The following is a 112,991-nucleotide window of genomic DNA, read 5'->3' as shown; positions in this document are numbered from 1 at the left end:
GGCCACCTGCCCTTTCGCCATCGAACCAAGCGTTTTCATACTGTCCGCCATCGCCGTCATCCCGTTCATACGGGCCAAGACGGCGGGGTTCTTCACCCCCCGATGGGCCAGCGCCGCCGTGGCACACAAGGCAAGCGTCAGGGCAATCACGGGGGCGGTTTTCATGGCGGTCATCCTTTGCCCGCAGGGGCGTTGATCAGGTCAAAGACGGCATGCGGGCCGACAGGCGCAGCGCGTGCGACGGATCATCCGCCGCGACAGGCATGATAGGATCATAGGCTGCACGGATCAGCGCGGCAATGTCGGGGCGCAGCACGGTGGTGTCCTTGGCCACCGCCAGTGGCGACTGGTCGCGGAACGCCACATCCGACCACAGCAACATCGACTGCACCGCCTGACTGAGTGCGAGGGTCTCGGCGGGGACATCGCTCAGGTTTTCGTCCATGCGCAGGAACACGAAACAGGCCTTGATCGCGCCCGCTTCGTCAAAGCGGAAAATCCGGTACTGGTTGGCATCCGCCTCTTTCAGACGTGCCACCAACGGGGCGAGGTCCGGCACCAGACGGTCCATACCGGTGACCTCCGTTAACTCGTCCCATTCCTTGAAGAAGAACCAGATGAAGTTCGACCCAAGTTCGGTGTCGGTTTCGACCACTTCGGTGCCTGCCAACTGGCACATCGCCTCAATCGCGCCCTTCACGATGCCAAGGGTTGCGTCCTCAACCCCGAAAACGACGGGGGCGAGCGGCCTCCCCCAGCGGGCAAAGGCATAGTCGCCGCTGGCGCGGGTGAACAAAGCTTCGATCTGGTCGGGCGTGATCATATGCGTCCCTCAAGTACTGCGGAAAGAACCGCGCGCTGGATACGGGGCAAAGGCGACAAAGGTCAACGGGGAAGGACGCGAGGCGCGTCAGCTGAACAGATCGCCCGCCTGTTTCGGCGCATCCAGCCCCAGATGCCGCCAAGCGCGCTGCGCCAGCATCCGACCGCGTGGCGTGCGCTGGATCAGGCCCTGTTGCAGCAGATAGGGTTCGATCACCTCTTCCAGCGCATCGCGGCTTTCCGACAGGGCGGCGCTGAGCGTTTCGATGCCCACAGGGCCGCCGCCATAATGTTCGGCCATCAACCGAAGATAGCGCCGGTCGGCACCGTCCAGCCCCAGATGGTCGACGCCGAGGCGGGTCAGCGCCGAATCCGCCAATTCCTGTGTCACGCGGCCATCGCCATCGACCACGGCAAAGTCCACGACACGGCGGAGCAGACGGCCCGCGATACGCGGGGTGCCACGGGCGCGGCGGGCAATCTCGCGTGCGCCCCCCTCGTCCGCAGGAGCGCCCAGCTTGCGGGCGTTGCGCTCGACGATGGTGAACAATTCATCCTCGGTATAAAATTGCAGGCGGGTCGGGATGCCGAACCGGTCGCGCAGCGGCGTGGTTAGCAGCCCCATACGTGTTGTCGCGCCGACCAACGTAAAGGGCTGCAATTCGATGCGCACAGTGCGCGCCGCAGGGCCTTCCCCGATCACAAGGTCCAGTTCGAAATCCTCAAGCGCGGGGTAAAGCACCTCTTCGACCGCCGGATTCAGGCGGTGGATTTCGTCGATGAACAGCACATCCCGCGCCTCAAGATTGGTGAGGATCGCGGCCAGATCACCGGCACGGGCCAGCACAGGCCCCGAAGTCATGCGGAAATTCACCCCAAGCTCGCGCGCCATGATCTGCGCCAGCGTGGTCTTGCCCAATCCGGGCGGGCCGTGAAACAACGTGTGATCCATCGCCTCGCCACGCTGGCGCGCCGACTGGATAAAGACCCGCAAGTTCGCGCGCGCCTCGGCCTGCCCGACAAAATCGTCCAGCATTTGCGGACGCAGGGCACGGTCAAAGGCGCTTGCGTCATCTTCGGGCAACGGTGCCGCGCGCAATGTCGGGTCAGAGGGGTGCGTCATCTGTCATCCTTGTCCAAGGGGCGTGCGCCCCCATCGCTATCCTTTGGGGGCCAGCAGCTTGAGCGCGGCGCGGATCAGCGTGGGCGTATCCGCCTCGGGTGCCTCGCCCGCCGCTTGCGCCACAGCCGCCGCCGCGTCGGACGGACCATAGCCCAGATTGCCAAGGGCCGACAGCGCGTCCGCCTGCGCCGAGGCTGGCGGGGCCGCCATCACCACGGGTTCGATCACCGCATCTTCCATGTCAGCCGGTTGCGCCACAGCATCACCCGTGGCCTGCGCCACAGTGCCGCCCATGGCCATCACCGACGGAGCCTTGTCCTTGAGGTCAAGCACGATGCGTTGCGCGATCTTGGGGCCGATGCCCTTGGCCGCCTTCACCGCGTTCCAGTCGCCAAGCGCAATCGCCCGCCCGACCCCGTCCGGCCCCAAAGTGCCAAGAATGGCCAGCGACGCCTTGGCACCGACGCCCTGCACCGACATCAACAGGCGATGCCATTCCTTTTCGGCCAAGGTTGGAAAGCCGAACAGTTGCATCAAATCCTCGCGCACCACCAGATCGGTGAACAGCGCGCAAATCTGCCCCGCCGCAGGCAAGGTCGCCATCGTGCGGTCCGAGCAATAAACAAGGTATCCGACGCCCTGCACATCCAGCAGCACGTGATCGCTGGCGCGGTAGTCGATGCGGCCTGTCAGCTTGCCGATCATGCCTGCGCCCGCGCCACAGCGCCCGCCAGACCACCGGACGCCCCGTGCAACCCGTGATGGGCGTGACAAATCGCAATCGCCAGTGCGTCTGCCGCGTCGGGGCCTGCAATCTCGACTCCTGGCAACTGTACGCGTACCATATGGGCGACTTGCCGCTTGTCCGCATGGCCCACACCGACAACCGTCTTTTTCACCGAGTTCGGGGCATATTCACCGATCCGCAGTCCGGCCCGCGCAGGAGCGAGCATCGCGATCCCGCGCGCCTGACCCAGTTTCAACGTGCCAACCCCGTCCTTGTTCACAAAGGTCTGTTCGACAGCTGCAGCCTCGGGGGCATGGGCGGCGATCACCTCGGTCAACTGTTCGAACAGCGACAACAGGCGCAGCGATAGATCTTCACCCCTGGAATGGCAGATTCCATTCGCCACATGGCGCAGGCGCGGGCCGTCGGCGTCGATCACGCCCCAGCCCATATGCCGCAATCCCGGGTCGATTCCTAAAATTCGCATGGTTTTTTGCCCTCGCCTGCCCGCCTTATGGCTTTTCCAACGCACTAGCACGAAAGGCGAACATCCGCCAAGCGTTAACAGCCGGCGACAGTTTGCGACACTGGATTGCCCGATTGCGACACCCAGACTTACGCCATAGGCGGAAAACGACCGGTACTGGCGACGCATCGCCCTGCGGCCTGCCTTATTTTCGCCATATATTACCGCGCGTTAACCCCGATCCGCGGCCATGCAAATTCTGCATGGCACCTATGAGGCTTCGGTGCCTTGTCGCATGTTCGCACACTGCCTAAATGCTCAGCACACCGCCGAACGGTTCGGCTTTGACCAGAAGAAATGAGGATAGCTGCAATGGCTGCTTTCGACACAACCCGCCCCGCCCACGTCTCTGCACCTTTCGCAGGGCACATCAAAGTCTTCACATCTAACCTGATCGCTTCCGTGATTTCTTGGAACGACGCACGCGTTACACGCAAAGCATTGAATTCGCTTACAGACCGCGAACTTGATGACATCGGCCTCGCACGTGGTGACATTGATAACGTAGCGAAAATCTACTGATATACGTCTCCACTTCGGGTCACCCCGAAACGGGCAAAAAGCCGCGCAACCCCTTTGTGGGTTCGCGGCTTTTCTATGTCTGGCACCCGCGAACGGGTACTAGAATTCACTTGACAAGCGGGTCCAGAAATCCGGCGAAAAACACGGTCAGCGGATCCAGTTGCATGACCCAAGCGCCGCCCTGTTCCAGCATCGTACCGTTGGAAAGTTTCGCGACGCGTTCGTTATAGGTGATGTCCCCCAACGCGGCGAGCATCACGGCCTTGAAGATAAAGAACCCCAACAAAAGACCCAGCAGTCCCGACAAGGGAAAGCCGTGTCCGATCCGTCGGCGCGGGCGCACGACGATCAACCCGTCGCGGCGAATGTCGGCGGTATAGCCGCGCGCCATGGAATGGTGTTTGCGCGACACTTTTTTTATCCGTCTTTGAAATTCGTTTTGTGACTTATGCATGGCAGCCTCAGTTCCTACCAAGAATTGGCCCCCACCAAATACGCAACACAAACTGATCCTGAATTGTGGCAAAATCTGGGCAAACAGGCCCAAATCCTTTCAATTTCGTTAAAAATCAGCCATTTCTTTGCAGGGTCAATGTCGTCCAGTCACCAATCATTTCGCGGTGCACAACACTGTTTCCGTTCTGTGTATAAACCTCGGCCACACCATCGGCCTGTTCGTTCAAAATCCCCGAGAGAATCGCATAGCCACCCGTTTCGAGTCGCGCGCTCAGGTCCGGTGCCAGCGCGATCAGCGGCCCCTTGAGGATGTTGGCAAAGATCAGATCATAAGGGCCGGACAGGTCGGGGTGATCGAAACCCGCCGCCTCGACCACCTTGACGCGGTCGAACATGCCATTCGCCGCCAGGTTCGCCTCTGCGACCTCGACTGCTTGGGCGTCGATGTCGCTGGCCATCATGGTCGCGGGCCAGATTGCCGCCGCGCCCATGGCCAGCACGGCGGTGCCACAACCGATATCGACCACACGTTCACCGGTGAAACCTGTATCGGCCAGACGGTCCAGCGCGCGCAGGCAGCCAAGGGTGGTGCCGTGGTGGCCAGTGCCAAAGGCCATTGCCGCCTCGATTAGCAGGGCGTGTTTTCCCTCGGGCACCTTGTCGGCGTCGTGGCTGCCGTAAACAAAGAAACGGCCCGCCTCGACAGGGGCAAGTTCGCGGCGCACATGGGCGACCCAATCAGTTTCGGGCAGTTCGGACACCTGAAACGGTTTCGCCCCCATCGCCGTCGCCAGCAGCAGCAGCGCAGTTTCGTCCGGTTTGTCGGTGAAATAGGCCCCGACCTCCCACAGGCCCGAACCGTCCTCGACCTCGAACACGCCGACGCCTGTGGGGGCGTCTTCCAGATCTTCCAGTGCTGCGCCAAGTTTCTCGGCGGGCAGTTTGCCCTTCAAAGTGGTCAGTGCGGTCCAAGTCGGCATCAGCGTCTCCTGTATCTGTCGGCGTTTGGCCATGGTCGGGCCGGTGGGGGTGTCACATCTGTCGCAGGCCCAAGGCGCGCCACATACCGCCAGCCCCACGCGGCGGCAAGGGTGCCGATGACCGCGCCCGCAAGCGCTTGGCCATAGATCACCCCCGTCGCGCCAAACCCTGCGGCCAGTAGTGCGGCGGCGGGCCAGCTCAGCACGCCGTCCTTGATCCACCCCAATAGGGTGGATCGCGCCGGTTTGCCAAGGGTGTTGAAGGCGGCGTTCGATACGAACAGCCCGCCTAGAAAGATGAACGCCCCCGCGCCAACGCTGGTAAAGGCGACCAGAACCTCGGCGCCCTGCCCCGTCAGGCCAAAGGCGCGCAGCACCAGCGGCGTCACCGACCACAACACCGCCCATGTGGCCAGCGTGTAAGCGCCGCAAAAGACCAGCGCGTCGCGATAGGTGCTGCGCAGCCTGTCAAACTGCCCCGCGCCAAGGTTCTGGCCAAAAATGCCGCCGATGGCCCCGCTCAGCGCAAAGATGCCGCCAAAGGCCAGCACCGTCAGACGCCCCACCACGGCCCATGCGGCAACCGCGTCATCCCCGAACGGGGCCATGACCATGGTCAGGAAATAGTTGCCCGCAGGCGTCGCCATCTGCGTCGCAATGATCGGCACCGCCACCGCCACAAAGGGCCGCCAAGTATCGCGAAGCCCCGACAGGTCGGGCGCGGCGATCAGATCGTGCTGATAGGCGGCAAAGAACAGCGCAAGGCCCATCAGGCAGAACCGAAACAACACAAGGCCAAGGGCAGCGCCGTCCAGTCCCAAACCCCAATAGAGGATAAAGATCGGGTCCAGCACCATCAGCACTGCCCCCGATACCAGCGTGACATACATCGCCTTCGCGCCCAGCCCCTCGGCCCGCAAACAGCCCGAGGCCGACAGCGCAATCGCCATCGGCAGCAGCGATGGCACGGTCATCAGCAGATAGCGCGCCGACAGTGCTGCGGTTTCCCCCGTGGCCCCTGCCAGCGCCACAAGATCATGGCGCAGCGCCACCACCGCGATCACAATACCCCCTTGGAACAGACAGGACATAGCCATCGCCGCCCCTGCCTGCGACCGCGCGCGGGGGCGGTCGCCTTCGCCAATCCGGCGCGACACAAGGGCCGTCGCCGCGATCATCAGGCCCACGCCGGAGGATACCGAGAAGAACTGGATCGCATAGGCAAAGCCAAGCGCGGCCACCAGCTGCGGCTGGCCCAGTTGCGAAATCCACAGCAGGTTGGCCGCATCCACCAGAAACACGAACGTAATACCAAAGGCCCCTGTCGCCGTCATGCGCACCACATGGCCCATGGTCGATCCGCTTAGAAACCGCCCCTGTGCCATGATGCGCGCCCTCCCGCCCCTATTCGGCGGCAGTGGGCAGGGGCGCGCTCAGCCGTGTCTCGTACCCCGGTTGCGGATGGCGCGGGATCAGCAGCGCCAAGGCCAGCGAGGTCGCCGCCATACCAGCGGCAAGGAAGAACACCGCCCCCGGAGACACCAGCCACAACAGCCCCAAGGGCAAGGGCAGGCCCACAGCCGCGATATGGTTGATGGTAAAGGCAACAGCCGCCGTGGGCGCAATATCCTGCGGGTCCGCGATCTTCTGGAAATAGGTCTTCAGCGCCAGCGCGAGGCCGAAAAAGATGTGATCGACCACGTACAACGCCGCCGCCACCATCAGCCCCCAGCCAAGGAAATAAACCCCGCCATAGGACAGGAACACGATCACCAGCCCGACATATTCGAACACCAGCGCCTTGCGCTCTCCGTAGCGCGCGACGATGCGGCCCAGAACGGGGGCCACAAGGATGTTGACCAGCAGGTTGATCAGATACAGCGCGGTCAGTTCGTGCACGTCAAAGCCGAACTTCTCGACCATCATAAAGCCGGCAAAGACCATGAAGATCTGCCGCCGCGCACCAGACATGAACTGCAATGCGTAATAAAGCCAATAGCGACGGCGCAGCACAAATGTCTTGAGTTGGGCGTGCGGGGCCTCGAACTGCGGATAAGCGAACATCGCGATCAGGGCGATCACCGCCGTGATCCCGCCCCCGACCATATAGACGATGTTGTAGTTGAGGTTCAGCGGCTCCCACAGGATCATGATGACGAAATAGACCGCGAAGGTGGCCGACGACCCCGCCGCCAGCAGCCAGCCGAGCATCTGGGGCGCTTCGGCGCGGGTCAGCCATTGCAGTTGCAGCGACTGATTGACCGTTTCGTAATAGTGAAAGCCGACCGAACTGATAAAGGTCAGGATCAGAATGCCGGTCAGTTCGGGGAACTGCGCGGTCACAGCTGTGGCTAGCCCCAGCATGATCAGCGACAGCAGGCCCAACACCTGTTCGCGCACGAACATGATCACCACGATCACGCCAACGGCAAGAAACCCCGGAATTTCCCGGATCGCATGCAGCAACCCGATGTCGCGCCCGTCAAAGGCGGCGACCTCGACTACAAAGTTGTTCAACAGCGCCAGCCAGACCGAAAACCCGATGGGCATCGCAAAGGCCATCAGGAACAACATCGCCTTGGGACGGCGCCACTTTGGCAGGTTTTCCGCCTCGGCAAGGGTCACGAATTTGGTCATGGCGCATGCTTTACGCTCTTTCCGCGTCGCTGGCGAGGCACCTTGATGCACAGTCATGAGGGCAATTTTGCACGCAGCCATTGCGCATCATTCGGGTTGCGCGAAACCTGCTGACTGCGGCATCACGGGTCTATGGCGCAACGCGATATCTCCAGCCGCTTCGGCCCCCTGACCCTGACCGAGGAAGACGGCGCATTGGTGCGCCTTGATTGGGGCGTATCAGGGCGCATGGACAGCAGCGAAGTTCTCGATGCCGCCGCCGAACAGCTTGCCGCCTATGAGGCCGGTACCAGAGAGAACTTTGACCTGCCCCTGCGGGTGCACGGCAGTCAGGTACAACAGGATGTTTGCGCAGCCATGTCCGAAATTCCGTTCGGGGATACGGTGACCTATGGCGATATCGCCAAACGCTTGGGCGTTCCGGCGCAGGTGGTCGGGCAGGCCTGCGGCGGCAATCCGATCCCGATCATCATTCCGTGCCACAGGGTCATGGGTGCCAAAGGGCTGACCGGTTTTTCAGGTGCGGGCGGGGTCGAAACCAAGGTCGCCCTGCTGCGCCATGAAAAGGCGGGCGGCTTCCTGATTTAAGGGGCGGAGGTGCCGTCGCGCACCGGCACGACCTGCTGCGCGATGCCAGCAAAGACCAGATAGATCGACGTAACCACCAGCCCCCAATGCGCCCAGCTTTGCGGGTGGAAATCGACCCACGCCGCCCAACCGGCGAAAAAGGTCCACGCCAGCGCCATGGGCAATGTCACGGTGCGCCACCGCTCGGTCCGGACCGGATGAACGAACTTCAGCGGCAGGAACATCGCCACGGCCAGCGTCGTGACCAGTGCCAGCGATACCCAGAAATTCGGCTCAAGCGCGAAGATGACCAACACCAGCATGTTCCAGCACCCCGGAAAGCCGGAAAAGGAGTTGTCCTTGGTCTTCATCCGCGTATCCGCGAAATACAGCGCCGAGGCAAAGGTGATCAGGATGATCGCCACCCAACCGGTCCAGCCGTCCATCAGCCCCGATTTGAATAGGGCGAAGGCAGGAATAAACACATAGGTCAGATAGTCGATGATAAGGTCCAGCAACACGCCGTCGAATTCCGGCGCGTTGGCTTTGACATCGTATTTGCGCGCCAGCGGCCCGTCGATCCCGTCCACAAAGAACGCGACCACCAGCCACAGGAACATCAGATCCCATTCGGCCTCGACAGCTGCGAGCATGGCAAGCATCGCAAACACGGCACCGGTTGCGGTCAGAAGATGGACGCACAGCGCGCGGAATTGATCGGTCATGGGTCAGTCATGGTCCATTGCGGGGATGGTTGCAAACCGAAATTGCCCCGTCTTTTGCGCTAGCCCGCCGCTTTGGGATGGGCGCGCGCATAGACGTCCATCAATCGGGCAGTATCCACAGCCGTATAGGCCTGCGTGGTCGACAGGGACGCGTGGCCCAGCAATTCCTGAATGGCGCGCAAGTCCCCGCCCGCGTTCAGCAGATGGGTGGCAAAGCTGTGGCGCATGGCGTGCGGCGTAGCCGAGGCGGGCAAACCCAGTTGCATCCGGCCCTGCGCCATTACCTTCTGAATCGCACGCGGGGCCAGCGCCCCGCCCCGTATCGCCCTGAACAGCGGTCCGTTCTGGTCCAGATCATAAGGACAGGCCGCCACATAGGCCGCCACCGCTGCACGGGCTGCGTCAATCACCGGCACGATGCGTTCCTTGCCGCCCTTGCCCGTGATCCGCATCACTTGCGGCAAAGGTGCGTCGCGACCCGTGAGGCTGAGTGCTTCGGAAATCCGTAAACCGCAGCCCCACAGCAAGGTCAGCACCGCGGTATCGCGCAGGCCCACCCATGGCAGTTCGGATTGCAACGGCGCGATGTCGAGCAGATCGCGCGCGGCATCCTCGGACAGCGGGCGCGGCAGTTTCTTGGTGAACTTGGGCGCACGGGTGGACAGAACGGCCGTGGGTTCGAACCCCTCGCGCTGTGCCAGCCATTTATAGAACGCCTTGACCGCCGACAGCTTGCGCGCCAGCGACCGTGCACCGACACCGCCCGAACGCGTGCGCGCCATCCATGCGCGCATGTCCTGCGTGCTGATACGCGCCAGCGCGCCAAGGCCCTGCGCCTGCCCGCTGTGGTCGGTCATAAAGGCCAGAAATTCGGTGATGTCGCGGCCATAGGCCAGCACGGTGTTCTCGGCGGCCCCCTTGACGCCGCGCTGATGGGCCAGAAAATCTTCCAGCGCGTCGCGGGCGGCAGGAGAGATCAGGCTCATCCCAGCCAGCGCCGCATCGCCCGTTCGAACACACCAGTAAAGAAGGCAAGCAGATCGGTGCCCTGCTGTGGTCCGAACATATGCGGGTCTTCGGCCCCCATCACCAGCAGGCCCGGCAAACGGCCATTGCCGAAATCCAGCTTGAGGCACGCTTCGGAGCGGACCCAGTCGCCGTGATCGCCATAGATCGCCGGATCGCAATCCTGCACCTGTCGCAGCGTGACCTGCCGCACAGGGCCACCGCGTCCTTGGGTGAGGTAACTGTCGATGAAACCGGGTTCTGCGACGCTCAGGACATCGCCCAACCGTTTCACCGCCGGATCGTTGTCGTTCTGCACGGATTCAAGCACCAGCTTCACCGCGTCCACGCGCAGGATTTCGGCCACTTCGCCGCCCAGATCGCGCAGGAAAGGTTCAAATTCCAGTGGGTCCAGCATGCGCAGGATGGCGCGGTGGACCTGATTGGTGCCAGCAAGGTTTTCATAGGCCGCCGCAATGACCGACCGGTGGGTGTCCTCAAGCCGGTCAAGGCGCGCCTCAAGACGCTCCATCGCGAGACCGCGTAAGTCTACAATATTTCCGCCCATGGCCCGTTCGTTGGCCGCAATCAGGGCATGCATCAAATCTTTGTCGTCAAGAATTACATCAGGTCGGGAAATAATCGCCTCTCTCAAGGCGTCTTCAATCTTGGGTTGGCTGCTCATACCGTACTCTTATAAATTTTCTGAGTGTCTAACACAGAGCGGCACAGAAATCTGCCCCCGATCTAGAAAAAATGACCCGCCGCACGCCCCGTGCCGCACGGCCTGTTCCGTAACGGGGAACGGGCGCGTGCTTCTCCCCATGAAAAGGCCACGTCGTTGGGGCACATGGAGAGCATGGAACAAACAGCGCCAACCACCACTCACGGGAACGGGTCCCAAATTTTCCCTCTGGGCCCCGAAGAGTTGCGCGCGTTGTTGAGGCGGATCAGAAACGCCTGAGTTTACAGGATTTTCTGGCCCGTCTTGGCCCAATCTTTCATGAACTGATCCAGACCGGCATCGGTCAGCGGGTGGCCTGCCAGCTTTTTGATGACTTCTGGTGGCGCGGTGATGACATCGGCACCGATCAGGGCGCACTGTGTAATGTGACCGACCGACCGGATCGACGCGGCCAGAATCTCTGTTTCAAAGCCGTAGTTGTCATAGATGGTGCGGATATCTTCGATCAGTTCCATGCCATCAAGGTGGATATCGTCCAGGCGACCGATGAAGGGCGAGATGAATGTCGCGCCCGCTTTGGCCGCCAGCAGCGCCTGATTGGCCGAGAAGCACAGCGTGACGTTGACCATGTGACCGTCGTTCGACAGCACTTTACAGGCTTTCAGCCCGTCCCATGTCAGCGGCAGCTTGACGGTGATGTTTTCAGCGATTTCGGCCAGTTTGCGGCCCTCGGCGATCATCGCGTCGGCCTCCAGCGCGACAACTTCGGCGCTGACGGGACCGTCGACCAGATCACAAATCTCTTTAGTCACTTCCAGAATGTCGCGGCCCGACTTCAGGATCAGCGAAGGGTTGGTTGTGACACCGTCCACCATTCCCAGATCGTTCAGTTCTGCGATGGCGTCGATCTCGGCTGTGTCTACAAAGAATTTCATGTGCGACCTCTCTTGATGGCTTGGCGTTTGGTTGATCAGCGTTTACCTCATGCGGAGTGAAGCCGAAACCCCACATAAACCCATGTCCACGGTAGGCCCGTCCTTTTTCGACGAGGGTGCGCTGGTCGCTGTTCTGACGGCGCAGCCGCTGGATCGTGCGCTGGATTACAAAGCACCCGAAGGCGGCTGCCTTCTGGGGGCTTTTGTCGAGGTGCCATTAGGGCCGCGCAAGGTGCTGGGCGTGGTCTGGGGCGCGGGCAAGGGCGATTACGACTATGCCAAGGTGCGCAGCGTGATGCGCGTTCTAGATGCCGCCCCGATGCGCGACGAGATGCGCGCCTTTCTGACCCGCGCGGCGGCCTATACGCTGACCCCGCTGTCGGCGATGTTGCGCCTTGCCACGCGCGCGCCCGGGCTGGGGGATCCACCGTCGATGCGCAAAATCTACCGGCGCGGCGCCGGAGAGCCGGACCGCATGACCGATGCGCGTAGGCGCGTGCTCGAATTTTTGGGCGAATATGGCGATCTGTCTTTTACCCTCAAGGAACTGGCCGAACTGTCCGGCGTCACATCTTCGGTCATCAAGGGGTTGGTGAAACAGGGCGTCGTCGCCGAAGAGGACAGCCCCCGCGACCTGCCCTTTCCGCGCCTTGATCCCGAATTGCCCAGCAAGGCGCTGACCGAAGACCAGCAAGCGGCGGCAACCCATGTGGCCGAGGCCGTGCGCGCCGGCACCTATGGCACCACCTTGCTGCGCGGCGTCACCGGATCGGGTAAGACCGAAGTTTATCTTGAGGCTGTCGCCGCCTGCCTGCGCGCCGGTCGGCAGGCGCTGGTGCTACTGCCCGAAATCGCGCTGACCGCCGAATTCCTGCAACGGGTCGAGGTCCGCTTTGGCGCGCGCCCTGCCGAATGGCATTCCGGTGCCACCATGACCGAACGCCGCCGCATCTGGCGCATGGTCGGTCAGGGACAGGCGCAGCTTGTCATCGGGGCGCGATCCGCCCTGTTCCTGCCCTATCAGAACCTCGGCCTGATCGTGGTGGATGAGGAACACGACACCTCCTACAAACAGGAAGAGGGGGTTCTGTATAACGCACGCGACATGGCCGTCTTGCGCGCTTCACTGCTGGGCGCGCAGGTAGTGCTGTCCTCGGCCACGCCCAGTCTGGAAACATGGGCCAATGCCCAAAGCGGCAAGTACACCCGCCTTGATCTCACCTCGCGTTTCGGCCCTGCGGTCATGCCGGTGATGAAGGCGCTTGATATGCGGTCCGAAAAACTGCCCAGCGACCGTTGGGTGTCGGACGCGCTAAAGCGCGAGGTTGATGCCCGTCTGGAGAAGGGCGAGCAGGCGATGCTGTTCCTAAACCGGCGCGGCTATGCGCCGATCACTTTGTGTCGTGCCTGCGGCCATCAGGTCGGCTGTGACCAGTGCGACGCGCGCATGGTCGAACACCGGTTCCTCAAGCGGCTGATGTGCCACCAATGCGGCGAGACAAAGCCCATGCCCACCACCTGCCCGTCCTGCGAGGCCGAAGACCGGATGGCCCCCGTCGGTCCGGGGGTCGAGCGGTTGGGCGAAGAGGCGGTCAAGCTGTTCCCCGACGCGCGCGTTGCAGTGCTGAGTTCGGACATGTACGGATCGGCCCGCGCCCTAAAGGCCGAGATCGAAAGTATCGCCCAAGGCGCTGCCGATGTGGTGATCGGCACACAACTTGTGGCGAAAGGGCACAACTTTCCCAACCTGACGCTGGTTGGGGTGATTGATGCGGATCTGGGGCTTCAGGGATCGGACCTGCGCGCCGCCGAGCGGACGTTCCAGTTGATGCGGCAGGTGGCGGGCCGCGCGGGGCGATCCGACAAACCCGGCACCGCCCTTTTGCAGACGTTTCAGCCCGACCACCCCGTGATCCGCGCCATTCTGGCAGGTGACGAAGAAGGGTTCTGGCGCGCCGAAGCCGCCGAGCGCGAAGCCGCAGGCGTGCCACCCTATGGCCGCATGGCGGGCATCATCCTGAGCGGACCGGACGTGGCACAGGTGTTTGACGCCGCCAACACGCTGGCACGCAACACCGCACCGCTGACCCAAGTGGGCGCACAGGTTTTTGGCCCCGCCCCCGCCCCGATTGCCCGCGTGCGCGGTCGTCATCGCGTGCGCTTGCTGGTCAAGGCAGGCAAAGGCGTGGCCCTCCAAGGGGCGATTTCGAAATGGATTGCGCCCCTACGTCTGAAAGGCGATCTGCGGCTGGCGGTGGATATCGACCCGCAGAGTTTTTACTGACCCTGCCGTTTTACTGACATTGGCAGCGGCGGTCAGTGTGGGCTGCGTCGGACACTGGGGGCTCTGCCCCCGGCTGCGCCTCCCCCGGGATTTTTTGGAACAGAGAAGGCATGGCGGAGAGGGTACCGCCATGCCCGTTTGTTGTCAGGAAAGGGCTTCTTCGCAACGGGCGCAGACTGCCGGATGTGCGTGCGTGCCCACATCGGGCAACACTTTCCAGCAGCGCCCGCACTTGTCGCCGTCGGCCTTTTCGAACACCACCGCAATGCCGGCCACGTCCGGCAGGCGGAACGCCTCGGCCGGGGCGGGATCCGCACTGACGCGGATGTCGGACGTGATACACACATCGTCAAATGGCACCGAGCCGAGCGCGGCGGCCAGATCGGCATCCTCCACATGCACCACCGGCGCAGCCTCGAGCGAGGCGCCGATGACCTTTTCGGTGCGTTGCACTTCGAGGGCGGCGGTGACCACGCGGCGGGCGCTGCGGATACCGGCCCATTTGGCGGCCAGCGCGTCATTGCGCCATTCCGCTGGGGTGTCCGGCATGTCCGTCAGGTGGACCGAGCTGTCCTCGCCCGCGTTCCGTTCCAGCCACACTTCTTCCATCGTGAATACCAGCACAGGGGCCAGCCACGTTGTGAGGCGGTGGAACAGGATGTCGAGCACAGTGCGTGCGCTGCGCCGTTGCAACGTATCACCATCGCAATAGAGCGCGTCTTTACGGATATCGAAGTAGAACGCCGACAGATCCACCGTGGCGAAGTTGAACACTGCCGAGACAACGCGCTGGAAGTCGAAGGCCGCGTATCCTTCGCGCACTACCTTATCCAGTTCCGCCAGACGGTGCAGGATCAGCCGTTCAAGCTCGGGCATATCGCTGGGATCAACGCGGTCGCTTTCAGTGAAGTCGGACAGCGAACCCAGCATATAGCGCATCGTGTTGCGCAAACGGCGATAGCTGTCTGCAACCCCTTTCAGGATTTCAGGCCCGATCCGCTGGTCTGCGGTATAATCGGCCTGCGCCACCCAAAGCCGCAGGATGTCAGCCCCGTACTGGTCCACGACCTGTTGCGGCACGATAGTGTTGCCGATGGATTTGGACATCTTCATGCCCTTGGCATCCAGCGTAAACCCGTGCGTCACAACGTTGCGATAGGGCGCGCGCCCCGTGGTGCCCACCGATTGCAACAGCGACGAATGGAACCAGCCGCGGTGCTGGTCGGTACCTTCCATATAGACATCGGCGATGCCATCTTCGGACCCGTCTTCGCGGTCGCGCAGGGTAAAGGCGTGGGTCGATCCGGAATCGAACCACACATCCAGAATATCCATGACCTGATCGTAATCGTCAGGGTTCACGATCCCTTCGAGGAAGCGCTGCTTGGCCCCCTCGTCATACCATGCATCCGCGCCCTCGGCCTCGAAGGTCGAGGTGATACGGCGGTTCACCTGCGGATTGCGCAGCAGGAAATCCTCGTCCGTGGGCAGCGCACCCTTCTTGGTGAAACAGGTCAGCGGCACACCCCATGCGCGTTGGCGCGACAGCACCCAGTCAGGGCGCGCTTCCATCATGGAATGCAGACGGTTACGGCCCGATTTCGGCGTCCAGTTGACATTGTCGATCTCGGTCAGAGCGCGTTCGCGGATGGTGTTGCCGTGCATGTCCAGACCGTCACCCACAGGCTTGTCGATGGCGGCGAACCATTGCGGCGTGTTGCGATAGATCACCGGCGCTTTGGAGCGCCAAGAATGCGGATAGCTGTGCTTGATCTTGCCACGCGCCAGCAAACCGCCAACCTCGACCAGCTTGTTGATCACGGCGCTGTTGGCGTTGCCTTCTTTGCCATTGGGCTTGAGGATCGCCTTGCCACCAAAGAACGGCAGATCGTCGCGATAGCGCCCGTCAGGGTTCACGTTATAGGTAATGACCTGCTCAAGCATGCCAAGATCGCGGTACAGCTCGTATTCCTCAAGGCCGTGGCTGGGCGCGCAATGCACAAATCCCGTGCCTTCGGTGTCGGTCACAAAATCCGCCGCACGGAAATCGCGCACATCATCCCATTCGCCCTCGGCCCCTTCGGCACCATGCAACGGATGGGTCAGCGTCATCCCGTCAAGCTGCGCAGGCGTCACATCGCGCACACGGCGATACATCGTGTCATCAAGGCGCGCGGCCCCGAACACATCTGCCACCAACGCATCCGCAAGGATATAGCGCTCGCCAACCTCGGCCCAGCACTCCTCGGGGCGACCGGTGACTTCGTAGAGGCCATAGGAAATGTCCGACCCGTAAACCACCGCCTTGTTCGACGGCATGGTCCACGGCGTGGTGGTCCAGATCACCACGTAGGCGCCGGTGAAATCACGGGTCGCATCCGCCTCGGCTGCAATCTCGGCCTCGCGGTGCGATGCGGCCTCTTCCTCGCCACCCGCGACCAGATCGTGCAGGGCAAATTCGGCAACCTTGAACTTGACCCAGATCGTAAAGCTTTCCTTGTCGTGATACTCGACTTCGGCCTCGGCCAGAGCGGTCTGCTCCACCGGCGACCACATTACAGGCTTTGAGCCCTGATACAGTGTGCCGTTCATGAGGAACTTCATGAACTCTTCGGCGATGACACGCTCGGCATGGAAATCCATGGTCAGATAGGGCTGGTCCCAATTGCCCGTGATGCCCAGACGCTTAAATTCCTCGCGCTGGATGTCGACCCAACCGGCGGCAAAGTCGCGGCACTCGGCGCGGAACTCGTTGATCGGGACGTCGTCCTTGTTGCGGCCCTTCTTGCGGTACTGCTCTTCGATCTTCCACTCGATGGGCAAACCGTGACAGTCCCATCCGGGGATATAGCGCGCATCAAACCCCATCATCTGGTGGCTGCGCACGATCATATCCTTGATCGTTTTGTTTAGCGCGTGACCGATATGCAAATGCCCGTTCGCATAGGGCGGACCGTCATGCAGCGTGAAGGGCGTGCGTCCGCCGCCTTCCGCTTTCTGGCGCAAACGGTCGTACACACCGATGCGCGCCCACCGCTCCAGCCACTCTGGCTCGCGTTTGGGCAGGCCCGCACGCATCGGAAAATCGGTACGGGGCAGGTTCAGGGTCTGTTTGTATTCGGGCGTATCGGCGCACATGGGTGGCGTCCTTTATCGATCAGTCTGGGCAGGGAATGGCATGGGCGGCGCGATAAGCTCAAGCACCTTTGTCCGGCGGGTTCAGATCGCCGGCACGATAATTCGAATGATAATCATCATCTGTCCCATGATCGCGCTTATAGGACCGCCATGCGGCGCTCACAAGACCTGCCTGTCTTTGGGGTCAAAATACCTCGGGGGCAGGCCGCAAGGCCGACGGGGGCAGCGCCCCCGCATCGCCGCTGCCGAAGGCGGCGGCCAGCATCACGTGCGCCAGCACGGGCGCTCACTCTGATGACGGCGGATCGGGGGGCGCGGGGTTTTCCTGTGTCGGGCCGGAGTCTGTGCGCGTCTGCGCCCAGCGGTTCAGCCACGCAAGTGCCGCCAGCGACAGGCCCAGCACAACCAATGACAGAACGCGGGTCAATCCTTCCAGCCCCGAAATGTCGATCAGGAACACTTTAGCCACGGCAAGGCCGATCACCACCAGTCCGGCGCGGCGCAGCACAGGCGCGTTGCGCGCCAGCGATTGGTAGAACAGCAGCGCCCCCACAACCAGCAGCGCGACCGTGTAGCTGTAAAGCTCGCCCTGCAAAAATCCGTGGCGCAACTCCATCCCGTCCGCGCCCTGCCACTGATGGCGCAAGGCGGCAAAGGCCCAGAAAGTCGCCAGCGCCACCGCAATCCCCGCCAGTCCAAGGCGCAGCCATACAAGGCGCAGCTGCCACGCGCCTAGCCCCAGAACCAGCGCGGGCAGCAGATAGGCCACCAGCAGCGTGTTCAGCAGCGGCGGACCAGCCACATCCGTGCCCCAACTGCTCAGCAAGGGCGACAACAGCGTCAGCCCAAGCGTCAGCGCGCCCAGCCCGATCAGGCCGAACACCGCCGCAAGGCCCGCCCGCACAAGGCTCAGCCACCCGCCCAGCTTCTCAAGCCGGATCAATTGCGCCACCATCAACCCGAACCAGATGGTCGCAAACAGCCCCATCGCCCAATGCGACCCCGTGTGATCCGCGCCCGTCAATCCCTGCAAGAACCGGAACAACAGCAAAGAGGCCAGCGTGCCACCTGTGGACCACGCCGCCGTGTCCAGCATCACCTGCGCCGACAGACGGGTGCGACCGCGCAAGCCCCAAAGGGACGCGACAAACGCCGCCAACGCCCCGCCATAGGCCAGCAGTATCTCCCACACCGGCGCATCCACTGCCCAGCCCAGCCCCGGATCGGCGATCAAACGGGTACCCACGGCGGCAACGCCTACGACGACAACAACCTGCATCAGCGGAAGGTCGAACCGCCGGTCAAGCAACGCCGCCACCAGCACCGTCACAGCCAGCGCCACAGTCAGCGCGGCCGAGGACAGGATCAGCACCATCGCGAAGCTTATCGCCGCCAGCGCCGATACCACGAACAGGGACGCGCGCATGCGGTCCTTATGATCAACACGCGCAAAACGCAGCGCATAAGCCACCATCAACGCGGCCAGCGCGATCCCGTGCAGCGCCCAAGGATAGGCCCCGATGGCTCGCGCCGGTGCCCATGTGACCTCAAGCACGATCGCCATGAGCGGTGCCGTCACCGCCGCACCCAAGGCCCATGGCACCCCGTATCCACGCCGCAACCCGCGCTCGGCGGCGGCAATGCTCAGCGCGATGCCAACGGCCCACAACAAGGTCACGGCCAGTGGAAAATCCGCCTCGGGCGTTTGGGCATAGGCGTCAGCAAAACCGCGCCAGACGCTGCCGCGCCCCTCGCCCTCAAGCGCGACGGCCACCAGCAATCCGACCACGGGCACCGCTGCCAGATCCTGCAAGGCTGGCCCCGATACGGACCAAACGATCAGCGCCAGCGCCATCACCGCGCAGGAAACCACCGCGACCCAGAACGTGTCGCCCCCCAATTCCGTCGCCCAGACCAGCGCGACGACCGCCGCTGCGACCGCCCCCGCCGCCAGCATGGTCGGGAAGGCAGGGCGCGGCCCGCGCGGGAAGATGGCCCAGCGGGTCGTCACCACACCGTCATGATCCGGCCAGATCGACCGCGCGGGCACCAGCACTGCCAGAACCGCCAGCACCACCACATAGGCTTGGAACCCGACATGCAGGTCGGACCCGCCCCCAAACAGGGTCAGCGCGCCCATGACAAACCCTGCCCCGACGCTCAGCGCGGACACCCATGCCCAGCGGCGCATCGTATCCACCCCAAGGCCCACCGCTGTCACCACGGCAAAATACACAAACAGCCAGTTGGTCGCAGGCACGTTTGAGCCGACAAACATCGGCGCGACAAAGGCACCCAGCACACCCACAGTGGTCAGCAACGGCCCGTGCATCCAGCCGAGCACCACGCCCAGCAAGCCCACAGCGGCCATGCCCGCAAAGGCGACCTCGACCCCGATTAACCCATACAGCAACCGCGCCGCTGCGATCCCGCCGAACAGAGTCACAAGCCCTGCCCCCGAGAAAACGGATGGCAGATAGGCGGTCGCGCTGTCCGGCCCGTCGCCATAACGGCGGCGGATCACTTCGCCCGCCCCGATCAACGCCGCGCCAAAGGCCAGCGCGGCCAGCACCCGTGCGGATGGCGGAAACAGCCCGTTTTCGACCCCGTATTGCACAAGAAACAGCCCCGCCAAGGCAAGCGACAGGGCCGAGACGACATAAAACCAGTTGGTGGCCACCCATGTGATGCCTCGGTCAAACAGGGTCGGGCCGGTTGGTTCCGCGGCTGCGACAGCCGCCGCAGCCTTGCGCCGCGCCTCGGCACGGGCGGCAGCGGATTGTGCGGGGGGTGCCGAATGCGTTTCCGGTGTCTCGGTGACCTCTGGCACAGGGCGCGCAGCCGCTTGCGCCGGTTCTGGCGATGACGCGGGTTTTGCCGGTACAACGCCACGCTTCGCATCGCGCTGTTCAACCATCAGCCGCGCCACATCCGCCTCAAGGCTTGCGACGCGACTGCGCAATCCGGCGACACCCACAAGCAGCAGGATCACAACGACCGGAATGGCCAGAACAACAAGGCCAAGCAGCAGCAGAAGCGGTTCTATCATAACGATCCCTTACCTGTTTCGCCCGACACTACGGCAGGCACACGCGCGGCGAAAGGTAGGGTTTTCCTGCGGCAACGGCGCGCCGATAAGCGCGCGGTGCCCTAGCCGTTGATGTGGTTCCACACGGCAGAGATCACAACCGATCCCTCGCCCACCGCGCTTGCCACACGTTTCACAGAATCGGCGCGCACATCGCCCACCGCAAACACCCCGTGGCGCGAGGTTTCATAGCTGCTGCGCCCGCCCACATCCGCCCCCGTGAGGACAAAGCCGCGTTCGTCGAGATCAACCAGACCGGAAAGCCAACCGGTATTGGGCGCGGCCCCGACCATGACGAAAAGGGCCTTGGTCTTGATCTGCCAATCGGCCCCTTCGGCGCGATTGTGGACTGTCACCGCCTCAAGACTGTCGTTGCCGTGCAGCGTGGTCACGCGGGTGCACAGGTGGATGGTGATGCGCGGATGGCTTTCCAGCCGTTGCAGCAGATAGTCCGACATCGACGAGGACAGGCTGTCGCCGCGCACCAGCAGGTGCACATGCGCACTGGCGCGGGCAAGGAACATGGCCGCCTGCCCCGCCGAATTGCCCCCGCCGATGATCGCAACCTCGGTGTCCTTGCAATAGCGCGCCTCGATATCCGTGGCGGCGTAATAGACGCCCGCGCCTTCCAGTTCTTCGAGCTTGTCCAGCTCAAGTCGGCGGTACTGCACGCCTGCCGCCACGATCAGGGCGCGCGCGGACACCCATTCGTGACTGTCCAGACGAATGTGGAACAGGCGCTTTTCACATTGCTCAAGATACTCGGCCCGCACCGGCATGGCGAAACGGGTGCCGAACTTCATCGCCTGAATTTCACCGCGCCCGACCAGATCACCGCCCGAGATGCCAGTGGGAAACCCCATGTAATTCTCGATCCGGCTGGAGGTGCCCGCCTGCCCGCCAATGGCCAGATCCTCTAGCACGACCGAGGTCAGTCCCTCGGCCCCTGCATAGACGCCCGCGGCCACCCCCGCAGGTCCGCCTCCAACAATCGCCACGTCAAAGATTTTTTCCTCGTGCAGCGATATATCAAGGCCAAGCGCCACCGCGACGCCGCGTGGCGTGGGCGGGTCGATCACTTGTTCCTTGCCAAAGACAACGGCGGGGCGGGTGCGGTCGATTTTGCAGGATGCGGCGAGTTGATTGCCCGCCTCGCTGTCAATCTCGACCTCGGTGAAGGGGATACGGTTGCGCGCGGCAAAGCTGGCGATGCGGCGGATATCGCGATCCACCTCGCCACCGATCAGGGTCAGCCCGCCCACCGAATGGGTCAGCATCCGGCGACGGCGCGCGGCAAAAACGGTGATGACGATGTCCGACAGTTCGGGAATATCCGCCATCAGCTTGAGCATCGCAGGGCGCGGCACACACAGCAGTTCGGCATCCTGCACTGCCCGTGCCCCCATCAGGCTGCGCCCGCCACTGAGAAAGGCAAGTTCGCCAAAGAACTGCCCCGCCCCCATGGTCGCCCCGCCATAGCGTTCGCCGGTGCTGGCGTTCACGGCCTCGATCTCGCCGGACAGGACATAGTGGAACCGGTCGATCCGGTCGCCCGCATCCTGAAACCACGCGCCCGCCTTGACCTGCACCACTTCGCCAATGCGGCGCATGGCTGCGACGTGATCGTCGCCCAAGGGACGTCGCGCCATTGAATCCAGATCTGCCGCAAATGTTTCCATCGCCCTACCCCTTGTCGCCCGAACGACCCGTTGGGAACAGCCCGCCAAGCGCCTGTTTCACCAAGGTGCGCGCCTTGGGGCGCTTGCCACTTTGGAATGCAAGCGGGCGGCACACCTCGATCGCGGCGACACCGACCCGCGCGGTTAGCGCGCCATTCACCAACCCCTCACCAAAGCGACGCGAGAGTTTGCCAAGGATCGACCCGCCCAAAAGCGGTTCCAGCATGTCATCGCCCACAGCTACAGCGCCCGTGGCCACCAGATGGGTCATCACCGCACGGGTCAGCCGCCAACTGCCCAACAACCCGCCGCGCCCGCCGTACACCTCGGCGATGCGGCGGATCATGCGCAGGTTTGCCGTAAGGGCCGCGACCACGTCCGCCAGCGCCAGCGGCACAAGGGCCGTGACCGTGGCCACCTGCCGTGCGGCGGCGGCAACTTCGCGTTCGGCGGCGCGGTCAAGCGGGGACAGCAGCGTGTCTTCGGCCAGCGCCAGAAGGCCTGCGGCATCCATCTGGTCGCCGCGCAATTCGGCCAGACGCGCACGGCCCCAATCGGTGTCGGCACGCGCACGGTACAGCGTATCAAGCCGGTCCACGACTTTGCGCGCCGCGCCCAGATCCTGCGCCTCGCAGGCGCGGGCGGCGTCATGGCGCAGCCCGTCGATACGCGCCAGACGGCTGAGTGCTGCAAGCTCGCGCAGGGCCATGACCAGCAGGACCAGCACAAAGATCGCCAGCAGCGCAGCAAAGCCCCACCCGACGATGGGCTGGCGTTCGATCCAGCCGTTCACAAAATCCCACGCCGTGGCGCTGATCACTGCCGTCAGCAGCGCGCCGGTAACCGCCCAGAACAGGCGCGACAGCCGCGAGGGTTTGCGCGCCATGCTGCGCGCCGCCATCTGCATCGCGGCTCCGGTCGGCGCGGGCAGATCGGTGTCCGGCACCGGCGGCGCATCGGCCACCGCAGGGGATGGCGCATCGTCAAGCTCGATCAATACGGGGCCTTTGCGTGCCATCACTGACGCTCCTTTACCCATTCGAAGTGGATGTCGGGCAAACCTTCGTCATTGTCCGCCCCATCGGTGCATTTGATCGCGGCAAAGCCGTGGGCGGCATAAAACGCCTGCGCGCCTGCATTGGCCTGGAAGGTCCACAGCATAATGCGGTCGCGGCTGCGCTTGAGGTGGTTCAGCAAGTTCGTGCCGATGCCGCTGCGCCGCGCGCGGGCCGCCACATAAAGCGCGTGCAGGTCCGGCCCCGCGCATGCGGAAAAGCCGAGGACGCGACCATCCTGTTCGGCCACCTGTACCCAGTCACGGTCGATCATATCACCGGCAAACCCGACCTCTTGGGCGCGGCTGTGCACGCGGGGCAACCACGGGTTCGCGTCGACAAATTGCGACAGGATATCACCCATAGCACCCGCATCGGTGCTGCGTGCGGGACGGACCAGCGGCACGCTCACAAGCGGTCCCCGATCAGAAACTCGGCGGCGCGGTCCATGCGCATATGTGGTGGCCCGTCTCCAGGCCGCAGGGTCAGCGGCGCGGGGGCAAAGCGCATGATCTGATAGTCCTCGTCCAGCCACTTTTCCGCGCCCGCCTTGGCAGGAGACAGGATATGCGCGGGGTCTTCGGGCAGGGCACCGGGATAGAACGCGGCCTGTTTGCCCGTATCGAGCAGCGTGCCGCGCACCACGTCCAGCGGGGCGCCGTCATGGGTCATCGTTTCCTCGGTCGTGGCCCGCAGGGAGGCCAGCGCGAGGGCTTGGGTCTTGGCACCGGCAAAGCGCGCGCGGTCGCGGGCATCGCGGGTCAGCGCCTCCATGATCGCAGTCAGGCGGGCGTGCTGAGAATGGTGCAGGTGATCGGCCTTGGTCGCGGCAAACAGGATTTTCTCGACCCGCTTGCCACGGAACAGCTGGGTCAGGAACGCATTGCGACCGGGTTTGAAGGCAGCAAGGATGTCGGTCATCGCCACGCGCATATCCTCGACCGCGGCGGGGCCGGAATGGATCGCACCCAAAGCATCGACCAGCACCACCTGACGGTCGATGCGGGCAAAGTGGTCGCGGAAAAACGGGCGCACGACCTGTGCCTTATAGGCCTCGTAGCGCCGTTCCATCTCGCGGCGCAGCGACTTGCGCGGCGCCTCGCCCGCAGGCAGCGGCGCGAAGGTCAGGACCGGAGAGCCCGCCAGATCACCGGGCAACAGGAACCGCCCCGGTGTGCAGTCATAAAAGCCCGCATTGCGCGCGGCATGGAGATAGGCGGTGAAGCTGGCCGCGAGTGTTTTGGCCTGCACCTCGTCAAGGCGCGCCGTGCCATCGGTGCCGTTGGCCGCCGTCAGATAGTCCTGCCCCGCATCGCGGTCCGCCAGCCGTGCCAGCGTGGCGGACGACCAGTCGTCATAGCTTTGATCCAGCAGGGCAAGGTCCAGCAGCCATTCGCCGGGGTAGTCGATGATATCGATGTGGATGGTGCGCGGCCCCTGCAAACCCGCCAGCAGCCCGTTCGGCTTGACCCGCAAAGAGACGCGCAATTCGCTGACCGCCCGCGTGCTGTCGGGCCAGCGGGGCGGCTGCCCTGTCAGCGCGCCCATATGCGCCTCAAAATCAAAGCGCGGCACGGTGTCATCGGGTTGGGGTTGCAGATAGGCCGCCGCGATGCGCCCCTCGCTTGCCGCGAGCAGGTGCGGCATGCGGCCACGATCCAGCAGGTTGGCGACCAGCGAGGTGATGAACACCGTCTTGCCCGACCGCGCCAGCCCCGTCACGCCGATGCGCAAGGTGGGTTCACTGACGAGGTCCGCGCCTGTGTCGTATATGCCCTGCGCCACATCCAGCACGCGGTCGGCGAGTGTCGTCAAAATCACGCGGCGATCTCCTTTTGTGCCCCCTACATAGGGCGCGGGGGCGCGCATCGCCAGAGCCGGTGGCGCTGTTGGCGGGGGCGGGAGCCTCCGGCGGGGATTTTTTGGAACAGAGAAGGGACGGACCGTGCGCAAAGGTGACAGGTGCGCCATGTTGATCGCGCGCGCGATTGGCGCTAGGGGACGGCCATGCCTCGCTATGCTCTTAAAATAGAATATCACGGTGGCCCGTTTGTGGGCTGGCAGCGCCAGACCGACCAGACCTCGGTTCAGGGCGAGATTGAAGCTGCGTTGGCGCGGCTTGAACCCCGCACCCACAAGATTGCGGCGGCGGGGCGGACCGATGCGGGGGTGCACGGTCTTGGGCAGGTGGCCCATTGCGATCTTGAGCGCGACTGGTCGCCGTTCCGCCTGTCGGAGGCGTTGAACTATCATCTGCGCCGTGTGCCGGTTGCGATTGTCGATTGCGCCGAGGTTGCGCCGGATTGGCACGCACGGTTTTCAGCCCTTGCGCGGCATTACAGCTTTCGCATCCTGAACCGCCGCGCCCCTGCGACGCATCTGCGCGGGCTGGTGTGGCATGTGAAGCAACCGCTGGACGTAGCCGCGATGCAGGCTGGTGCCGCGCATCTGCTGGGCAAGCATGATTTCACCACGTTCCGTTCCACCATTTGTCAGGCGGAAAGCCCTGTGAAGACGCTGGACCGGCTGGATGTGCAGGCGGTGGACGGCGACCACGGCCCCGAGATCCGGTTTGATGTGCGCGCGCGGTCGTTCCTGCATAATCAGGTGCGCAGTTTTGTCGGCACGTTGGAGCGGGTTGGCGCGGGATCGTGGCACCCCGATCAGGTGCGCGATGCGCTTGAGGCGCGGGCGCGGCCCGCTTGCGGCCCTGTCTGTCCGCCGCATGGTCTGTATCTGGCGCATGTGGTCTATCCCGACGACCCGTTTGCGCAAAAGGCCTAGGCCCTTAGTCCAGTTCCATCGCGCCCGCCCCTGCCCCCATGGCGCGGGATGCGGCACTGTCGGGGACATAGGTGCGCGCCGCGAGTGACTTCATATCGTCCAGCAGCGCCTTTGAGATCGTGATGCGCACGGGGCGGCGGCGGGTACTGGGCGCGGTCAGGGACAGGCGTGCGGTCAGGGTCTGGCCGCGCACCTCGACCTCGGACTGGCACGGCAGGCTGGCCAGCCAACTGATCATCAGGGCGCGCTGTGCCGCATCGGGTTCTTCGGCCTCGACCACGCGGGGCGAGAGGGACGCGGTTTCAACCAGCGCCTCGACCCGATGGGCGATGTCGAGGATGAGCGAAGGGGTTTCGAGTGCGTCGCGCAGTGCCCCTTGCGCGCCGCCATCGGCCAGATGCCGCGCCAGCATCGCGCCAAAGGCCAGTGCCTGCGCCGCAGGGACGCCCGCCCCTGTCGCCGCGCGCACCGCAAGCGCCTGAATCTCTGTCCACGAGTGTTCCGTCATGCAAGCACCGGCAGCCACCAATCATCCTCTTCCAGCGTGAGCGCATCCCCGAGCGGCGCGCCTTGCGCCAAGGTGATCCGCGTCCACAGGTCGGATTTCGGATCAAACTTGGTCGCCCCGAAGAAACTGAGCTTGCAGCGTAACATATCAATGGGGCGGCAGGTCTGCGCGATCAGGTTGTCGCGGATTTCCGCGTATGGATAGCGCGCAAGCGTGGCCACCCGCGTGGCCGCGTGGGCGTGTTCTGGATGGGTTTTGAGGAAGGCCGACACCGGCTGGTCCTGCGCCGGCAGGTCCATCTGCATCGCCTTGATCCGGCGGGCAATATCCAGCGGGGTTTCAAGGTCCGCACCCCCTTCGGCAAAACGGTCACCAAGGCGGGGCTCAAGCTTGGCCGCGCTGACATACCAGAAGCGGCGGCAGGCATCGGGCGCGTCATAATCTTGCGCCAGCGCCCAGCCCCAATCGGCCTGCACTGCCGCGCCCAATGCATCCGTGCCGCAGAACGGGGTGATCAGTGCACCAACGGGATCGCCCATGCCGGTGCTCAGGTCGTCGATATGATCGGGAAACCCCTCAAGCAGCAGGGCCAGCAGCAATTCCTGTAGCGGGATGCTGGCGGATTGGGCGGCTTGCCACAGCGCCTCGACCGGCGCGGGGCCGGTTAGGTCGTCAAAGCGGGGGCGGAACGCGGCCCATTCCAGTTCCAGATCACGCAAGGCCGCGTCATGCGCGGCGGCGGGTACGTGCCATTGCGACAGATGCGCCGCGGCGCGATCCGCAAGCGTGGCAAGGCGGGCGCGCTCGTCGCCGTCCAGTCCCGCGATGCTGCGCACCCGCGCGAGTGCCGTTTCCCGCGCCACCATCCAGTTGTTGAGCAGCACGGGATGGGTGACGAGGAACGGTGCCATGCCCAACCCCGTTGCATTGCCGATCCCGAGGTGGCGGGCCAAGCGGAGCTCCAACCTGCCCCCGCCCACGTGTTGCACAAGATCCAGCGTGAAATGCCGGATCAGGTAGACGCACAGCATCTCGGCGGCGAACGGCCCTTCGAGGCCTGCGCGATCCGCAATCAGGTGTCGGTCCGCGATGCCGAACTTGCCGTTGCCATAGACCGCCGTGGTGCGCATCAGATAGCCGATATCGCGGATCAGCGCCGCATCGGGCTGCGCCCCTGCGCGCAGCGCTGCGACGGTTGCGTCCCACATGCGCACGGATTTGTTGGCGCGGCTCAGGACGAGATCGCGGGGCGTAAACCGCCCCTCTTCCTGCAAGGGCGCGTTGGCGGCGATGCGATCCACCTCGGACCTGTCCGGCACCCCGTCATAGAGAACAAAGGCCGCGTCCCATGCAGTGGCGATCACGCGGTCGCTGCGCTGGTCATCAGACAAAGGGTTCGCGATGGCCACAAGGGAATAGGTATGCCCGCCCAGTTCGACGCTGTAGACAGCACGCCCGTATCCGTCGACTGACATTTCCCAAAGGGGGCGGGTGATCTGTGCGCGCTCGGCGCACAGGCGGCGCACCAGAACCCGCAGAAAGCTGAGCCGCGTCGGCATCATCGCCCCCATACGCGCCAGACGCATCACCGTATCAGGCGCGCGCAGAGGCAGCGTATCGGGGGCTGCATCCTTCATCCGGAACACACAGGCAGCATCATGCCCATGATTTGAGGGGGCAACAGGCGCGGATGCAAGTATTTTCACCCGCGCATGTCATAACCTGCGCCCGAAGGCGCGGTGCACCTAGACCGGCTGCTGGGTGTATTTGCGCAACTCGGCCCGCGCCACCTGCCTGCGGTGGACAGCGTCCGGCCCGTCGGCAAGGCGCAAGGTGCGCTGGTGCGTCCACGCGTGGGCCAACGGCGTATCTTGTGAAATCCCCTGCCCGCCATGCATCTGCACCGCCTCGTCAATCACCTTGAGCGATACACGCGGGGCGACGACCTTGATCTGGCTGATCCACGGGGCAGCGGCGCGTGCGTCGCCCTGATCCATCATCCAAGCAGCCTTGAGGCACAGCAGGCGGGCCATTTCGATCTCCATCCGCGATTCCGCGATGATGTCGTAGTTCGCGCCCAGTTGCGCCAGCGGCTTGCCGAACGCCTCTTTCGACAGCGACCGTTTGCACATCAGTTCAAGCGCGGCTTCGGCCTGACCGATGGCGCGCATGCAGTGGTGGATACGGCCCGGCCCAAGACGGCCTTGGGAAATCTCGAACCCGCGCCCTTCGCCCAGCAGCAGGTTTTCGGCAGGCACGCGCACATCGGTGAACCGGATGTGCATGTGGCCGTGCGGCGCGTCGTCATGACCATAGACCAGCATGGGGCGCAGTACCTCGATACCCGCGCTGTCGGCGGGCACGACGATCATCGAATGGCGCTTGTGCTTAGGCGCGTCGTCGCCGCCTGTGCGCACCATCACGATATAGACCTTGCAGCGCGGATCGCCTGCGCCGCTGGCCCAGTATTTCTCGCCATTCAGGACATAGTCATCACCGTCGCGCACGCAGGACATGGAGATATTCGTGGCATCCGAACTTGCCACATCCGGTTCCGTCATCAGATAGGCCGAGCGGATTTCCCCTTCAAGCAGCGGCGCGAGCCAGTCGCGTTTCATCGCCTCGGTACCGTAGCGTTCGAACACTTCCATATTGCCCGTATCAGGTGCAGAGCAGTTGAACACCTCGGCCCCCAGCGGGGTCTTTCCCATCTCTTCTGCAAAGTGGGCGTATTCAACGGTGCTCAGGCCAAAGCCCTTGTCGCTGTCGGTCAGCCAGAAGTTCCACAAGCCCGCTGCCTTAGCCTTGGCTTTCAATCCTTCGAGGATTTCGGTCTGCCGTTCGGTATATTGCCAGCGGTCGCCCTTGCCGACTTCGGCGGCATATTCCTCCTCCATCGGCATGATTTCGTCGCGGATCATCGCAGCGACGCGGTTGAGCAGTGCGCGGTTCTCTGGGCGCAAGGTAAATGACATGTCCATGATGGTGATCCTCCCTGTTGGCGCCACCGTGGCCGATTGGCGCGGACGTGTCCACCACGCAGCAAAGTGCCGCTAGGGCACTTTGTAAAACACTGCCATCAGCCCGCGCCGAACGGAGCGCATCCGCGCGCGATTAGGCCGCGCGCAGGCCCAGAATCGCGCGCGCCTGTGCCGGTGTGGCGACGGGGCGGTCATGTTTGGCACAGATCTCGGCAAGACGGGAAACAAGGGCCGCGTTAGACGGGGCGAGCGTTTCCTTGTCCCACCGCACATTGTCCTCAAGCCCCGTGCGGGCATGGCCCCCTGCGGCCACGGCCCATTCGTTCAACACGATCTGGTTGGCCCCGACCCCTGCCGCGCACCACGACGCATCCGGAAACAGGCGATTGACCGTCTCGATGTAGAAATCAAACACGGCACGGTCCACCGGCATCGCGTTCTTCACCCCCATCACGAACTGCACGTAAGGCGTATCCACGATCTTGCCCTGCGCGTGCATCTGCGCGGCCATAAAGATGTGGCTCAGGTCAAAGGCCTCGATCTCGGGCTTCACCTCGTATTTCACCATTTCAGCGGCCAGCCAGTCCACTAGCTCCGGCGGGTTCTCGTAGACCCGCGTGGGAAAGTTGTTCGACCCCACAGACAGCGACGCCATGTCGGGGCGCAGCGGCAGCATCCCGCCCCGCGTCTGACCCGCGCCGGAGCGTCCGCCGGTCGAAAGCTGCACAATCATGCCCGGGCAATGTTTCTCGACCCCTTCCTTGAGCAGCGCGAACTTTTCAGGGTCCGAACTGGGGCTTTCATCATCGTTTCGCACGTGGGCATGACAGATCGCGGCACCCGCCTCGAACGCGGCATGGGTGCTTTCGATCTGCTCGGACACGGTGACGGGCACCGCCGGATTGTCGGCCTTGCGCGGCACAGAGCCGGTGATGGCAACGCAGATGATACAGGGATTGGACATGGGGGCCTCTTTGCATGCGGTCTGGGCGCAAGCATCCCGCATCGACGGCGATAGGTCCAGCGGTCACCGCCACACCACAGGGCCTATTCGAGCGCACGAGCCCGCCCGCATTTACCGCCCCGTGGCGTGCGCGGGCCTGTCACGCGCCGGCTAATTGTGCGCGTAAGTGTGGGGTAATATGCGCAAACGCGCCATCGGTTCCCTTGTTATTACCGCCCTTCCCCCGTTAAAGACCGACGATGATTCCGTTGACCCGTCAACGGCATTCAGTATTAGAGTTGAAAATTAGTTATGAATACCGAACCCGCCCCGCTGAGACTGCGATCTTTTCTTACATACCGGCTGACCCGTTTGCAGGCGCAGATCAATGCGCAGGCCCAGCACATCCTGCGGGTGCACAGCGATATCGGCCAGACCGAATGGCGGGTTCTGATTCTGGTTGAGGACCACAACGAAAGCACCATGGCCGAGATCGTCCGCGACGGACAGATCGACAAGGCGCAGGTCAGCCGCGCGGTCAAAAGCCTGATCGCCAAAGACTACCTTGAGGCGCGCGCCGATCCCGATGACCAGCGGCAAAGCATCCTGCGCGCCACCGAAAAAGGCGCGGCCCTTTATCAGGTGATCCTGCCGCTGATGCAGGCCCGCCAGCGCAACCTGATGGCGGAACTGGATGAGACCGAGATCGAGGTCATGTACAAGGTGCTGGACAAGCTGGAACGCGCCGCCGCCCGCCGCGATTTCTGATCCTGCTTGCGCGCTGCGAGGGGCGGCTTGTGCCCCGCAACCCGCGCCAAACACGACAGTTTTTCCTGCCCCTTCCCCGCCCCGCATCACGCCCGCGATCCGCGCCAAAACAACTGCCTTATTTTTAATCGCGGCTGTGCACCAAAATGATCCAGAAGTGGGATCAGGTTGCAGGACGCAAGTTAATGTGCACGGTTAGGTGTATGCCAAAGAGTCCAAAATACTTCGACGAGATGACAGGCCACGGCAGCACGCCCCGTGCGCCCTACCAAGAATATTGCAAATGGTTCGAGGGCGAAAACAACGCCCGCCTGTTGCAAAAATCCGAAGAGGCCGAAGCGCTGTTTCGCCTGATCGGTGTGACATTCAACGTCTACGGCGACCCAGACGCGACCGAACGGTTGATCCCCTTCGATCTTGTGCCGCGCATCATTGCCGCGCGCGAATGGGCGCTGGTGTCGCGTGGTATCGAACAGCGGGTGCGCGCGCTGAACGCCTTTTTGCACGACATCTACCACCGTCAGGAAATCGTGCGCGCCGGTCGCATCCCTGCCGAGATGATTGCGCGCAACGACGCCTTTCTGCCCCAGATGATCGGCGTCACGCCGCCCGGTGATATTTACACCCATATTGTCGGCACCGATCTGGTGCGCACGGGGGATGACGAATTCTTTGTGCTTGAGGACAACGCCCGCACGCCGTCGGGGGTGAGCTATATGCTCGAAAACCGCGAGACGATGCTGCACATGTTCCCCGAGCTGTTCTCGAAGGTCAAAGTCCGCTCGGTCAGCCAGTACCCCCGTTCGTTGCGCCGGTCCCTGTCGGGCTGTGCGCCTTCGGCCTGCGACGGGCGGCCGACGCTGGCGGTGCTGACACCTGGCATTCACAACTCGGCCTATTACGAACACGCCTTTCTAGCCGACCAGATGAGCGCCGAACTGGTCGAGGGTCATGACCTTCGGGTGGTGGACGGGCGCGTCGCGATGCGCACCACCGAAGGCTATAAGCCCATCGATGTGCTCTATCGTCGTGTCGATGACGATTATCTGGATCCGCTGAACTTCAACCCCGACTCGATGCTGGGCGTGCCGGGCATCATGGATGTGTATCGCGCGGGCGGGATCACCATTGCCAACGCCCCCGGAACGGGGATTGCCGATGACAAGGCGATCTACAGCTACATGCCGGACATCGTCGAATTCTACACGGGCGAAAAGGCGATCCTGAAAAACGTGCCGACGCACCGCTGTTCGGACCCGCAAACCCTGAAATACGTCTTGGCCAACCTGTCCGAACTGGTGGTCAAAGAGGTCCATGGTTCAGGCGGGTACGGGATGCTCGTGGGGCCTGCGGCGTCGAAAAAGGAAATCGCGGAATTCAGCGCCAAACTGACCGCGCATCCCGAAAACTACATCGCACAACCGACGCTGGCGCTGTCTACGGTGCCGATCCTAACCGAAGCGGGCCTTGCGCCGCGCCATGTGGACCTGCGGCCCTTCGTGCTGATGTCGCCCGACAAGATCGAGATTATGCCCGGCGGTCTGACCCGCGTCGCGCTCACCGAAGGGTCGTTGATCGTCAACTCGTCACAAGGTGGAGGCACCAAGGACACTTGGGTGCTGGAGGACTAGAACATGCTTGGCAAAACAGCAGGCGGATTGTTCTGGATGTTCCGCTATCTCGAACGGGCCGAAAATACAGCGCGGATGATCGACGCGGGGCTGCGCATCTCGCTCACCCGATCAAGCGCCGCCGAAAGCGAATGGACCGCGATCCTGTCCTCGACCGGCTTGAACGATCTTTACACCTCGCTGCATGGCGCGCCCAACGGGCAGCGGATCATCGACTTTCTGCTGCGCGATCCGGGCAATCCGGGCAGCATTCTGGCCGGTGTCGAAGCGGCCCGCGTCAACGCGCGCGTGGTGCGCACCGCCCTCACCCGCGAGGTTTGGGAGGCGGTCAACGAATGCTACATGGTCCTCAAGGAACTGCTGAAAAATCCGGTCGATGACCGCGACCTGCCCCGAGTGCTGCAAATCATCCGCCAGCGCACTGCCTTTGTGCGCGGCGCCTCGCACGGGTCGATGGTGCGCAACGACATCTACAATTTCGGGCGCATCGGCACCTTCTTTGAACGGGCCGACAACACGGCGCGCATTCTGGACCAGAAATACTATATCCTGCTGCCTTCCGTGCGGCTGGTCGGCAGTGCGTCGGACAATGTGCAGTGGGACACAATCCTGCGCGCCACCTCGACCACCCGCGCCTATCAGACCCTGCACGAGGGCGAGACCGATCCGATGGCGATTGCGCGTTTTCTGGTGCTGGATGGCCGCCTGCCCCGCAGCCTTGCGTTCTGCTATGGCAAGATCGGGGAAAACCTTGGCTTTCTGGCGCAGGAATATAACGCGCGCCACCCCTGCCATGCCCTGTCGGATGCGCTGTGCGCGCGGTTCAAGACCCACGACATGAGCGCCATCTTCGAATACGGCCTGCACGAATTCATCGGGGACTTCCTGCGCGACAGCGCGGAACTGGGTCGCCAGATCGAAATCGATTACAGATTCAGCGAGTGACCAAAACATGCGACTGAGGGTCGAGCACAAAACCCACTACACCTACAACGCGCCGGTGCCCTATGCGCTGCAACAGGTGCGCCTGCGGCCCAAATCCCGCCCCGGACAGGTGATCGTGGATTGGGACATCGAAGTGCGCGGCGGCCATGTCGAGGTGTCCTTTGAGGACGAACATGCCAACGCCGTGGATCTTGTCAGCTTTACCCCCGGCGAGACCGAGATCGAGATCATCTGCCGTGGCACGGTCGAGGTCGAGGATCAGGCAGGCGTCGTGGGACCGCAGGGCGGTTATGTGCCGCTGTGGCTGTTTGAGCGTAGCACCGACCTGACCACACGCGGACCCGCCATCGACGCCCTGATCGCGTCGGCCCCCACAGAAGGCACGCCGCTGGAAATCCTGCACGCGCTCAGCGCGCATGTGCTTGAAATGGTGCCCTATTCGACGGATCAGGTCGCCTCTGACCTGACGGCAGAACAGGTGATGGAAGTCGGGCACGGCGTCTGTCAGGACCACGCCCATGTGTTCATTACCGCCGCCCGCGCCCTCGGCTTTCCGGCGCGCTATGTGTCGGGCTATCTGATGATGGACGACCGGATCGAACAGGACGCCACCCATGCATGGGCCGAGGCACATGTGGCGGGCTTGGGCTGGGTCGGCTTTGATGTCTCGAACAGCATTTGCCCCGATGCGCGCTATGTGCGGGTTGCCACGGGGCTGGACTATCGCGGCGCGGCCCCGATCCTTGGATTGCGGATGGGGGATGCGGGCGAAACCATGTCTGTCGCCCTTCAGGTCCAGCAACAGTAACTGCCGCCGTCCCTATCGGGCACAGGCCAGCAGTGCATTCAGGTCCACATGGGCCTCGATATGGTCGGCCAGCGCATCAAGCGTTGCCTCGACCTGCCCGCGATAGGACGCGTCGTCGCCAGCCACGCCAAAGCCCGACAGCCACGCGCGCCGGAACCCGTCATCGGCAAACATGCCGTGCAAATAGCTGCCCGCCACGCGCCCGTCCGCGCTGATCGCGCCTTCGGCCTGCCCGTCTACATGGGCAAAGGGGCGCGCGCGGTCGGGGCCGTCACTGCGCCCGATATGGATTTCGTACCCGTCAAACGCCTGCCCCGTGGGCGCGTGCACCGCCGCCACATCGGTCAGGCGCTTGTCCCCCGTCATCACCGTCTCGATATCCAGCAGGCCAAGGCCTTGGGTCTGCCCCGCCGGTCCTTCGATACCGTCAGGGTCCGCAACCACATGCCCAAGCATCTGGAAACCACCACAAATACCCAGCACATGACCGCCACGGCGCACATGGGCGCGCACGTCTTCGTCCCAGCCCTGCGCGCGCAAAAAGGCAAGATCGCCACGGGTCGATTTACTGCCGGGCAAGATCACCACATCCGCATCCGCAGGCAACGGCTGGCCCGCTTGCAACATCGTGAGGCGCACGCCGCTTTCCTGTGCCAGCGGGTCAAGATCGTCGAAATTGGCGATGCGTGACAGTTTCAGGCAGACGATGTGCAGCCCCTGATCGCGCACTGGCGTCGCAATATCCAGCGCATCCTCGGCAGGCAGTTTCCACGCTTGATCGAACCACGGCACCACGCCGAAACCGCGCCAGCCGGTATGCTGTTCGATCAAGCGATAGCCGTCGTCGAACAGCGTCGGATCGCCGCGAAAGCGGTTGATCATAAAGCCCGCGATCATCGCCGCGTCGTCGGGGTCAATCACCGCCTGCGTGCCGACGACCTGCGCGATCACCCCGCCCCTGTCGATGTCGCCGGTCAGGATCACGGGGCATCCGGCGGCACGGGCAAATCCCATATTGGCGATATCACCGGCGCGCAGGTTGACCTCGGCAGGGCTGCCCGCGCCCTCGACCATCACCAGATCATATTGCGATTTCAGACGGTTGAAGCTTTCGAGAACGGGCGCCATCAATTGCGGCTTGAGGGCGGCATAGTCCCGCGCCTTGACCGTGGCGAGCCGCTTGCCCTGCACCACCACCTGACTGCCCACGTCCGTTTCGGGTTTGAGCAGGACGGGGTTCATATCCGTATGCGGCGCCAACCCGCAGGCAATGGCCTGCAACGCCTGTGCGCGCCCGATCTCGCCCCCATCGGCCGTGACAGCGGCATTGTTCGACATGTTCTGCGGCTTGAACGGCGCCACAGACAGGCCACGGCGCAGCGCCGCCCGACATATGCCCGCCACCAACATGGACTTGCCCACATTCGACCCGGTGCCTTGGATCATCAGGGCGGTCATGCGTCGTCATCATCCCCGGGCAAGGGCAAGCGCGCGATATGGAATTCGCGGGCAAAGCGGGACAGCGGGCGCGCCACAAACAGGACCGATCCGAGCACGAAAAGCCATGTGGCCGCGTAGGTTGTCGATTCCTTGAAAAACAGAATGGACCCGATCAGGAACAGAATGCCCGCGCTAAGGTCGATGACCGTATAAAGCCGTTCGTAAAAGCCGTAGACCTCGGCGTGACGCTTGGTTGGGTGGCTGCGATCAACGAAAGACGCGGCTTCCAGATTCATCTCAGAACTCCACGCCTTTTTGCGCTTTCACACCGTCACGGAACGGGTGCTTCACCAGCGTCATCTCGGTCACCAGATCCGCCGCCTCGATCAACTCGGGCTTGGCGTTGCGCCCTGTCAGAACCACATGGGTCATCTGCGGTTTCTGGTGCAGCAGGAAATCGACCACCTCGTCGATGTCCAGGTAGTCATAGCGCAGGGCGATGTTGATTTCGTCCAGCAGCACAAATTCCACTTCGGGGTCGAGGATCTGTTCCTTGGCGATTTCCCAGCCCTTCTTGGCGGCCATGATATCGCGGTCACGGTCCTGCGTTTCCCATGTGAACCCTTCTCCCGAAACGAAAAAGCGGCACTCATCCTCAAAACGGGTGCGCAGGAACGTCTTTTCTCCCGTGTCCCAGTTGCCCTTGATGAACTGCACCACGGCGCAGTGCATGCCGTGGCTGATGCAGCGCATGATCATGCCGAACCCTGACGACGACTTGCCCTTGCCCGCGCCGGTATGGACCATGATCAGACCTTTTTCCTCGGTCTTGGTTTCCATCATCTTGTCGCGGGCGGCCTTGATCTTTTTCATCTTGGCGTTGTGGCGTTCGGTGACGTCGTCCATGGGCTTCTCCTTTTGTCGGGGCTGTTGGTGCCACGGAATTGCCGCGCGCACCAGTGTTCTTAGCGCCCAGCTATTGCCGCGCTGACGCTGCGCAAGGCCGGCGTTTGCGCCCTGCACAGGCAGCGATCACGCTTGACTCGGTCCTTTGCGACGCGCACTAGGGATGCGCTGGTGCCTGCATCCGTGATGTAGGTGAAAAGGGAATGCAACGGGCCAATCGCCCTAAACGCAGCCGCCCCCGCGACCGTGACCGGAGAGGTCGCCCATAGCCACTGGCCCTTCAGGTCGGGAAGGCAGGGCACCGACAGGGAAACCTGATATCCGCAAGCCGGGAGACCTGCCAGCGCGAGAGAATGACGAAACCGGACGGGGTGTTTCTGGGTGTCGGGTCGTTATGGCTTTTGCCGCCCGCCATCCTGCCCCTGCCCACCTGTCGAAGGAACCATGGGATGAGCCAGTTGGCCCCTGTCGAATTGCTGGTCTGCACCAAGTGCCGCCGCGAGACCGAAGTGCCCGAAGGCGGCACCCGCCCGGGCGAGGTGCTGCATGCCGCATTGGCCAGCCGCGAGCTGCCCGACCATGTGACACTGAAGGCTGTCGAATGCCTGTCGAACTGTTCCTCGGGCTGTTCCGTCGCCATTCGCGGCGGCGCGGCGCGCTGGACATACGTTTATGGCAACCTTCTGGAATCCGAACATGTGGACACCGTCGTTGAAGGTGTCACCGCCTATGCCGACACGCCTGACGGGCTGGTCCCGTGGCGCGCCCGCCCCGAACATTTCCGCAAGAATTGCATCGCCCGCATCCCCCCGCAGGAGTCCTGAACCATGGCAAATCTGAACAAAATCCCCGTCACCGTCATCACCGGCTTTCTCGGCTCGGGCAAGACGACGCTGGTGCGTCACCTGATGCAGAACCCCCAAGGCAAGCGTCTGGCGGTAATCGTGAACGAATTCGGCGATGTCGGCGTCGATGGCGAGATCCTGAAATCCTGTGCCATCCCCGACTGCCCTGCGGAAAACATCATGGAACTGGCAAACGGCTGTATCTGCTGCACCGTGGCCGATGATTTCATCCCGACGATCGAGGCGCTGATGGCGCTGGACCCGCAGCCCGAACATATCCTGATCGAAACCTCCGGTCTGGCCCTGCCCAAGCCGCTGCTGAAGGCGTTCGACTGGCCCGATATCCGCAGCCGCATCACCGTCGACGGTGTCATCGCGCTGGCTGATGCCGAGGCCGTTGCCGCAGGCCGGTTCGCGCCCGATGTGGCGCGTGTGGATGCGCAGCGTCTGGCCGATGACAGTCTGGATCACGAAACGCCCCTGTCCGAGGTGTTCGAGGACCAGATCAGCTGCGCCGACATCATCCTGCTGACAAAACCCGACCTTGCAGGCCCCGAAGGCATCGCCAAAGCCAAGGCGATCATCGCTGCCGAAACGCCCCGCCCCCTGCCGGTGGTCGAAGTGGCCGAAGGCGCGGTCGACCCGCGCGTGATCCTTGGCCTTAACGCTGCTGCCGAGGATGACATGGACGCCCGCCCCAGCCATCACGACGGCCATGACGACCACGAACATGACGACTTTGAATCCGTCATTATCGACATCCCCGAGGTCGGCGACCCCGCCGATCTGGTGGCCCGCATCGAAGCGATGGCCAAGACGCAGAACATCCTGCGCATCAAAGGCTATGCCGCCGTCACGGGCAAACCGATGCGTCTGCTGGTGCAGGCCGTGGGTGCGCGCGTGCGTCACCAATACGACCGCCCGTGGGGGCCGGACGAGGCGCGTCAGGGCCGTTTGGTCGTGATTGCCGAACATGACGACGTAAACACGGACGCGATCCGCGCCGCGCTGGTCCAGACTGCGGCAGCTGCCGAGTAAACCCCAAGGGTCACCCCATGCACGTCGTCTTTCGCGAAAGTCATGGTCTGGAAGAGACCGAGACACCGACCGATCTGGGCCAGACGCCCGCCGATCTGGTGGTCCTGTCCTTTTCGGACAGTGATCTGGGCGCGTTTGGCGCGGGCTGGCACCGTGGGGGTGGGCCCGAAGGAAAGATGCCGACGCTGCGACTGGCCAATCTGGTGGGGCTGAAACACCCGCTGTCCGTCGACACCTATGTCGAACAGACGCTGGCGGGGGCGCGGGGCATTCTGGTCCGGCTGATCGGCGGCGTGCCCTATTGGTCCTACGGCTTGCAGCAGGTGCGCGCCTTGGCGCAGGAAAAGGGCATCGCACTCGCGGTGCTGCCTGCGGACGGGCGCGTTGACACGCGGCTGGACGAGATGTCGACCCTGCCCGTGTCCACCCTGCGCCGTCTGGCCCATCTGTGCGACACCGGCGGCGCGGTCGCAGCCCAAGCGGCACTGGCACAACTGGCGCTTGCCTCAGGCCTTTATGCGGGGCCGGTGCAAGGGGCCAAAGCGCTGCCGATGGTCGGCGCGTGGATGCCCGAACACGGGGTCAGCTGCCCTGTCATCATGGCAGACGACCCCAAACCGCTGGTGATCGTCACCTTCTACCGCGCCTATCTGGCGGCGGCGGACCTGTCCCCAATCACCGCCCTGTTCGAAGCCTTGCGCGCGCGCGGCTTTGCGGTGCTGGGCCTGTTTGCGCCGTCCCTGAAAGCCCCCGATGCCGCCGCGTGGATGGCACGGCAGATCGCGCACCTGTCCCCTGTCGCCATCGTGAACGCCACCGCCTTTTCCGGCAAAGGCAAGAACGGCACCTCGCCGCTGGACGCGGGCAATGTGCCTGTATTTCAGGTGGCACTGGCCACATCCACCCGCGACATGTGGGCCGAGGCGGATCGCGGCCTGTCCCCTGCCGATCTGGCAATGCACGTGGTCCTGCCCGAGGTCGATGGCCGTTTGTTCGCGGGCGTCACCTCGTTCAAGGAACCTCAGCCACGGGACGATCATCTGCAATTCGCCCGCTATGCGCACAAGGCCGATACCGAGCGTTCGGAGGCCGTGGCCGACCGCGTCAAGGCGTGGTGTGATCTGGCCGCGACCCCTGCGGCGGCGCGCACACTGGCCTTGGTGCTGTCGACCTATCCGGGCAAGGACTGGAACATGGCCCATGCGGTGGGCCTTGATGCGCTTGCCTCGGCCGAGGCGATTTTGGGCGATCTGGAACAGGCAGGCTATTCGGTTGCACCAGCGCAGGGCGCACTGGACGCGGCCCTTGCCGCCGACACCATCACGTGGCCGCTTGAGGCCTACCGCGCCGCGCTGGCAACCCTGCCCGCCGCGTTGCAGGACGAATTGGCGGCAGAATGGGGCGACCCGAGCGATGCCGCCCCTGACGGTCAATTCCATTTCCGCGCCTTACAGCGCGGCAACGTCACCATCGCGCTGCAACCCGAACGCGGTTTCTCCGAGGCACGCGATGACGACTATCACGACCTGTCGCGCACGCCGCGCCATGAATACGTCGCCTTTTACCTATGGATGCGCAGCCAAACGCAGGCGCTGATCCATATCGGCGCGCATGGCACGCTGGAATGGCTTCCGGGCAAGTCGGTGGCCCTGTCGGATTCGTGCTGGCCCGAGGCACTGATCGGCGCGACGCCTGTCATCTACCCCTTTATCGTCAACGACCCGGGCGAAGCGGCACAGGCCAAACGGCGCATCGGCGCGATGACCCTTGGCCATCTGCCCCCGCCAATGAAGGTCAGCGATACCCCTGATCGCCTTGTGCGGCTTGAGACATTGCTCGACGAATTTTCCAATGCCGACGGGCTGGACCCGAAACGCCGCGACCGCCTGCAGGACGATATCCGTGCCGAGGCGCAGGCTTTGGGCGTCGAGGACGATCTGGGCCTTGACCGCGCCACTTCGACGGCCGAGGCGATCACCCGCATCGACCGCTTTGTCTGTGACATCAAGGAAAGCCAGTTCGGCGACGGTCTGCACATCTGGGGGCGCGGTGGACCTGTGGATATGGGTGCCGATATGGCCCCGTCGATCAAGGCCGAACGTGACGCCCTTCTGGACGCGCTTAACGGCAAACGGATTGCGGGCGGGCCGTCGGGATCACCCTATCGCGGGCGGCGCGATGTGCTGCCCACAGGGCGCAACCTGTTCACCACCGACCCGCGTTCTGTGCCGACCCGCGCCGCCTATGCCCAAGGGGTCAAGCTGGCCGAGGAACTGGTGCGCCGCCACTTGCAAGACGAGGGCGACTGGCCCCGTGGACTGATCGTCGATTTGTGGGGATCGGCCACCATGCGCACCGCGGGCGAAGAATTCGCCATGGCCCTGCACCTGCTGGGCGTGCGCCCTGTGTGGGACAAAGGGTCAGAACGTGTGTCGGGGATCGAGGTACTGCCCATCACCGACCTAGACCGCCCGCGCCTTGATGTGACCTTGCGCGTGTCCGGCCTGTTCCGCGATGTGTTCCCCACTCTGTCGGCGCTGTTTTCACAAGCGGTGCGCGCGCTGAGTGCGCGGGACGAGGCATCGGACTGGAACCCCTATGCGGGCCGCGCCGCGACGCCACGCGTTTACGGCCCGAAACCGGGCAGTTTCGGCCTTGGCATGGGCGCGGATCTTGAAACCTTTACCGACGAAAGCCGCGCCGCCGCAGGGCGCGCATGGCTGGCCGCCAGCGCCTATGCGCTGGACGGGGTCGACGCGACCCGAGACGCTGAAGGGATCGCCGCCCGCGTGGCGCAAGCCGACAGCTTTGTGCACCTGCAAGACCTGCCCGAAACCGACGTATTACTTGCCTCGGACTACGCCGCGCACGAGGCCGGATTTGCCGCCGCCCAAGCGATCACAGGCGGGTCTGCCGCGCTCTATCATCTGGACAGCACCGACCCGACCCGCCCCCGCGCACGGTCCCTGCCCGAAGAGATAGCCCGCGTCGTGCAGGCCCGCGCCATCCAGCCTGACTGGCTAGCAGGCATGATGCGCCACGGGTTCCGTGGCGGGGCCGAGATTGCGGCAACGCTGGACCATATGGCCGCGTTCGCGCATCTGGCGGGCGTGGTACAGCCACATCTTTTTGACGCCTATCACGAGGCAACTTTGGGCGACCCGCAAGTCTCGGCCTTTCTGGAAGACGCCAATCCCGCCGCCTATGCCGCAATGGTGGACCAGTTCGCCGCATTGGCCGCCGCGGGGCTGTGGCAAACGCGGCGCAACTCGATCCGTGCCGCGCTGGAGGCCGCGCAGTGACCGCCTACAACAGCAACCAAAGTCCCAGCGTGAAAGGTTGGTGCCCCGGCGCCCATACGCCGATGATGTCGGGCGACGGGCTGATTGTGCGCGTGCGCCCGCCCATGGCGCAGCTAAGCGCGGCACAACTGCTTGGGCTGTGCGACACGGCACTGCGCTTTGGCAACGGGATCATCGACCTGACCAGCCGCGCCAACCTGCAACTGCGCGGCATTGAAGAGGCGGCGCATCAGGACGTGCTGGACGCCCTATTGGCGCTGGACCTGCTGGATGCCACGCCCGCACTGGAACGCCGCCGCAATATCCTGATGACCCCGTTGTGGCGTGCGGGCGATGTGAACACGCAACTGCATGCGTCGATCTGTGCACGACTGGCCGAGTTGCCCGACCTTCCGGCCAAGATGGGCATCGCACTGGATGCAAGTGACCAACCCGTACTGACCGAAAACTCCGCCGATTTCCGATTCGAGACTGGCACCGATGGCACACTGATCTTGCGCCTTGATGGCATGGCACAGGGGCGGCGCGTAACACCTGACACAGCGGTCGATGCGCTGGTCGAAATGGCGCGGTGGTTCTGCGAGACCGGCGGCGTGCAGGCCAAGCGGATGAAGGCCCACGTGGCCAACACCCCCCCGCCGCCAGCGTGGGCCACAGACGCGCCCTGTGCCACGGGCCAGCCCCTTGGCGTCAGCAAATCGGCACTAGGCCGCGCTTTTGGCGCCCCGTTCGGCAGCCTTGATGCCCGCACCCTGTCGGCACTGGTCACGGACAGCAAAGCCACAGCCATGCGCGTCACCCCTTGGCGCATCTTTGTGCTCGAAGGGGCGCAAGACTGCGCGCCCCACGGCTATGTCACCGACTCGAGCGATCCGGTTCTGGCCGCACACGCGTGCCCCGGCGCGCCCGCCTGCCCGCAGGCAAGCGTTGAAACGCGCGCCCTCGCGCGCGAACTCGCCCCCCTTTATCACCGCGGCCTGCATGTGTCGGGCTGCGCCAAGGGCTGTGCCCACCCGCGCCCCTGCGACACCACGCTTGTGGGGTCAAACGGCGCGTATGACCTTGTGAAACAGGGCCATCCGTGGGATCAGCCAAAGCTGCGCGGCTTGTCCGCGACCGACCTCTTGACGCGCAAGGCCTGACAGAATGCCCTATGAATACCAAACCGATGGCGCGGCCATTTACCTGCAAAGTTTCGCCACCATCCGTGCCGAAGCGAACCTGTCGCGGTTCGCACCGGACGAGGAACAGGTGGCCGTGCGCATGATCCACGCCGCAGGCATGGTCGGGCTGGAAGAGTACTGCCATTTCTCGGACGGGTTTGTCGCCACGGCCCGTGCAGCACTGGAAAACGGCGCGCCCATCCTGTGCGATGCGCGCATGGTGTCCGAAGGGATCACGCGCGCCCGCATGCCTGCCGACAACGCGGTGATCTGCACGTTGCATGACGACGCGGTGCGCCCGCTGGCCGCCAAGATGGGCAATACCCGTTCGGCTGCTGCACTGGAACTGTGGCGTCCGCATCTGGACGGGGCCGTGGTCGCCATCGGCAACGCGCCCACCGCCCTGTTCCACCTTCTCAACATGCTCGAAGACCCCGCATGCCCGCGCCCTGCCGCGATCATCGGCTGCCCCGTCGGCTTTGTCGGCGCGGTGGAATCCAAAGACGCGCTGTGGGCCGACCAGCCTGTGCCATGCTGCATCGTCAAGGGCCGCTTGGGCGGCAGCGCCATCACCGTTGCCGCCGTGAATGCGATTGCGAGCCGTAAGGAATGAGCGGCACATACGGAACCGTGTATGGCGTTGGCCTTGGACCGGGTGATCCGGACCTACTGAGCGTGCGGGCCGACCGATTGGTGCGCAATGCCCGCCACGTCGCCTTCTTCCGCAAGGCGGGGCGCGCGGGTCAGGCGCGCACCTTGGCGGACGGGCTGCTAGATCCGCAAGCCGTTGAGATCGCGATGGAATACCCCGTCACCACGGAAATCCCGCTCAGCGATCCGGCCTACAACTCTGCGCTCAGCGGGTTCTATACAGACTGCACCAAACGGTTGCGTATGCTCACCGACGCAGGCGAGGATGTCGTGGTGCTGTGCGAGGGCGATCCGTTTTTCTACGGCTCTTTCATGCACCTTTATACCCGCCTCAAGGACGACATTACGGTCGAGGTCGTGCCAGCCATCACCGGCATGTCCGGCGCATGGACCGCGACGGGCGCGCCGATCACGTGGGGCGACGACATCCTGTCGGTTCTCATGGGCACGTTGGACGAGGACACGCTGACGCGCAATATGGCCAACGCCGACGCGCTCGTCATCATGAAGATCGGGCGCAATATCGACAAGGTCTGCCGCGCCTTGCGCGCTGCGGGAAAATACGACGCCGCGTGGCTGGTCGAATATGCCACCATGCCAAACCAGACCGTGCAGAAACTCTCGGACGCGGAGGGCAAGGTAACGCCCTATTTCTCGATCATCGTGGTGCATGGACAGGGGCGCAGACCATGAGCGGTGCCTTGGTGATTGCAGGGCTTGGCCCCGGATCGGACGCACTGGTCACGCCAGAGGTGACGGCGGCACTGGCGCAGGCCACCGATGTGGTCGGCTATATCCCGTATGTGGCACGCGTCGCGCCGCGCGACGGCCTGACCCTGCATGCCAGCGACAACCGCGTGGAAATCGACCGCTCGCGCCATGCGCTGGAAATGGCGGCGGCGGGACGGCATGTGGTGGTGGTGTCTTCGGGCGATCCGGGCGTGTTTGCCATGGCCGCCGCCGTGTTCGAAGCTCTGGAGGACGGCCCCGATGACTGGCGCGGCCTCGACATCCGCGTCCTGCCCGGCATCACGGCGATGCTGGCGGCGGCGGCGCGGGCGGGGGCGCCCTTGGGCCATGATTTCTGCACCATCAACCTCAGCGACAACCTCAAGCCGTGGGACGTGATCGAACAGCGCCTGCGCCTTGCGGTGCAGGCCGATTTTGCCATGGCGTTTTACAATCCACGCTCGAAATCGCGCCCCGAAGGGTTTGAGCGTACGCTGGAAATCCTGAAAGCGGCCTGCGCCGACAACCGGCCCGTGATCTTTGCCCGCGCCGTGTCGACGCCCGACGAAACGATCAACGTCGTCCCGTTGCAGGACACCACAGCCGACATGGCCGACATGCGCACCATGGTCATCGTCGGATCGTCCCGCACCCGCATCATCGACACGGGCGCTGCCCCGATCGTCTATACGCCGAGGTCCGTGTCGTGACCCAGCCACGCCATAACCTGTGCAACGCTGTCGGCTTCGGTGCGCGGCGGGATCATCGGGCGGTCGATCATGACCACGGGCAGGCCCAAGGCGCGCGCGGCCGAAATCTTGGCGTAAGCCCCCGTGCCACCGGCGTTTTTCGACACGACAAGGTCGATGCCATGCGCCTCCATCAGGGCGCGGTCATCATCATGGGTGAACGGCCCGCGCGACACCACGACATGATGGTCGGGAAATGGCGGCGGGCTGGCTGGCGGGTCGACCAGCCGCAGCAGATAGAAATGCTGCGGGTTGGGCGCGAATTCCTGCAAATGCATGCGCCCGACGGCCAGCATCACGCGGGCGGGTGCAGAATCAAGCGCGGCAACCGCCCCTGCTATGTCAGGCACGCGGATCCAGTCATCACCGGTCTGTGGCGACCACGATGCTCGGGTCAGCGCGATAAGCGGCACTTGCGCTTGTGCGCAAGCCTCGACCGCATTGCGGCTCATCTGTGCGGCGAAGGGGTGCGTGGCATCAACCACATGGGAAATCTGGTGCGCCTCAAGATAGGTGCGCAGTCCCTCAACCCCGCCAAAACCGCCAATGCGCTGCGGCAACGGCTGGCGCTTGGGCCGCTCGACCCGACCGGCAAAGCTGACCGTGCCGTGCAGCCCCGCAGCGGCCACCGCTTGGCCCAATGCTGTGGCCTCGGTCGTGCCTGCGAGGATCAGAAGGTTGGGCGCGATGGCTGACATGGCGTGGCTTACCCTGATTGGAATTGGCGAGGACGGGCGTGCAGGGCTATCCGCGCGAAGTCAAGACGCGCTGGCCCGTGCCGAGGTGATCATGGCCCCGCCGCGCCATCTGGACCTGTTGGGCGACGCCATCGCCCCCCAAGCGCGTCGCATCCCGTGGCCGGTACCCTTTGCCGACGGGTTGGACATTCTGGACAGTTTGCGCGGCCAGCGGGTTGTTGTTCTTGCCTCCGGCGATCCGTTATGGTTCGGGGCGGGGTCGGTGATCGCACGCCGGTATGAGGCGGGTGAATGGGTGGCGATTTCTGGCACATCCTGTTTCGCGCTGGCCGCATCGCATCTGGGCTGGGCGATTGAGGGCGTCACCTGCCTTGGTCTGCACGCCGCGCCCATGGCCCGCCTGCGCCGTCATCTCGCGACGGGAATGCGCCTGATCGTGACTTTGCGCGACGGCGCGGCGGTGCACTCCCTTGCGGACTATCTGACGGATCAAGGTTTTGGCACCAGCACCGTGACCGTGTTCGAGAATCTGGGCGGCCCGTCACAGCGGGTAACAGCGATGCGGGCCGATGCGCTCTCCGGCACTTTCGGCCACCCCGTCTGCGCCGCCATCGAAGTCGCAGGCGACGGCCCTGCCCTGACCGTGGCCAGCGGGCAGGCCGATGCGCGTTTTGCCAGCGACGGGCAGATGACCAAGCGCATGGTACGTGCCGTGACCTTGTCGAGCCTTGCGCCGAAACCTTACGAGCATTTGTGGGACATCGGCGGCGGTTCGGGAACCATCGCGCTTGAATGGCTGCTGACCCATCCCACCACCCGCGCCACCTGTATCGAGCCGCGTGACGACCGCGCCGCGCGCATTGTCCAGAACGCCGAAAACCTTGGCGTCGAAAACCGCCTGCGCGTTGTGATCGGCGCGGCCCCCGAGGCCTTGACCGGACTGGACACGCCAGACGCCGTGTTCATCGGCGGCGGGCTGTCGCACGAGATGCTGGAGGACGTGACCGCCATCGCGCCGCGCCTTGTGGTCAATGCGGTGACACTTGAAGGCGAAGCACTGCTTGCCACGTGGCACGCCCGTCGTGGTGGCGCGCTGGCGCGGATCGAAACGTCGCAGGTCAAGCCGCTTGGCCCCAAGCGCGGCTGGTCCGCATCCTATCCCGTGGTGCAGTGGGAGGTCACGCTGTGATCGTCGCAGGCTTTGGATTCACCAGCCGTGCCAGCGTGGATAGCCTCCGCGCCGCACTGGCCGCCACGGGACACGCGGACACAATCGACGTGCTTGCGGCCCCTGCGGACAAGGCCGCGCAAGCGCCTATGCGTGCACTGGCTGACGCCCTAACTCTAGGCATCCATCCCGTGCCGAAAGACCGCCTTGCCGCGCAACAAACACAGACCCGATCCACCATCAGCCAGATGCATCGCGACACAGGCTCCGTGGCCGAGGCTGCCGCGCTTGCCGCCGCTGGCGCAGGGGCCACCCTGATCGTGACCCGCCGTATTTCCGACGACCGCATGGCGACCTGCGCCATCGCAAAAGGAGCAGACACATGACCGTCCATTTCATTGGCGCCGGCCCCGGCGCGCCCGACCTTCTGACCCTGCGCGGGCGCGACCTGATCGCCGCCTCGCCCGTCTGCCTATATGCCGGATCGCTGGTGCCCGAGGCGATCCTTGGTCACTGCCCCGCGGATGCGCGCGTGGTGAACACCGCCGCGATGGACCTTGACCAGATCATGGAGGAAATCACCGCCGCCCATGCCAAAGGGCACGACATCGCCCGCCTGCATTCGGGCGACCTGTCGGTCTGGTCCGCGATGGGCGAACAGGTGCGCCGCCTGCGCGCCGCCGACATCCCCTTTAGCGTGACACCCGGTGTGCCGTCGTTCAGCGCGGCGGCAGCGGCCCTTGGCGCGGAACTGACCCTGCCCGGCATTGCGCAATCCGTGGTGCTGACCCGCACACCGGGGCGGGCGTCGTCCATGCCCGAGGGCGAAACCCTGACCAATTTTGCGGCCACGGGCGCGACGCTGGCCATCCACCTGTCGATCGGCAATCTGGACCGCGTGGTGGCCGACCTGTCGCCCGCTTATGGCGGCGATTGCCCCGTCGCGGTGGTCTATCGCGCAAGCTGGCCAGACCAGCGGACCATCCACGCCACGCTCGACACGCTGAAAGACGCGATGGACGACGGCATCTCGCGCACGGCGCTGATCCTCGTTGGCCGCGCCCTAGGGGCCGAGGATTTTGACGAAAGCTGCCTTTACGCGCCCGATTACGACCGCCGCTACCGCCCGATGAGCGCGGAAAGCCCGTGGGCAAGCTGGAGCCATGGCGATGACTGAGGCGACAACGCCCCCACCGGGTCTCATGATCTCGGCCCCTGCCTCCGGAACGGGGAAAACCACGGTGATGCTGGGACTGTTGCGCGCCCTGCGCGATGACGGGCTGGTGGTGCAGCCTTATAAATCGGGGCCGGATTACATCGACCCAGCCTTTCACATGGCTGCGGCGGGACGGGCGTCGTTCAACTTTGACACTTGGGCGATGGACGAGGGGCTGCTGAACGGCGTGGCCGCGCAAATGGAAGGCGCGGATATCTGTGTCGCCGAAGGCTCCATGGGCCTGTTTGACGGGGTGGCAACACGCGGGCAGTCCGGTTTCGGCTCAAGCGCCGAGACGGCACTGGCCATGGGCTGGCCCGTGGTTCTGGTGATCGACGTGGGCGGACAGGCGCAATCGGCTGCTGCCACCGCGCTCGGTTTTCGCATGTACAATCCCGACCTGCCTTTTGCGGGCGTTATCCTGAACCGTGTCGCCAGTCCGCGCCACGAGCGTCTGACCCGTCTGGGGATGGAACGGGCGGGCGTCACGGTTCTGGGGTCGCTGCCGCGACGCGGTGACCTGAAACTGCCTGAACGCCATCTGGGACTGATACAGGCGGTCGAGCACCCCGATCTGGAAAGCGCGATTGCGGGCTATGCCGCCTTCCTGCGCGAGAATGTCGATCTGGGCGCACTGCGCGATGCCGCACAATCAGGCCCTGCCCGCGCTGCACATCCGCTTCCCGCACCGCCCGCACAGCGCATTGCACTGGCGCGCGATGCGGCGTTTTCCTTTACCTATCCGCACCTTCTGGCAGGTTGGCGCGCAAAGGGCGCTGAAATCCTGCCATTTTCCCCGCTGGCCGATCAGGCCCCCGACCCGAGCGCTGACCTTGTCTGGTTGCCCGGAGGGTATCCCGAACTGCATGCGGGCACCTTGGCGGCAGCGCAGAATTTCAAGACGGGGTTGCGCGACTTTGCCCAGACCAAACCTGTGCACGGCGAATGCGGTGGCTACATGGCACTGGGGGCGGCGCTGATCGACAAGGACGGCGTGCACCATAAGATGGCCGGTCTGCTGAACCTTGTTACCAGCTATGAAAAGCGCAAATTCCATCTGGGGTATCGTCGGGCCGAACTAACCGCCCCCTTGCCCGGCTTTGCGACCGGCGCGGCACTGCGCGGGCACGAATTCCACTATTCCTCGATCCTTGAGCAGCCAGACGCACCCTTGGCCAACGTCTTTGACGCTGACGGCAACCCTGTGCTCGAAACCGGATCCCACAAGGGCCATGTCAGCGGCACGTTCTTCCACCTGATCACCGGAGAGACCCCATGAGCGGCTTTGTCAGTTTTGTCGGCTCCGGCCCCGGTGATCCGGAACTGCTGACCCTCAAGGCGGTGGACCGGCTGAAGCGGGCCGATGCGGTGCTGTTTGACGACCTCAGCTCCGGCCCGATCCTGAGCCATGCGCGCAGCGGTGCCGACCTGGTCGGGGTGGGCAAGCGGGCGGGCCGCCCGTCACCCAAGCAGGACCATGTGAGCCAGTTGCTGGTCGATTATGCGCTGACCGGCCAGCGGATCGTGCGGCTGAAATCCGGCGATGGCGGCACATTCGGACGGCTGGAGGAAGAGATCGAGGCGCTGAAAGGCGCGGGCATTTCCTATGAAATCATACCGGGCATTCCGTCGGCTTGCGCCGCGGCGGCGGCGGCGGGCATCCCCCTGACGCGGCGGTTGACCGCGCGCAGGGTGCAGTTTGTCACCGGCCACGATGTACGAGGAGCCTTGCCCGAAGACCTGAATATGGCCGCGCTGGCCGATGCGCAGGCGACCACGGTGGTATTCATGGGCCAGCGGACCTTTCCCGCCTTTGCCCGCATGTTGATCGAGGCAGGCCTGCCCGCGCAGACGCCTGCGCTGCTGGCCGAAGGGGTCAGCACCCCTGCCCAAGCGCTGCACCGCATGGATATTGCCGCCCTATCGGCGCGGCTGGAAAACGCGGTGAGTGATGCGCCCGCGCTGATCCTCTATGGCGCGCTGGCGGAGGGCTAGCAGAGGGGGCCAGCCCCCTTGCCTCTTCGAGGCGCACCCCCGCAGTATTTCTGGCCAAAAGAGGCGCATACCGGAATGAGCTGTGTTTGCGCGGTGCCACATGCGGTCGATCCGGTGGGTCAAATGCCGCTTCCAGACTTGTTCGCACGCGGAATCAATGTAAACGTGGAAGGCGATGGTGATCCCGCAAGGGGTCTGAAAAGGGAACCGGGTTCAAATCCCGGACTGCCCCCGCAACTGTGACCGGAGAGCGGCCCGGCAAACACCACTGGCCTAACGGCTGGGAAGGTTCGGCCCCGCAGCGACCCGGAAGTCAGGAGACCTGCCATCGGGAATGAAACATGCCGGGCAACCGGTGACAAAGCCGCCGGGCGGGTGGCAAGGAGACAGAGAATATGCATATCGAACCGGGCGTTGTAGATGGCGCAAAAATGGCATTTGCTTATGGATCAGCGGCTGCTGCGGCGGGTTATTCGCTGAAACTGGCGGCAAATGATCTTAAATTTGCCAATGTGCCTGCGTTTGCGGTGCGTGTCGCGCTGGCGACCATCGGAACATTCGTCTTCTTCGAGGTCATGCCGCATTTCTCGGCCGGTATTTCCGAAGTGCACTTTATCCTTGGCACATCGCTGTTCCTGCTTTTGGGTGCCGGTGCGGCGGCTGCGGGCCTGTTCTTGGGGCTGCTGTTGCAGGGCACGTTCTTTGCGCCCGGCGACCTGCCGATGATCTTTGTGAACATGACGACACTGCTCTTCCCGCTGTTTGCCTTGCACCATATGGCCAAACGCATCGTGCCAGAGGCGCGCGCCTATGTGGATCTGGACTATGGCCAAGTGCTGAAAATGTCGGCGGTCTATCAGGGTGGCATCATCGCTTGGGTCGCTTTCTGGGCGATCTACGGTCAGGGCGTTGGCGCGGCGAACCTGCAATCGGTTCTGAGCTTTGGCGCCGCCTATGCGCTGGTCATCGTGATCGAACCGCTGGCCGATCTGGCGCTGCTGGCGGGGGCCAAGGGCCTGCGCAACTGGAAAACCGGTGGTCTGTTTACGCACCGTTTGTTCAACGCCGGTTAAGCAAGGCTTTTGACGTTTCGAGGAAGGGCTGCGCCGCGGGCGCGGCCCTTTTTCATGAGGGGTAAGCATGATTGAACTGCATCTGATTGGCATTGGCACGGGAAATCCCGACCATCTGACCGGCGAAGCGCGGCGCGCCATTGCGCAGGCCGATCTGTTCCTTGTGCCGCATAAGGGCGCGGGTAAATCCGATCTGGCCGATCTGCGCACGGGCATCATCGACACGGTGCGCGATGATGCGGTGATTGCCCTGTTCGACATGCCGGTGCGCGATGACAGCCTGCCCTATCAGGCCCGCGTGGCCGCATGGCATGACGAGATTGCCGCCATCTGGGCCGAAACGATTGCGGCACATCCCGACGCGCGCCGTGTGGCATTGCTGGTCTGGGGGGATCCGTCGCTCTACGATAGCACCTTGCGCATTGCGGCACGGCTGGACCCTGCGCCGCGCCTGCATGTGGTGGCGGGTATTACCTCGGTTCAGGCGCTGACAGCGGCCCACGCGATCCCCTTGAACACAGTGAACGGGCCGGTGACGATTTCCACGGGGCGGCAGTTGCGCGATCACGGCTGGCCCGAGGAGTGCGAAACGCTTGTGGTGATGCTGGACGGGGACTGTACGTTCCAGCAACTGGACGGGGCGGATTTCGACATCTGGTGGGGGGCTTATCTGGGCATGGCCGAGCAGATCCTTGAGGCCGGTCGGTTGTCCGACGTGGCCGCAACGATCGTGGCGCGGCGCGCCGAAGCGCGTGCGGCCCATGGCTGGATCATGGACACCTACCTGCTGCGGCGACGTGCCTAAAATTTAGGCGCGATGCGGGCTGCGTGACCGCAATGCGGACGGCGAGTCTGGCCCTGGGGGGCGCGGAATGCTTTTATCGCCGAACCTTCAGGACCCGACCGGAATGACCGCACATATGCCCTTGCCCCCCACCTTGCCCGTGCAACCGCGCGCGATTGGCAGCGTGCGGTTGTCGACCAAGGCATTGGGTGCGCGCAGCGTGTTGGAAGACCTTTATCAACAGGGTGCATCCAAGGTCGTGTTCCCCCGTGCAAGCATCGGCATGACGGGCGTATTGCTGAACACATCCGGCGGCGTGACCGGCGGAGACCGTTTTTCCAACGAGGCGCGCGTGGGCAGCGGCACGCACCTGACACTGACCACACAGGCCTGCGAGCGCGCTTATCGCGCCCAAACCGGCGAAATGGGGCGCGTGCGCACCCGGCTGCATGTGGACGATGGCGCGACCCTGTGGTGGCTGCCGCAAGAAACCCTGATCTTTGACGGTTGCGCGCTGGATCGGAAGCTGTCCTGTGACATCACAGGATCGGGCCGTGCATTGATTGTTGAGCCACTATGCTTTGGACGGCTTGCCATGGGCGAGACGCAGGTGCACGGGCAGGTATTTGACCGGATTCAAGTGCGCCGCGATGGTATTCCGCTGGTTCACGACGCGTGGCGGTTCAGCGGCGATATCACCGCGCAAATGCAAACTGGTGCGCGCGGTGGCGGTGCGACGTCGCTGGCCAGCCTGATCTATGTCGCGCCGGATGCCGAGGCGCGTCTGCCCGACATTCGTGCGCATCTGCCCCAGACCGGCGGCGCGAGCCTGCTGGCGCCGGATGTGCTGGTGATGCGTGTGCTGGCGGCAAGCGGTTTTGCGCTGCGCCAGACGCTTTTACCTATTCTTGATCTGTTAACGGGCCGCGAAATGCCGCTCTGCTGGAGACTTTGACCCATGCAACTCACCCCGCGTGAAAAAGACAAATTGCTGATCTCGGTTGCGGCCGAAGTGGCGCGCAAACGGCTGGCCCGTGGCGTCAAGCTGAACCACCCCGAGGCGATTGCCCTGATCACTGATGCGGTGGTCGAAGGGGCGCGGGACGGTCATTCGGTGGCCCATATGATGGAAGCGGGTGCGCAGGTTGTACGCCGTGACCAGTGCATGGAAGGCGTGCCCGAGATGATCCACGACGTGCAGGTCGAAGCGACGTTTCCGGACGGCACCAAGCTTGTGACCGTGCACAATCCGATCCGGTGAACATGCATATTTATGGAACAATGATGGTGGAGGACGGGCGATGATACCAGGGGAAGTGATTGTGGCAGAGGGGGATATCCCGCTGAATTCCTCGGCGCAGGCCATCACCTTGCGCGTGGCCAATACCGGTGACCGGCCCGTGCAGGTCGGTTCGCATTACCATTTTGGAGAGGCCAATGGCGCGCTTGATTTTGATCGGGCGGCGGCGCGGGGCATGCGGCTGGATATTGCCGCTGGTACCGCCGTGCGGTTCGAACCGGGTCAGGAGCGGGATGTGCAGTTGATCCCCATCGGGGGCGGGCGCACGATCTATGGCTTTAACAATCAGGTGATGGGGCCGTTGTGAGGCGGCTTCGGGCAGCGGGCTGTGCTGTCATCGGCGCCATGTGTGACGTGGCGCATTTGGCCGCAGCGCCCTGCCCCTTTTGAACATGACGGAACAAGCGGCGGCACAGGTTCTTCCACCCGGCCCCCGCGCACAGAGCTTTTAACGCAAGGACGCTGACCATGCCCACATCCATTTCCCGCCGCGATTATGCCGCCATGTTCGGGCCCACCGTGGGCGACAAGGTGCGGCTTGCGGACACAGAACTGTTCATCGAGGTCGAGCGAGATCTGACCGCCGAGGCGGCAGGCGCGGCCAGCACCGGCGGGACGGGCGGCAACGCGATGCTGTACGGTGAAGAGGTGAAATTCGGCGGCGGCAAGGTGATCCGTGACGGCATGGGCCAGTCGCAGGCGACCTCCGCCCAAGGGGCGGTGGACACAGTTATCACCAACGCCCTGATCGTGGATCACACCGGCATTTTCAAGGCGGACGTGGGCCTGAAAGACGGGCGCATCGCGGCGATTGGCAAGGCGGGCAACCCTGACACGCAACCGGGTGTGGATATCATCATCGGCCCCGGATCCGAGGTGATCGCGGGCGAAGGGCGCATTCTGACGGCAGGCGGTTTTGACAGCCATATACACTTTATCTGCCCCCAACAGATCGAGGACGCGCTGCATTCCGGCCTGACCACCATGCTGGGCGGTGGCACCGGCCCTGCGCATGGCACGCTGGCCACGACTGTGACGCCGGGCCCGTGGCATCTGGGGCGGATGTTGCAGGCGGCGGATGCGTTTCCGATGAACCTTGCCTTTGCGGGCAAGGGCAACGCGTCCCTTCCGGCCGCACTGGAAGAACAGATCAAGGGCGGGGCCTGCGCGCTGAAACTGCACGAAGATTGGGGCACGACCCCTGCGGCCATCGATTGCTGCCTGTCGGTCGCGGACGCGTGGGATGTGCAGGTGATGATCCACACCGATACCCTCAACGAATCCGGTTTTGTCGAGAACACGGTCGCCGCGATGAAAGGGCGCACGATCCACGCCTTTCACACCGAAGGTGCCGGTGGCGGGCACGCGCCGGACATCATCAAGATTTGCGGTGAGGAGTTCGTGCTGCCATCCTCGACCAACCCGACGCGGCCCTTTACGGTCAACACGCTCGAAGAACACCTCGATATGCTGATGGTGTGCCACCACCTCGACAAGTCGATCCCCGAAGATGTCGCCTTTGCCGAAAGCCGTATCCGGCGTGAAACCATCGCCGCCGAGGACATCCTGCACGACATGGGCGCGTTTTCGATCATCGCATCCGACAGTCAGGCCATGGGCCGTGTTGGCGAGGTGCTGATCCGCACATGGCAGACGGCGGACAAGATGAAGAAACAGCGCGGGCGGCTGGCCGAGGAAACCGGCGAGAACGACAATTTCCGCGTGCGCCGCTATATCGCGAAATACACGATCAACCCTGCGATTGCCCACGGGATTGCCCATGAGATCGGGTCGATCGAAGTTGGAAAACGCGCCGATCTGGTGCTGTGGAACCCCGCCTTCTTTGGGGTGAAGCCCGAGATGGTGCTGCTGGGTGGCACCATTGCCTGTGCGCAGATGGGTGATCCGAACGCGTCGATCCCGACGCCGCAGCCGGTCTATTCGCGGCCCATGTTCGGGGCCTACGGGCGGTCGGTCGAACGCTCGGCCGTGACCTTTGTGTCCGCAGCGGCGCAGGCCGAAGGGATCGGTGCGTCGCTGGGCCTTGCCAAGGACACAGTGGCGGTGACCAACACGCGCGGCATCGGGAAAAAGGATTTGCGCCTGAACGATGCGACCCCGCATATCGAAGTGCATCCCGAAACCTACGAGGTGCGCGCAGATGGCGAATTGCTGACCTGCGAACCGGCCGAGGTATTGCCGATGGCGCAGCGGTATTTCCTGTTCTAAGCCTAGATCGTCGCCATGTTCAGCGACTGCGCAGGATAGATCATGCGTGCCCTTTCACAGCTTTGCCCGGCCCTGCCGGGCAGCCCCCGACCGTCCCTGCGACGGGGGCATATCCTCCACCGGCGGCCAGGGACTGCCCTTTGACTTCGAGACACAATGCTCACCTCACAGACCTATCACAACCACACCCATGGCACCCCGTCGGACCACGTGGAACTTACCTACGAAGACCGCTTTTTGCGCCGCAAGGTGCTAACGCTTGCGTCGGGTGCGCAACTGCTGGTCGACCTGCCCCAAACCACATCGCTGGACCATGGCGGCGCGTTGATCACGACCGACAAGGCCGAGGTTGAAATCCGCGCTGCACCCGAGCCGCTGCTTGAGGTGACGGGCGAGGCGCTGCACCGCATCGCGTGGCATATCGGAAACCGCCATACGCCCTGCCAGATCGAAAGCAACCGCCTGCTGATCCAGCGCGATCACGTGATGGCCGATATGTTGTCGAAGATCGGCGCGACCACACGTGAAGTGACCGAGCCCTTCACCCCCGAAGGCGGGGCCTATGGCCATGGGCGCACCCACGGGCACGACCATTCGCACAGCCACACATGAACCACGCGCTGACCCTCATGCAATGGCTCTCGCCCGCCTTTCCGGTGGGGGCCTTCGCCTATAGCCACGGGCTGGAACAGGCGGTTGCGGACGGGTTGGTGACGGATGCGGACAGCTTGCGCGAATGGATTGCGGCGCTGCTGCGTGACGGGTCGGGCTGGGCGGATGCGATCCTGCTGACGGCCGCCTATGGCGCGGACGATCCCAAAGAGGTCGATGCCATTGCGCGTGCCTTTGCCGCCAGTGCCGAGCGGTTAAAAGAGACTGACCTGCAAGGCGCGGCCTTCTGCGACACGGCGCGCGCCGTGTGGGACTTGCCCATCGCGGGCCTGACCTATCCCGTCGCGGTCGGCGCGGCGGCGCGCGCCATGGGCATTCCGCTGGACGAAACGCTGCCGATGTACCTGCACGCCTTTGCCTCGAACCTTGTGGCGGCGGCGCAGCGGCTGATGAAACTGGGGCAGACGGACGGGCAGAAACTGCTTGCCGCCCTTGCCGCCGACATTGAAACCACGGCGCAAAACGCGCGCCTTTGCACGCTGGATGACCTGAGCGCGAACAGCTTTGCCTCGGACATTACGGCGATGCGCCACGAAACACTAACACACAGGATTTTTCGCACATGACACAGTTGAACGGCCCCCTGCGCATCGGCATTGGCGGACCTGTCGGCGCAGGCAAGACGACGCTGACCGCCGCCCTCGCCACGGCCCTCAAGGATCAACACTCGATCGGGGTTATCACCAACGACATTTACACGCAGGAAGACGCCGAAGAACTGATGCGGCGGCAAATCCTGCCGCAGGACCGGATCATCGGCGTAGAAACGGGCGGCTGTCCGCACACCGCTATCCGAGAGGACGCATCGATCAACCTTGCCGCCGTAGCCGAAATGCGCACGCGCCACCCAGAGGTCGAGGTGATCCTGATCGAATCCGGTGGCGACAACCTGTCGGCGACCTTTTCACCGGAACTGGCGGACATTACCCTCTATGTGATCGACACCGCCGCGGGCGAGGAAATTCCCCGCAAGGGCGGGCCTGCGATCACGCGCTCGGACCTGTTGATCATCAACAAGACCGACCTTGCCCCCCATGTGGGCGCATCGCTTGAGGTGATGGAGCGCGACGCGACCAAGATGCGCGCCGGTCGCCCATTTGTCTTTGCCGCGCTGCGCCATGGCAAAGGCGTCGAGGACATCGTGGGCCATATCCGCGCCCTGTCGGGTCTGGGGCTGACGGACGCCTAAGCGGCCTTTATGGCAGGACGCGTAGATATGCGCGCCCTGCCCCGACCTGATCACAGGTCAGACAAAGTCGATAAACTTGTTCATCGGCATTTCACGGATACGCTGGCCCGTCGCGGCGAAGATCGCGTTGGACAAGGCAGCGGCGGCGGGTGGCACCATCGGTTCACCCATACCGCGCACCTGATCGCCATTTTCCAGCCCGCGCACCATGATTTCCGGTGTCTGATAGAAGCGCATACCTTCGTAGTCATAGAAGTTCTGCTGATCCACCATGCCGTCGGAATAGGTGATCTCGGCATTCATCGCGTGGCCCAAGGCCCAGACGATGCCACCCTGCACCATGTTTTCGAAGGCGACCGGATCGACCACTTTGCCCACTTCGGCGGCGGCCCAGACTTTGTCGATGCGGATGCCGCTTGGCGTGTTGGTGACTTCGACCACCTCGGCGGTTGCCACACCGAAGGACATGCAAAAGGCAACACCGCGCCCTTTGTTCGGCCCCAGTGGCGCGCCCCAGTCCGACATCTCGGCCACGGCCTCAAGCACTTTGCGTGACGGTTCGTGCCAGCACAGGCGGATGCGTTCGTCCATCGGATCGGCACCCGCCTTGGCGATCAGTTCGTCCAGAAACACATCGTGGAAAAATCCGTTGGTGGACGCCCCGACCGACCGCCAAGACGAGATTGGGGCGAGTTCGGGCGCGCGGTATCCGGTCACGCGGTAATGCGGCACGGCAAGGGGCTGTTCCCACGCGCCTGCCACGATCTGCATGTCCGGCCCCGGAACGGGGAAACCCTGCCGCCCCATCTGGCTGGCAATGACCGAGGGCATGGCGATGCCCAGATCAATCGCGTGGACCTGCCCGTCCTTCACCGTGCCGCGTGCGCGTGCCATGGCAATCTGGCGGGTGTCGTTATGGGTCATGTCCTCTTCTCGGGCATAGGTCAGCTTGACCGGTGTGCCTTTGAGGTGCAGCGCGATTTCAACCGCTTCCTTGACCACGCGGTCCTCAAGGCGGTGGCCAAAGCTGCCGCCCATCATTTGCACATGCACAAACACCGCATCCGCATCCATGCCCGTCATCTTCGCGACCGAGTTCTGCACGAAACGCGGGATTTGCGTGCCGGTATAGACATCTATGCGGTCCTCTCCAACCAGCACCGTGGCCGAAATCGGCTCAAGCGGGGCATGGGCCAGATAAGGCGCGCGGTATTTGGCGGTCAGCACCTCGGCCCCGTCCAGCGCGGCATCCACATCGCCGTCATCGCGCTGCGTGCTGTCGATATGGTCGGCATCAAAGCTGTCGGACAGGGCCTGCCAATGCCCCTCCATCTCGGACGGATAGGGGGCATCGCCCCAGTCAATATCAATCGCGTTCACCGCCTGAATGGCCCGCCATGTGTTGTCCGCGACCACGGCGACACCGCCGGTGATCTCGATCACATGGGACACGCCGCGCATTTCCTTGGCAGCACTGGCGTCATAACCGTTCATCGCCCCGCCACGGCGCGGGTTGGTGCGCACAGTCGCATGCACCACGCCTTCGGGTTCGAAATCAATGCCATAGACCTGTGTGCCGGTGGATTTGGCGATCGTGTCCACGCGCTGCATCGGTTCACCGATCAAGCGCCACGTGGAAGGATCGCGCAAGGTGACATCGTTCACGGGGTCGATGGTGGCCGCAATCGGCGCCAGCGCCTCATAGGTCAGGGCGCGCCCGTCCGGCAGCATCACCTGCCCGTTGGCAGTGGTCATGTCAGCCACATCAACGCCGGTCTCTTGCGCGGCGGCGGCTTTCAGTGTTTCGCGGGCCACAGCCCCCGCCACGCGCAGCTTTTCATAGCTGTCCGGCACGGTGGTCGAGCCGCCTGTGATCTGCATGCCGATGAATTTCATCATCGCATCCATCACGCCCCGCGCCGATTGCGCCATGAACCCGTCATCGGTGGAGGGAAAGGGCGCGGCCTCGGCACTGAGGGCGGTGTTGTAATAGGCAGGGTCCGGCATTCCGGGATCGACGCGGACCTGTTCCAGCGTGACATCCAGTTCCTCGGCGATCAGTGCAGCCTGCACCGAATAGGCCCCCTGCCCGCTGTCGGCGCGGGGCGTGATCAGGGTGATGCCGGAGGCGTCGATATGGACATAGGGCGTCAGCGCGGCAGCGCCGTCCTCCAGATCGTCCAGCAACGGGTTCGTCGCGGGGCGCTTGTACATGTAATAGCCAAAGGCGACGCCCCCGACGATGGCAGCGGACCCGATAAGGAAAGTGCGGCGCGCGATTGTTCCGATACGGCTCATGAGCTTAGGCCTTTTGCAGGGATTGGGCGGCAGTTTTCACGGCGGCGCGGATGCGGTTGTAGGTGCCGCACCGGCAGAGATTACCGCTCATCGCGTCATCGATTTCAGCATCTGTCGGGTCAGGGGTTTCGGCCAGCAGCGATGCCGCCTGCATGATCTGGCCCGACTGGCAGTAGCCGCATTGCGCGACTTGATGGGCGATCCACGCCGCCTGCACCGCATGCAGAGCCTCGGGCGTGCCGAGCCCTTCGATGGTGGTGACAGGGCCGTCCACATCGGCAGCAAGCGTTTGGCAGGAACGTACCGCAACCCCGTCGATATGCACGGTGCAGGCCCCGCAGGCCGCAACACCGCAGCCGTATTTCACGCCCTTGATGTTCAATTCGTCCCGCAACACCCACAGCAGGGGCATGTCATCCTCGACATCCACATCGTGGGTCGTGCCGTTTACCGTCAGCTTCATCGCGGTCCCTTCCGTGTCAAAAAAAGGCACCCCGCCCACGCGAGGTGCCTGTTGTCTAGGTGGGCGCGAGGCCCCCGAAAGCAAGCTTTCCGTTGCGGCCCGTGTTTAAAATTCCACGACCGCGCGAATGGACTTGCCTTCGTGCATCAGATCGAAGCCATGGTTAATCTCGTCCAATGTCAGCTTGTGGGTGATCATCGGGTCGATCTCGATCTTGCCGTCCATGTACCAGTCAACGATTTTCGGCACATCTGTGCGCCCCTTGGCTCCGCCAAAGGCCGTACCGCGCCAAACGCGGCCCGTGACCAGCTGGAACGGACGTGTCGAAATTTCGGCGCCCGCAGGGGCCACGCCGATGATGATGCTTTCGCCCCAACCCTTGTGCGCGCATTCCAGCGCGTCGCGCATGACCTTGGTGTTGCCCGTCGCGTCAAAGGAATAGTCAGCACCGCCCTTGGTCAGCTCGACCAGATGGGCCACCAGATCGCCGTCGACCTTGGTCGGGTTCACGAAATCGGTCATGCCGAAATAGCGGCCGGTCTCTTCCTTGTCGTCGTTCAGATCGACACCGACAATCTGGTCGGCCCCTGCAAGGCGCAGGCCCTGAATGACGTTAAGGCCAATGCCGCCCAAACCGAACACCACGCAGCGCGCGCCAATCTCGACCTTGGCGGTGTTGATCACTGCGCCGATGCCGGTGGTGACGCCGCACCCGATATAGCAAATCTTGTCAAAGGGCGCGTCCTTACGCACCTTGGCCAGCGCGATTTCCGGCACAACCGTGTGGTTGGCGAAGGTCGAACAGCCCATGTAGTGGTGGATCGGCGTGCCATCCAGCATCGAGAAACGTGTGGTCCCGTCCGGCAACTGCCCGCGCCCTTGAGTGACGCGGATTTTCTGGCACAGGTTGGTCTTGCCCGACAGGCAGTATTCGCATTCGCGGCACTCGGGCGTGTAGAGGGGGATAACGTGATCGCCCGGTTCCAGCGTGGTCACGCCTTCGCCCACTTCCAGCACAACGCCTGCACCTTCATGGCCCAGAATGGCGGGAAAGATCCCTTCGGGGTCGTCGCCGGAACGGGTGAATTCATCGGTATGGCAGAGGCCCGTGGCCTTGATCTCGACAAGGACTTCGCCCTTGCGGGGGCCTTCGAGATTGACCTCCATGATTTCGAGCGGTTTTCCGGCTTCGACTGCGACGGCCGCGCGGGTTTTCATCATGATCAACACTCCTTTGGATTTTGCGCCATCAAGGCCTGTCACGGGCGGCAGTGTCAATGCCGATCGGTGCGGGACAGGTGGCCAGCCGACCCTTCGGGGAGGATTTTTTTGGAACAGAGAAGGAGGACGTGGTGGGCTGTGGATGGCAGGCGGTATTGATGCGGGCACGGCCCGAGGATCAGGGCAGAACGGCGAGGACCATCAGGATATAGGTCCATTGGTGCAGGGCCTGATCGACACCGAAAGCGCGCCAGTATCCGGCCTGATCGGGGCCATGATCCTTGTGGTCGGACCAGCGCCCCTTGGCCCAATCAATGTGGAAATGGACCACCCATTCGGCGATGCAAACCAGCAGTGCGAGCATCATCGGTACACCAAACAGCAGCATCGCCACCAGAGAGCCGAGCGCGTGCAGCCCTGCGTGCTGTACCCGTCCGAGATGCAGGTAGACCCCGCGATCGCGCAGCATACGCGGCGTTTGCAGATAGAAATCCGCAAACAGGTGCTTGGCTTGCAACAGGATCAGCAAGCCGAAGGCAAAGGGGACTGGATCGCTCAAGAAGAGGCCTGTGTGGATGACATGCAACCATCCTAGAATGGGAAACCCTACATCGCAATCTTAATGGTCTTTTCAACCGAAACAGGCCATGCGCAGGCGTATATACGCCCAGAGAGGGCATTGATTTTTTGCCGTCAAAACGGTTAATCTGGACACGGATAAGGCATCTGGGTACGCGCGTGGTCCTGTCCGCAGACAATTTGGGACGCCTGTCATCGAAACCTCGCTTTTTGCCTTTATCTGGAAATATTCGAAACGCGACCAACTGATCCTTCTGATGGTCACGCTGTGTCTGTTCCCGCTGTTGTACCTGACGCTGGAACTGCCCAAACGGATCATCAACGATGCCATCGGGTCGGGGTCATCCACGATCAGCGCGTTCGGCTATGACTTCAGCCAGATCAACTATCTCATGTTGTTGTGCGCGGGGTTCCTTTTGGCCGTGATCGGGCATGGCCTGATGAAAATGCGGATCAACACCATGAAGGGCGTGCTGGCCGAACGGTTGTTGCGGCGCTTTCGCTACACGCTGATTGCGCGCGTGCTGCGCTTTCCCCAGCCCTATTTCGAACGCACTTCACAGGGTGAGCTGGTCAGCATGATCACCGCCGAGAGCGAGCCGATGGGCGGGTTGATGGGCGACGCGGTGGCGCAGCCTGTGTTGCAGGCGGGCCAGATGCTGACCATTCTGGGGTTTCTGTTTCTGCAATCCTTTGCCTTCGGGCTGGCGGCGATTGCGCTGATCCCCTTGCAGGCGTGGCTGATCCCCAAGATGCAGCGCCAGATCAACCTCCTGAACAAGAAACGCGTGGTGCAGGTGCGCGCGCTGGCGGCCGAGATCGGCGAGGGCGCGGTGGGTGCCTCGACCCTGCGGGTCAATGGCGGCTGGCGCTACCGGATGGCAATGATCGGGGACCGGCTGGGCCGGTTGTTCGACATCCGTTTCCAGATCTACCAGAAGAAGTTCTTTATGAAGTTTCTCAACAACTTCATCACGCAACTGACTCCGTTCTTTTTCTTTTCCATCGGCGGCTATCTGGTCATTCAGGGGCAGGTGACCATCGGCGCGCTGGTGGCGGCTTTGGCCGCCTACAAGGACCTGTCGAGCCCGTGGAAAGAGTTGTTGGCCTATTACAATCAGTCGGCGGATATGTCGCTGCGGTGGGACACGATCACCGAACGCTTTGCCCCCGAGGGGATGATCGACGACAATCTGTTCTATGGCCCTGCCCCCGAGGCACCGCGGCTGAACGGGGATGTGGTGCTGGATCAGGTGACTGTGCGCGATCCGGACGGCAATCCGGTGCTTGAGGATATCAGCGTCACCCTGCCCGCCGGTTCCGTAATCGGGATCAGCGCCGACAATGACGAGGACCGCCGCGCACTGGCCGAAGTCCTTACGCGCGAAACCCTGCCCACCAGCGGCACTGTCACCCTATCGGGGCACAAGATCAACGACCTGCACCAGTCCACCATTGCCAAGCGGATCGGTCATGCCAATTCGCGCCCCGTGTTGTTTCAGGGCAGCTACGGGCAGAACGTGATGATGCCAATGCGCGTGGCCCCTGTGGGCGCGGGCGAGGAAACCGAGTTTTTCCGCGAGGCGGTCCGCGCGGGCAACAGCACCGATATGCTGAAATCCAAGTGGGTCGATCCGACCCTTGCAGGCGTGGCTGACCGCGACCAGTTGCGCAAATGGTGGTACACGCTGATCGACGGCACCGGCAGTGGCGAGGTCCTGACCCGCCGCACAATGGATCAGGCCTTTGACGCCAAGAAACACGCCGCCCTGACGCAGGCACTGATCAACCTGCGCCCCAAGGTGCAACAGGCGATTGAAGCGGCGGGGCTGTCGCGCATCGTGCACCGTTTTGATCCGGCGGCGTACAACCCCGCCCTGCCCATCGCGGAAAACCTGCTGTTTGCCACCCCGCGCGAGGCGATCACCCCGTCGATCATCGAGGCCAAACTGGAATTCCTGCGGCTGCTGCATGAACTGGAACTGGCGGGCAATCTGGAAGTGCTGGCGCGCAATATCATCGAGATGCTGCGCCAGATTTTCGGGGCCAATGGCACGGACCACCCCCTGTTCCGCAAGGTCGGGCTGGATGTGGCCGTCTATGACGCCGCACTGGAACTGGTGAACCGCAAACCTTTGGGCGCAGAAATCAGCGACAGCGAACTGGCCCTGCTGCTCAGCGTGCCGTCCAGCGTCACCGCCGAACAGGTCGGCCCGTCCTTTCCGGACGAAGTCACCTCGCGCATTCTTGAAATGCGGGGCGCGCATGCGGCGAGCCTGCGCAAACAGATGGACGACCTGTTCGTGCCGATTGAACCAGACGGTTATTTGCACGGGCTGACGGTTCTGGAGAACGCGATCTACGGCAAAGTGGCCGAGGGTGCGGGCACGCGGGGTGAGGAACTGCGCCATGTGGTCGGGCAGGTGCTGGCCGAGGAAGGGGTCAGCCCGCTGGTGCTTGAACTGGTCTTTGACGTGCCGATTGCCCTTGGCGGCGCGAACCTGCCCGCCCTGTTTGCCGAACCGCTGGCGATCAGCCGCGCCACGATCAAGCGGCCCGATATCCTGATCCTCGACAAGGTGATGGCCAGCTATGATGCACGCACCCGCGATGCGCTGATCTCAAACTTGCGGGCGCTGCTGCCCGACTCGGTGCTGATTTTCCTCAACGACCGGTTCGAGGACGAAGAGGTGTTCGACCTGCATTTCGAGGTGCAGCAAGGTCGCCTTGTCGGGGCCGAGGGGGCACGTACCGAGGCCGACAGCGATGTGGGCGCCGATCTTGCGCGCAAGGTCGAGGCGCTCAAACGAACACCGCTTTTCTCCGGCCTTAAGCGCAAGCAGTTGCGGCTGCTGGCCTTTGGCGCGCGCTGGTATTCGGCAATGCCGCGCGAATATGTATTCCGTAAACGCGATAACCCGACCGACGGCGCCTATATGATCATCGACGGCGAGGCCGAGTTGCTGCTGCCCCGTCCGGGGGGCGAGGACAAGCTGATCGCAACGGTTGGTGCGGGGGCACTGGTGGGCGAACTGGGCCTGATCCGGCGCGAGCCGCGCGCGCTTGATATGCGGGCCAAGACAGACCTGACATGCCTGCGCATCAGCGAAGAGGATTTTATGGCCGTGGTCGAGAACGACGCCGCGACCGCGTTCCGGCTGCTTCAGGTCGTTGCAGGCTACGTCAAGACCTGAGCCGCCCACCGCATGGCCGCGGACTGTGTTGCAAACGCACCCTCGCCCGTTCACCACCAGCGATGCTTTGCGCGTTATCCACACAACACCGTTATCCGCTGGAACCTTTCGCTCCCTTTTGGCATTGACTACAGATGGCCATGGTTCACATGCGGCGGGGTGCCCAGATGATCAAGATTTTCAGCCGCGTACTGGCCTTTGCAAGTGTCACCGCCCTTGCCCCCTCTGCCGCCCTCGCTTTTGAGGTGACAGTGCAAGCACCAGACACGGTGGCAGCTGACCTGCGCACCACCTCACTGACGGCGGGATTGATCGACAGCGACGACATCGTCGAAGCCCCCCGCCCCATCGACATTCTGAGTGCCGCTCAAGCCGACTATAGCCGCCTGATCGGCGTGCTGTACGAACAGGGCTATTTCGCGCCGACCATCAGTATCAAACTCGACGGGCGCGAGGCGGCACAGATTTCCCCCGTGGCCGCGCCCCGCGCCGTATCCGATGTGGTGATCACTGTGGAAACCGGCCCTGTATTCACCTTTGGCAACGTCACGATCACCCCCGCCGCGCCCACGTCCGAACCGGTCGAGGGTCTGGCCAGTGGCGAAACCGCGCGCATTTCCACGCTGCGCGCGGGCGCAGCGGCGCAGATCGCCGGATGGCGGCAGGCCGGACATGCCAAGGCCGACATTGCGTCCCAACAGATCACCGCACGCCACCCCGAACGCACGCTCAGCGCGGCGGTCACACTCGATCCCGGTCCGCAATTGCGCTTTGGAAAGCTGATCATCAAGGGCGACAGCGCGGTGCGCGAAAAACGCCTGCGCCAGATCATGGGCTGGCCCGAAGGCAAGGTCTTCGACCCCGACGATATCAAGCAGGTGGAAACCCGTCTGCGCCGCACGGGCGTTTTTGCCGCCGCCAATTTGACCGAGGCGCAAACCGCCAATCCCGACGGCACGCTGGACGTGACTGCGACCCTGTCGGACCAACTGCCGCGCCGCTACAGCTTTGGCGCGGAATACAGCACGCTGGACGGTCTCAGCCTCAGCGCGCTGTGGCTGCACCGGAACATCTTTGGCGGTGGCGAGCGGTTGCAAATCGACGGCGAGATCAAGGGCATGGGCGGGGACACCGCTGGCACCGACTATCGCCTGACCGCGCTGCTGACACGCCCCGCCACTATCCGCACCGATCTCGAGGCCTATCTGCTGGCCGAGATCGAACAGCGCGACGATCCGAACCTGTTCTCGCGCACCATGCGGCTGGAACTGGGCGGCACCTATTACGCCAGCGATACACGCGAATACAGCTATGGCATCGGCCTGCGCCGCGCCATGACACGCGATGATCTGGGCGAACGGGATTACACGATCCTGACCGTCCCGCTTAGCGCGACCTTTGACAAACGCGACGTGCCGCTGGACGCCACATCGGGCTATTACGCCAAGATTGGCCTGACGCCGTTCCTGAACCTCAACGGCACCAAAAGCGGGCTGGTCACAACGCTTGATCTGCGCACCTACCGCCAACTGGGCGAACGTGCGACGCTGGCCTTTCGCGGCGTTGTGGGCTCGGTCGCAGGGCCGGACATAACCCTTGCGCCTGCGGACTTCCTGTTCTTCTCGGGCGGGTCCGGCACGGTGCGCGGGCAGGAATATCAATCCCTCGGCGTCGACCTCAGCCCCGGTGTCACGGTCGGCGGGCGCTCTTTCGTGGGGCTGTCGGGTGAGGTGCGTGTGAAAACCGGTGAAAACCTGTCTGTCGTCGGCTTCTACGATGCGGGCTACATCGGGGCCGAGGCGTTCTTTGACGGGTCAGGCACATGGCACACGGGCTACGGGGCCGGCATCCGCTATAACACGCCCATCGGGCCGATCCGCTTTGACGTCGCCGTGCCCGGATCCGGGCCGGGCAATGCGTCCGGTGTCGAAATCTACCTTGGAATAGGACAAGCCTTTTGATGCGCCATATCCTCGCCCTCGTCCTTTGCCTGTCTTGGCCCTTTGCCCTGTCTGCGCAGGACGCCAGTGACGATGATCGCGGGTATATCGCGGGACTGCTTGAGAACCTGTTGGGCGGCGACGGGCGTACCGTGCGCATCATCGGCTTTGCCGGCGCGCTGTCCAGCACCGCCACCATCGACCGCATCACCATTGCCGATCCCGAAGGCATCTGGCTGACCATCGACGATGTGGCGCTGACATGGAACCGCAGCGCCCTGCTGCGCGGTGCCATTGATATCGAGGAACTGCGCGCCGCCCGCATCGACCTGCCACGCCTGCCCGTGGCCCAAGAGGGCATGGACGTCCCCGATGCCGAGGCAAAGCCTTTCGAACTGCCCGAACTGCCTGCGTCGATCAAGCTGGGGCAACTGGCCATTGACGTGGTCGCCTTTGGCGCGCCTGTGCTGGGCGAAGCGGCAGAGCTGTCACTGAACGGGGCCGCGACCCTTGCGGGCGGTGATGGCGAAGCGACGCTGGTGGCCCAGCGTGTCGATAGGGAGCGTGCGAATTTCACCGTTGATGCAAGTTTCTCCAACGAAACCCGCGTTCTCGCCCTTGACCTCGACCTGTCCGAAGCAGCCGAGGGCCTGGTATCGGGCCTGCTGAACCTGCCCGGACGGCCCAGCGTCGATCTGAAAGTCACCGGCGATGGCGCGCTGAGCGATTTTGCAGGCCAGCTTGACCTGCGCACCGACGGGTCACCGCGCCTGTCCGGCAGCTTGGACCTGAACAGCGAAGCGGACGGGCCGATGGCCTTTGACGTCGATCTGAACGGCGACGTGTCCACCCTGTTCCTGCCCCAATATGCCGAGTTTTTCGGCCCCGATGTCGCACTGACCGCACAGGGCAACCGCGCCTCTGACGGCACGCTGGCGCTGGATGGTTTTGACCTTGATACCCGCGCCATGCAGCTCAGCGGACAGGCCGCGCTGAACAGTGATGGGTGGCCAACGCTGCTGGACATCACAGGGCAGATTTCCAACCCCGATGGCGGCCCTGTGCTGCTGCCAGCGGGCGGAGCGGAAACGCGGATTGATCTGGCCGACCTCGATATCAGCTATGATGCCCGCGACAGCGACGCGTTGTCGGCCACGGTCACGGTGTCTGGCGTGGACCGCGCCGACCTGAGCGCTCAGGCCGTCACCTTGGCGATGAAGGGCACCTTGTCGGGCGATGTGAACAGCATCGGCAATCTGGACCTGCGCACCGATCTGACCGCCAGCGGCCTTGGCTTTGCCGATCAGGGGCTGGCCAACGCCGTGGGGCCGGTGGTGCGCGGCGGGCTGGACATTCAATACAGCGATGACGCGCCCCTGCGGCTCAGCGATATTTCACTGGCGGGCGGGTCATGGACGCTGGCAGGCAGCAGCGAAACCCAAAGCCTGACCGAAGATTTCCTGACCAATTTCGACGTGACCCTCGACACGCCCGACCTGTCGGACTTTGCCGATCTGGCGGGGCTGACACTGACTGGCGGCGGACGCCTTGCGATCAGCGGCAACGCGGCCTTGGGCGGCTTTTTCAACATCGACGTAACCGGCACGACGCAGGATCTGGCTCTTGGTATCGCGCAGGCCGACGCCTTGCTGGCAGGGCAAACCTCGCTCGGGATGTCGGCGCGGCGGGATGAAACGGGCACGTTCCTTGACCGTCTGGAACTGGACAACGCCGCGCTGGACGCAGACGTGACGGCGCAGTTGAAAACCGGCGCGTCCGAGGCAAAGTTCGCCCTGCAACTGGATGACGCGGGCCGCGTGATCGACACGCTATCCGGCCAGCTAAGCATTGATGGCACCGCGCGCCAGACAGGCGAGGTCTGGGATGTGGTGGCTGATCTGGCTGGCCCGCTGGACGCGACCGCCACGGCCAGCGCGCAGATCGCTGCAAGCCGCATCGGGATCGACCTGACCGCCGCCCTGCCCGACCTCAACCCGTTGGTGCCGCAAGTGAACGGCGGGGCCGAGATCACCGCCAGCGCCGTGCAAATCGACGGCGTGTGGACATTCGACACCGCGATCAACGGCCCCTACGCATCGCAAGCCACGGCCAATGGGCGCTTTGCCGACAACACCCTGTCCGCCGACTATGCCCTGTCGGTGCCCGACCTGTCCCCGATCGCCGCAGGCGTGTCCGGCCCTCTGGCTCTGGAAGGCGACGTGCAGCAAGTGCCTGACGGCTGGGAATTCGCGACCCGCATCGACGGCCCCTATAACAGCGACGGCACCGTCACCGGCAGCTTCAAGGCCGCACGTCTGGCCGCTGCGTTCCAACTGGCCCTGCCCAATGTCGCCCCCCTCGCCCCCGGTGTGTCGGGGCCGCTGGCGCTGGACGGCACCCTCACACAGATCGACAACGGCTGGCGCGTCAGCACCGACATCAACGGCCCCTACCGCAGCACCGGCACGGTCAGCGGCACCTTTGGCGCAATCGGCACCACGGCGCGCTATGCGCTGAACCTGCCAAATATCGGTGCGCTGGTGCCGCGTTTGTCGGGCGCAGCTTCGGTCACCGGCACGGCGACGCAAGTGGCGCGCGGTTTTGACATCGCTGCCCTTCTGGATGGGCCGTCAGGCACCACGGCGCGGGTGTCGGGTCTGGTCGGGACATCGGGTCGCTTGGAACTGGACGCGACGGGTCAGGCGCAGCTTGGGCTGATCAACCCGTTCATCACACCGCGCAGCCTTGCCGGTGTAGCGAGCTTTGATCTGACCGTGGATGGCCCCGCCGCCTTGTCATCCGTGCGCGGGCGCATCACCACCAACGGCACGCGGCTCGCGGCCCCCAAACTGCCCCTGTCCTTCGCCGATCTGAGCGGCGCCATCGACCTTTCCGACGGGCGCGCCAACATCGACCTTACCGGCCAAGTGACCGAGGGCGGCACGGTCGCCATCAGTGGCCCCGTCACCCTGTCGGGGCGGTATCCGGCGCAACTGGATGTCGCCCTGTCGAACGTGGTTGTGACGGATCGCAACCTGTATGACAGCGTCGTGAACGGCGCGGTCAGCCTGAACGGCGCGCTGACAGGCGGCGCGCGCATCGCAGGCACGCTTGATCTGGGCGAAACCAACGTGCGCGTGCCATCCTCGACCGTGTCGACACTGGGCAGCATTCCCGAGATCAACCATATCGGCGCAACGCGCCCCGTGATGCGCACCCGCGACCGTGCGGGGCTGATCAAGGACACGACCGCATCATCGGGCGGCAGCAGCGTGGCCTTCCCGCTCGATATCGCCATCAACGCCCCCTCGCGGATATTTGTGCGCGGGCGCGGTCTGGACGCGGAACTGGGGGGCAGCTTGCGCCTGTCCGGCACTACGGCGGATACGATCTCGACCGGCACGATTGATCTGATCCGCGGGCGGCTTGATATCCTGTCCAAACGGTTCGAGCTGAGCGAGGGGCGCGTGCGCCTACAGGGACGGTTCGAACCTTACCTGCGCTTTGTAGCCGTGACCACGACCAGCTCAGGCACCGCGCGCATCGTTGTTGAGGGGCTGGCCAATGACCCGCAAGTGACATTTGAATCCACGCCCGACGCGCCGCAGGATCAGGTGCTGGCGCAAATCTTCTTTGGCCGCGATATTTCGGAACTGTCGGCCTTTCAGGCGCTGCAACTTGCCAGCGCGGTGGCGCAACTGGCAGGGCGCGGCGGCGAAGGGATCGTGTCGCAATTGCGTGGCTCCTTCGGGCTGGACGATCTGGATGTGACCACGGACGAAGACGGCAATGCCGCCGTGCGCGCAGGCAAATATATCAGCGAGAACGTCTATACCGATGTGACTGTCGGCGGTGCCTCAGGCCCCGAAGTATCGCTGAACATCGACCTCACGCCCAACGTCACCGTGCGTGGCAGCGTGGCCGCAGACAGCAGCACCGGCGTCGGTATCTTTATCGAGAAAGACTACTGACCCCCTTTGACAGGGACCGCGGAAAGGCGTAGCACCCGAAATGTATCCAAGCGGATACAAAGAAAGGCGCTGCATGACACATCCCGAAATGAGCCAGGGCGAAGCCGCCTATGCCAAGCTGCTGGCCGCGATCCGAGGCGGAGATTTCGCCCCCGGTGACCGGCTGCGCGAAACGGATGTGGCGGAACGTCTGGACCTGTCCCGCACCCCCGTGCGCGAGGCCCTGCGCCGACTTGAGGCCGATGGCATCGTTGAACACCGCCCGCGCCTTGGCGCCGTGATCCGGCAGTTGAACCCGGGCGAATTGGTCGAACTGTACGAAATGCGCACTGTTCTTGAACGCACCGCCGCCGAGATGGCGGCGCAACATGCGCATCCCGCCGAACTGGTGGCGCTGCGCGACGTGAACGCGGCGCTTGCCGACAGCCCGCCGGACCGCGCCGCCGCCCTTAATCAGGATTTCCATCGCGGGCTATACCACGCTACGCGCAACCGCTTTCTGCTTGATTCCGCGCGCGCACTGAACAACGCGCTGATCCTGATGGGGCCAAGCACACTGGATGATGCGGCGCGCCTTGCGGTCGTCGTGGATCAGCATGCCGCCATTCTCGACGCGGTCGAGGCAAAAGATGCCGCCGCCGCGGGTGATGCGGCCGCGGCGCATTTGCAAACCTCGCTTGTGCACCGGTTGAAGGGGGTGCGCCAATGATGCGGGTCGCACTGACTTTCATGATCGCGGGCCTCGGCGTTGCGCTGTTCCGCTTTGTCGATCTGCCCCTGCCGTGGCTGCTGGGTCCGATCTTTGCCTGCCTAATCGCCGCCCTGTCCGGCGTGCGCATGGGCGGCATCGCCGAACTGAACGAAGGGATGCGCACCATTCTGGGCGTTGCGGTCGGCGCGACCTTTACCCCTGTGCTGCTGGTGTCGATGATGGGCATGTGGCCCACACTGTTGATGATCCCGTTGATGATCGCGGTGATCGGCGTAATCGGTGTGCCCTATTTCCAACGTCTTTGGGGCTATGATTTCCCTACCGCCTACTACGCCACCATGCCCGGCGGATTGCAGGACATGCTGGTCTTTGGCGAAGAGGCAGGCGGCAGTCCGCGCACCCTGTCGCTGATCCATGCCACCCGTGTTCTGGTCATCGTCGTGGCGCTGCCGTTCATCCTGCAAGGGGTCTGGGGCGCGGACCTGTCCAACCCGCCCGGCGCACCGGCAAGCGAGGTGCCCTTGGTGCAAATGGGGCTGATGGTGCTCTGCGCGCTGGTCGGATGGAAAGGCGCGAAACGGATCGGCATGTTCGGCGCATCCATCCTTGGCCCGTTGATCGTCGCCGCCCTTCTAGCCGTGGTTGGCATCCTCCAGACCCGCCCGCCGGTCGAGGCGATCTGGATGGCGCAGTTCTTTATCGGCATGGCCGTGGGCATGAAATATACCGGCATCACCATGGTCGAGGTGCGCCGTGATCTGGTGGCGGGGCTGGGGTTCTGTGTGATCCTGATCCTGCTGACCGTGATCTTTGTGGAGGCTGTCTATGGCCTAGGCCTTGCCAGCGGGATGAATGCGCTTCTTGCCTTTGCCCCCGGCGGGCAGGCGGAACTGACGGTGCTGGCGCTGATCGTGGGGGCCGACGTCGCCTTTGTCATCGCGCACCATGTGTTGCGCATCTTTGTGGTGATCCTTGGCGCGCCGCTGTTTGCACGGATGTTCAAAGCGCCCAAAGGGTAGGATCAGCGCGAGCGTAGTTCGACCATATCCGCCTTGTGCGCGGTCGAAACGTCATCGAACAGGGCGCGCAAATCCAGCGTGCTTTCCACCTCGATCCGGTCGAAATTCTCGCCCAGCCAGCGATCCGCATGGGCCCGGCCCAGATCGCGCAGATGCACCAGAAACGCCCATTCCGAGTTCATCTTCGAGGATGCATCCAGTTCCAGCATGTCGTCGCACCCGTCGATCATATGCATATGCATCATGCGGTAGTCGTCATTGGACAGCGCGCCGTCCTCGATCAGCCGGTCGATCAAGTCGATGGTGCGCAAGTCCCGCATAAGCGAGCCGTTGAACGTAATCTCGTTGATGCGGTTCTGGATTTCGCGGGCATCCTTGGGCGTGCCTTTGCGCAGCAGCGGGTTGATCTGCACGATCACGATATCCGATGACGGCGAATGGTCGATAAACGGGAACAGCACCGGATTGCCCATATAACCGCCATCCCAGTATGGCACGCCCTCAATCTCGACCGCCTTGAACATATTGGGCAAACAGGCCGAGGCCATGACCACATCCAGCGTTACTTCGTGCCGGTGGAAAACGCGGGCGCGCCCCGTTTCGACATTCGTGGCCGAGATGAACAGGCCCATATCCGAACAGCCCGCCACCTTGTCGAAATCGACGAACTCGTCGACCAGATCGCGCAGCGGATTGATCCCCAGCGGGTTTAGATCATAGGGCGACGCCATACGGCTAAGCGCGTCGGCCATGATGTAGCCCGGCGAATGATCCAGCGACCACGACCCCGTCAGCATATCCAGCGGTGTGCGCTTGATCGGGCTGGCCTGCCCCGCGATGCTGACCGCGCGCCAGAATTCCTCAAGCGCTTCGCGCGCACCTGCCGCGCCGTTCTCATACATGCCTTGGGTGGCGACCACCGCGTTCATCGCCCCTGCCGAGGTGCCGCTGATCCCTTCGATCCACAGGCGGTCCTCTTCGAACATGCGGTCAAGGACGCCCCATGTGAACGCCCCGTGCGATCCCCCGCCTTGCAGTGCGAGGTTGATCGCCTTTTCGTGACGCTTGGTGCGCCCGTTGGCCTTGGACATGATGCGGCTCCTGCCGGTGATTACTGCGCGGTCCAACCGCCATCGACGGGCAGCGACGCGCCGGTGATCGACGATGCGGCGTCTGTGCACAGGAAGACGCACAAAGCGCCCAACTGTTCGACGGTCACGAATTCCTTGGTCGGCTGCGCCTTGAGCATGACGTCGTTTTTCACTTCGTCCTCGGTGATGCCGCGCGCTTTGGCGGTGTCGGCCACCTGCCCTTCGACCAGCGGGGTCAGCACATAACCGGGGCAGATCGCGTTGACGGTCACACCGTCTGTCGCGGCCTCAAGGGCCACGGTCTTGGTCATGCCAAGGATGCCGTGTTTTGCCGCCACATAGGCCGATTTGAACGGCGAGGCGACCAGCCCATGGGCCGAGGCAATGTTGATGATGCGCCCGAACTTGCGCTTTTTCATACCCGGCAGGGCGGCGCGCATGGAGTGAAAGGCCGAGGACATGTTGATCGCGATGATCGCATCCCACTTCTCGATCGGGAAATCCTCGATTGGCGAGACGTGTTGAATACCGGCGTTGTTGATCAGCACATCAACCTGACCGAATTGTGTCTCGGTTTGTGCGACAAGGTCGGCAATCTCGTCCGGTTTGGTCATGTCCGCGCCGTGATAGGCGACTGTGCCGCTGCTTTTGGCGTCAAGGTCGGCGCGCGTCGCCTCGATCTGGTCCTTGTCGCCAAACCCGTTCAGCATGATGTTGAACCCTTTGGCAGCAAGGGCCGTGGCGATCCCGAGGCCGATGCCGCTGGTGGATCCGGTGATGATGGCGGTATGTGTCATGTCGTGCCCCTTTTCGTCATGCTGCAGTGCGGAAACTTACCCTAGAGGTAGCAGCATTGGCACGTTTGGCAATTCGGAATTTTTGAGCCTCGCTTGGCGGCGACGCACGACACGGGCGGCGTCAGAGGGGAATTTCGCCCGTCGGGCCGACATCCAGACGGTGGATGTGATCGGCGATGTCCTGCGGGAAATGGCGGCGCACCAGCGGGTCATGACCGGGGATGATCAACGCGGGCGTACTGGCCAACGCGTGCAGGCGGTCGAACCCGTCCAGCATATCCTGAAGGTCCACCACGATGGGAAAGGGTTTGCGCGCCGACATGTTCTCGTAAAAATGGGACGCGTCCGAGGCCAGCACCATCCACCCCGCCTGCGTGCGCACGCGCACCGCCTGAAGGCCGCGACTGTGCCCCCCAATACAGTGGACCGTCACCCCGTCGGCAATCGCCCCGTCGCCGTCATGGAACACCACCTGCCCCGCATAAAGCCGCCGGACCGCCTCGCAAACATGACCAGCGGTGAAGGGCATACGCAGCGTGTCGTGGCACATGCACGGCCCCGTGGCATAGGCCATTTCGGCCGATTGCAGATGTAGTTTGGCATTGGGAAACAGGTGCAGCCCGCCCGCATGGTCATAATGCAGGTGGGTGACAATGATCTCGGTGATATCCTCGGGACGCAGATCAAAGGGTTTGAGTGCTGCCACCGGATCAAGGCGGATCGGACGACCCCGCGCCTGCCCTTCTTCGGCGTCATAGCCGGTGTCGACCAATATGACCCGCCCCACCTGCGGCCCCGTCCCGCGGATCAGCCACATGAAGTAATCCATCGCATGGGGCGCGTCGTGGTTGTCATCAAAGATGAAACTGTCCGCACGGGTACGCGCCGCACGGTCGGCATATTTGATGGCGTGGACCGTCCAGTCGGTCATCTGTCGACGCGTTCAAAGGTGCGCAGGGACTTGTTCGCCACCAAATCGGCCACTTTCGGCCCCGTCGCCTTGTAATGCGGCATGGTCTGGTGCGCCTCGAACGCGGCCAGATCGTCGTAAAGTTCGTACAGGAACACGGTGTTCGGCTGGCTTGGATCGGTGCAGACATCAAACTGGCGACAGCCCGGTTCGTCGCGCACAGAACAGCGCGCGTTGTTCGTAATATGCTCCATGAACTCGTCCATTTTGCCCTGTTTGATCTCGAAGAAAACGGTGACGGCATAGGGCATGAGGGAATCCTTGTTCAAAAATGAAGGGCGTGGTGGCGCGTTGCGGCTGTATTAATGCATACATTAATGTATACGTAAAGCCATCGCGAGGCGACTCGCCACCGAATTGCGCACGACCGAAGGGACGCTTTTATGGAAACCTCTTATGACATTGCGGTCTTTCACGGCGACGGGATCGGGCCGGAAATCATGGCCCCCACGCTTGAGGTTCTGGCCATGCTGGCCGCCAACGGTGGCTATCAGCTGAACTTTATCGACGCACCTGCGGGGGCCGCGCATTACCGCGACACCGGCGACAGCTTTCCCGCCGCATCGATGGAGATTGCGCGCGCGGCGGATGCGATCCTTCTGTCGGCCATGGGCCTGCCCGACGTGCGCTATGCCGACGGGACCGAGATTTCGCCACAGATCGACCTGCGCAAGGCGCTGACCCTGTTTGCAGGCGTGCGCCCCGTCACCATCCGCCCCGGCCAGCCGACACCGCTGGCCACGGACAAACCCGTCGACTTCGTACTGATCCGCGAAAGCACCGAAGGGCTGTTTTACACCCAAGGCTGCGGCGAGGTCGAAGCGGACGAAGCCCGCGAAACCCTGCGCATCACCCGTGCGATCTCGGAACCGCTGTTCCGCTTTGCCTTTGATCTGGCCGCATCGCGCAAGGCCGCAGGGCGCGGACAGGGCCGTGTGACATGTGTGGACAAGGCCAATGTCTTCCGCGCCTTTGCCTTCTTTCGCGAGATGTTCGATGCCGAAGCCGCCAGACACCCTGACCTGAGCGCCGATCACGCCTATGTCGATGCCACCGCCCTGTGGATGGTGGAAAAGCCGTGGACCTTCGACGTGATGGTGACCGAAAACATGTTCGGCGACATCCTCAGCGATCTGGGCGCGGGCCTGATGGGCGGGCTTGGCCTTGCGCCCTCGGCCGATGTCGGGGCGGATCACGCGGTGTTCCAACCCTGCCACGGCTCGGCCCCCGACATCGCGGGCAAAGGTGTTGCGAACCCGATGGCTATGCTTTTATCCGCCGCCATGATGCTTGATTGGCTGGGGGGACGCGACGGCGCGCCTGCCTTGCAGGCTGACGGACAGCGATTGCGCGATGCCGTCGACGCGGTAGTGGCGCGGGGCGAGGTGCTGACCCGCGACCTTGGCGGCACGGCCAACACAGCCGAGGTGGCGCAAGCAGTGCGGGAGGCGCTGGCATGACCGTCCGCGTTGCCTGTGTCGGGGCGGGATATTTCAGCCAGTTCCACTATGACGCATGGCGGCGGATCGACGGCGTCGCGCTGGTCGGTGCCTGTGACCTTGATATGGAGCGCGCCCGCGCCACAGATGCGCCCGCCTATAACCGTCTGGACACGATGCTGACGGACACCGCGCCTGATCTTGTGGACATCATCCTGCCCCCTCCGGCCCATGCCGAGGCCATTCGCACGGCCTTGGCCGCAGGGATCAAATGGATCATCTGCCAGAAACCGTTCTGTACCGATCTGCAAGACGCGCGCCAGATCGTGCAAGAGGCGCAGACCGCAAACGCCCGCCTGATCGTGCACGAGAATTTCCGCTTCCAACCATGGTACCGCGCCATACGCGCCGCGCTTGACCGTAACAGCATCGGAGAGGTGCACAACGCCACCTTCCGCCTGCGCCCGGGCGACGGGCAAGGCCCCCGCGCCTATCTGGACCGCCAACCCTATTTCCAGACGATGCCGCGTTTTCTGATCCATGAAACCGGCGTGCACTGGATCGACACATTCCGCTATCTGTTCGGGCCGATCACCCATGTCTATGCCGACCTTCGACGCCTGAACCCCGCCATCGCGGGCGAGGATGCGGGCCATGTGCTGTTTGACCACGCGTCGGGCGTGCGCTCGCTGTTTGACGGCAACCGGCATCTGGATCATGTGGCCGACAACCTGCGCCGCACCATGGGCGAAGCATGGATCGAAGGCACCAAGGGCACACTAACCCTTTATGGCGACGGGTCCGTCACCCGCCGCGCCTTTGGCAGCTACGACGAAGACGTGATCCTGCCCCCCGACACTGCAACAGGCTTTGGCGGGGATTGCGTACTGGCCCTGCAAACCCACGTGATCGCGGCCATGCAGGGGGCTGAGGCCGAAAACGAAGCGGCGGATTATCTTGAGGTTCTCGCCCTCAAAGATGCGATCTATGCTTCCGCCGAGGCTGGACGAAAAATCGCAATGGAAAGTGCAGCCTGATGGGTGCCTCCCCCCATGTCGAACGCGCCCTCGCCGCCCTGCGCGAAATGATCTTTGCTGGCACACTCGCCCCCGGTTCGGACCACCTCGAAAGCGAACTGGCCGCGCAACTGGGCATGTCCCGCACACCGGTACGCGAGGCCGCGCTGGTCCTGCAATCCCAAGGGCTGGTGCAAGTACGCCCCCGCCGCGGCATACGCATCCTGCCCGTCTCGGCCCAAGACATGCACGAGATTTACGACATCCTCACAGAACTCGAATGCCTCGCCGCCACCCGCGCGGCCGAAGCAGGCTATTCCACCGCCGACCTTGCGACGCTGGCAGGCACCATCGACAAAATGGAAACCGCCCTTGCAGCCGCCGACCTGCGCGCATGGGCCGACGCCGACGACGCCTTCCACCTCGAACTGCTCCGGCTGGGGCAAAACACACGGCTGTTATCTATCGTCGCCATGATGCACGATCAGGTCCGACGCGCCCGCACGCTTACCCTGTTCATGCGCCCGCTGCCCACCGCATCAAATGACGACCACCGCGCCGTTTATCAGGCCATAGCAAACGGGGACGCAGAGGCAGCCCGCGAAATACACCACGCCCACCGCCGCGCCGCCTGCAAGATGCTGGTGACATTGCTGGAAAAACACCAGCTCGGCACTCTCTGAACCGTAGGATTTTGCATATTTGGAGAACAATGATGGGAATGGAGCGCACTTCTGTCCATCATTGTTCTATAAATATGCACTCTCCCGCCTTCAGTCGTCCCACGCGACATCGAATTTCGAGACCACCGCCTGCACCTGCGCGTCATTCAGCGCACGGGGGGACAGGCTGCGTGTCATCAGTGCAAGCCGCGCGGTGTCCTCAAGTTCTTCGATTGCGTTGCAGGCAGCCTCAACGTCTTTACCCGCAACCACAGGTCCGTGATTGGCCAGCATGACGGCCGAGCGTTTGCCTGCCAGTCCGCGCACCGCCTGCCCCATTGCAGGATCACCGGGCAAGAAGAAGGGCAGCAGCGTGACCTTGCCCAGTTTCATGATGCCATAGGGGGTGAGCGGGGGCAGGAAATTGTCGGGGTCCGCATCAGGCAACATCGACAGGGCGACCGAGTGGCAGGAATGCAGGTGGACAACTGCGCCTGCCGTGCTGCGCGTATCGTAGAACGCAGTGTGCAAGGGCATTTCCTTGGTGGGTTGATCACCGTCGATCAGGGTGCCCTTGGCGTCAAACCGGCTGAGGCGCGCGGGATCGAGACGGCCAAAGCTTGTCCCTGTGGGAGAAACCAGCAGCCCGCCATCTTCGGTGCGGGCCGAGATGTTGCCGGTGCTGCCATGGGTCAGTCCACGATCAAAGAGTGATTTCGCCAGCATGCAGATCTGTTCGCGCAGCGCGCTTTCGCCATGTGTCATCCGCCCAGCACCTTTGTGGCTTTCTCAAAGAAATCCTCGGCCCCGAAGTTGCCTGACTTCAGTGCCACCACCAGATCGGGGCCAGCGCGCAATGCAGGCACACCGGGGTCGATTTCGGGACCAATCTCCAGCACGTCCAGCCCCAGCCCCGTCACCACTGCGCCGGAAGTTTCGCCGCCTGCGGTGATGATCCGTGTCGCGCCCTTATCGCGCAAGTTACGTGCCACTTGGGCAAAGAAATTCTCAAGTGCTTGGGCAGAGCGTTCGCGCCCGAATGTGTCCTGCACCGCGCGCACTTGATCGGGATCGGCAGAGCTGTAGGCGAGCGGCAGGCCGGATTGATCCAGCAGCCAGTCCGCCAACGCGCCTGCCTCAAGCCGCCCTTCGATCACGTCGGCAGCGACGATCTCGCGGGTCGGGTGGCGCGCAGCGTGGTAGGCGACCTGCGCGCGGGTCGCGGTCGAGCAAGAGCCGGACAACGCAGCCACGGGGCCATCCTGACCCTGCCACGGCACGGTCCCTGCCTCGCAACCGAAATTGGCGGGCAGGCCGAGCGCCACGCCGGACCCGCCCGTGATCAGCGGCAGGTCTTGCGCGGCGGCCCCGATGGCGCGCAGGTCCGCGTCGCGAATGGCATCCACCACGATCATGCGATGGCCTGCATCGTGCTGCGTCGTCAGGGCAGTACGGATCGCGTCTGCTCCGGCAAAAACCGACGCGGCGCTCACATGGCCGACGCTATGGCGGGTTTGCGGCGCCAGCCATCGGCGCAGGTCGGGATCGGTCATCGGCGTCAGGGGATGGTTCTGCATTCCGCTTTCGCTTAGCAGCGTGTCGTTCACGAACAGATGCCCCTGATAGACCGAGCGCCCCGTGCCGGGAAAAGCGGGGCAGACGATGACCTTGTGTGCGCCAAGCGCATCGGCCAGCGCGTCGGCGACGGGGCCTATATTACCCTCTGGCGTGCTGTCGAAGGTCGAGCAATATTTTAACAAAAACTGCGTGCAGCCCTGTGCGCGCAGCCAGTCCAGCGCGGCAAGGGATTGCGCAACTGCGTCCGCCACGGGGATCGAGCGGGATTTGAGCGCGACAACCCCAGCCTCGACCGAGGGGTCGGCGGGCCCGTCCGGCACACCTGTGTACTGCGTGGTGCGCATGCCGCCCTTGGCCAACGTGTTGGCCAGATCGCTCGCCCCAGTAAAATCGTCGCCGATACATCCCAGTTTCATGGCTGGCCTCCCCTCCTCAACCTGCTGCTTGTGACAAAACACGGCCCTTGGCTGCGGCGCAAGGCGGCTTGTCTGCTTTTGGTACAGCTAAAGCAGGTCGCGCGGCCCGTCACAGGACACGCCCGCAAGGCGCAGCATGTGCCATGCCAGTACAAGGTTGCTCGATAGAACCGGCACGCCCAACTTTTCCTGTAGGGGCGCGATCACGTCGAGCGTGCGCAGATTGGTGCAGGACAGGAACAGCGCGTCCACCTGTGCGCCCTCCATCATCGCCGTGCTGGCCGCGATAATCGAGGCGGCGTCGATCTGCGTCACAGCCTCTTCATTGCCCTCATCGAAACTGTCGAAGGTCGGGGTATCGATGTCGTGGCCCGCCAGCACCTCGCGCAGCCGGTCCGAGACCGAGGCGACATAAGGCGACAGGATCGCAATGCGCCGCAAGCTCAAAGCCTCGCAAGCCGCGACCAGCGCTGACAGCGGGTTCGTCACATGGCGGGTTTGTGTGCCCTTGCCGATCTGCGCAGCGACGACCTCCGCCCCGATCTGCGCCGTGCCTGAGGTGCAGCCATAGCCCACAACGTCAAAACTGTGGCCCGCAGGAAACAGGGACGCCGCGCCGCGCAATGCGCCCTCCATCGTTGCGAGGGCGTCTGGCGTGACCTCAGGTTCGGATGCGACGCGAGAGGTAAGAAGGCTGATCTCGGGCGGCATCAGGCGGCGAAAGTCATCCTCGATCGTGCGGTCGGCTTGCAGGGCGATCAGACCCAAAAAGGGGCGGCGGTCGATATGGCGGGTATAGGGCTGAGTCATGTCGCAAGCACCGGCAACTGGCGCGGCGCAGGGGTTGAGAGGTAACGCGCGCCGTCCTCGGTGATCACGATATTTTCCTCGTGCACCAAGGTGCGATCCCGTGTCAGGCTCAGCCCCGGTTCTAGCGTCAGCACCATGCCCGCCTTCAACACGGTCTGGTCCGCAGGCACCAGCGAAGGCCATTCGGTCAACTGCATCCCCAGCCCGTGGCCATAGCGCCCCGCATCCGACCCGCCCGCGCCGCCCGTCAGGATCCGGTCCATCGCGTGAAACAAATCGGCTGCCGTGGCCCCCGGACGGGCCGCGGCAAATCCTGCATCGCAGGCTTCGAGCAGGCGGGCATAGGCGTCCTCGACCTCGGCACTTGGCGGGCCAACGGACCAATTGCGGTCAAAATCGCTGAAATATCCGTCGCAGACCACGCCGGTATCCAGCATCAGGACATCACCCGCTTGCAAGGGCGCGTCAGTCGCCGGCGCAATGATATCGCCATAGCCGCCCGCCCCTGCGCCGCCGGCCACATAGGACACCCAATCGGCCCCTTCTTGCAGGCACAAGCATTGGAAGTCGCGGAAGATACGCGCCAACGGCACACCGGCACGCGCCACTTCAGGCACGCGGGCAAATGCGGCATCCGCCACGGCGCAGGCAGTTTGGATCTTGTTGATCTCTTGCGCGGATTTCACCATCCGCAACCGTCGCATGATGTCGCCATCACCGCCAAAGCTGCGATCCGCCAGCGCCGTTTGCAGGCGCGCCCAACTGTCCAGCGGCAGGCGCAGGTGAGTTTCCGGCCCAGACGGTACGCCGATCCGCCCGCCCGCAGGCACACACCCGCGCAACGCATCGGCCAGCAACGACACCCCGTCATCCTCGTAATCCGGACTGCGCCATGTGCGAATATCCTGCAGCCATGTCGCCCCCATCAAGGGCGCACCGATGGACGGGATCACAGCAATTGGTGCGGCATCCGATGGCAGAACGATGAACCACGGGCGCGTCGGACTTTCCCAGAACCGCGTGAGGTATCCGGTGAAATAACGCACCTCGGGCTCGGTCGTCAGCAAAAGCGCGTCGATGCCCGCCTGCTGCATAAGATCGTGCGCGCGGGCAACGCGGGAATGGAATTCAGAGGCGGGAAAGCCGCTCATCCCTCGGCCTGTTCGGACAGCATCAGCAGCACCCGCGATTGCGCATCAAGGCCCATCGCCTGCCGGTCGGCGGCAACCAGCCCCGCCAGTCCGGCAGCGCCGGACGGGGTGCTTGCCAGCCCGTGGTCAGCGGCCAGCGCAGCGCCTGTTTCGCCTTCGCCTTCGGTGATGGTCATGAACCCGTCCGCATCCCGCGCCAGACCTTTCAGCGCGATCAGCGACGCGACCTTGCAATCGAGCCGCCCCATGGCCGACGCGGGGCCGGTGGTCACGACAGGTTTGCCCGCCTGAACCGAGGCGATGAGACAAGGTGCGGCATCCGGCTCGACCGTAATGATGCGCACCGCATCGCCCCACTGAATCCGCGCGATGGCCGCTGCCGCACCTGCCAGCCCGCCGACACCTGCCTGCAAAAACAGGTGGGACGGGGGTGTGTCGATCTGGTCAAACACCTCGGCCATCAGCGCAAGGTAGCCTTCCATCAAGCGGTGCGGACGCTCGGTATACCCCTCCCACGAACTGTCGGACAACAACACCGCGCCGCGTGCCTCTGCGCCGCGCATCGCAGCCTCCATGCTCGCCTCGTATTCGGCACCGGCGCGCACCACTTCGGCCCCGAGGGCACGCAGGCGGTCGGCAAAGACTTCGGGCACGGTTTCGGCCAGATAGATCACTGCCTGCGCACCGAATGCCGCCGCGCCTGCCGCCACAGACAATCCGTGATTGCCCGCGCTTGCGGTGACATAGATTTGGCCGCGCGCCGTGCCTGCGGCAGCATCACAGGCAATCACATAGGCCGCGCCAAGCGCCTTGAAGCTGCCCAACCCCATACGGGTGCGTTCGTCCTTGACCATCACCTCGGCCACGCCGCAGCGTTCGGCCAGTGCGGCGGCAGGCACAAGCGGAGTCACAGCCGCTTTCGGACAGCGCGCCAGCAGCGCACGCGGGGCGTCGGCATCGACGCTGGGTGTCGGGATGTCGCGCAATGCCGGATCAGACAGGCCGCGACCGCGGTAGGGGTTTTCAAAATACTGCATGGTCAGAACGCAATCTGTGCCTTGATCGCCTGACTGCGATCCGAGGCCATATCAAACGCTTCAATGGCCGAGGCCAAGGGAAAGCTGTGGGTGATCAGGGGGGTGACGTCGATTTGCCCGCTTTGCATCAACGCGATGGCAGTGTGGAATTCTTCGTGAAAGCGGAACGAGCCGCAGAACCTGATTTCCTTGGCGGTCATTGCCTGCACCGGCAGGGTCATATCCCCGCCCAGCCCCAGTTGCACCAGCACGGCGCGCGGGCGCAGTGCGGGGATGGCGGCAGCCACGGCGGGGGCCGCGCCGCTGCACTCGAAATGCAAGTCGAAATGCCCCTTGTCTGCGTGGTAATAGGCCAGCGCGTCGGGGTTTTCGGCCACGTTGATGACGCGGGTCGCGCCGATCTTGCGCGCCATGTCGAGGGTGAAGGGGGCGATATCCGTGGCGACAACCTCGACCGCGCCCGCCGCGCGCGCCACCAGCACGCAAAGCTGCCCGATGGGGCCACAGCCTGACACCAACACACGTTTTCCCATCAGATCACCCGCCTGTTTGGCGGCATGCAGACAGACCGAAAGCGGCTCTGCCACCGCGGCTTGCGCGGGGGTCAGACCATCGGCGGCCACACATTGCGTCGCATCCGCCACGAGGTACTCGCGGAACGCGCCCTGAACGTGGGGGAACGGCATGGCCGAGCCGTAAAACTGCATGTTCAGACAATGCTGCGGCTGTCCTTCGTCGCAGAACTTGCACGCGTGACAGGGGCGCGAAGGTGACACCGCGACCAACTGGTTGAGGTGCAGCCCCTCGACCCCATGCCCCAAGGCGACCACATGGCCCGACACCTCGTGCCCCAGAACCATCGGTTCGCGCAGACGCACCGCGCCAAAGCCGCCATGCTGGTAATAATGCAGATCAGAACCGCAAATCCCGCCCGCCGCCATCTTGACCAGTACCTGCCCCAAAGCCGGTTCAGGCATGTCCATATCCTCGATGCGCAGATCGCGTTCGGCGTGGATGACTATCGCTTTCATCGGCGCATTCCCCTTGGTTATGTCCAAGGCAGCATGGGCAATCCGTGCAAAGGACACAAGCACCTGTTGACCCCGCGCAGCACGCTACTTACCGTCCACGGACACCCGCACCCGATGAAAGGCCGACTTCCTCATGAGCACATCTCTCTTCTCGCTGGCGGGACACCGCGCCCTGATCACAGGTTCATCCCAAGGCATCGGCTTAGCGCTGGCGGCAGGTATGGGCGCTGCGGGGGCCGAGATCGTGTTGAACGGGCGCGATGAGGCCAAACTGAACACCGCCGCTGAAACACTGCGCGGCCAAGGCATCACCGTCCATACGCTGCCGTTTGATGTGGCCGACCACGAAGGGGTGCGCGCCGCCATCAACAACTTCGAAGAGCAAACCGGCACCATCGACATTCTGGTGAACAACGCGGGCATGCAGCACCGCACCCCGCTAGAGGATTTCCCCGCCGACGCGTTCGAGCGGCTGTTGCAGACCAACGTCGCGTCGGTCTTTCATGTGGGACAGGCGTGCGCGCGCCATATGATCAAACGCGGCAAGGGCAAGATCATCAACATCGCCAGCGTTCAAACCGCCCTCGCCCGTCCTGGCATCGCGCCCTACACCGCGACCAAGGGGGCCGTTGCGAACCTGACCAAAGGGATGGCCACCGATTGGGCGGGCAAGGGCCTGAACTGTAACGCGATTGCACCGGGGTATTTCGACACACCGCTGAACGCCGCTTTGGTAAGCGATCCGGCCTTCACCGAATGGCTGGAAAAGCGCACGCCGGCGGGTCGCTGGGGACAGGTGGATGAACTGGTCGGCGCGGCAATCTTTCTGTCGTCAGCGGCGTCGAGTTTTGTAAACGGTCATACGCTGTATGTGGATGGCGGGATCACCGTGTCGCTTTGATCCTGTCGCAGTAGGGCTGGTTTTGGGGCGCGTCGGGTGTGCCCCCTTCCCGCTCCGTGTTGCTGCGGCGAGGTAAGTTTGGCGGCTAACCTTTGCCGTAGAGGCACGATAGCACAAAGCCTCCTAAGCACGGCGCGGGGGCGCGGCCTCACACTCTGCGGCACCCGCCATCATCAGCTCCGTCACAGCCTGTAACGCCCCTTCCCACGCCACCTGATGCGCTGGTGTCCATTCCTTGCGCATCAGCACCGCCACCGTATCAATCAGAACCCGCGTCACGGTCGGGTAATATTCGGGCCGCACCCCATAACCGGCGTGGCGCGCACCAAGGGCGCGCAATTCCGCCTCGATCCGTGACAGGTCATAGGCGCTTTCCACCACAACGACGATCGAATCCCACAGTTTTCTGCTTTGAGCGAACATATCTTCGGGAAACAACTGCCGCAGTTCGGGCGCGACGGTAAACAATTCCTCGTAAAAGGTGGTGGTGGCCGCGATATTGGCCTCCGACAACCGCTCGGCCGAGGCGCGGATGCATTCAGCCTGTTCTTTGGTCAGCATGGCACCCCCTCATATCCGTGGAATAGACCCAAGATATAAGGCCGCTGTGGTTAAAAATTGGTTCCCACGCGTCTGGCTTGCACCTGCCCCACTGCGCCCTGTAAGTTCATCCAACACCAGATGCCTGAAAAGGGGCCCGATTTGTCTTTTACTCCTGCCATCACCGGAACTGGCGTTTTCACGCCCGACCTCGTCATCACCAATGCAGAGCTTGTCGTTGCCTTCAACGCCTATGCCGACCTGTTCAACGCCAAACATGCCGACGCCATCGCCGCAGGAGAGATCGAAGCCAAGGCGCATTCCTCGGAGGAATTTATCGTCAAGGCATCGGGGATCGAACAGCGCTATGTGATGGACAAGGATGGCATTCTGGACCCCAAGGTCATGCACCCGCAACTGCGCCAGCGCAGCGATGACGAACCGTCGATCATGGCTGAGATGGGCGTGGACGCGGCGAACAAAGCGTTGAAAGCCGCCGGAAAAACCGCCGCCGATGTAGGCGCGGTGATCTGTGCCGCATCCAACCTTGAACGCGCCTATCCCGCCGTCGCCATTGAAATTCAGGAACTGCTGGGCGTGCAGGGTTTTGCCTTTGACATGAACGTCGCCTGCTCATCCGCCACATTCGGCATTCAGGCCGCGGCTGATATGGTGCGGTCGGGGTCGATCAAATCGGCGCTGGTGGTGAACCCCGAAATCTGTTCGGCGCATCTGGAATGGCGCGACCGCGACTGCCACTTCATCTTTGGCGATGTAGCCACCGCGACGCTGATCGAGCGGGCCGAAGACGCGACCGGCCCCTATTTCGAAATCCGCTCGACCCGCTGCGCCACCGAGTTTTCCAACAATATCCGCAACAATAACGGCTACTTGCGGCGCTCGCGCCCTGACGGCATGGCGGATCGACGCGATATGCAGTTCATGCAGAACGGGCGCAAAGTATTCAAGGAAGTGCTGCCCATGGTCAGCGCCCACATGGCCAGCCACATGGCCGACGAACAGATCACCGCGCCCGACCTCAAGCGCGTGTGGCTGCATCAGGCCAACAAGTCGATGAACGATTTCATCGGTAAGAAAGTACTGGAACGCGACCCCGCCCCCGGTGAACAGCCCAACATCTTGCAGGACTATGCCAACACATCCTCGGCAGGGTCGATCATCGCCTTTTCCAAACATTCCGACGATATGCAGCCGGGTGATCTGGGCATCATCTGCTCGTTCGGGGCAGGCTATTCCGTGGGTTCGGTGATCGTCGAACGGCGCGGCTGAAGCGGCGCCTTCTGGCTCGGCTCGACCTCGATCGCCTCGTCAAGCGAGGCGGCAACCTTGCGCAAACGGTCCAGCTTTTCGGCATGGCTACTGGCGGTACCGGAGTGCTGGGCCAACAGGCCCGCAATTTGGCTATAGGTCGTCTCGAACAACTCGCGCCCCCGCTTCCAGTCCATAAAGCTCATCCCGCGCAACACCGAGATATTGAGCAGCACATCATCCCCCACGTCGATCTGGCGCAGCAACTTGCGCGCGTTAACAACCATGGCGCGCGCCAGCACGGAAAACGCGGTCGGGTGACGGGCCACGCCCGCTTTGGGTTTGCGTACCAGCGTGTGTAGCGCTTGCCAGCGGTTCGGGAAATCCTCGTATTTCGCACGCACCATCCACGGCTTACCCGGCAGGAAGTTCAGCACCACATTCGACCCCGCCTTGAGGTTGCGCATTGCATCCACTGGCACGTTGTCGATTAATCCCCCGTCGATCAGCACCTCGCCATCATCGCGCAGGAAAGGCGGGAAGACACCGGGAATGGCGGTCGAGGCGCGGATCGCCTGCCACAGCGGTCCCTCGCGGATGACAGTCACATCGTTATGGGTCAGGTTGGTCGACACGGCAAAGAAGTTGATGTGCAAATCCTCCACATCAAAGCCGCCGTAGTGTTTGCGAAATGCCTCGTCCAAGCGGGAATGATCCAACAAGGAATAACGCGGCACTGTCAGGCGCGACATCGCCTTTGACCGCAGGAAGATATCCTCGCACTGGACCATGATGTCATCGGGATCCAGCCCAAGCGCCAAGGCCGCCGCCATGGCCGACCCGACACTGGTGCCGCCGACAAAATCGAATTGATAGTCCTTTTCATGCAGCGCCTTGATCGCCCCCAGATGGGCCGTGCCGTAAGAACCGCCACCGCACATGACCAGCCCGATCGCCTCGCCCCGCACAAACCGCCCGATCCGCGCAAAATCCGCCGCACTGTCGAGCGCGAGGTGATGGTGCAGACGCACGGGACGGTTTTCCAGCCACGCGCGCGTGTTGCTGGTGCTGTCGCTGCTGGTGGGCCGGTGCAGGATCACATGTAGATGCGATGGCAGGGTCGCGGCAAAGATCGCCTTTTCCAGTTCCGATGGCGCGTCGTCTGCGGCAAACGTGCCTTCCTTCGGGGCCACGATCATGATCGTGTCGCTGTTATTGGCGGTGATCTGCTGCCAGTTCGGCTCTGCCGCCGGATCGGGGCAGATCAAAAGCAGATTGCCATGCGTCGCCTCTTGGGTCTCCAGCCAGCGCGCCAGTTTGCGCCGGTCGGCCAGCATGTCCGCCGGACAGTCCTGCGGACCCAGCAACTTCCAATCCGCGCGCGCCTCGAACGCGCCGTGCAGGCCAGAGATAAAGGCCGGATCAATCGCCGCATTCGCCCCGCCAGGGAACATGGCACAGACCTGCCCCGATACAGGGCGCAGCTTGGGCGTGGCGGGAATGGTACGGGCCAAGCGGCGCGACAGGGCCGCCAGAATACCGTTCGCCAAGGCAGGCGTGCGCGCCGCAAGTGCGTCATAGGCCTCGCGGCTCAGACACATGACCGCGCTGTCTCGGGCCGCCACAACCGTGGCCGTGCGCGTACCACCTGCAAAGAACGCAAGCTCGCCAATTGGTTCGCCTTTGGAAATCTCGGCAATGGCGCGTCCTTCCAGCAGAACGGTGAACCGCCCGCGCAGTACGATATACAGCGCGTCAGCCGCGTCACCTTCCCTGATTAACACCGCGCCACGGGTCAGATCGCGATATTGCGCGGTGCGCGCCACTTCATCCAGAATCTCGGGGTCGAGGGAGTGGAGGCCGTCGATTTCCTGCAATAAATCAATTAACTCGGCGTTTACTAAATTACTGCTCAACGCAAACTCTCCCTTTGTAATAGCGCGAGTTTACCGCCCCCGCGCCATCAAACAAGCCGAAGTGACGTGGCGTAAAGATGCAGGAATGCGCGCGCGAATTGGGATGCGGGTCGGCGGGCGGGCGCCTTTTTGCGCGCAGGCGCGAAATCAGTCCGTCCCGGCGACTGCGTACATGCGCCCGCGGCCTCTGGCAGGGCTGTCAGGGTAGAAATGTCGTTATTTGAAAACGGAAAGCGCGCGGCGCGCCCGTACAGACGTCAAACGGGGCCATTCGCCCCGATGGACCTCAGTTGCTTTCGTCTTCCAGATGCAGCTTCATGTCGATCAGAACCTGTTGCAGCATCGTTGTCTCTTTAAGCAACCGCTTGGCCTCGTTCACGGTGATCACGCCGTCTTCGATGGACTGCTGATATTCGCTCATCAACATGGCAAACCGTTGACTTAGCGCGATAACATCGGCGTTCACGCCCCCTGCGCGGGGATCATTGCGGCGGCGGTCATCATGGCTCAGGGTGATGCCCTGCACCTCGGCAAGCGCGCTTGTGACGTGCGGATACTTGGACTCTTTTTCCAGCGCGACCACAGCGTCAATTGGCATGAACCGGTCGGCATGTTCCGGATTATCCGAATAATACCGCCCCAGCGTCGCCTTCGATTTGCCGGTCAATGCGCAGGCAGGTTCGATGCCGACGTCTTTGACCAACGCCTCGGTGTGCTTTTTCAAGTAGCTGCCAAATCCCGCCATTGCCTTGCCCTTTTCCTCGCGATTGTCCGGCGCGCCCCTTTACGGGGGAACCGGCGTGGTCTTTTCCCATTAATCTGCAGGAAGTGAAATGTCATTTGTTAATCGTCCCCAGCGTGTTTCGGGGACGTAACGATGACCCGATGCGCCCCCGAGCGTCGGTGTTGAGTGGGGTGCATTCCTGAACTCTGGCATGTGGGGGCGTCGGGCCGGCAAACGTCGGCAAGCAGGAGTGTATCCGAAGGCGGTAACGAGTATCCGGCGTGCGTACATCCCCCAAAAGGACGCTTGGGCGTTCAGGTGCGCATTAAGGTGAAGGCGGTAACCAAAGACGGTCCGGTGGGCAGAATAAGACGCAGCAAAAGCGTCAATTGCCCACCGGACCAACTCATCCCCTTCTGTGATCTTGCCCAACTGCGGCGCGCGGATTAAGCAGCGGTTCATGGCCAAACTCTACTTTCACTATTCGACCATGAACGCGGGTAAATCGACCGTTCTGCTTCAGGCGGCGCATAACTACCGCGAACGCGGCATGGTGCCCTATTTGCTGACGGCAAAGCTGGATGATCGTGCGGGCACGGGGCGCATTGCCTCGCGTATCGGCATCGGCGCCGAAGCGGGCGTGTTTTCAACCACCGATGATCTGTTCGACCGTCTTGCCACCCGTCAGGCCGAAGGCCCCGTGGCCTGTGTATTTGTAGACGAGGCGCAGTTCCTTACCGATGAACAGGTCTGGCAACTGGCCCGCGTGGTGGATGATCTGAACCTGCCGGTCATGTGCTACGGGCTGCGGGTCGATTTTCTGGGCAAGCTCTTTCCCGGATCGGCGGCATTGCTCGCACTTGCTGACGAGATGCGCGAAGTGCGCACCATCTGCCATTGCGGTAAGAAGGCAACGATGGTGATCCGCCGCGACGCTGAAGGCCGCGCTCAGGCCGGTGGCGCGCAGGTCCAGATTGGCGGCAACGACACCTATGTGTCGCTGTGCCGCAAACACTGGCGCGCCGCGATGGAAGACAGCTGATCGGCTGCGCCGTTAAACCGGATTTTCCAAGGCGCGCCCTGCACAGAAGGCCGCCACATTCGCCACCGCCATCAGGCCCATATCCACCCGCACTTCCAGCGCGGCGGTGCCAAGATGCGGCAACAGCGTAACACTGTCCAAGGCGCGCAACGCCTCCGGCACATCCGGTTCGCCCTCATAGACGTCCAGCCCTGCGCCGCCGATCTGCCCGCCCTCTAGTGCGGCGATCAGCGCCGTTTCATCCACCACATCCCCGCGCGAGATGTTGACCAGATGCGCCTGCGGCCCCATCGCGGCCAGCACATCCGTGCCGATCAGATGCCGCGTCTCTGCCCCACCCGGAACGGCGGCAACCAGAAAATCCACGCTGCCCGCCAAAGCGACAGGCGTTTCCACCCGCGTCGCCGGAAAGGACAGCGTCTTGGCCGACCGGTTGACATAGGACACGTCCATACCAAACCCGAAATGGCAGCGTTGCGCGATGGCCTGCCCGATACGGCCCATGCCCAGAATACCGACCTTCTTGCCGCTCATGTGCAGGCCCAGCATCTGTGTGGGATGCCAGCCCGCCCATGTGCCCGATCGCACCAGCCGCTCGCCCTCGCCCGCACGGCGCGCCGACATAAGCATCAGCATCACCGCAATATCTGCCGTTGCATCCGTCACAGCGCCGGGCGTGTTGGTCACAGCGACGCCGGCCGCCTTGGCCGCTGTCACGTCGATATGGTTATACCCGACCCCGAAATTGGCCAGCAATTTGCAACGCGGCGTGCCCACATCCTCGAACACCTGCGCCGAAAAACGGTCGCCCAGAGTGGGCAGAACGACGTCATAATCGCGCAGCGCCCTGCGCAGTTCCGCATCACTCAGTGGGCTGGTGTCGCTCCGCACATCAATGTCCGGCGTAATCTTGCGCGCGGCCTCGATAACGGCCTCGGGCAGCGGGCGGGTGATCCAAAGCTTGGTCAATGCAAACGCCCCCCCGTCGGCACATCCTTGTCCGGTGTGGCCAGCACAACCGCACCGTCCTCATCGGGAAAGCCGAGGACCAGAACCTCGGACATGAAGGGCCCGATCTGGCGCGGTGGAAAGTTCACAACGGCCATGACCTGCCGCCCCACAAGGCTGTCTGCATCGTAATGCACCGTAACTTGGGCCGAGGTCTTGCGCTCGCCGATCTCGGGGCCGAAATCGACCCACATCTTGATCGCGGGTTTGCGCGCCTCGGGGAACGGTTCGGCCCGCACCACGCGGCCCACCCGCACATCCACCTTCAGAAAATCGTCAAAATCTATCTCAGCCACGGGCCAACTCCTTGGAACGGTCCGCCGCTGCCGCCACCGCACGGGGCAGCAGTGACGGAAACCCGTTCGCTTCATCCATCAAAACCTCCAGCGCGGCCTGCGTGGTGCCATTCGGGCTGGTCACGTTCACGCGCAATTCTGTCGGCGTTTCCTCGGCCTGCATGGCCAGCGCCCCTGCCCCCGCCACAGTTGCCTTGGCCAGTTGCATCGCCATCTCAGGCGGCAAGCCTTGGGCAACACCGCCTGCGGCCAATGTCTCGATCATGTGGAACACATAGGCCGGACCGGATCCGCTAACGCCCGTGACCGCATCCATCTGCGCCTCACTCTCCAACCGGACGACGTCGCCGACGGCAGACAGCAATTCCGCCGCCTCATCCAAAGCGGCTTCGCCAGCAGCATTGGCGCAAATGGCGGTGATGCCCTGACCGACAGCGGCGGGCGTGTTGGGCATGGCGCGCACAATCGGCGTCTGTTCCCCGAATGCCGCCTCGAACGTGGCCAACGACGTGCCCGCCGCGACCGAGACGAACACCGTCTCGCCCCCCGCAAAGGCCGTGATGGCAGGTAAGGCGTCGCCCATCATCTGCGGCTTGACCGCAACCAGCACCACAGCAGGTGCGTCAGGCAATTCCTCGTTGATCCGCACACCGGTGCCACGCACCCACAAGGACGGCTTGGGGTCGATCACCCACACGCGATCCACAGGCATCCCGCGCCCCAGCCATCCGGCCAACATCGCGGACCCCATCTTGCCACAGCCCAGCAGAACAAGCCCGCCAGCCGCAATACGTGTGTCTTTCATAGATGCCCCCAAACCAGTTCGGGGGGCAGGTTATGCGCGACCGTAAGCCTCTGCAATGGCGACTTGCAACGCATCCTTTGGCGTCCGGTCACCCCAGATCAGCAACTGCAAGGCAGGGTAATAGCGCTCGGCACTCATTACCGCCGCACCGATCATCGTGTCGATCTGCTCGGGGCTGGCCATTTGCCCGCCGCTCAGCACCAGACCATAGCGATAAACCATCAGCTTCTGATCCGCCCAATAGGTGAACGCGCCCGCCCAGCACTGGTCGTTGATCAGGTTCAACAACTCGTACAGCGCAGGCAGCTTTTCCGCCGGCGGCTCCATCTCGAACGTACACACCATGCGCAGGGTCTCGTCAAAACCCGACCAAGCCAGTGTCACCGAATAGGTGCGCCACTGCCCTTCGACCGCCATGGCAATCTGGTCATCCGCAATGCGATCAAAATCCCATTCGTGATGTTCCGCCAAATGCTCGACGATATCTATAGGGTGAATATCTTCTTCGATGAACTGTTCGGAAAGGGCCATGGTGCCACCTCTTGTTCGCTGGTAGCGATGGGGGCTGGCAGCGCCCCAAGCGCTAGGTGCCTGCTCTAGAAATCGGAGCTTTTCCCCGTATCTCTACAATATATGGTGACCGCGCCCCAACAGTCTGGCAACCCTTTATTTGGGGATAACCTCAATAAGTTGGGGACAACCTAGCAAACAGACGCAAAATCGAGCGCCCAAAGCACGAAAATCCATGCCCCATTTCCAAAAACCGCGCCCTCCCCCTTCTCTGTTCTAAAAAAATCCCCGCCGGAGGCTCCCTCGCCCAAAGAAAAACCGCCCAAGGCAAACCCGGGCGATCCTGTGACGTTTCACGTTAGATAAAGAAGTGGCGCGCCAGCGCCTCTGCTGGATTACTTCTCCAGCGCGTCCAGACGGGCCTTGAGGGCTGCGTTCTCTTCGCGGGCCTTCTGCGCCATGGCGCGCACCGCGTCGAATTCCTCGCGGGTGACGAAGTCGCGGTCCGCCAGCCAGCGGTCCATCATCGACTTCAATGCGGTTTCCGCCTCGTCCTTGGCACCTTGGGCGACGCCCATCGCATTGGTCATCAGTTGCGAAATATCGTCGAAAATTTTGCCGCGTGCTTGCATTTGTCGTCTCCCGTTCAGCGTTACGCCTTATATGGGCACCACGGCACCGCAAGGCAAGGTTGACCTCGCCCGTTCCCAAAGGCATTGACTCGCAAATGATCGCATTCCTTCCCTTCCCCGACATCTCGCCCGAGATTTTTTCGATCTCGGCTTTCGGCATGGAATTTGCCCTGCGCTGGTATGCGCTGGCCTATATTGCGGGGATCATCATCGGCTGGCGGCTGGTGGTGATGACGGTGAAAACACCGCGGCTCTGGCCTGCGAACACGCCCGTCATGTCCCCCGCCCAGATCGAGGATATGCTGACTTGGATCATTCTGGGCGTGCTGCTGGGCGGGCGGCTGGGCTATGTGATCCTCTACGAACCCGCGCAATACCTGACCAATCCCGTCTCGATCCTTTATATCTGGCAGGGCGGCATGGCCTTTCATGGCGGCTTCCTCGGGGTTGTTCTGGCGGCGTTCATCTACACGCGCTGGCACCGCATCAATCAGCTCAGCGCGGCCGACGCGATTGCCCTTGGTGTCCCCCCCGGTTTGTTGCTGGGCCGTTTTGCCAACTTCATCAATGCCGAGCTTTGGGGCCGTCCAACGGAACTGCCTTGGGGCGTCGTGTTCCCCGGCAACGCGGCGCAGTTTTGCCCGCAAGTCGTTGGGGCTTGCGCACGTCATCCCTCTCAACTGTATGAGGCGTTCCTTGAAGGTTTCGTGCTGCTGGTCGTGCTGTTGTGGATGGTTTGGCGACGCGGGGCGTTCAAGCGCCCCGGACTGGTTTGCGGCACCTTTCTCGCTGGCTATGGCGCAGCGCGCTTTGCCGTTGAATTCGTGCGCCAGCCGGACGCGCAGTTCACCGGACCCGGCAATCCGCTGGGACTTGCGTGGCACATTGGCGGCTATGGCCTGACCATGGGGCAATTGCTGTCCTTGCCGATGATCGTGCTGGGCGTCTACCTGATCCGCCGCGCCAACCGCACCGGTGTGCTGACCCCATGAGCCTTGCCGACGACCTTGCCGCACGCATTGCCGCCTCCGGTCCCATCACCGTGGCCGACTTTATGGCGCAGGCGCTGCTGCATCCGACCCATGGCTATTACAGTTCACGCGATCCGTTCGGCAGTGCGGGCGACTTCATCACCGCACCCGAAATCAGCCAGATGTTTGGTGAGGTGATCGGGCTGTGCCTTGCGCAAAGCTGGCTGGATCAGGGGGCACCGGACCCGTTCGTTCTGGCCGAACTCGGCCCCGGTCGCGGCACGTTGATGGCCGACATCCTGCGCGCCACCAAAGGTATCGCAGGCTTTCACGCCGCTGCGCATATCGCACTGGTTGAGGCATCGCCCATCTTGCAAGAAAAGCAGCGTGAAACCCTTGGCGACTATGAGGTCACATGGGTGGACACGATTGACGCCTTGCCGGACGGGCCGCTCTGGCTGGTGGCGAACGAGTTCTTTGACGCCCTGCCGATCCGCCAGTTCCAGCGTGATGGTGCGGGCTGGCGCGAACGCTGTGTCGGGCTGAACGGCTCTGAACTATCCTTTGGCCTGTCGCCCGTCGGGCCGCAGCCCGCCCTTGATCACCGGATGGAGGACACGAGAGACGGCGATCTGGTTGAACTGTGTGCGGCGGCCACCGCCATCGTGTCCCATATCGGGGCGCGGATCGCGGACAAAGGCGGCGCAGCATTGCTGATCGACTATGGCGACTGGCGCTCGCTTGGCGACACATTACAGGCGCTGCGCAACCACGCCAGCGTCGATCCCCTTGACGCGCCCGGCACCGCAGATCTGACCGCCCATGTCGACTTCGAAGCGCTCGCCCGCGCCGCTGCCCCTGCCCGCTATACCCGCCTTACCCCTCAGGGAATTTTCCTCGAACGGCTCGGCATCACGGACCGAGCGCGCGCTTTGGCAGCACAAATGCAGCCCGAACCGTTGAAGGCCCATATCGCAGCACATCAGCGGTTGACGCACCCCGAGGAAATGGGAAACTTGTTCAAGGTGCTTGGCCTGTATCCCGCCAATGCCACACCGCCGCCCGGACTGGAGCCATGACGCTTGAACTCCTCACTGCTGACAGCCTCGCGCCTGTGCGCCATGGCTTTTTCACGCGCAAAGGTGGCGCGTCTTCGGGCATATTCTCGGGGCTGAACTGCGGTACGGGCAGCTCGGACCAGACCGAGATTGTGGCGATCAACCGTGACCGCGTGGCGCAGGCGCTGGATGTGCCGACCAACCACCTTGCGGGAGTGCACCAGATACATTCGGCGGATGTGGTCGTTGTGGACGGCGCGCAAACCGACCGCCCCCGCGCCGATGCGCTGGTCACTGCCACACCTGGCGTTGCCCTGTCGGTGCTGACCGCCGATTGCCAACCGGTTCTTTTCGCGGACAGCGCGGCAGGTGTGATCGGTGCGGCCCACGCGGGCTGGAAAGGGGCGCAATCCGGCATCTTGGAAGAAACCGTTGATGCGATGGTTGCCCTTGGCGCCACCCGCGAGAATATCCACGCAGTGATCGGCCCCACGATCAGCCAGCGCGCCTATGAGGTCGGGCCGGAGTTTTTTGACATCTTCATGGATGAAGACCCCGAGAACGCCCGCTACTTCGCGGGGGGTGATGGTGACCGGATGCATTTCGACCTGCCAGGCTACGGGCTGATGCGGTTGCGCAGTGCGGGCATCGGCGGGGCCGAATGGACGCGCCACTGCACCTATTCCGACCCTGACCGGTTCTTTTCCTACCGCCGCTCGGTTCATGCCAAAGACCCCGATTACGGGCGGCTGATCTCTGCCATCGTGCTTTGAAGACGGCCAAATCTGGGCGGGTCCTGTCACGGACCTGCCCCATTGTTTCCAGAATTGAACCAGTCGGCCTGCACCGCGCCTTGTAAACATGGTGTTTGCGTCATTGACCGCCCTGCCTTGTTTCGCAAACAGCCACGCGCATTTTAGGCAAACTTTTCGCAACAGCGCCAAAAACCTGCCGAATTGGGCGGTCATCTTAGGGTCAAGCGGGCATCAGACCCGACCACCTAGACCGAGCAGAGGATCACCGCCCATGACCAAGACCCGTTTCATCAAATCCGTCATCGCCACCGCCGACGCGAACGCGACACCACAACTGCCATGGGCACGGGGCAAGCGGCGCGCGGCTTTCATCGCCAAGCGTCAGGCGGCACAAAACACCCGCAAATCGGCCTGACCATTCCGCAGGGCGCAACCCGCCCTGCGAATCAAAATATGGCGCGCTGGCGACAAGCTGCGGCAACAATTTCCCCTTCAGGCGCATCATTGATGCGCCTTTTGTGCTTAACGTCGCCCTTTTCTTGACAATGTTTAGGCGAATTAAACATTATCCCTCATTACTTTGACACATGGCGAATGCCCATCTGTCGTCGTCGGTGGGGGCCGACACGGATGTGACCAGAAAGATTGAGGTTACATATGACAATGAACGCTGCCCTACACATGCCCCGCGCGCATGACGTTTCTGCCCGCGCCGCACGTATTTTTGACGTCGCTTCGCTGCGCGCTGACGGAAGCCGCAGTATCTCGACCTTCAAGGCGCCTGCGACGGCGCTGTTTGAATCCGCCTTCTCAGCCTTTGCACGCGGGGTCAGCCTAGCCACCCCCAGCGGTCAGATCGCGATCGAGGATCTGATCCCCGGTGATTTCGTGAACACATCTTCTGGCGAACCCGCGCAAGTGATCTGGATCGGATCGTCCAGCTTTGTGCCTGCGGACGTGAATCGCCGCATGCCGCTGATCCGGATCATGGCCGACAGTTTCGGTCAGGGCCGCCCGTCGTCCTTTGTCACGGTCGGACCTGCCGCACGTCTGCTGCAAACGCCACCCCATCTGCGCGGAGCGACGAACGGCGCGCCGATGCTGACGCCGGTGCGGGAATTCGTGGACGGCGTCAATGTGATCGAGGTGACGCCGCCAACGCCCGTGCGCCTGTTCCACATCGTGCTGTCACGCCATGCGGCAGTCGATGTGGGCGGCATGATGATGGAGACATTCCATCCCGGCATGGCCGGAACGCGCAACGCAACCCACGCGCAACGCGATCTGTTTCTGTCGATGTTTCCGCATATCTCGCACATCTCGGATTTCGGACCGCTCGCACATCCGCGCGCGCCAGAGGTCGAGATGGTCGCCTGACGGCCCGCCCGTTCGCGATCAGGCCGATCTGGACAGGCGCGCCTCCAGCACATCAAACGGCACGCCAGGGGCATCCTTGGCCTGCCGGATCACCAGCGATGTCTTGACCGATTCCACGTTGGGTGTGGTCAGCAACTCGCCGGTCAGGAAACTTTGGAAACTGGACAGGTCGGGCGCGACGCATTTGAGGATGAAATCCACCTCGCCGTTCAGCATGTGACACTCGCGCACCAACGGCCACGCGCGGCATTTCTCTTCAAAGGCGCTCAGATCGGCCTCGGCCTGACTAGCCAGCCCGACATTGGCGAAGACCTGTACCTCAAAGCCCAGCACATGGGCATCCACATCGGCATGATAGCCGCGGATATATCCCGCCTCTTCCAGCGCACGCACGCGGCGCAGGCAGGGCGGGGCCGAAATGCCGACCCTGCTGGCGAGTTCCACATTGGTCATGCGGCCGTCGGCCTGCAATTCAGCTAGAATCTTGCGGTCAATTGGATCGAGTCGCGTACTGGCCATCTGCATCCCCTTATTTTTCGGATGTTATAGCAGAGCCCAAGGCGTGCGCAATATTGTTTCACTTTCGCGCAACAATCGTAAAAATCTGCGGAAATCACGTGTTTCTCACCCCCGCGTGAAGCCGCAAAATCGGGGTTCAAACCACGCCCCGTCGCGTCTATATCGGTAAGGCTTTTCACCCCCCGCAGGAGGCTTTTCATGCCCGACACAAGACGCACCAAAGTTCTGATCATCGGGTCCGGCCCAGCGGGATACACGGCAGGGGTCTATGCCAGCCGCGCCATGCTTGAGCCTATTCTGGTGCAAGGCATCGAACCCGGCGGTCAATTGACCACCACAACCGAAGTCGAAAACTGGCCCGGCGATACCGAAGTGCAAGGCCCTGACCTGATGGTCCGGATGGAGGCACACGCCAAGGCGATGGGCTGCGAGATCATCGGCGACATCATCAGTTCGGTCGATTTCTCCAAACGGCCCTTCGTCGCACAATCCGACAGCGGCACCGAATATGTGGCGGATGCGATTATCCTTGCCACCGGCGCGCGCGCCAAATGGCTGGGCCTGCCGTCGGAAGAGAAATTCAAAGGCTTTGGCGTATCGGCCTGCGCCACCTGCGACGGGTTCTTCTATCGCGGGCAGGAAATCGTTGTGATCGGGGGCGGTAACACCGCTGTCGAAGAGGCGCTTTTCCTTACCAACTTCGCTTCCAAGGTCACGCTGATCCACCGCCGCGACGAATTGCGCGCTGAGAAGATCCTGCAAGACCGTCTGTTCAAGAACCCCAAGATCGAAACCCTTTGGCATCACCAACTGGAAGAGGTCTATGGCTCGGACAACCCGATGGGTGTCGAAGGGGTCAAGGTCAAGCATGTGGACACCGGCGCGATCACCGACATCCCTGCCAAGGGCGTGTTTGTTGCAATCGGCCACGCGCCTGCCAACGAATTGGTCAAGGATGTGCTGGATACGCATATGGGCGGCTATGTGGTCACCAAACCCGACAGCACCGAAACCTCGATTCCGGGCGTGTTCGCGGCGGGCGATCTGACCGACCACAAATACCGTCAGGCGGTCACTTCGGCCGGTATGGGCTGCATGGCCGCACTAGAGGCTGAACGTTTCCTTGCCGAACACGGGTTGGATGAGGGCAAGGATGTGTCCGAACCTTTGGGATACGGCGCGGTCGTCGAATAAAACCCCCGCCTCGGCTGTTTACCCTGTACCGGCCCACATCAGACCGGATCAGGGTGACTATTTCACGGCGCACGCAACCGCGCCGTGATTGACCCCCATCCGGTCGCGGGCCACTGTGGCGCAAACGGACAGGGGCAAGGCAAATGACGACACATGTGCTGTGGCGCGGCGGCTGGAGTGCACGGCTGCGCATCCTGTCCGGCCTGATCCTGATGCTGTATGTTCTGCTGCATTTGCTGAACATCGCGTCGGTCCTGATCTCGCCCGCCTTTGCCGACAGGTTTCAGGATATCCGCCTTGGCATCACCCGCAGTCGCCCTGCCGAGCTGCTTCTGGCCCTCGCCCTTGGCACCCATATCGTCCTGACCCTGTCCAAGCTAGTACGGCGGCGAACCCTGCGCCTGCCGCTGGTGGACTGGGTGCAGATCCTGATGGGTCTGGCCATTCCGCTGATGCTGTCGAGCCACATTATCTATACCCACATCGCCCATGAGACGCAGAACGTGGACACGCGGCTGGCCTATCTCACCTCGCTGATCTGGGGCAGCAAGGATGGCTGGATGCAGCCCCTGTTGCTGCTGGTGACGTGGCTGCATGGCTGTATCGGCGTGCATATGTGGCTACGACTGTCGCGGTGGTGGCGCAAGATCACGCCGTGGATGGTGGGCCTTGCCGTGTTTGTGCCCACTGTGTCCCTTCTGGGCTATGTCACCTCGGCTCGGATGGTGGCCCTGCGCCTTGCCAATCCGGAAGCCAAGGAACTGGCCCGCACCCTGTGGGGCTGGCCCGATGCCTACGGATTTGCGCAACTGGCCCGCATTGATGCAACGACCGACAGAGTGATTATCGCGGCCCTTCTGGCGCTGCTGGTTGTCATTGTGCTGCGTCGCCTTTGGGCTGCGGTGCGCAAGCCGGTACGCGTCACCTATATCGACGGGCCAACCGTGCGCGCGCCGCGTCACCAGACTGTGCTTGAAACCTCGCGCAGTGCGGGCGTGGCGCATACCGCCCTGTGTGGCGGGCGCGGGCGCTGCACCACCTGCCGCGTGATCGTCGAGGCGGGGATCGAGGATTTGCCCCCGCCCTCTGACGCCGAGCGGCGCACGCTGGCCGCCGTAGGTGCGCCGCCCAATGCCCGCCTAGCCTGCCAGATGCGCCCCAACAGTCCGGTAAGCGTGTTCCGCGTCTTTGCCCCCGATGGCAAACGCAGCCGTGCCCACGCCAGCCAAGGCAAAGAGGCGCGGCTTGCCGTGCTGTTTCTGGACATGCGCGGCTTTACCGCCCGCACGGACGGGCAGTTGCCCTATGACGTGGTCTTCCTGCTGAACCGGTTCTTTGACAAGATCGTGCCGCCCATTCTGGGCGCGGGCGGCACAGTCGACAAATATATGGGCGACGGGCTGATGGCGGTGTTCGAAACTGCCGATGCGCAAAGTTCAGGCCGCGCCGCGCTGCGCGCCGTCGAAGGGATCGGCCACGCGTTGGAGGTTTTCAACCGCGCACTGGAAGAGGAAGGCGCACCACCGGTGGCCATTGGCGTCGGCGTGCACCTCGGCACCGTGGTGCTGGGGGAAATCGGTGCCGCAGGGCGCGCGCCCCGCACCTTGATCGGGGACACTGTGAATGCCGCATCAAGATTGGAAAGCGGCACGAAGGAACTTGGCGTGCAGGCGCTCGTCTCGCTTGATGTGCTGTCGGCGGCGGGCGCGACGGTCGATGACAGCGCCACGGTCCAGATGGAATTGCGCGGACGCGACACGGCGCTGGCCGCCCTGAAAGTAAAGGATGCGACACGGCTGGGTGAGCTGATCGACTACCCCTGACGCGCCCCCCCTGCCCCCTTGGCACTGCACGGGATAGGCGTTGCGCAATCACAACACTGTGTAAAATCGACAATTTGACCAAGTTTGTTCTTTGGTGAACAAACTTTCTGTGACATGCGTTCACGCGTGAACAAACCCTGAGTCGATGACATGCCCAGCGCACCATCAAAATCAAGCTCTGACCGCGACGATCAGCTTTTCCGGCTGCTGCGTCAGCTTGATATTGCCCCAAGCGGGTCGCAACGCGCAACCGCGCAAGCGGTTGGTGTGTCGCTTGGGCGGCTGAATGCGCTATTGCGCGATGCCACGGCGGCAGGGTTTGTGAAAGTCGGCGCACATGACGGCGCGGACAAACGGCAACGATACTCCTATGCCCTGACCACACGTGGTGCGGGCGAAAAAAACCGACTGACGACCCAATTCCTTGCCCGCAAGTTTGCGGAATACGACGCGCTCTATTCGGAACTCACAGGCACAACCACAGGCTTCAATCCTCTCAACCACAGGACCAAATTGATGGAAAATAACCTCGCCCCTATTCCGGAGCTTTTTGTCTCTTATGACAGCGCGCAGAAACTGAAAACCGAAGCGGGCGATCTTGTCAGCTGGGATCTGACACCGCGCCAGATCTGCGATCTGGAACTGTTGATGAACGGCGGCTTCAACCCGCTCAAGGGCTTCCTGACCCAAGCCGACTACGAAAGCGTTGTGGACACCATGCGCACCGCCGATGGCGCGCTGTGGCCGATCCCGATCACGCTGGACGTGAACGAAGAATTCGCCAGCAGCCTCGAAGTCGGTCAGGACATCGCCCTGCGTGACCAAGAAGGCGTGATCCTTGCGACCATGACCGTCACCGACAACTGGAAGCCGAACAAGGCGCACGAGGCCAAGATGGTCTTTGGCGCAGACGATTCCGCCCACCCCGCGGTCAACTACCTGCACAACACCGCCGGTGCGGTCTACCTCGGTGGCCCCGTCACAGGCATCCAGCAGCCTGTGCACTATGACTTCCGCGCCAAGCGCAACACGCCGAACGAATTGCGTGCCTATTTCCGCAAGATGGGCTGGCGCAAGGTTGTGGCCTTCCAGACCCGCAACCCGCTGCACCGCGCGCATCAGGAACTGACGTTCCGTGCCGCCCGCGAGGCACAGGCCAACCTGTTGATCCACCCCGTTGTGGGCCTGACCAAACCCGGTGACGTCGATCACTTCACCCGCGTGCGGTGCTACGAGGCGGTGCTCGACAAGTACCCGCAGGCAACCACCTCCATGTCGCTGCTGAACCTTGCCATGCGTATGGCGGGCCCGCGCGAGGCGGTCTGGCACGGCCTGATCCGCAAGAACCACGGCTGCACCCACTTCATCGTTGGCCGCGACCACGCTGGCCCCGGCAAGAACAGCCAAGGCGAAGATTTCTATGGCCCCTATGATGCGCAGGATCTGTTCCGCGAGCATCAGGAAGAAATGGGCATCGAAATGGTCGATTTCAAACACATGGTCTGGGTGCAGGAACGCGCCCAATACGAAGCCATGGACGAGATCAAGGACAAGGACGATATCACCATCCTGAACATCTCGGGCACAGAACTGCGCCGCCGTCTGGCCGAAGGTCTGGAAATCCCCGAGTGGTTCTCCTTCCCCGAAGTGGTTGCCGAACTGCGCCGCACCAAGCCGCCGCGCAACAAGCAGGGCTTTACCGTGTTCTTCACCGGTTTCTCCGGTTCGGGCAAATCCACCATCGCCAACGCCCTTATGGTCAAGCTGATGGAAATGGGTGGCCGTCCCGTGACACTGCTGGATGGTGACATCGTGCGTAAGAACCTGTCGTCCGAACTGGGCTTCAGCAAGGAACACCGCGATCTGAACATCCGCCGCATTGGCTATGTCGCGTCGGAAATCACCAAGAACGGCGGCATCGCCATCTGTGCGCCCATCGCGCCCTATGCCACAACCCGCCGCGCCGTGCGTGAAGAGATCGAAGATTTCGGTGCCTTCGTCGAAGTGCACGTTGCGACCTCGATCGAGGAATGCGAACGCCGTGACCGCAAGGGCCTGTACAAGCTGGCGCGCGAAGGCAAGATCAAGGAATTCACAGGGATCTCCGACCCCTATGACGTCCCACAAAACCCCGAGCTGAGCGTCGAGACAGAGAATGTCGACGTGGACAACTGCGCGCACCAAGTGCTGCTCAAGCTGGAAAGCATGGGCCTGATCTCGGCCGACTAATGGCACGACGGGGCGCACCACAGGTGCGCCTTACATCGAAACGACCCCGTAAGGCGCACCTGTTGGTGCGCCTTTCTCTATCGCGCCGGTGGCCCTGTCCTGCAATTGCAACACAGAGCCTGCAATCCGTGAATTCAATCTAAAATTGTTGCTTAGGCCTTTGGCAAGTCCTACGCTATGAAGCAGGTCAAATTGAAAGTCGAACAATGTCCCAGCGCTTTGTAAAACACTTTTTTCAAACCATTTTTGCCGCCACACTTCTCGTTGCAACAGTTGATCGCGCGCAGGCTCAATGCGTTACCAGCTGTGGAAACGACCTGTCGGACCTTCCGTTTGTGTCCGCCACGACGACCAACAATCTGGTCAGCGACGCGCTGTCCCATGCCGCAAACAGCGGCGCCCTCCCTGATCGCGCACGCAATCGGGCCTCCTTTGCCTTTTCGAGCAAGCGCGCAGCCCCAGTTGATCCATGGAGCGGCTGGGCCTCGGCGTCGGCGCGCGGCTTTGACGGTGATCTGGATGGCGACGGTCAGGTAGTGACCTTTGGCATCGACAAAGCCTTTGGTACCTCGCGGGTCGGCTTTGTTTTGTCCTATGGCACCTACAGCGTCACCGACACGTTATCGACGCAAATCGATACCGACAGTGTCAGCTATGGTCCGTATTTCATGACACAGTTGAATGACACGTGGTCTTTGCAAGGCTTTGCGCTGTTTTCCGACCCCGACTACACTGTTGGCACCACATCATTTTCCAACGACCGGATCAGTGGCGGGCTGACGCTGGGCGCCGTTTACGAGGTCGGATCGGTGGTGATGGCGTCTTTTGTCGGCGTCAACGCTTTTTCTGAAGATCAGCCCGTCGTGGGCCTGAACCCTGCGCGGACACTCTCGGGGACATCGCTCAAGGTCGAAACATTGGTCTATTTCCAGCCCCAGGGCCCGCTGTTGCCATATGTCGGCGTTTCGCTTGACCTCAACCGCTTTGATGACGGTCTTGGCAACACGACCACCAATCTGGCCCCGCGCCTGTCGGCGGGTTTCGAGACGACGGGCGACAACGGCACCTTTACCATGGACTTCGATGTGGGCGAGGTCGCGGACGGCACGACCGACTATGGCATCAACCTAGGGTATTACGTGCAGTTCTAAGGTTAAAGCCGCAGCGTGCCGCTCATCAACACATAGGCCTGCCCGCCGACCTCGACACCGCTGATGGCATCGCGCGCCCCCAGTACGCGCACCTGCGCCTGCCCCGGACGGTTCAGCCCATGACCCTGTTCGGCGGTAAATTCGGGCACGGGGATCAGCGCTTCGGACCACAAATAGGCAGCCATGGCCCCTGTGGCCGACCCTGTGAACGGGTCTTCGGGCGGGCTGGGCGGGGCCAGCAGCAGGCGTGCGAACGTGTCGCCCTGTTCGGTCGCGCCAGACAGTGTGACCCAGAACGGCTCCATCATATCCGACCCATCGAGGCCGAGATGGGCAAGGTAGGCGTCAAAACCTTCGGAATCGAACCGCACCGCCTCAAGCGTGGCACGGTCTTTGACCACTGCGATGCAGAAGGGCAATCCGATCGACACAATGCGCGGCGGGTGCACGATATCCTGCGCGTCGATCCCGCCAACGGCGGCGACAACCTCGGCCGGCACATGCGCGCCGAAGGTGGGTGCGATCTGGGTCATCGTCACGGAATTGCCCACCACCACGACCGACACGATGCCCGCGCCAGTTTCCAGCCGCAACACCCCGTCCGCGATCACCCCGCGATGGCGCATCGCCGCCACCGTGGCCACCGTCGGGTGGCCCGCAAAGGGGATTTCACGGCTGGCAAGGAAGTATCGCACGCGGATATCGGCAACATCGGACGGCCCCGTGAACGTGCATTCCACAAGGGAGGTTTCGCGCACGAAAGCCATGCAGGTTGCGTCGTCCAGCCCCGCGCCGCCATGCACCACGGCACAACCATTGCCCCCGAATGCCCGATCCGAAAACGCATCAACCCAATCGACGTCAAACATCAACTCTCTCCCTCTGCAAACCTGTATGCGGCCACCAGATCATCACGCATCACTTCGAACATGGCCTCGAATTCGGCCAAAGGCATGCCAAATGTCGCCTCGAATGCAAAGGTCCAACTGTCCGCCGTGCGCAGGGCCGCAAAATACTCGAACAGCGCCGCCCGACCAAAGCGCGCCCCCAGAAGATCGGCGGCGTATTGCCCGACGTCATAATCTGCGGTACTGCGGACCCGTGCGCGCAGGCTGGCCAAAGGGATGGCGTCCTGTTTCACCACCCGCCTGTGCGTGCCGACCGAACGTTCGGTGAATCGTGAGCGGGTGGCAAAGAACTCCTCCTCGAACACCTCTGCCGCACCCTCAATCAGCCATTTGGGGCCGAGCGTACGTTCGCCCGAGGGCAAGACGGGGCGCGCATGCACCCCGGCGAGTTCGCCCTGAAGACCATGCACAAACTCGTGCGCGATGATGCGGGTCCACCATGTTTGGTTCTGTTCCCCCCATGCGGCGTCATAGGCCGCAGGTGGCGCAGCGCAAAACACGGCAAAATCACGGAAGGCGACGGCGCGTGGATTGGTCTCACTACCGCAGGGCGTTGTGCGGAGCGCAGCCAGAACAGCCGCAGGGGCGCGCAGACCTTTGGCAGCGTCGTGCAGGTCTTGCGCGTTTTGCCCCGCGATGAAACTGAATGATCCGACAAGATGCTGGCCGTAAAGGCTGGCGAAATAAGCGCGGCTCTCGGCCACCCCCTGCCGCATAATCGTTTCCAGACCACCGGCACTAAGGGTCGGTGGCACAACGATCAAATCCGGGCGCCGCGATGGCCAGAAGGCCGCGAGCGATGCATCGGACAGGCCGAGTTCCTTGCACCAGATCGCAGCACTATGGAGCGTCAGTTCGGGTAAATCATCCCGCGTGATCGCCGCTGCGGCCTTGGCCGTGCGCGGTCCGATCACGGTGGGGTCGGCATCGACGCTGTGACCCATATGGGCCAATTGCGACGTCACACATGGCACATAGCCCTGCGCACAGGCAGGACCGACCAGTAAGGCCAGCAACATCCCTGCCGCTGGCCATAATCGCATCAGTGAAGCGGTTGCGGCGCGTAGTCGTTCTGTACCGCCAGCGCAAAGGCCAGCTTGCGATCCGCCACGAGGGCCAATTGCTGTCCTTCGGCATCGTGCACGGCAAACAGCTGTTCCAGCCCGTCCGCCTGATCGCGCACTTCACGGGGCAGGTCGGTCACGGCCACCGATTTCACATAGACCATGCGACCCACATCGGCATTCAAATCAAAGGCTTTGTTCATCACTTATCCTTTCCGTATGTTGATGGTCTGAACGATCGTCTCGGGTTTGCTGCGCGTCAGATCGACATGTAGCAGGCCGTTTTCCATAACAGCTTCGCCGACGTCCACGCCTTCTGCCAATACAAAACTGCGTTGAAACTGGCGCGCGGCAATACCGCGATGCAAAAATATGCGCCCTTCGGTGTCTTCGGTCTGGCGGCCACGGATCACCAACTGGCGGTCTTCGACCGTGATGGAAAGATCGTCCTCGCCAAATCCGGCCACGGCCAAAGTGATACGGTAGGAATAGTCAGAGGTCTGTTCGATATTGAACGGCGGATAGCCTTCGCTACCCTTGGCAGTGCGTTCCAGCAGCCGTTCCAGTTGCTCGAATCCCAGCATGTGGGGATAAGAGGCCAAAGTCATCTTCGTCATGCGACACGTCCTTTTAAGATCAAGCGACAGTCAGGAATCCACCCCGTCATCGGCAGCGGATGACATGAATATGGGCAGAATATCCGCGTCGAACAAGGGGTAGGCGTATCGCGGCCCGCCGATTATATTGAGAATTCTGCAACTGCATGGAATCACTCACATGAACGCTCCATCGGATATGTCGATGAAATCCGACGATGTGCTGGCTTACGAGCTTGAGGTGTTCCGCGCCGAGCATCGCGATCTGGACGCCGCTATTCGCGCCCTGCAAGAGATCGGCACAGCCGACCAGTTGACCATCCAGCGCCTGAAGAAGAAAAAACTGCAACTCAAGGACCGCATCGCGAATATCGAGGATCGTTTGACCCCTGATATCATTGCCTGATTTCCACTTTTTGCGCATCCGGTCCGCGGCCATTGCCTGCCCGCATGATCCGTCTATAGTGCGCGCTTTCACCACGACTACAATGCGCGCTTTGTGCGTGACGGGGCACATCACATGACAGACACCTCCCCCCCTGTGGGCATCATCATGGGCAGCCAATCGGACTGGCCCACAATGCGGCAAGCAGCCGATATTCTGGACGAGCTGGGCATCGCCTACGAGGCGCGGATCGTGTCCGCCCACCGCACGCCGGACCGCCTGTGGGATTATGGCAAGACAGCAGCCGATCGCGGCTTGCAGGTCATCATCGCAGGCGCAGGTGGTGCCGCGCACCTGCCGGGCATGATGGCGTCCAAGACGCGGGTGCCGGTGGTGGGCGTTCCGGTCCAGACCAAGGCGCTGTCCGGTGTTGATTCCCTGTATTCCATCGTGCAGATGCCGCGCGGCTTTCCGGTTGCGACCATGGCCATTGGCGCGGCGGGGGCGGCGAACGCGGGCCTGATGGCCGCCGGTATCCTCGCCCTGTCCGATCCTGCATTGGCAGAGCGGCTGGACGCATGGCGCGACGCCCTGTCCGATTCCATCCCAGAGGTTCCGCAAGATGACTGACCCCCTGCCCCAAGGCGCAACCATCGGCATCCTTGGCGGTGGCCAGCTTGGCCGCATGCTCAGCGTCGCGGCCAGCCGCCTCGGCTTTCGCACCCACGTCTATGACCCTGCGCCCAACCCGCCTGCGGGTGATGTGGCGCATCTGGTGACGACCGCCCCTTACGAGGACAGCGACGCCCTGTTCGCTTTTGCCAGCACCGTCGATGTCATCACCTACGAGTTCGAGAATATCCCGACCCTGTCGCTCGACACGCTGGAAGAACACGCGCCCATCCGCCCCTCGCGCGAGGCGCTGCGCGTCAGTCAGGACCGTCTGGTCGAAAAGGACTACCTGTCGCAACTGGGTCTGCGCACCGCGCCCTATGCGGATGTGCCTGATGCGGCAGCGCTTAGCGTTGCCCTTGCCGATATCGGCGTGCCTGCGATCCTGAAAACCCGCCGCTTTGGCTATGACGGCAAGGGACAGGTGCGCATCACCGCGCCCGCGGATGCCGAAGCCACCGCCGCAGACATGGCAGGCGCGCCCGCGATCCTCGAAGGGTTTGTCGATTTCAGCCACGAGGTTTCCGTCATCGCCGCACGCGGTCTGGACGGGGCCGTCGCCTGTTTTGATCCGGGCGAGAATGTGCACAAGGATGGCATCCTGCACACCACCACCATCCCTGCCCGCCTCAGCGCGTCGCAGCGCACCGATGCGATTCTGATCGCGGCCAACATTCTGAACGCGCTGGATTATGTCGGCGTCATGGGGGTTGAGCTGTTCGTAACCCCTGCGGGCCTCGTGGTGAACGAAATCGCGCCACGTGTGCATAATTCGGGCCACTGGACGCAGAACGGCTGTGCCGTGGACCAGTTCGAACAGCACATCCGCGCCATCGCGGGCTGGCCTTTGGGCGACGGCAAACGTCACAGCGATGTGGTGATGGAAAACCTGATCGGCGATGATGTGGACCGTGTGCCTGATCTGGCCCGCGAGCCGTCAACCGCCCTGCACCTTTATGGCAAGGTCGAAGCACGCGCCGGTCGCAAGATGGGCCATGTGAACCGCATCACGACCTAGGCCACGCCCCTTAACTGCGGCGTTCGGAACCCCTTACGCCGCAGCGACAAACCGCTCGGCCACATCGCCGGACATGAACGACACCCGCCCGGCCGAAATGGTGGCGGCGACGCGGTCCTGCGCATCCAGCACCACCAGATCGGCGCGCTTGCCTACGCCAAGATCGCCGCGATCCGTCAATCCCAAGACGGCGGCAGGGCCAGCGGATACCAGCGCCCATGCCTCGGCCAGTTCCAGCACGCCAGAGCGCACGAGGGACAGCGCCGCGCGGCGCGGGCTGGGGTAGTGGTAGTCAGAGGCCAGCGCATCCGCCAGTCCCATGCTGACCAGATCAAGTGCCGAAACATTGCCCTTGTGCGACCCGCCGCGCACCAGATTGGGCGCACCCAGAACGATGTGATGGCCTGCGGCGCGGGCGGCCTCGGCGGCGTCCTGCGTTTCGGGGAACTCGGCCACGTCTGCCCCGCGTGCGGCCCATGTGGCGCGCCCTTCGGCAGTGTTGTCATCATGGCTGCCCAACTGCACGCCCGCCGACCGAAGTGTTGCGCACAGCGGTCCCAGCAAATCCTGCGCCTGCGCGACATTGGCGTGCAGGTCGAGCAGCATCTGGAAATGTGCGTCAGGGTTACGCCCCGCCTTCAGCGCTTGGCCCGTCAGGCGCGGCGGCTTGCGCCCCTCGGCCAGACGGTCGTGCGGCAGGTGATCATTGAACACCACATATTCAACGCCCCATTCCGCCACGCGGGCGGGCAGTTCGGCATAGAGGTCGATCAGGCTGACCTCGAACCGCAGTTGCGGGCGCAGATCAGTAACCATGGTCGGCCCCACATCGCGCAGGGTGGAAAAGACCTGATCGGCAAACTCAAGGCTGCGCAATCCGCCTTCCCAACTGACGAACTGGGCCAGAACGCCGGTGGTGATTCCGTTGGCGGCCAGTTCGGCCTCAACCGCGATCAACCCTTCGGCCATCTGCTTCATCGCGCCACGGCGCGGGGCCACATGACGTTCAAACCCGTCCCCATGCACATCGACGATGCCTGGCAAGACGCGATACCCGCTCAGGTCCACCGCCCGCCCTACTGGGGCGTCCGCGATCAGCCCACCGTCCAGCGACAGGGGCGCATCGGACAGGCCATGGGGATGGAGGGTTTCCGCTCCGACAAGGTCAATCTTCAGCACTGTTCGCTCCAACCAGACAGGCGCCTTCGGGACATCCCAACTGTTCCAGCACCTCTTCCACCCAGCCAAGTTCACGGTCGAATGACCCACTGCGCAGGAAGGTGATCGTCTGGGTGATGACGTTGGGGTTGTTCATCATGAACGTGTGGGTGACGGGCATCACGATATGATCGGTCTGCCCCGCTACGAGGGTCGAGATCACCGCCACCTTGCCATCATCCGGCCCGGGCAACAGGGACGAGAAATAGGGGTTCAGCGACTGGTTGCCCGCAATGATGCCGACCGGATAATCCACTGCTGGCAAACTGTGCGGCAGGTTGTCCGCCCCCGTTCCCAGTTGCGCGCCCGCAGGACCGTTGAACCAGCCAAAGGCGGCGATGTCGCCCAATTCATCCACCACTTCGCTGCCACGGTTGGGCGGGGCAAGCATCACCACACGCCCAAGGTTGTCGGGACGCGGCTGTGTCGCAAGCCAGTAGCGCACCAGAATACCGCCCATCGAATGGGTCACGAAATGCAGCGTCTCGTCCCCGCATTCCGCAATGGCGGGGGGCATCACTTCGGAGGCGAGGGTTTGTACCGTTTCGGTGGTCGACGGATAGCCGGGCCGCACCACGGTATAGCCTTCGGCGCGCAGCGCGCCTTCCATCACCAGCAGCGATGTTTCGGACCGCGCCAGCCCGTGCAACAGCACCACGCAGTCGGCCTGCGCCACGCGGGGCAAGGCCGTCGCCGCCACAAGGGCAAAGAGGGTGACAATCCGTTTCATATACCGTGAGATAGTCGCAACCCGCGTCCTATGGAATGGGACGATTTGAAGTAATGGAAAGAAAACGCCGATGCGCCCGAAATCCCCCCGCCTTGCCGTGCGTGCGATCATCGTCGAAGAAGGGCGTCTGTTGATGGTGAACGCGTGGCCCGACGGGCAAAGCCCGTTGATGTGCGCCCCCGGTGGCGGGGTCGAGGTGGGCAGCAGCCTAACCGACAATCTGGCCCGTGAAGTGTTCGAGGAAACTGGCCTGACCGTCGACGTGGGCGCACCCTGCCTTGTGAACGAATTCCACGACCCCGCAGGCACGTTCCATCAGGTCGATATCTACTTCCACTGCACAATCTCGGCCCGGTCCGCCCGCCCCGACCAATGGACCGATCTAGAGGCCATCGTGACCGAAAGGCGCTGGCTGACCCGCGCCGAACTGGCCGCGACACCGCACAAGCCCGACAGCCTGGGCGACGTCGCCTTTGGCCAAGGCGGGATCAGCTACGACCCGCTTGAGCCACTGGTGCGGTAACCGCCAGCGCGATGCCCCCCAGCACGAGGATGGCCGAGGCGAGAACCGTCAGCGTCACCGCCTCGCCCAACAAGGCTGCACCTGCGGCGATGGCGATCACAGGGACGCTTAGTTGGATCACGGCGGCGCGGCTGGCACCCAGTTGCGGCAAAACGTGATACCACAGCGCATAGCCAAGGCCCGACGTGACCGCCCCTGACAGGATGGCCAGCGCAATGCCCGACGGGGCGGCGGTCAACCCGTTGCCCATCAACAGAACCAACAGCATCGGCAGGGCCACCACAAAATTCGCA

Annotated in this window: 110 protein-coding genes and 2 riboswitches (2 of these 112 only partly in view); of the genes, 53 read left to right on the top strand and 57 right to left on the bottom strand. The window is 63.2% G+C overall.

Annotated features, from left to right (window positions below):
• The 5 genes from AC6GQJ_RS15650 to ruvC form a co-directional block, all read right to left on the bottom strand.
• Positions 1–165 carry the 5' end (the start) of a c-type cytochrome gene (locus AC6GQJ_RS15650; RefSeq protein ID WP_500769916.1) on the bottom strand. Its footprint begins 273 nt before the window's first position, so only the first 165 of its 438 coding nucleotides appear in the window; it begins with the start codon at positions 163–165; its stop codon lies off the left edge, out of view.
• A 31-nt stretch (positions 166–196) separates the two neighbouring features.
• Entirely contained in the window at positions 197–823 is a 627-nt protein-coding gene (locus tag AC6GQJ_RS15645) for a hypothetical protein (RefSeq protein WP_500769914.1), read from the bottom strand.
• Positions 824–910: 87 nt separating this feature from the next.
• Positions 911–1,945 (bottom strand): Holliday junction branch migration DNA helicase RuvB, encoded by a 1,035-nt coding sequence (ruvB, locus tag AC6GQJ_RS15640; RefSeq protein WP_500769912.1) that lies wholly within the window; start codon positions 1,943–1,945, stop codon positions 911–913.
• A gap of 36 nt (positions 1,946–1,981) precedes the next feature.
• Positions 1,982–2,650: a Holliday junction branch migration protein RuvA gene (gene ruvA / locus AC6GQJ_RS15635; RefSeq protein ID WP_500769910.1), complete on the bottom strand. Its 669-nt coding sequence runs from the start codon at positions 2,648–2,650 to the stop codon at positions 1,982–1,984.
• Positions 2,647–3,159, bottom strand: coding sequence for a crossover junction endodeoxyribonuclease RuvC (gene ruvC, locus AC6GQJ_RS15630; RefSeq protein WP_500769908.1), 513 nt, complete (start codon positions 3,157–3,159; stop codon positions 2,647–2,649). The genes ruvA and ruvC overlap by 4 nt, the downstream gene beginning before the upstream one ends.
• A gap of 351 nt (positions 3,160–3,510) precedes the next feature.
• Between ruvC and AC6GQJ_RS15625 the strand changes: the two genes are divergently transcribed.
• On the top strand, positions 3,511–3,720 hold the full coding sequence (locus tag AC6GQJ_RS15625) for a DUF1127 domain-containing protein (protein ID WP_500769906.1): 210 nt from the start codon (positions 3,511–3,513) through the stop codon (positions 3,718–3,720).
• Between the two features lie 106 nt (positions 3,721–3,826).
• On the opposite strand, the gene AC6GQJ_RS15620 is transcribed toward AC6GQJ_RS15625, so the two are convergent.
• The 4 genes from AC6GQJ_RS15620 to AC6GQJ_RS15605 all read right to left on the bottom strand — a co-directional run bounded on the left by AC6GQJ_RS15620 (position 3,827) and on the right by AC6GQJ_RS15605 (position 7,793).
• Positions 3,827–4,132 (bottom strand): hypothetical protein, encoded by a 306-nt coding sequence (locus tag AC6GQJ_RS15620; RefSeq protein ID WP_500769904.1) that lies wholly within the window; start codon positions 4,130–4,132, stop codon positions 3,827–3,829.
• 157 nt (positions 4,133–4,289) lie between these two features.
• Positions 4,290–5,156, bottom strand: coding sequence for a 50S ribosomal protein L11 methyltransferase (locus AC6GQJ_RS15615; RefSeq protein WP_500769902.1), 867 nt, complete (start codon positions 5,154–5,156; stop codon positions 4,290–4,292).
• Positions 5,156–6,541 (bottom strand): MATE family efflux transporter, encoded by a 1,386-nt coding sequence (locus AC6GQJ_RS15610; RefSeq protein WP_500769900.1) that lies wholly within the window; start codon positions 6,539–6,541, stop codon positions 5,156–5,158. The genes AC6GQJ_RS15615 and AC6GQJ_RS15610 overlap by 1 nt, the downstream gene beginning before the upstream one ends.
• 19 nt (positions 6,542–6,560) lie before the next feature.
• Positions 6,561–7,793 (bottom strand): MFS transporter, encoded by a 1,233-nt coding sequence (locus AC6GQJ_RS15605; protein WP_500769898.1) that lies wholly within the window; start codon positions 7,791–7,793, stop codon positions 6,561–6,563.
• A gap of 132 nt (positions 7,794–7,925) precedes the next feature.
• On the opposite strand from AC6GQJ_RS15605, the gene AC6GQJ_RS15600 reads away from it, so the two are divergent.
• Positions 7,926–8,381, top strand: a complete 456-nt coding sequence (locus AC6GQJ_RS15600) for a methylated-DNA--[protein]-cysteine S-methyltransferase (RefSeq protein ID WP_500769896.1) — start codon at positions 7,926–7,928, stop codon at positions 8,379–8,381.
• Here AC6GQJ_RS15600 and AC6GQJ_RS15595 read toward each other — a convergent pair.
• The 4 genes from AC6GQJ_RS15595 to fsa all read right to left on the bottom strand — a co-directional run bounded on the left by AC6GQJ_RS15595 (position 8,378) and on the right by fsa (position 11,710).
• Complete coding sequence (locus AC6GQJ_RS15595; RefSeq protein WP_500769894.1) at positions 8,378–9,085, bottom strand: CDP-alcohol phosphatidyltransferase family protein; 708 nt, start codon at positions 9,083–9,085, stop codon at positions 8,378–8,380. The genes AC6GQJ_RS15600 and AC6GQJ_RS15595 overlap by 4 nt on opposite strands.
• 59 nt (positions 9,086–9,144) lie before the next feature.
• Positions 9,145–10,071, bottom strand: a complete 927-nt coding sequence (locus tag AC6GQJ_RS15590) for a tyrosine recombinase XerC (RefSeq protein WP_500769892.1) — start codon at positions 10,069–10,071, stop codon at positions 9,145–9,147.
• On the bottom strand, positions 10,068–10,775 hold the full coding sequence (locus AC6GQJ_RS15585) for a DUF484 family protein (protein ID WP_500769890.1): 708 nt from the start codon (positions 10,773–10,775) through the stop codon (positions 10,068–10,070). The genes AC6GQJ_RS15590 and AC6GQJ_RS15585 overlap by 4 nt, the downstream gene beginning before the upstream one ends.
• A gap of 281 nt (positions 10,776–11,056) precedes the next feature.
• A complete protein-coding gene (gene fsa / locus AC6GQJ_RS15580) occupies positions 11,057–11,710 on the bottom strand; it encodes a fructose-6-phosphate aldolase (RefSeq protein WP_500769888.1) in 654 nt (217 codons plus the stop codon).
• An 82-nt stretch (positions 11,711–11,792) separates the two neighbouring features.
• Here fsa and AC6GQJ_RS15575 point away from each other — a divergent pair, with 82 nt between their 5' ends.
• Positions 11,793–13,994 (top strand): primosomal protein N', encoded by a 2,202-nt coding sequence (locus AC6GQJ_RS15575; RefSeq protein WP_500773949.1) that lies wholly within the window; start codon positions 11,793–11,795, stop codon positions 13,992–13,994.
• A 144-nt stretch (positions 13,995–14,138) separates the two neighbouring features.
• On the opposite strand, the gene ileS is transcribed toward AC6GQJ_RS15575, so the two are convergent.
• The 6 genes from ileS to AC6GQJ_RS15545 form a co-directional block, all read right to left on the bottom strand.
• Positions 14,139–17,132 (bottom strand): isoleucine--tRNA ligase, encoded by a 2,994-nt coding sequence (ileS, locus tag AC6GQJ_RS15570; RefSeq protein WP_500769886.1) that lies wholly within the window; start codon positions 17,130–17,132, stop codon positions 14,139–14,141.
• 286 nt (positions 17,133–17,418) lie between these two features.
• On the bottom strand, positions 17,419–20,181 hold the full coding sequence (locus AC6GQJ_RS15565; RefSeq protein ID WP_500769884.1) for a DUF2339 domain-containing protein: 2,763 nt from the start codon (positions 20,179–20,181) through the stop codon (positions 17,419–17,421).
• 101 nt (positions 20,182–20,282) lie between these two features.
• Complete coding sequence (locus tag AC6GQJ_RS15560) at positions 20,283–21,899, bottom strand: FAD-dependent oxidoreductase (RefSeq protein WP_500769882.1); 1,617 nt, start codon at positions 21,897–21,899, stop codon at positions 20,283–20,285.
• A gap of 4 nt (positions 21,900–21,903) precedes the next feature.
• Positions 21,904–22,917, bottom strand: a complete 1,014-nt coding sequence (locus tag AC6GQJ_RS15555) for a YcjF family protein (protein WP_500769880.1) — start codon at positions 22,915–22,917, stop codon at positions 21,904–21,906.
• A complete protein-coding gene (locus AC6GQJ_RS15550) occupies positions 22,917–23,366 on the bottom strand; it encodes a GNAT family N-acetyltransferase (RefSeq protein WP_500769878.1) in 450 nt (149 codons plus the stop codon). Before AC6GQJ_RS15550 ends, AC6GQJ_RS15555 begins: the two co-directional genes overlap by 1 nt.
• Positions 23,363–24,775: a YcjX family GTP-binding protein gene (locus AC6GQJ_RS15545; protein WP_500769876.1), complete on the bottom strand. Its 1,413-nt coding sequence runs from the start codon at positions 24,773–24,775 to the stop codon at positions 23,363–23,365. Before AC6GQJ_RS15545 ends, AC6GQJ_RS15550 begins: the two co-directional genes overlap by 4 nt.
• 186 nt (positions 24,776–24,961) lie before the next feature.
• Here AC6GQJ_RS15545 and truA point away from each other — a divergent pair, with 186 nt between their 5' ends.
• Positions 24,962–25,738, top strand: coding sequence for a tRNA pseudouridine(38-40) synthase TruA (gene truA, locus AC6GQJ_RS15540; RefSeq protein WP_500769874.1), 777 nt, complete (start codon positions 24,962–24,964; stop codon positions 25,736–25,738).
• Positions 25,739–25,742: 4 nt separating this feature from the next.
• On the opposite strand, the gene AC6GQJ_RS15535 is transcribed toward truA, so the two are convergent.
• From AC6GQJ_RS15535 to AC6GQJ_RS15520, 4 genes are all read right to left on the bottom strand, one after another.
• Positions 25,743–26,264 (bottom strand): hypothetical protein, encoded by a 522-nt coding sequence (locus tag AC6GQJ_RS15535; RefSeq protein WP_500769872.1) that lies wholly within the window; start codon positions 26,262–26,264, stop codon positions 25,743–25,745.
• Entirely contained in the window at positions 26,243–27,883 is a 1,641-nt protein-coding gene (locus tag AC6GQJ_RS15530) for a hypothetical protein (protein WP_500769870.1), read from the bottom strand. The genes AC6GQJ_RS15535 and AC6GQJ_RS15530 overlap by 22 nt, the downstream gene beginning before the upstream one ends.
• Positions 27,884–27,991: 108 nt before the next feature.
• A complete protein-coding gene (locus tag AC6GQJ_RS15525) occupies positions 27,992–29,227 on the bottom strand; it encodes an acyl-CoA dehydrogenase family protein (RefSeq protein WP_500769868.1) in 1,236 nt (411 codons plus the stop codon).
• A 133-nt stretch (positions 29,228–29,360) separates the two neighbouring features.
• Positions 29,361–30,191, bottom strand: coding sequence for a 3-oxoadipate:acetyl-CoA acetyltransferase (locus tag AC6GQJ_RS15520; RefSeq protein WP_500769866.1), 831 nt, complete (start codon positions 30,189–30,191; stop codon positions 29,361–29,363).
• A gap of 291 nt (positions 30,192–30,482) precedes the next feature.
• On the opposite strand from AC6GQJ_RS15520, the gene AC6GQJ_RS15515 reads away from it, so the two are divergent.
• From AC6GQJ_RS15515 to AC6GQJ_RS15500, 4 genes are all read left to right on the top strand, one after another.
• Positions 30,483–30,938: a MarR family winged helix-turn-helix transcriptional regulator gene (locus AC6GQJ_RS15515; RefSeq protein WP_500769864.1), complete on the top strand. Its 456-nt coding sequence runs from the start codon at positions 30,483–30,485 to the stop codon at positions 30,936–30,938.
• A gap of 203 nt (positions 30,939–31,141) precedes the next feature.
• Positions 31,142–32,569, top strand: coding sequence for a circularly permuted type 2 ATP-grasp protein (locus AC6GQJ_RS15510; RefSeq protein WP_500769862.1), 1,428 nt, complete (start codon positions 31,142–31,144; stop codon positions 32,567–32,569).
• A 3-nt stretch (positions 32,570–32,572) separates the two neighbouring features.
• Complete coding sequence (locus tag AC6GQJ_RS15505; protein ID WP_500769861.1) at positions 32,573–33,514, top strand: alpha-E domain-containing protein; 942 nt, start codon at positions 32,573–32,575, stop codon at positions 33,512–33,514.
• Between the two features lie 7 nt (positions 33,515–33,521).
• Entirely contained in the window at positions 33,522–34,322 is an 801-nt protein-coding gene (locus AC6GQJ_RS15500; protein WP_500769859.1) for a transglutaminase family protein, read from the top strand.
• A gap of 12 nt (positions 34,323–34,334) precedes the next feature.
• On the opposite strand, the gene AC6GQJ_RS15495 is transcribed toward AC6GQJ_RS15500, so the two are convergent.
• Genes AC6GQJ_RS15495 through cobO form a run of 3 tightly spaced genes read right to left on the bottom strand, consistent with a single transcriptional unit; the run spans position 34,335 to position 36,668 of the window.
• Entirely contained in the window at positions 34,335–35,780 is a 1,446-nt protein-coding gene (locus tag AC6GQJ_RS15495; RefSeq protein ID WP_500769857.1) for a cobyric acid synthase, read from the bottom strand.
• Positions 35,777–36,058, bottom strand: a complete 282-nt coding sequence (locus AC6GQJ_RS15490) for a YrhK family protein (RefSeq protein WP_500769855.1) — start codon at positions 36,056–36,058, stop codon at positions 35,777–35,779. The genes AC6GQJ_RS15495 and AC6GQJ_RS15490 overlap by 4 nt, the downstream gene beginning before the upstream one ends.
• 1 nt (position 36,059) lies before the next feature.
• Positions 36,060–36,668 (bottom strand): cob(I)yrinic acid a,c-diamide adenosyltransferase, encoded by a 609-nt coding sequence (gene cobO / locus AC6GQJ_RS15485; protein ID WP_500769853.1) that lies wholly within the window; start codon positions 36,666–36,668, stop codon positions 36,060–36,062.
• Positions 36,669–36,820: 152 nt separating this feature from the next.
• A riboswitch (cobalamin riboswitch) is annotated at positions 36,821–37,027 on the top strand.
• Positions 37,028–37,117: 90 nt separating this feature from the next.
• Between cobO and AC6GQJ_RS15480 the strand changes: the two genes are divergently transcribed.
• Genes AC6GQJ_RS15480 through cobJ form a run of 7 tightly spaced genes read left to right on the top strand, consistent with a single transcriptional unit; the run spans position 37,118 to position 45,106 of the window.
• Positions 37,118–37,492 (top strand): DUF1636 family protein, encoded by a 375-nt coding sequence (locus AC6GQJ_RS15480; RefSeq protein ID WP_500769851.1) that lies wholly within the window; start codon positions 37,118–37,120, stop codon positions 37,490–37,492.
• A gap of 3 nt (positions 37,493–37,495) precedes the next feature.
• Positions 37,496–38,551: a cobalamin biosynthesis protein CobW gene (gene cobW / locus AC6GQJ_RS15475; protein ID WP_500769849.1), complete on the top strand. Its 1,056-nt coding sequence runs from the start codon at positions 37,496–37,498 to the stop codon at positions 38,549–38,551.
• A gap of 17 nt (positions 38,552–38,568) precedes the next feature.
• On the top strand, positions 38,569–41,853 hold the full coding sequence (gene cobN, locus AC6GQJ_RS15470; RefSeq protein WP_500769847.1) for a cobaltochelatase subunit CobN: 3,285 nt from the start codon (positions 38,569–38,571) through the stop codon (positions 41,851–41,853).
• Positions 41,854–41,882: 29 nt separating this feature from the next.
• Complete coding sequence (locus tag AC6GQJ_RS15465) at positions 41,883–42,995, top strand: ferredoxin-like domain-containing protein (protein ID WP_500769845.1); 1,113 nt, start codon at positions 41,883–41,885, stop codon at positions 42,993–42,995.
• A gap of 4 nt (positions 42,996–42,999) precedes the next feature.
• A complete protein-coding gene (locus AC6GQJ_RS15460; RefSeq protein WP_500769843.1) occupies positions 43,000–43,629 on the top strand; it encodes a precorrin-8X methylmutase in 630 nt (209 codons plus the stop codon).
• Positions 43,626–44,360 (top strand): precorrin-2 C(20)-methyltransferase, encoded by a 735-nt coding sequence (locus AC6GQJ_RS15455; protein ID WP_500769842.1) that lies wholly within the window; start codon positions 43,626–43,628, stop codon positions 44,358–44,360. Before AC6GQJ_RS15460 ends, AC6GQJ_RS15455 begins: the two co-directional genes overlap by 4 nt.
• Complete coding sequence (gene cobJ, locus AC6GQJ_RS15450) at positions 44,357–45,106, top strand: precorrin-3B C(17)-methyltransferase (protein WP_500769840.1); 750 nt, start codon at positions 44,357–44,359, stop codon at positions 45,104–45,106. Before AC6GQJ_RS15455 ends, cobJ begins: the two co-directional genes overlap by 4 nt.
• Here cobJ and AC6GQJ_RS15445 read toward each other — a convergent pair.
• Positions 45,082–45,834: a cobalt-precorrin-6A reductase gene (locus AC6GQJ_RS15445; RefSeq protein ID WP_500773947.1), complete on the bottom strand. Its 753-nt coding sequence runs from the start codon at positions 45,832–45,834 to the stop codon at positions 45,082–45,084. The genes cobJ and AC6GQJ_RS15445 overlap by 25 nt on opposite strands.
• On the opposite strand from AC6GQJ_RS15445, the gene cbiE reads away from it, so the two are divergent.
• From cbiE to ureG, 14 genes are all read left to right on the top strand, one after another.
• Entirely contained in the window at positions 45,833–47,032 is a 1,200-nt protein-coding gene (gene cbiE, locus AC6GQJ_RS15440; RefSeq protein WP_500769838.1) for a precorrin-6y C5,15-methyltransferase (decarboxylating) subunit CbiE, read from the top strand. The two genes, AC6GQJ_RS15445 and cbiE, sit on opposite strands and share 2 nt — an antisense overlap.
• Positions 47,029–47,397 carry a cobalamin biosynthesis protein gene (locus AC6GQJ_RS15435; RefSeq protein WP_500769836.1) on the top strand — a complete coding sequence of 123 codons (369 nt, stop codon included), beginning with the start codon at positions 47,029–47,031 and terminating at the stop codon, positions 47,395–47,397. The genes cbiE and AC6GQJ_RS15435 overlap by 4 nt, the downstream gene beginning before the upstream one ends.
• Positions 47,394–48,188, top strand: coding sequence for a precorrin-4 C(11)-methyltransferase (gene cobM, locus AC6GQJ_RS15430; protein ID WP_500769834.1), 795 nt, complete (start codon positions 47,394–47,396; stop codon positions 48,186–48,188). Before AC6GQJ_RS15435 ends, cobM begins: the two co-directional genes overlap by 4 nt.
• Positions 48,181–49,506 carry a cobyrinic acid a,c-diamide synthase CobB gene (locus tag AC6GQJ_RS15425; protein WP_500769832.1) on the top strand — a complete coding sequence of 442 codons (1,326 nt, stop codon included), beginning with the start codon at positions 48,181–48,183 and terminating at the stop codon, positions 49,504–49,506. Before cobM ends, AC6GQJ_RS15425 begins: the two co-directional genes overlap by 8 nt.
• Positions 49,503–50,222, top strand: coding sequence for a uroporphyrinogen-III C-methyltransferase (gene cobA, locus AC6GQJ_RS15420; RefSeq protein WP_500769830.1), 720 nt, complete (start codon positions 49,503–49,505; stop codon positions 50,220–50,222). The genes AC6GQJ_RS15425 and cobA overlap by 4 nt, the downstream gene beginning before the upstream one ends.
• A 159-nt stretch (positions 50,223–50,381) precedes the next feature.
• Positions 50,382–50,566, top strand: a riboswitch (cobalamin riboswitch).
• A gap of 51 nt (positions 50,567–50,617) precedes the next feature.
• A complete protein-coding gene (locus tag AC6GQJ_RS15415) occupies positions 50,618–51,295 on the top strand; it encodes an energy-coupling factor ABC transporter permease (RefSeq protein WP_500769828.1) in 678 nt (225 codons plus the stop codon).
• Between the two features lie 67 nt (positions 51,296–51,362).
• Positions 51,363–52,100, top strand: a complete 738-nt coding sequence (cobF, locus tag AC6GQJ_RS15410; RefSeq protein WP_500769826.1) for a precorrin-6A synthase (deacetylating) — start codon at positions 51,363–51,365, stop codon at positions 52,098–52,100.
• Between the two features lie 115 nt (positions 52,101–52,215).
• Positions 52,216–53,034 carry an urease accessory protein UreD gene (locus AC6GQJ_RS15405; protein WP_500769824.1) on the top strand — a complete coding sequence of 273 codons (819 nt, stop codon included), beginning with the start codon at positions 52,216–52,218 and terminating at the stop codon, positions 53,032–53,034.
• Between the two features lie 3 nt (positions 53,035–53,037).
• Complete coding sequence (locus tag AC6GQJ_RS15400; RefSeq protein WP_500769822.1) at positions 53,038–53,340, top strand: urease subunit gamma; 303 nt, start codon at positions 53,038–53,040, stop codon at positions 53,338–53,340.
• Positions 53,341–53,380: 40 nt separating this feature from the next.
• Entirely contained in the window at positions 53,381–53,686 is a 306-nt protein-coding gene (locus AC6GQJ_RS15395) for an urease subunit beta (protein ID WP_500769820.1), read from the top strand.
• Positions 53,687–53,847: 161 nt separating this feature from the next.
• Positions 53,848–55,608, top strand: coding sequence for an urease subunit alpha (gene ureC / locus AC6GQJ_RS15390; protein WP_500769818.1), 1,761 nt, complete (start codon positions 53,848–53,850; stop codon positions 55,606–55,608).
• Between the two features lie 156 nt (positions 55,609–55,764).
• Positions 55,765–56,220, top strand: a complete 456-nt coding sequence (gene ureE, locus AC6GQJ_RS15385; protein ID WP_500769816.1) for an urease accessory protein UreE — start codon at positions 55,765–55,767, stop codon at positions 56,218–56,220.
• Positions 56,217–56,846 (top strand): urease accessory protein UreF, encoded by a 630-nt coding sequence (locus AC6GQJ_RS15380; protein WP_500769814.1) that lies wholly within the window; start codon positions 56,217–56,219, stop codon positions 56,844–56,846. Before ureE ends, AC6GQJ_RS15380 begins: the two co-directional genes overlap by 4 nt.
• On the top strand, positions 56,843–57,469 hold the full coding sequence (gene ureG, locus AC6GQJ_RS15375; RefSeq protein ID WP_500769812.1) for an urease accessory protein UreG: 627 nt from the start codon (positions 56,843–56,845) through the stop codon (positions 57,467–57,469). Before AC6GQJ_RS15380 ends, ureG begins: the two co-directional genes overlap by 4 nt.
• 57 nt (positions 57,470–57,526) lie before the next feature.
• On the opposite strand, the gene AC6GQJ_RS15370 is transcribed toward ureG, so the two are convergent.
• The 4 genes from AC6GQJ_RS15370 to AC6GQJ_RS15355 form a co-directional block, all read right to left on the bottom strand.
• The gene (locus tag AC6GQJ_RS15370; protein WP_500769810.1) at positions 57,527–59,767 is read right to left on the bottom strand and encodes a xanthine dehydrogenase family protein molybdopterin-binding subunit; all 2,241 of its coding nucleotides are present in this window, start codon (positions 59,765–59,767) and stop codon (positions 57,527–57,529) included.
• A gap of 4 nt (positions 59,768–59,771) precedes the next feature.
• Positions 59,772–60,230, bottom strand: coding sequence for a (2Fe-2S)-binding protein (locus AC6GQJ_RS15365; RefSeq protein WP_500769808.1), 459 nt, complete (start codon positions 60,228–60,230; stop codon positions 59,772–59,774).
• A gap of 105 nt (positions 60,231–60,335) precedes the next feature.
• The gene (locus AC6GQJ_RS15360; RefSeq protein WP_500773945.1) at positions 60,336–61,448 is read right to left on the bottom strand and encodes an S-(hydroxymethyl)glutathione dehydrogenase/class III alcohol dehydrogenase; all 1,113 of its coding nucleotides are present in this window, start codon (positions 61,446–61,448) and stop codon (positions 60,336–60,338) included.
• 181 nt (positions 61,449–61,629) lie between these two features.
• Entirely contained in the window at positions 61,630–62,010 is a 381-nt protein-coding gene (locus AC6GQJ_RS15355) for a DUF3307 domain-containing protein (RefSeq protein ID WP_500769807.1), read from the bottom strand.
• Positions 62,011–62,287: 277 nt separating this feature from the next.
• Between AC6GQJ_RS15355 and AC6GQJ_RS15350 the strand changes: the two genes are divergently transcribed.
• The 5 genes from AC6GQJ_RS15350 (at position 62,288) to AC6GQJ_RS15330 (ending at position 72,866) form a co-directional block, all read left to right on the top strand.
• The gene (locus AC6GQJ_RS15350) at positions 62,288–65,224 is read left to right on the top strand and encodes an ABC transporter transmembrane domain-containing protein (protein WP_500769805.1); all 2,937 of its coding nucleotides are present in this window, start codon (positions 62,288–62,290) and stop codon (positions 65,222–65,224) included.
• A 167-nt stretch (positions 65,225–65,391) separates the two neighbouring features.
• Complete coding sequence (locus AC6GQJ_RS15345) at positions 65,392–67,185, top strand: autotransporter assembly complex protein TamA (RefSeq protein WP_500769803.1); 1,794 nt, start codon at positions 65,392–65,394, stop codon at positions 67,183–67,185.
• Positions 67,185–71,135: a translocation/assembly module TamB domain-containing protein gene (locus AC6GQJ_RS15340; protein ID WP_500769801.1), complete on the top strand. Its 3,951-nt coding sequence runs from the start codon at positions 67,185–67,187 to the stop codon at positions 71,133–71,135. Before AC6GQJ_RS15345 ends, AC6GQJ_RS15340 begins: the two co-directional genes overlap by 1 nt.
• 73 nt (positions 71,136–71,208) lie before the next feature.
• Complete coding sequence (locus AC6GQJ_RS15335; protein ID WP_500769799.1) at positions 71,209–71,844, top strand: GntR family transcriptional regulator; 636 nt, start codon at positions 71,209–71,211, stop codon at positions 71,842–71,844.
• Entirely contained in the window at positions 71,841–72,866 is a 1,026-nt protein-coding gene (locus AC6GQJ_RS15330) for an AbrB family transcriptional regulator (protein ID WP_500769797.1), read from the top strand. The genes AC6GQJ_RS15335 and AC6GQJ_RS15330 overlap by 4 nt, the downstream gene beginning before the upstream one ends.
• 2 nt (positions 72,867–72,868) lie before the next feature.
• Here AC6GQJ_RS15330 and AC6GQJ_RS15325 read toward each other — a convergent pair whose 3' ends face one another.
• From AC6GQJ_RS15325 to AC6GQJ_RS15310, 4 genes are all read right to left on the bottom strand, one after another.
• On the bottom strand, positions 72,869–73,957 hold the full coding sequence (locus AC6GQJ_RS15325) for a patatin-like phospholipase family protein (RefSeq protein ID WP_500769795.1): 1,089 nt from the start codon (positions 73,955–73,957) through the stop codon (positions 72,869–72,871).
• Positions 73,958–73,977: 20 nt separating this feature from the next.
• The gene (locus AC6GQJ_RS15320) at positions 73,978–74,754 is read right to left on the bottom strand and encodes a 3-hydroxybutyrate dehydrogenase (protein ID WP_500769793.1); all 777 of its coding nucleotides are present in this window, start codon (positions 74,752–74,754) and stop codon (positions 73,978–73,980) included.
• Positions 74,755–74,875: 121 nt separating this feature from the next.
• A complete protein-coding gene (locus tag AC6GQJ_RS15315; protein ID WP_500769791.1) occupies positions 74,876–75,685 on the bottom strand; it encodes an N-acyl homoserine lactonase family protein in 810 nt (269 codons plus the stop codon).
• A complete protein-coding gene (locus tag AC6GQJ_RS15310) occupies positions 75,682–75,975 on the bottom strand; it encodes a putative quinol monooxygenase (protein ID WP_500769789.1) in 294 nt (97 codons plus the stop codon). The genes AC6GQJ_RS15315 and AC6GQJ_RS15310 overlap by 4 nt, the downstream gene beginning before the upstream one ends.
• A gap of 132 nt (positions 75,976–76,107) precedes the next feature.
• On the opposite strand from AC6GQJ_RS15310, the gene AC6GQJ_RS15305 reads away from it, so the two are divergent.
• The 3 genes from AC6GQJ_RS15305 to AC6GQJ_RS15295 are packed head-to-tail and all read left to right on the top strand — an operon-like array spanning position 76,108 to position 78,862.
• Entirely contained in the window at positions 76,108–77,184 is a 1,077-nt protein-coding gene (locus AC6GQJ_RS15305; protein WP_500769787.1) for an isocitrate/isopropylmalate dehydrogenase family protein, read from the top strand.
• Positions 77,181–78,200: a Gfo/Idh/MocA family protein gene (locus tag AC6GQJ_RS15300; RefSeq protein ID WP_500769785.1), complete on the top strand. Its 1,020-nt coding sequence runs from the start codon at positions 77,181–77,183 to the stop codon at positions 78,198–78,200. Before AC6GQJ_RS15305 ends, AC6GQJ_RS15300 begins: the two co-directional genes overlap by 4 nt.
• Positions 78,200–78,862, top strand: a complete 663-nt coding sequence (locus tag AC6GQJ_RS15295; protein WP_500769783.1) for a GntR family transcriptional regulator — start codon at positions 78,200–78,202, stop codon at positions 78,860–78,862. The genes AC6GQJ_RS15300 and AC6GQJ_RS15295 overlap by 1 nt, the downstream gene beginning before the upstream one ends.
• Positions 78,863–78,952: 90 nt before the next feature.
• Here AC6GQJ_RS15295 and otnC read toward each other — a convergent pair whose 3' ends face one another.
• The 6 genes from otnC to AC6GQJ_RS15265 all read right to left on the bottom strand — a co-directional run bounded on the left by otnC (position 78,953) and on the right by AC6GQJ_RS15265 (position 84,864).
• Entirely contained in the window at positions 78,953–79,606 is a 654-nt protein-coding gene (gene otnC / locus AC6GQJ_RS15290; RefSeq protein WP_500769781.1) for a 3-oxo-tetronate 4-phosphate decarboxylase, read from the bottom strand.
• On the bottom strand, positions 79,603–80,835 hold the full coding sequence (otnK, locus tag AC6GQJ_RS15285) for a 3-oxo-tetronate kinase (RefSeq protein WP_500769779.1): 1,233 nt from the start codon (positions 80,833–80,835) through the stop codon (positions 79,603–79,605). Before otnK ends, otnC begins: the two co-directional genes overlap by 4 nt.
• A gap of 87 nt (positions 80,836–80,922) precedes the next feature.
• Entirely contained in the window at positions 80,923–81,645 is a 723-nt protein-coding gene (locus tag AC6GQJ_RS15280) for a maleate cis-trans isomerase family protein (RefSeq protein WP_500769777.1), read from the bottom strand.
• The gene (locus tag AC6GQJ_RS15275; protein ID WP_500769775.1) at positions 81,642–82,796 is read right to left on the bottom strand and encodes a M24 family metallopeptidase; all 1,155 of its coding nucleotides are present in this window, start codon (positions 82,794–82,796) and stop codon (positions 81,642–81,644) included. Before AC6GQJ_RS15275 ends, AC6GQJ_RS15280 begins: the two co-directional genes overlap by 4 nt.
• On the bottom strand, positions 82,793–83,833 hold the full coding sequence (locus AC6GQJ_RS15270) for a pyridoxal-phosphate dependent enzyme (protein ID WP_500769773.1): 1,041 nt from the start codon (positions 83,831–83,833) through the stop codon (positions 82,793–82,795). Before AC6GQJ_RS15270 ends, AC6GQJ_RS15275 begins: the two co-directional genes overlap by 4 nt.
• Positions 83,834–83,835: 2 nt before the next feature.
• Positions 83,836–84,864, bottom strand: a complete 1,029-nt coding sequence (locus AC6GQJ_RS15265) for an L-idonate 5-dehydrogenase (RefSeq protein ID WP_500769771.1) — start codon at positions 84,862–84,864, stop codon at positions 83,836–83,838.
• Positions 84,865–84,997: 133 nt separating this feature from the next.
• Between AC6GQJ_RS15265 and AC6GQJ_RS15260 the strand changes: the two genes are divergently transcribed.
• Positions 84,998–85,765, top strand: a complete 768-nt coding sequence (locus AC6GQJ_RS15260) for an SDR family oxidoreductase (protein WP_500769769.1) — start codon at positions 84,998–85,000, stop codon at positions 85,763–85,765.
• Positions 85,766–85,888: 123 nt separating this feature from the next.
• Here the strand turns inward: AC6GQJ_RS15260 and AC6GQJ_RS15255 are convergent, their stop codons facing one another.
• Positions 85,889–86,326: a globin domain-containing protein gene (locus tag AC6GQJ_RS15255; RefSeq protein WP_500769767.1), complete on the bottom strand. Its 438-nt coding sequence runs from the start codon at positions 86,324–86,326 to the stop codon at positions 85,889–85,891.
• 141 nt (positions 86,327–86,467) lie between these two features.
• Between AC6GQJ_RS15255 and AC6GQJ_RS15250 the strand changes: the two genes are divergently transcribed.
• Positions 86,468–87,595, top strand: coding sequence for a beta-ketoacyl-ACP synthase III (locus tag AC6GQJ_RS15250; RefSeq protein ID WP_500769765.1), 1,128 nt, complete (start codon positions 86,468–86,470; stop codon positions 87,593–87,595).
• Here AC6GQJ_RS15250 and AC6GQJ_RS15245 read toward each other — a convergent pair.
• On the bottom strand, positions 87,556–89,490 hold the full coding sequence (locus AC6GQJ_RS15245) for a patatin-like phospholipase family protein (RefSeq protein ID WP_500769763.1): 1,935 nt from the start codon (positions 89,488–89,490) through the stop codon (positions 87,556–87,558). The two genes, AC6GQJ_RS15250 and AC6GQJ_RS15245, sit on opposite strands and share 40 nt — an antisense overlap.
• Before the next feature lie 286 nt (positions 89,491–89,776).
• On the bottom strand, positions 89,777–90,235 hold the full coding sequence (locus AC6GQJ_RS15240; protein WP_500769761.1) for a phage regulatory CII family protein: 459 nt from the start codon (positions 90,233–90,235) through the stop codon (positions 89,777–89,779).
• 439 nt (positions 90,236–90,674) lie between these two features.
• Between AC6GQJ_RS15240 and AC6GQJ_RS15235 the strand changes: the two genes are divergently transcribed.
• Positions 90,675–91,256 carry a thymidine kinase gene (locus AC6GQJ_RS15235; RefSeq protein WP_500769759.1) on the top strand — a complete coding sequence of 194 codons (582 nt, stop codon included), beginning with the start codon at positions 90,675–90,677 and terminating at the stop codon, positions 91,254–91,256.
• Between the two features lie 12 nt (positions 91,257–91,268).
• Here AC6GQJ_RS15235 and AC6GQJ_RS15230 read toward each other — a convergent pair whose 3' ends face one another.
• The 5 genes from AC6GQJ_RS15230 to AC6GQJ_RS15210 all read right to left on the bottom strand — a co-directional run bounded on the left by AC6GQJ_RS15230 (position 91,269) and on the right by AC6GQJ_RS15210 (position 94,507).
• On the bottom strand, positions 91,269–92,225 hold the full coding sequence (locus tag AC6GQJ_RS15230; RefSeq protein ID WP_500769757.1) for a 2-hydroxyacid dehydrogenase: 957 nt from the start codon (positions 92,223–92,225) through the stop codon (positions 91,269–91,271).
• Complete coding sequence (locus tag AC6GQJ_RS15225; RefSeq protein ID WP_500769755.1) at positions 92,222–92,560, bottom strand: tRNA-binding protein; 339 nt, start codon at positions 92,558–92,560, stop codon at positions 92,222–92,224. The genes AC6GQJ_RS15230 and AC6GQJ_RS15225 overlap by 4 nt, the downstream gene beginning before the upstream one ends.
• A complete protein-coding gene (proC, locus tag AC6GQJ_RS15220) occupies positions 92,553–93,365 on the bottom strand; it encodes a pyrroline-5-carboxylate reductase (protein ID WP_500769753.1) in 813 nt (270 codons plus the stop codon). The genes AC6GQJ_RS15225 and proC overlap by 8 nt, the downstream gene beginning before the upstream one ends.
• A 30-nt stretch (positions 93,366–93,395) precedes the next feature.
• Entirely contained in the window at positions 93,396–93,896 is a 501-nt protein-coding gene (locus tag AC6GQJ_RS15215) for a type III secretion system chaperone family protein (RefSeq protein ID WP_500769751.1), read from the bottom strand.
• A gap of 374 nt (positions 93,897–94,270) precedes the next feature.
• Positions 94,271–94,507 carry an accessory factor UbiK family protein gene (locus AC6GQJ_RS15210; RefSeq protein WP_500769749.1) on the bottom strand — a complete coding sequence of 79 codons (237 nt, stop codon included), beginning with the start codon at positions 94,505–94,507 and terminating at the stop codon, positions 94,271–94,273.
• Between the two features lie 95 nt (positions 94,508–94,602).
• Between AC6GQJ_RS15210 and lgt the strand changes: the two genes are divergently transcribed.
• The 5 genes from lgt to AC6GQJ_RS15185 all read left to right on the top strand — a co-directional run bounded on the left by lgt (position 94,603) and on the right by AC6GQJ_RS15185 (position 98,668).
• Entirely contained in the window at positions 94,603–95,499 is an 897-nt protein-coding gene (lgt, locus tag AC6GQJ_RS15205) for a prolipoprotein diacylglyceryl transferase (RefSeq protein ID WP_500769747.1), read from the top strand.
• On the top strand, positions 95,496–96,557 hold the full coding sequence (locus tag AC6GQJ_RS15200) for a class I SAM-dependent methyltransferase (protein WP_500769745.1): 1,062 nt from the start codon (positions 95,496–95,498) through the stop codon (positions 96,555–96,557). Before lgt ends, AC6GQJ_RS15200 begins: the two co-directional genes overlap by 4 nt.
• A complete protein-coding gene (gene pgeF, locus AC6GQJ_RS15195) occupies positions 96,554–97,309 on the top strand; it encodes a peptidoglycan editing factor PgeF (RefSeq protein WP_500769743.1) in 756 nt (251 codons plus the stop codon). The genes AC6GQJ_RS15200 and pgeF overlap by 4 nt, the downstream gene beginning before the upstream one ends.
• Positions 97,310–97,562: 253 nt before the next feature.
• On the top strand, positions 97,563–97,706 hold the full coding sequence (locus tag AC6GQJ_RS15190) for a hypothetical protein (RefSeq protein ID WP_500769741.1): 144 nt from the start codon (positions 97,563–97,565) through the stop codon (positions 97,704–97,706).
• A 242-nt stretch (positions 97,707–97,948) separates the two neighbouring features.
• Positions 97,949–98,668 (top strand): Hint domain-containing protein, encoded by a 720-nt coding sequence (locus AC6GQJ_RS15185; RefSeq protein ID WP_500769739.1) that lies wholly within the window; start codon positions 97,949–97,951, stop codon positions 98,666–98,668.
• Positions 98,669–98,686: 18 nt separating this feature from the next.
• Here AC6GQJ_RS15185 and AC6GQJ_RS15180 read toward each other — a convergent pair whose 3' ends face one another.
• A complete protein-coding gene (locus AC6GQJ_RS15180; protein ID WP_500769738.1) occupies positions 98,687–99,187 on the bottom strand; it encodes an Lrp/AsnC family transcriptional regulator in 501 nt (166 codons plus the stop codon).
• 198 nt (positions 99,188–99,385) lie between these two features.
• Between AC6GQJ_RS15180 and trxB the strand changes: the two genes are divergently transcribed.
• The 4 genes from trxB to AC6GQJ_RS15160 all read left to right on the top strand — a co-directional run bounded on the left by trxB (position 99,386) and on the right by AC6GQJ_RS15160 (position 105,584).
• Complete coding sequence (trxB, locus tag AC6GQJ_RS15175) at positions 99,386–100,381, top strand: thioredoxin-disulfide reductase (RefSeq protein WP_500769736.1); 996 nt, start codon at positions 99,386–99,388, stop codon at positions 100,379–100,381.
• A 143-nt stretch (positions 100,382–100,524) separates the two neighbouring features.
• Entirely contained in the window at positions 100,525–102,204 is a 1,680-nt protein-coding gene (locus AC6GQJ_RS15170) for an adenylate/guanylate cyclase domain-containing protein (RefSeq protein ID WP_500769734.1), read from the top strand.
• Between the two features lie 150 nt (positions 102,205–102,354).
• Positions 102,355–104,433 carry a bifunctional sulfate adenylyltransferase/adenylylsulfate kinase gene (locus AC6GQJ_RS15165; protein WP_500769732.1) on the top strand — a complete coding sequence of 693 codons (2,079 nt, stop codon included), beginning with the start codon at positions 102,355–102,357 and terminating at the stop codon, positions 104,431–104,433.
• Between the two features lie 335 nt (positions 104,434–104,768).
• Positions 104,769–105,584 (top strand): hypothetical protein, encoded by an 816-nt coding sequence (locus AC6GQJ_RS15160; RefSeq protein WP_500769730.1) that lies wholly within the window; start codon positions 104,769–104,771, stop codon positions 105,582–105,584.
• 2 nt (positions 105,585–105,586) lie between these two features.
• Here the strand turns inward: AC6GQJ_RS15160 and AC6GQJ_RS15155 are convergent, their stop codons facing one another.
• From AC6GQJ_RS15155 to AC6GQJ_RS15140, 4 genes are read right to left on the bottom strand one after another with little or no spacing between them, the layout of a single operon-like run.
• A complete protein-coding gene (locus AC6GQJ_RS15155; protein ID WP_500769728.1) occupies positions 105,587–106,453 on the bottom strand; it encodes a PhzF family phenazine biosynthesis protein in 867 nt (288 codons plus the stop codon).
• Complete coding sequence (locus AC6GQJ_RS15150; protein WP_500769726.1) at positions 106,453–107,511, bottom strand: hypothetical protein; 1,059 nt, start codon at positions 107,509–107,511, stop codon at positions 106,453–106,455. The genes AC6GQJ_RS15155 and AC6GQJ_RS15150 overlap by 1 nt, the downstream gene beginning before the upstream one ends.
• Positions 107,512–107,534: 23 nt before the next feature.
• Positions 107,535–107,759, bottom strand: coding sequence for a DUF1150 family protein (locus AC6GQJ_RS15145; RefSeq protein WP_500769724.1), 225 nt, complete (start codon positions 107,757–107,759; stop codon positions 107,535–107,537).
• 3 nt (positions 107,760–107,762) lie between these two features.
• Positions 107,763–108,173 (bottom strand): Hsp20 family protein, encoded by a 411-nt coding sequence (locus tag AC6GQJ_RS15140; protein WP_500769722.1) that lies wholly within the window; start codon positions 108,171–108,173, stop codon positions 107,763–107,765.
• Between the two features lie 160 nt (positions 108,174–108,333).
• Here AC6GQJ_RS15140 and AC6GQJ_RS15135 point away from each other — a divergent pair, with 160 nt between their 5' ends.
• From AC6GQJ_RS15135 to AC6GQJ_RS15125, 3 genes are all read left to right on the top strand, one after another.
• Complete coding sequence (locus AC6GQJ_RS15135) at positions 108,334–108,558, top strand: YdcH family protein (RefSeq protein ID WP_500769720.1); 225 nt, start codon at positions 108,334–108,336, stop codon at positions 108,556–108,558.
• A gap of 114 nt (positions 108,559–108,672) precedes the next feature.
• Positions 108,673–109,167 carry a 5-(carboxyamino)imidazole ribonucleotide mutase gene (gene purE, locus AC6GQJ_RS15130; protein ID WP_500769718.1) on the top strand — a complete coding sequence of 165 codons (495 nt, stop codon included), beginning with the start codon at positions 108,673–108,675 and terminating at the stop codon, positions 109,165–109,167.
• Positions 109,160–110,227, top strand: a complete 1,068-nt coding sequence (locus AC6GQJ_RS15125; RefSeq protein WP_500769716.1) for a 5-(carboxyamino)imidazole ribonucleotide synthase — start codon at positions 109,160–109,162, stop codon at positions 110,225–110,227. The genes purE and AC6GQJ_RS15125 overlap by 8 nt, the downstream gene beginning before the upstream one ends.
• 33 nt (positions 110,228–110,260) lie before the next feature.
• Here AC6GQJ_RS15125 and AC6GQJ_RS15120 read toward each other — a convergent pair whose 3' ends face one another.
• Both AC6GQJ_RS15120 and AC6GQJ_RS15115 read right to left on the bottom strand, forming a co-directional pair.
• Positions 110,261–111,403 (bottom strand): alpha-D-ribose 1-methylphosphonate 5-triphosphate diphosphatase, encoded by a 1,143-nt coding sequence (locus AC6GQJ_RS15120; protein WP_500773943.1) that lies wholly within the window; start codon positions 111,401–111,403, stop codon positions 110,261–110,263.
• Entirely contained in the window at positions 111,393–112,175 is a 783-nt protein-coding gene (locus AC6GQJ_RS15115) for an alpha/beta hydrolase (RefSeq protein ID WP_500769714.1), read from the bottom strand. Before AC6GQJ_RS15115 ends, AC6GQJ_RS15120 begins: the two co-directional genes overlap by 11 nt.
• Positions 112,176–112,245: 70 nt before the next feature.
• Here AC6GQJ_RS15115 and AC6GQJ_RS15110 point away from each other — a divergent pair, with 70 nt between their 5' ends.
• Positions 112,246–112,698, top strand: coding sequence for an NUDIX domain-containing protein (locus AC6GQJ_RS15110; protein WP_500769712.1), 453 nt, complete (start codon positions 112,246–112,248; stop codon positions 112,696–112,698).
• Here AC6GQJ_RS15110 and AC6GQJ_RS15105 read toward each other — a convergent pair.
• Positions 112,664–112,991: the 3' portion of a DMT family transporter gene (locus tag AC6GQJ_RS15105; protein ID WP_500769710.1), read on the bottom strand. 524 nt of this gene lie beyond the right edge of the window; the window shows 328 of its 852 coding nt (coding positions 525–852); its start codon lies off the right edge, out of view — the gene reads right to left on this strand; its stop codon occupies positions 112,664–112,666. The two genes, AC6GQJ_RS15110 and AC6GQJ_RS15105, sit on opposite strands and share 35 nt — an antisense overlap.

This window comes from Tateyamaria sp. 7Alg 36 (genome assembly GCF_059882455.1).
The sequence above is the reverse complement of the archived record's forward strand: the minus strand, read 5'-3'. Positions and strand labels throughout refer to the sequence as shown.

Bases quoted from the DNA above. Each gene is read 5' to 3' on its own strand.
- AC6GQJ_RS15645 (WP_500769914.1), bottom strand. From the start codon at position 823: ATGATCACGCCCGACCAGATCGAAGCTTTGTTCACCCGCGCCAGCGGC.
- ruvB (WP_500769912.1), bottom strand. From the start codon at position 1,945: ATGACGCACCCCTCTGACCCGACATTGCGCGCGGCACCGTTGCCCGAA.
- ruvA (WP_500769910.1), bottom strand. From the start codon at position 2,650: ATGATCGGCAAGCTGACAGGCCGCATCGACTACCGCGCCAGCGATCAC.
- ruvC (WP_500769908.1), bottom strand. From the start codon at position 3,159: ATGCGAATTTTAGGAATCGACCCGGGATTGCGGCATATGGGCTGGGGC.
- AC6GQJ_RS15625 (WP_500769906.1), top strand. From the start codon at position 3,511: ATGGCTGCTTTCGACACAACCCGCCCCGCCCACGTCTCTGCACCTTTC.
- AC6GQJ_RS15615 (WP_500769902.1), bottom strand. From the start codon at position 5,156: ATGCCGACTTGGACCGCACTGACCACTTTGAAGGGCAAACTGCCCGCC.
- AC6GQJ_RS15610 (WP_500769900.1), bottom strand. From the start codon at position 6,541: ATGGCACAGGGGCGGTTTCTAAGCGGATCGACCATGGGCCATGTGGTG.
- AC6GQJ_RS15605 (WP_500769898.1), bottom strand. From the start codon at position 7,793: ATGACCAAATTCGTGACCCTTGCCGAGGCGGAAAACCTGCCAAAGTGG.
- AC6GQJ_RS15600 (WP_500769896.1), top strand. From the start codon at position 7,926: ATGGCGCAACGCGATATCTCCAGCCGCTTCGGCCCCCTGACCCTGACC.
- AC6GQJ_RS15595 (WP_500769894.1), bottom strand. From the start codon at position 9,085: ATGACCGATCAATTCCGCGCGCTGTGCGTCCATCTTCTGACCGCAACC.
- AC6GQJ_RS15590 (WP_500769892.1), bottom strand. From the start codon at position 10,071: ATGAGCCTGATCTCTCCTGCCGCCCGCGACGCGCTGGAAGATTTTCTG.
- AC6GQJ_RS15585 (WP_500769890.1), bottom strand. From the start codon at position 10,775: ATGAGCAGCCAACCCAAGATTGAAGACGCCTTGAGAGAGGCGATTATT.
- fsa (WP_500769888.1), bottom strand. From the start codon at position 11,710: ATGAAATTCTTTGTAGACACAGCCGAGATCGACGCCATCGCAGAACTG.
- AC6GQJ_RS15575 (WP_500773949.1), top strand. From the start codon at position 11,793: ATGTCCACGGTAGGCCCGTCCTTTTTCGACGAGGGTGCGCTGGTCGCT.
- ileS (WP_500769886.1), bottom strand. From the start codon at position 17,132: ATGTGCGCCGATACGCCCGAATACAAACAGACCCTGAACCTGCCCCGT.
- AC6GQJ_RS15565 (WP_500769884.1), bottom strand. From the start codon at position 20,181: ATGATAGAACCGCTTCTGCTGCTGCTTGGCCTTGTTGTTCTGGCCATT.
- AC6GQJ_RS15560 (WP_500769882.1), bottom strand. From the start codon at position 21,899: ATGGAAACATTTGCGGCAGATCTGGATTCAATGGCGCGACGTCCCTTG.
- AC6GQJ_RS15555 (WP_500769880.1), bottom strand. From the start codon at position 22,917: ATGGCACGCAAAGGCCCCGTATTGATCGAGCTTGACGATGCGCCATCC.
- truA (WP_500769874.1), top strand. From the start codon at position 24,962: ATGCCTCGCTATGCTCTTAAAATAGAATATCACGGTGGCCCGTTTGTG.
- AC6GQJ_RS15530 (WP_500769870.1), bottom strand. From the start codon at position 27,883: ATGAAGGATGCAGCCCCCGATACGCTGCCTCTGCGCGCGCCTGATACG.
- AC6GQJ_RS15525 (WP_500769868.1), bottom strand. From the start codon at position 29,227: ATGGACATGTCATTTACCTTGCGCCCAGAGAACCGCGCACTGCTCAAC.
- AC6GQJ_RS15520 (WP_500769866.1), bottom strand. From the start codon at position 30,191: ATGTCCAATCCCTGTATCATCTGCGTTGCCATCACCGGCTCTGTGCCG.
- AC6GQJ_RS15515 (WP_500769864.1), top strand. From the start codon at position 30,483: ATGAATACCGAACCCGCCCCGCTGAGACTGCGATCTTTTCTTACATAC.
- AC6GQJ_RS15510 (WP_500769862.1), top strand. From the start codon at position 31,142: ATGCCAAAGAGTCCAAAATACTTCGACGAGATGACAGGCCACGGCAGC.
- AC6GQJ_RS15505 (WP_500769861.1), top strand. From the start codon at position 32,573: ATGCTTGGCAAAACAGCAGGCGGATTGTTCTGGATGTTCCGCTATCTC.
- AC6GQJ_RS15500 (WP_500769859.1), top strand. From the start codon at position 33,522: ATGCGACTGAGGGTCGAGCACAAAACCCACTACACCTACAACGCGCCG.
- AC6GQJ_RS15495 (WP_500769857.1), bottom strand. From the start codon at position 35,780: ATGACCGCCCTGATGATCCAAGGCACCGGGTCGAATGTGGGCAAGTCC.
- AC6GQJ_RS15490 (WP_500769855.1), bottom strand. From the start codon at position 36,058: ATGAATCTGGAAGCCGCGTCTTTCGTTGATCGCAGCCACCCAACCAAG.
- cobO (WP_500769853.1), bottom strand. From the start codon at position 36,668: ATGGACGACGTCACCGAACGCCACAACGCCAAGATGAAAAAGATCAAG.
- AC6GQJ_RS15480 (WP_500769851.1), top strand. From the start codon at position 37,118: ATGAGCCAGTTGGCCCCTGTCGAATTGCTGGTCTGCACCAAGTGCCGC.
- cobW (WP_500769849.1), top strand. From the start codon at position 37,496: ATGGCAAATCTGAACAAAATCCCCGTCACCGTCATCACCGGCTTTCTC.
- cobN (WP_500769847.1), top strand. From the start codon at position 38,569: ATGCACGTCGTCTTTCGCGAAAGTCATGGTCTGGAAGAGACCGAGACA.
- AC6GQJ_RS15460 (WP_500769843.1), top strand. From the start codon at position 43,000: ATGCCCTATGAATACCAAACCGATGGCGCGGCCATTTACCTGCAAAGT.
- AC6GQJ_RS15455 (WP_500769842.1), top strand. From the start codon at position 43,626: ATGAGCGGCACATACGGAACCGTGTATGGCGTTGGCCTTGGACCGGGT.
- cobJ (WP_500769840.1), top strand. From the start codon at position 44,357: ATGAGCGGTGCCTTGGTGATTGCAGGGCTTGGCCCCGGATCGGACGCA.
- cbiE (WP_500769838.1), top strand. From the start codon at position 45,833: ATGGCTGACATGGCGTGGCTTACCCTGATTGGAATTGGCGAGGACGGG.
- cobM (WP_500769834.1), top strand. From the start codon at position 47,394: ATGACCGTCCATTTCATTGGCGCCGGCCCCGGCGCGCCCGACCTTCTG.
- AC6GQJ_RS15425 (WP_500769832.1), top strand. From the start codon at position 48,181: ATGACTGAGGCGACAACGCCCCCACCGGGTCTCATGATCTCGGCCCCT.
- cobA (WP_500769830.1), top strand. From the start codon at position 49,503: ATGAGCGGCTTTGTCAGTTTTGTCGGCTCCGGCCCCGGTGATCCGGAA.
- AC6GQJ_RS15415 (WP_500769828.1), top strand. From the start codon at position 50,618: ATGCATATCGAACCGGGCGTTGTAGATGGCGCAAAAATGGCATTTGCT.
- cobF (WP_500769826.1), top strand. From the start codon at position 51,363: ATGATTGAACTGCATCTGATTGGCATTGGCACGGGAAATCCCGACCAT.
- AC6GQJ_RS15405 (WP_500769824.1), top strand. From the start codon at position 52,216: ATGCCCTTGCCCCCCACCTTGCCCGTGCAACCGCGCGCGATTGGCAGC.
- AC6GQJ_RS15400 (WP_500769822.1), top strand. From the start codon at position 53,038: ATGCAACTCACCCCGCGTGAAAAAGACAAATTGCTGATCTCGGTTGCG.
- AC6GQJ_RS15395 (WP_500769820.1), top strand. From the start codon at position 53,381: ATGATACCAGGGGAAGTGATTGTGGCAGAGGGGGATATCCCGCTGAAT.
- ureC (WP_500769818.1), top strand. From the start codon at position 53,848: ATGCCCACATCCATTTCCCGCCGCGATTATGCCGCCATGTTCGGGCCC.
- ureE (WP_500769816.1), top strand. From the start codon at position 55,765: ATGCTCACCTCACAGACCTATCACAACCACACCCATGGCACCCCGTCG.
- AC6GQJ_RS15380 (WP_500769814.1), top strand. From the start codon at position 56,217: ATGAACCACGCGCTGACCCTCATGCAATGGCTCTCGCCCGCCTTTCCG.
- ureG (WP_500769812.1), top strand. From the start codon at position 56,843: ATGACACAGTTGAACGGCCCCCTGCGCATCGGCATTGGCGGACCTGTC.
- AC6GQJ_RS15370 (WP_500769810.1), bottom strand. From the start codon at position 59,767: ATGAGCCGTATCGGAACAATCGCGCGCCGCACTTTCCTTATCGGGTCC.
- AC6GQJ_RS15365 (WP_500769808.1), bottom strand. From the start codon at position 60,230: ATGAAGCTGACGGTAAACGGCACGACCCACGATGTGGATGTCGAGGAT.
- AC6GQJ_RS15360 (WP_500773945.1), bottom strand. From the start codon at position 61,448: ATGAAAACCCGCGCGGCCGTCGCAGTCGAAGCCGGAAAACCGCTCGAA.
- AC6GQJ_RS15350 (WP_500769805.1), top strand. From the start codon at position 62,288: ATGGTCACGCTGTGTCTGTTCCCGCTGTTGTACCTGACGCTGGAACTG.
- AC6GQJ_RS15345 (WP_500769803.1), top strand. From the start codon at position 65,392: ATGATCAAGATTTTCAGCCGCGTACTGGCCTTTGCAAGTGTCACCGCC.
- AC6GQJ_RS15340 (WP_500769801.1), top strand. From the start codon at position 67,185: ATGCGCCATATCCTCGCCCTCGTCCTTTGCCTGTCTTGGCCCTTTGCC.
- AC6GQJ_RS15335 (WP_500769799.1), top strand. From the start codon at position 71,209: ATGACACATCCCGAAATGAGCCAGGGCGAAGCCGCCTATGCCAAGCTG.
- AC6GQJ_RS15330 (WP_500769797.1), top strand. From the start codon at position 71,841: ATGATGCGGGTCGCACTGACTTTCATGATCGCGGGCCTCGGCGTTGCG.
- AC6GQJ_RS15325 (WP_500769795.1), bottom strand. From the start codon at position 73,957: ATGTCCAAGGCCAACGGGCGCACCAAGCGTCACGAAAAGGCGATCAAC.
- AC6GQJ_RS15320 (WP_500769793.1), bottom strand. From the start codon at position 74,754: ATGACACATACCGCCATCATCACCGGATCCACCAGCGGCATCGGCCTC.
- AC6GQJ_RS15315 (WP_500769791.1), bottom strand. From the start codon at position 75,685: ATGACCGACTGGACGGTCCACGCCATCAAATATGCCGACCGTGCGGCG.
- AC6GQJ_RS15310 (WP_500769789.1), bottom strand. From the start codon at position 75,975: ATGCCCTATGCCGTCACCGTTTTCTTCGAGATCAAACAGGGCAAAATG.
- AC6GQJ_RS15305 (WP_500769787.1), top strand. From the start codon at position 76,108: ATGGAAACCTCTTATGACATTGCGGTCTTTCACGGCGACGGGATCGGG.
- AC6GQJ_RS15300 (WP_500769785.1), top strand. From the start codon at position 77,181: ATGACCGTCCGCGTTGCCTGTGTCGGGGCGGGATATTTCAGCCAGTTC.
- AC6GQJ_RS15295 (WP_500769783.1), top strand. From the start codon at position 78,200: ATGGGTGCCTCCCCCCATGTCGAACGCGCCCTCGCCGCCCTGCGCGAA.
- otnC (WP_500769781.1), bottom strand. From the start codon at position 79,606: ATGACACATGGCGAAAGCGCGCTGCGCGAACAGATCTGCATGCTGGCG.
- otnK (WP_500769779.1), bottom strand. From the start codon at position 80,835: ATGAAACTGGGATGTATCGGCGACGATTTTACTGGGGCGAGCGATCTG.
- AC6GQJ_RS15280 (WP_500769777.1), bottom strand. From the start codon at position 81,645: ATGACTCAGCCCTATACCCGCCATATCGACCGCCGCCCCTTTTTGGGT.
- AC6GQJ_RS15275 (WP_500769775.1), bottom strand. From the start codon at position 82,796: ATGAGCGGCTTTCCCGCCTCTGAATTCCATTCCCGCGTTGCCCGCGCG.
- AC6GQJ_RS15270 (WP_500769773.1), bottom strand. From the start codon at position 83,833: ATGCAGTATTTTGAAAACCCCTACCGCGGTCGCGGCCTGTCTGATCCG.
- AC6GQJ_RS15265 (WP_500769771.1), bottom strand. From the start codon at position 84,864: ATGAAAGCGATAGTCATCCACGCCGAACGCGATCTGCGCATCGAGGAT.
- AC6GQJ_RS15260 (WP_500769769.1), top strand. From the start codon at position 84,998: ATGAGCACATCTCTCTTCTCGCTGGCGGGACACCGCGCCCTGATCACA.
- AC6GQJ_RS15255 (WP_500769767.1), bottom strand. From the start codon at position 86,326: ATGCTGACCAAAGAACAGGCTGAATGCATCCGCGCCTCGGCCGAGCGG.
- AC6GQJ_RS15240 (WP_500769761.1), bottom strand. From the start codon at position 90,235: ATGGCGGGATTTGGCAGCTACTTGAAAAAGCACACCGAGGCGTTGGTC.
- AC6GQJ_RS15235 (WP_500769759.1), top strand. From the start codon at position 90,675: ATGGCCAAACTCTACTTTCACTATTCGACCATGAACGCGGGTAAATCG.
- proC (WP_500769753.1), bottom strand. From the start codon at position 93,365: ATGAAAGACACACGTATTGCGGCTGGCGGGCTTGTTCTGCTGGGCTGT.
- AC6GQJ_RS15215 (WP_500769751.1), bottom strand. From the start codon at position 93,896: ATGGCCCTTTCCGAACAGTTCATCGAAGAAGATATTCACCCTATAGAT.
- AC6GQJ_RS15210 (WP_500769749.1), bottom strand. From the start codon at position 94,507: ATGCAAGCACGCGGCAAAATTTTCGACGATATTTCGCAACTGATGACC.
- lgt (WP_500769747.1), top strand. From the start codon at position 94,603: ATGATCGCATTCCTTCCCTTCCCCGACATCTCGCCCGAGATTTTTTCG.
- AC6GQJ_RS15200 (WP_500769745.1), top strand. From the start codon at position 95,496: ATGAGCCTTGCCGACGACCTTGCCGCACGCATTGCCGCCTCCGGTCCC.
- pgeF (WP_500769743.1), top strand. From the start codon at position 96,554: ATGACGCTTGAACTCCTCACTGCTGACAGCCTCGCGCCTGTGCGCCAT.
- AC6GQJ_RS15190 (WP_500769741.1), top strand. From the start codon at position 97,563: ATGACCAAGACCCGTTTCATCAAATCCGTCATCGCCACCGCCGACGCG.
- AC6GQJ_RS15185 (WP_500769739.1), top strand. From the start codon at position 97,949: ATGACAATGAACGCTGCCCTACACATGCCCCGCGCGCATGACGTTTCT.
- AC6GQJ_RS15180 (WP_500769738.1), bottom strand. From the start codon at position 99,187: ATGGCCAGTACGCGACTCGATCCAATTGACCGCAAGATTCTAGCTGAA.
- trxB (WP_500769736.1), top strand. From the start codon at position 99,386: ATGCCCGACACAAGACGCACCAAAGTTCTGATCATCGGGTCCGGCCCA.
- AC6GQJ_RS15170 (WP_500769734.1), top strand. From the start codon at position 100,525: ATGACGACACATGTGCTGTGGCGCGGCGGCTGGAGTGCACGGCTGCGC.
- AC6GQJ_RS15165 (WP_500769732.1), top strand. From the start codon at position 102,355: ATGCCCAGCGCACCATCAAAATCAAGCTCTGACCGCGACGATCAGCTT.
- AC6GQJ_RS15155 (WP_500769728.1), bottom strand. From the start codon at position 106,453: ATGTTTGACGTCGATTGGGTTGATGCGTTTTCGGATCGGGCATTCGGG.
- AC6GQJ_RS15150 (WP_500769726.1), bottom strand. From the start codon at position 107,511: ATGTTGCTGGCCTTACTGGTCGGTCCTGCCTGTGCGCAGGGCTATGTG.
- AC6GQJ_RS15145 (WP_500769724.1), bottom strand. From the start codon at position 107,759: ATGAACAAAGCCTTTGATTTGAATGCCGATGTGGGTCGCATGGTCTAT.
- AC6GQJ_RS15140 (WP_500769722.1), bottom strand. From the start codon at position 108,173: ATGACGAAGATGACTTTGGCCTCTTATCCCCACATGCTGGGATTCGAG.
- AC6GQJ_RS15135 (WP_500769720.1), top strand. From the start codon at position 108,334: ATGAACGCTCCATCGGATATGTCGATGAAATCCGACGATGTGCTGGCT.
- purE (WP_500769718.1), top strand. From the start codon at position 108,673: ATGACAGACACCTCCCCCCCTGTGGGCATCATCATGGGCAGCCAATCG.
- AC6GQJ_RS15125 (WP_500769716.1), top strand. From the start codon at position 109,160: ATGACTGACCCCCTGCCCCAAGGCGCAACCATCGGCATCCTTGGCGGT.
- AC6GQJ_RS15115 (WP_500769714.1), bottom strand. From the start codon at position 112,175: ATGAAACGGATTGTCACCCTCTTTGCCCTTGTGGCGGCGACGGCCTTG.
- AC6GQJ_RS15110 (WP_500769712.1), top strand. From the start codon at position 112,246: ATGCGCCCGAAATCCCCCCGCCTTGCCGTGCGTGCGATCATCGTCGAA.